107 protein-coding genes, 1 tRNA gene and 1 riboswitch (2 of these 109 only partly in view) are annotated in these 113886 nt (G+C 65.4%); of the genes, 44 read left to right on the forward strand and 64 right to left on the reverse strand.

What is annotated here, in order from left to right; genetic code table 11:
• Positions 1-338 carry the 5' portion of a glycine oxidase ThiO gene (gene thiO / locus M1E07_RS13830; RefSeq protein ID WP_461187239.1) on the reverse strand. 952 nt of this gene lie to the left of the window's left edge, so 338 of the gene's 1290 nt are visible here — the first part of the coding sequence; it begins with the start codon at positions 336-338; its stop codon lies off the left edge, out of view.
• Positions 331-449, reverse strand: a riboswitch (TPP riboswitch). Its footprint overlaps the gene before it by 8 nt.
• A 27-nt stretch (positions 450-476) precedes the next feature.
• Here thiO and thiE point away from each other — a divergent pair.
• The 4 genes from thiE (at position 477) to M1E07_RS13850 (ending at position 5733) form a co-directional block, all read left to right on the forward strand.
• Positions 477-1211 (forward strand): thiamine phosphate synthase, encoded by a 735-nt coding sequence (gene thiE / locus M1E07_RS13835; RefSeq protein ID WP_461187240.1) that lies wholly within the window; start codon positions 477-479, stop codon positions 1209-1211.
• A 94-nt stretch (positions 1212-1305) separates the two neighbouring features.
• Positions 1306-2793 carry an RNB domain-containing ribonuclease gene (locus tag M1E07_RS13840; RefSeq protein ID WP_461187241.1) on the forward strand — a complete coding sequence of 496 codons (1488 nt, stop codon included), beginning with the start codon at positions 1306-1308 and terminating at the stop codon, positions 2791-2793.
• 301 nt (positions 2794-3094) lie between these two features.
• Positions 3095-4810: a DEAD/DEAH box helicase gene (locus M1E07_RS13845; RefSeq protein ID WP_461187242.1), complete on the forward strand. Its 1716-nt coding sequence runs from the start codon at positions 3095-3097 to the stop codon at positions 4808-4810.
• Between the two features lie 8 nt (positions 4811-4818).
• Complete coding sequence (locus M1E07_RS13850; RefSeq protein ID WP_461187243.1) at positions 4819-5733, forward strand: DNA-methyltransferase; 915 nt, start codon at positions 4819-4821, stop codon at positions 5731-5733.
• 25 nt (positions 5734-5758) lie between these two features.
• On the opposite strand, the gene M1E07_RS13855 is transcribed toward M1E07_RS13850, so the two are convergent.
• Positions 5759-6607: a PHP domain-containing protein gene (locus M1E07_RS13855; protein WP_461187244.1), complete on the reverse strand. Its 849-nt coding sequence runs from the start codon at positions 6605-6607 to the stop codon at positions 5759-5761.
• An 80-nt stretch (positions 6608-6687) separates the two neighbouring features.
• On the opposite strand from M1E07_RS13855, the gene M1E07_RS13860 reads away from it, so the two are divergent.
• Complete coding sequence (locus M1E07_RS13860; RefSeq protein WP_461187245.1) at positions 6688-8268, forward strand: aminopeptidase P family protein; 1581 nt, start codon at positions 6688-6690, stop codon at positions 8266-8268.
• Between the two features lie 76 nt (positions 8269-8344).
• Here M1E07_RS13860 and M1E07_RS13865 read toward each other — a convergent pair whose 3' ends face one another.
• Positions 8345-9292: a YflT domain-containing protein gene (locus M1E07_RS13865; RefSeq protein ID WP_461187246.1), complete on the reverse strand. Its 948-nt coding sequence runs from the start codon at positions 9290-9292 to the stop codon at positions 8345-8347.
• Positions 9293-9369: 77 nt separating this feature from the next.
• Between M1E07_RS13865 and M1E07_RS13870 the strand changes: the two genes are divergently transcribed.
• The 3 genes from M1E07_RS13870 to M1E07_RS13880 are packed head-to-tail and all read left to right on the forward strand — an operon-like array spanning position 9370 to position 12477.
• Positions 9370-10653: a magnesium transporter MgtE N-terminal domain-containing protein gene (locus M1E07_RS13870; RefSeq protein WP_461187247.1), complete on the forward strand. Its 1284-nt coding sequence runs from the start codon at positions 9370-9372 to the stop codon at positions 10651-10653.
• A complete protein-coding gene (locus M1E07_RS13875; protein WP_461187248.1) occupies positions 10637-11335 on the forward strand; it encodes a DUF1003 domain-containing protein in 699 nt (232 codons plus the stop codon). The genes M1E07_RS13870 and M1E07_RS13875 overlap by 17 nt, the downstream gene beginning before the upstream one ends.
• A gap of 11 nt (positions 11336-11346) precedes the next feature.
• Positions 11347-12477 (forward strand): Mrp/NBP35 family ATP-binding protein, encoded by a 1131-nt coding sequence (locus M1E07_RS13880; protein WP_461190404.1) that lies wholly within the window; start codon positions 11347-11349, stop codon positions 12475-12477.
• A gap of 35 nt (positions 12478-12512) precedes the next feature.
• Here the strand turns inward: M1E07_RS13880 and M1E07_RS13885 are convergent, their stop codons facing one another.
• The 3 genes from M1E07_RS13885 to sigE all read right to left on the reverse strand — a co-directional run bounded on the left by M1E07_RS13885 (position 12513) and on the right by sigE (position 14484).
• The gene (locus tag M1E07_RS13885; protein WP_461187249.1) at positions 12513-12926 is read right to left on the reverse strand and encodes a Sec-independent protein translocase family protein; all 414 of its coding nucleotides are present in this window, start codon (positions 12924-12926) and stop codon (positions 12513-12515) included.
• A gap of 69 nt (positions 12927-12995) precedes the next feature.
• A complete protein-coding gene (locus M1E07_RS13890; protein ID WP_461187250.1) occupies positions 12996-13862 on the reverse strand; it encodes an anti-sigma factor in 867 nt (288 codons plus the stop codon).
• A 7-nt stretch (positions 13863-13869) separates the two neighbouring features.
• A complete protein-coding gene (gene sigE, locus M1E07_RS13895) occupies positions 13870-14484 on the reverse strand; it encodes an RNA polymerase sigma factor SigE (protein WP_461187251.1) in 615 nt (204 codons plus the stop codon).
• Positions 14485-14713: 229 nt separating this feature from the next.
• Here sigE and M1E07_RS13900 point away from each other — a divergent pair, with 229 nt between their 5' ends.
• Positions 14714-15346 carry an O-methyltransferase gene (locus M1E07_RS13900; protein ID WP_461187252.1) on the forward strand — a complete coding sequence of 211 codons (633 nt, stop codon included), beginning with the start codon at positions 14714-14716 and terminating at the stop codon, positions 15344-15346.
• 45 nt (positions 15347-15391) lie between these two features.
• Here M1E07_RS13900 and M1E07_RS13905 read toward each other — a convergent pair whose 3' ends face one another.
• The 4 genes from M1E07_RS13905 to M1E07_RS13920 all read right to left on the reverse strand — a co-directional run bounded on the left by M1E07_RS13905 (position 15392) and on the right by M1E07_RS13920 (position 18279).
• Positions 15392-15559, reverse strand: coding sequence for a DUF3117 domain-containing protein (locus tag M1E07_RS13905; protein WP_009357720.1), 168 nt, complete (start codon positions 15557-15559; stop codon positions 15392-15394).
• A 233-nt stretch (positions 15560-15792) separates the two neighbouring features.
• Positions 15793-17040, reverse strand: coding sequence for a hypothetical protein (locus M1E07_RS13910; protein WP_461187253.1), 1248 nt, complete (start codon positions 17038-17040; stop codon positions 15793-15795).
• A complete protein-coding gene (locus tag M1E07_RS13915) occupies positions 17037-17465 on the reverse strand; it encodes a DivIVA domain-containing protein (protein ID WP_461187254.1) in 429 nt (142 codons plus the stop codon). Before M1E07_RS13915 ends, M1E07_RS13910 begins: the two co-directional genes overlap by 4 nt.
• A 31-nt stretch (positions 17466-17496) precedes the next feature.
• On the reverse strand, positions 17497-18279 hold the full coding sequence (locus M1E07_RS13920) for an LOG family protein (RefSeq protein WP_461187255.1): 783 nt from the start codon (positions 18277-18279) through the stop codon (positions 17497-17499).
• Positions 18280-18383: 104 nt separating this feature from the next.
• On the opposite strand from M1E07_RS13920, the gene M1E07_RS13925 reads away from it, so the two are divergent.
• The 4 genes from M1E07_RS13925 to M1E07_RS13940 all read left to right on the forward strand — a co-directional run bounded on the left by M1E07_RS13925 (position 18384) and on the right by M1E07_RS13940 (position 21666).
• Positions 18384-19139: an amino acid ABC transporter ATP-binding protein gene (locus tag M1E07_RS13925; protein ID WP_461187256.1), complete on the forward strand. Its 756-nt coding sequence runs from the start codon at positions 18384-18386 to the stop codon at positions 19137-19139.
• Positions 19140-19209: 70 nt separating this feature from the next.
• Positions 19210-20097, forward strand: a complete 888-nt coding sequence (locus M1E07_RS13930) for a glutamate ABC transporter substrate-binding protein (protein WP_461187257.1) — start codon at positions 19210-19212, stop codon at positions 20095-20097.
• A gap of 82 nt (positions 20098-20179) precedes the next feature.
• Positions 20180-20830 carry an amino acid ABC transporter permease gene (locus M1E07_RS13935; RefSeq protein WP_102974984.1) on the forward strand — a complete coding sequence of 217 codons (651 nt, stop codon included), beginning with the start codon at positions 20180-20182 and terminating at the stop codon, positions 20828-20830.
• Positions 20827-21666 carry an amino acid ABC transporter permease gene (locus tag M1E07_RS13940; protein ID WP_461187258.1) on the forward strand — a complete coding sequence of 280 codons (840 nt, stop codon included), beginning with the start codon at positions 20827-20829 and terminating at the stop codon, positions 21664-21666. The genes M1E07_RS13935 and M1E07_RS13940 overlap by 4 nt, the downstream gene beginning before the upstream one ends.
• 88 nt (positions 21667-21754) lie before the next feature.
• Here the strand turns inward: M1E07_RS13940 and dapE are convergent, their stop codons facing one another.
• The gene (gene dapE / locus M1E07_RS13945) at positions 21755-22891 is read right to left on the reverse strand and encodes a succinyl-diaminopimelate desuccinylase (protein ID WP_461187259.1); all 1137 of its coding nucleotides are present in this window, start codon (positions 22889-22891) and stop codon (positions 21755-21757) included.
• A gap of 50 nt (positions 22892-22941) precedes the next feature.
• Here dapE and dapD point away from each other — a divergent pair, with 50 nt between their 5' ends.
• Positions 22942-23982 carry a 2,3,4,5-tetrahydropyridine-2,6-dicarboxylate N-succinyltransferase gene (gene dapD, locus M1E07_RS13950; RefSeq protein ID WP_461187260.1) on the forward strand — a complete coding sequence of 347 codons (1041 nt, stop codon included), beginning with the start codon at positions 22942-22944 and terminating at the stop codon, positions 23980-23982.
• Positions 23983-23987: 5 nt separating this feature from the next.
• Entirely contained in the window at positions 23988-24845 is an 858-nt protein-coding gene (locus M1E07_RS13955; protein WP_461187261.1) for a hypothetical protein, read from the forward strand.
• Positions 24846-24862: 17 nt separating this feature from the next.
• On the opposite strand, the gene M1E07_RS13960 is transcribed toward M1E07_RS13955, so the two are convergent.
• The gene (locus M1E07_RS13960; protein WP_461187262.1) at positions 24863-25474 is read right to left on the reverse strand and encodes a hypothetical protein; all 612 of its coding nucleotides are present in this window, start codon (positions 25472-25474) and stop codon (positions 24863-24865) included.
• A gap of 100 nt (positions 25475-25574) precedes the next feature.
• Positions 25575-26183: a TetR/AcrR family transcriptional regulator gene (locus M1E07_RS13965; RefSeq protein ID WP_461187263.1), complete on the reverse strand. Its 609-nt coding sequence runs from the start codon at positions 26181-26183 to the stop codon at positions 25575-25577.
• Between the two features lie 133 nt (positions 26184-26316).
• Between M1E07_RS13965 and galE the strand changes: the two genes are divergently transcribed.
• Positions 26317-27330, forward strand: coding sequence for a UDP-glucose 4-epimerase GalE (galE, locus tag M1E07_RS13970; RefSeq protein WP_461187264.1), 1014 nt, complete (start codon positions 26317-26319; stop codon positions 27328-27330).
• A 103-nt stretch (positions 27331-27433) separates the two neighbouring features.
• Here galE and M1E07_RS13975 read toward each other — a convergent pair whose 3' ends face one another.
• The 3 genes from M1E07_RS13975 to fdxA form a co-directional block, all read right to left on the reverse strand.
• The gene (locus tag M1E07_RS13975; protein WP_461187265.1) at positions 27434-28720 is read right to left on the reverse strand and encodes a citrate synthase; all 1287 of its coding nucleotides are present in this window, start codon (positions 28718-28720) and stop codon (positions 27434-27436) included.
• A 227-nt stretch (positions 28721-28947) separates the two neighbouring features.
• Entirely contained in the window at positions 28948-30096 is a 1149-nt protein-coding gene (gene dapC, locus M1E07_RS13980) for a succinyldiaminopimelate transaminase (RefSeq protein WP_461187266.1), read from the reverse strand.
• Between the two features lie 14 nt (positions 30097-30110).
• Complete coding sequence (fdxA, locus tag M1E07_RS13985; protein ID WP_050685972.1) at positions 30111-30437, reverse strand: ferredoxin; 327 nt, start codon at positions 30435-30437, stop codon at positions 30111-30113.
• 135 nt (positions 30438-30572) lie between these two features.
• Between fdxA and M1E07_RS13990 the strand changes: the two genes are divergently transcribed.
• Positions 30573-30812: a putative acetyltransferase gene (locus tag M1E07_RS13990; protein WP_461187267.1), complete on the forward strand. Its 240-nt coding sequence runs from the start codon at positions 30573-30575 to the stop codon at positions 30810-30812.
• Positions 30813-30969: 157 nt separating this feature from the next.
• Here the strand turns inward: M1E07_RS13990 and typA are convergent, their stop codons facing one another.
• Positions 30970-32898 (reverse strand): translational GTPase TypA, encoded by a 1929-nt coding sequence (gene typA / locus M1E07_RS13995; protein WP_461187268.1) that lies wholly within the window; start codon positions 32896-32898, stop codon positions 30970-30972.
• A gap of 268 nt (positions 32899-33166) precedes the next feature.
• Between typA and M1E07_RS14000 the strand changes: the two genes are divergently transcribed.
• Positions 33167-34006 carry an SGNH/GDSL hydrolase family protein gene (locus M1E07_RS14000; protein WP_461187269.1) on the forward strand — a complete coding sequence of 280 codons (840 nt, stop codon included), beginning with the start codon at positions 33167-33169 and terminating at the stop codon, positions 34004-34006.
• 9 nt (positions 34007-34015) lie between these two features.
• Here the strand turns inward: M1E07_RS14000 and M1E07_RS14005 are convergent, their stop codons facing one another.
• From M1E07_RS14005 to ychF, 6 genes are all read right to left on the reverse strand, one after another.
• Positions 34016-35737, reverse strand: coding sequence for a dipeptide ABC transporter ATP-binding protein (locus M1E07_RS14005; RefSeq protein ID WP_461187270.1), 1722 nt, complete (start codon positions 35735-35737; stop codon positions 34016-34018).
• Positions 35734-36684, reverse strand: a complete 951-nt coding sequence (locus M1E07_RS14010; RefSeq protein ID WP_461187271.1) for an ABC transporter permease — start codon at positions 36682-36684, stop codon at positions 35734-35736. The genes M1E07_RS14005 and M1E07_RS14010 overlap by 4 nt, the downstream gene beginning before the upstream one ends.
• Entirely contained in the window at positions 36674-37603 is a 930-nt protein-coding gene (locus M1E07_RS14015; protein ID WP_461187272.1) for an ABC transporter permease, read from the reverse strand. Before M1E07_RS14015 ends, M1E07_RS14010 begins: the two co-directional genes overlap by 11 nt.
• 129 nt (positions 37604-37732) lie before the next feature.
• A complete protein-coding gene (locus tag M1E07_RS14020; protein WP_461187273.1) occupies positions 37733-39403 on the reverse strand; it encodes a peptide ABC transporter substrate-binding protein in 1671 nt (556 codons plus the stop codon).
• A 281-nt stretch (positions 39404-39684) separates the two neighbouring features.
• Entirely contained in the window at positions 39685-41448 is a 1764-nt protein-coding gene (locus tag M1E07_RS14025) for an ABC transporter family substrate-binding protein (RefSeq protein WP_461187274.1), read from the reverse strand.
• A gap of 42 nt (positions 41449-41490) precedes the next feature.
• Positions 41491-42576 (reverse strand): redox-regulated ATPase YchF, encoded by a 1086-nt coding sequence (ychF, locus tag M1E07_RS14030; protein ID WP_461187275.1) that lies wholly within the window; start codon positions 42574-42576, stop codon positions 41491-41493.
• A 102-nt stretch (positions 42577-42678) separates the two neighbouring features.
• Between ychF and M1E07_RS14035 the strand changes: the two genes are divergently transcribed.
• Positions 42679-43908, forward strand: a complete 1230-nt coding sequence (locus M1E07_RS14035; RefSeq protein WP_461187276.1) for a DNA recombination protein RmuC — start codon at positions 42679-42681, stop codon at positions 43906-43908.
• 114 nt (positions 43909-44022) lie between these two features.
• On the opposite strand, the gene M1E07_RS14040 is transcribed toward M1E07_RS14035, so the two are convergent.
• Positions 44023-45102, reverse strand: coding sequence for a 4-hydroxy-3-methylbut-2-enyl diphosphate reductase (locus tag M1E07_RS14040; RefSeq protein ID WP_461187277.1), 1080 nt, complete (start codon positions 45100-45102; stop codon positions 44023-44025).
• A gap of 9 nt (positions 45103-45111) precedes the next feature.
• Positions 45112-45963 (reverse strand): hypothetical protein, encoded by an 852-nt coding sequence (locus M1E07_RS14045; protein WP_461187278.1) that lies wholly within the window; start codon positions 45961-45963, stop codon positions 45112-45114.
• Between the two features lie 162 nt (positions 45964-46125).
• Here M1E07_RS14045 and xseA point away from each other — a divergent pair, with 162 nt between their 5' ends.
• Both xseA and M1E07_RS14055 read left to right on the forward strand, forming a co-directional pair.
• Positions 46126-47484 carry an exodeoxyribonuclease VII large subunit gene (xseA, locus tag M1E07_RS14050; RefSeq protein WP_461187279.1) on the forward strand — a complete coding sequence of 453 codons (1359 nt, stop codon included), beginning with the start codon at positions 46126-46128 and terminating at the stop codon, positions 47482-47484.
• On the forward strand, positions 47477-47695 hold the full coding sequence (locus tag M1E07_RS14055; RefSeq protein ID WP_461187280.1) for an exodeoxyribonuclease VII small subunit: 219 nt from the start codon (positions 47477-47479) through the stop codon (positions 47693-47695). Before xseA ends, M1E07_RS14055 begins: the two co-directional genes overlap by 8 nt.
• 9 nt (positions 47696-47704) lie before the next feature.
• Here M1E07_RS14055 and M1E07_RS14060 read toward each other — a convergent pair whose 3' ends face one another.
• The 6 genes from M1E07_RS14060 to M1E07_RS14085 all read right to left on the reverse strand — a co-directional run bounded on the left by M1E07_RS14060 (position 47705) and on the right by M1E07_RS14085 (position 53548).
• On the reverse strand, positions 47705-48559 hold the full coding sequence (locus tag M1E07_RS14060; protein ID WP_461187281.1) for a polyphosphate kinase 2 family protein: 855 nt from the start codon (positions 48557-48559) through the stop codon (positions 47705-47707).
• A gap of 52 nt (positions 48560-48611) precedes the next feature.
• Positions 48612-49832 (reverse strand): pyridoxal phosphate-dependent aminotransferase, encoded by a 1221-nt coding sequence (locus tag M1E07_RS14065; protein ID WP_461187282.1) that lies wholly within the window; start codon positions 49830-49832, stop codon positions 48612-48614.
• A gap of 182 nt (positions 49833-50014) precedes the next feature.
• Positions 50015-50977: an ABC transporter substrate-binding protein gene (locus tag M1E07_RS14070; protein ID WP_461187283.1), complete on the reverse strand. Its 963-nt coding sequence runs from the start codon at positions 50975-50977 to the stop codon at positions 50015-50017.
• Positions 50974-51720 carry an ABC transporter permease gene (locus tag M1E07_RS14075; protein ID WP_461187284.1) on the reverse strand — a complete coding sequence of 249 codons (747 nt, stop codon included), beginning with the start codon at positions 51718-51720 and terminating at the stop codon, positions 50974-50976. The genes M1E07_RS14070 and M1E07_RS14075 overlap by 4 nt, the downstream gene beginning before the upstream one ends.
• Positions 51717-52448 carry an ABC transporter permease gene (locus tag M1E07_RS14080; protein ID WP_461187285.1) on the reverse strand — a complete coding sequence of 244 codons (732 nt, stop codon included), beginning with the start codon at positions 52446-52448 and terminating at the stop codon, positions 51717-51719. The genes M1E07_RS14075 and M1E07_RS14080 overlap by 4 nt, the downstream gene beginning before the upstream one ends.
• A complete protein-coding gene (locus tag M1E07_RS14085) occupies positions 52448-53548 on the reverse strand; it encodes an ABC transporter ATP-binding protein (RefSeq protein ID WP_461187286.1) in 1101 nt (366 codons plus the stop codon). The genes M1E07_RS14080 and M1E07_RS14085 overlap by 1 nt, the downstream gene beginning before the upstream one ends.
• Before the next feature lie 239 nt (positions 53549-53787).
• Here M1E07_RS14085 and M1E07_RS14090 point away from each other — a divergent pair, with 239 nt between their 5' ends.
• The gene (locus tag M1E07_RS14090) at positions 53788-54801 is read left to right on the forward strand and encodes a pirin family protein (RefSeq protein ID WP_461187287.1); all 1014 of its coding nucleotides are present in this window, start codon (positions 53788-53790) and stop codon (positions 54799-54801) included.
• A gap of 35 nt (positions 54802-54836) precedes the next feature.
• Here M1E07_RS14090 and M1E07_RS14095 read toward each other — a convergent pair whose 3' ends face one another.
• Both M1E07_RS14095 and M1E07_RS14100 read right to left on the reverse strand, forming a co-directional pair.
• Complete coding sequence (locus M1E07_RS14095) at positions 54837-55784, reverse strand: N-acetylglucosamine kinase (protein ID WP_461187288.1); 948 nt, start codon at positions 55782-55784, stop codon at positions 54837-54839.
• A 16-nt stretch (positions 55785-55800) separates the two neighbouring features.
• On the reverse strand, positions 55801-56817 hold the full coding sequence (locus M1E07_RS14100; protein WP_461187289.1) for a LysR family transcriptional regulator: 1017 nt from the start codon (positions 56815-56817) through the stop codon (positions 55801-55803).
• A 109-nt stretch (positions 56818-56926) separates the two neighbouring features.
• Between M1E07_RS14100 and M1E07_RS14105 the strand changes: the two genes are divergently transcribed.
• Positions 56927-58195, forward strand: coding sequence for an MFS transporter (locus tag M1E07_RS14105; protein WP_461187290.1), 1269 nt, complete (start codon positions 56927-56929; stop codon positions 58193-58195).
• A 21-nt stretch (positions 58196-58216) separates the two neighbouring features.
• Entirely contained in the window at positions 58217-58750 is a 534-nt protein-coding gene (locus M1E07_RS14110; RefSeq protein WP_461187291.1) for an Lrp/AsnC family transcriptional regulator, read from the forward strand.
• 15 nt (positions 58751-58765) lie between these two features.
• Here the strand turns inward: M1E07_RS14110 and M1E07_RS14115 are convergent, their stop codons facing one another.
• A complete protein-coding gene (locus M1E07_RS14115) occupies positions 58766-60007 on the reverse strand; it encodes an MFS transporter (RefSeq protein ID WP_461187292.1) in 1242 nt (413 codons plus the stop codon).
• Between the two features lie 169 nt (positions 60008-60176).
• Here M1E07_RS14115 and M1E07_RS14120 point away from each other — a divergent pair, with 169 nt between their 5' ends.
• The 3 genes from M1E07_RS14120 to corA are packed head-to-tail and all read left to right on the forward strand — an operon-like array spanning position 60177 to position 62176.
• Entirely contained in the window at positions 60177-60710 is a 534-nt protein-coding gene (locus tag M1E07_RS14120; protein ID WP_461187293.1) for an Lrp/AsnC family transcriptional regulator, read from the forward strand.
• 10 nt (positions 60711-60720) lie between these two features.
• Positions 60721-61146: a DUF1761 domain-containing protein gene (locus tag M1E07_RS14125; RefSeq protein WP_461187294.1), complete on the forward strand. Its 426-nt coding sequence runs from the start codon at positions 60721-60723 to the stop codon at positions 61144-61146.
• 34 nt (positions 61147-61180) lie between these two features.
• On the forward strand, positions 61181-62176 hold the full coding sequence (gene corA, locus M1E07_RS14130; RefSeq protein WP_461187295.1) for a magnesium/cobalt transporter CorA: 996 nt from the start codon (positions 61181-61183) through the stop codon (positions 62174-62176).
• 55 nt (positions 62177-62231) lie between these two features.
• Here corA and M1E07_RS14135 read toward each other — a convergent pair.
• The 4 genes from M1E07_RS14135 to galU all read right to left on the reverse strand — a co-directional run bounded on the left by M1E07_RS14135 (position 62232) and on the right by galU (position 64951).
• Positions 62232-62304 (reverse strand) — tRNA-Ala (locus tag M1E07_RS14135).
• Between the two features lie 120 nt (positions 62305-62424).
• Positions 62425-63339 (reverse strand): hypothetical protein, encoded by a 915-nt coding sequence (locus M1E07_RS14140; RefSeq protein WP_461187296.1) that lies wholly within the window; start codon positions 63337-63339, stop codon positions 62425-62427.
• An 81-nt stretch (positions 63340-63420) separates the two neighbouring features.
• Positions 63421-64041 (reverse strand): GNAT family N-acetyltransferase, encoded by a 621-nt coding sequence (locus M1E07_RS14145; protein WP_461187297.1) that lies wholly within the window; start codon positions 64039-64041, stop codon positions 63421-63423.
• A 4-nt stretch (positions 64042-64045) separates the two neighbouring features.
• Positions 64046-64951, reverse strand: a complete 906-nt coding sequence (gene galU / locus M1E07_RS14150) for a UTP--glucose-1-phosphate uridylyltransferase GalU (protein ID WP_461187298.1) — start codon at positions 64949-64951, stop codon at positions 64046-64048.
• A 112-nt stretch (positions 64952-65063) separates the two neighbouring features.
• Here galU and M1E07_RS14155 point away from each other — a divergent pair, with 112 nt between their 5' ends.
• The 3 genes from M1E07_RS14155 (at position 65064) to cpaB (ending at position 66889) form a co-directional block, all read left to right on the forward strand.
• Positions 65064-65684, forward strand: coding sequence for a 5-formyltetrahydrofolate cyclo-ligase (locus M1E07_RS14155; protein ID WP_461187299.1), 621 nt, complete (start codon positions 65064-65066; stop codon positions 65682-65684).
• A gap of 117 nt (positions 65685-65801) precedes the next feature.
• Entirely contained in the window at positions 65802-66074 is a 273-nt protein-coding gene (locus tag M1E07_RS14160) for an FmdB family zinc ribbon protein (RefSeq protein WP_461187300.1), read from the forward strand.
• A gap of 89 nt (positions 66075-66163) precedes the next feature.
• The gene (cpaB, locus tag M1E07_RS14165) at positions 66164-66889 is read left to right on the forward strand and encodes a Flp pilus assembly protein CpaB (RefSeq protein WP_461187301.1); all 726 of its coding nucleotides are present in this window, start codon (positions 66164-66166) and stop codon (positions 66887-66889) included.
• Between the two features lie 31 nt (positions 66890-66920).
• On the opposite strand, the gene M1E07_RS14170 is transcribed toward cpaB, so the two are convergent.
• The 7 genes from M1E07_RS14170 to M1E07_RS14200 form a co-directional block, all read right to left on the reverse strand.
• Positions 66921-71036 carry an AAA family ATPase gene (locus tag M1E07_RS14170; RefSeq protein ID WP_461187302.1) on the reverse strand — a complete coding sequence of 1372 codons (4116 nt, stop codon included), beginning with the start codon at positions 71034-71036 and terminating at the stop codon, positions 66921-66923.
• A 131-nt stretch (positions 71037-71167) separates the two neighbouring features.
• Positions 71168-72757 carry a glutamine-hydrolyzing GMP synthase gene (guaA, locus tag M1E07_RS14175; protein ID WP_461187303.1) on the reverse strand — a complete coding sequence of 530 codons (1590 nt, stop codon included), beginning with the start codon at positions 72755-72757 and terminating at the stop codon, positions 71168-71170.
• 86 nt (positions 72758-72843) lie between these two features.
• Positions 72844-73350: a DUF3817 domain-containing protein gene (locus M1E07_RS14180; RefSeq protein ID WP_461187304.1), complete on the reverse strand. Its 507-nt coding sequence runs from the start codon at positions 73348-73350 to the stop codon at positions 72844-72846.
• Positions 73347-74204 carry an SURF1 family protein gene (locus M1E07_RS14185; protein ID WP_461187305.1) on the reverse strand — a complete coding sequence of 286 codons (858 nt, stop codon included), beginning with the start codon at positions 74202-74204 and terminating at the stop codon, positions 73347-73349. Before M1E07_RS14185 ends, M1E07_RS14180 begins: the two co-directional genes overlap by 4 nt.
• Positions 74205-74307: 103 nt before the next feature.
• Positions 74308-74796, reverse strand: coding sequence for a PTS sugar transporter subunit IIA (locus tag M1E07_RS14190; RefSeq protein WP_461187306.1), 489 nt, complete (start codon positions 74794-74796; stop codon positions 74308-74310).
• 41 nt (positions 74797-74837) lie between these two features.
• Positions 74838-76574 (reverse strand): glycerol-3-phosphate dehydrogenase/oxidase, encoded by a 1737-nt coding sequence (locus tag M1E07_RS14195; protein ID WP_461187307.1) that lies wholly within the window; start codon positions 76572-76574, stop codon positions 74838-74840.
• Between the two features lie 103 nt (positions 76575-76677).
• Positions 76678-77814: a GuaB3 family IMP dehydrogenase-related protein gene (locus M1E07_RS14200; protein WP_461187308.1), complete on the reverse strand. Its 1137-nt coding sequence runs from the start codon at positions 77812-77814 to the stop codon at positions 76678-76680.
• Between the two features lie 163 nt (positions 77815-77977).
• On the opposite strand from M1E07_RS14200, the gene M1E07_RS14205 reads away from it, so the two are divergent.
• From M1E07_RS14205 to M1E07_RS14220, 4 genes are all read left to right on the forward strand, one after another.
• On the forward strand, positions 77978-78511 hold the full coding sequence (locus tag M1E07_RS14205; protein WP_461187309.1) for a hypothetical protein: 534 nt from the start codon (positions 77978-77980) through the stop codon (positions 78509-78511).
• A 151-nt stretch (positions 78512-78662) separates the two neighbouring features.
• Positions 78663-79457 (forward strand): hypothetical protein, encoded by a 795-nt coding sequence (locus M1E07_RS14210; protein ID WP_461187310.1) that lies wholly within the window; start codon positions 78663-78665, stop codon positions 79455-79457.
• Positions 79458-79508: 51 nt separating this feature from the next.
• Positions 79509-80189 carry a hypothetical protein gene (locus tag M1E07_RS14215; protein ID WP_461187311.1) on the forward strand — a complete coding sequence of 227 codons (681 nt, stop codon included), beginning with the start codon at positions 79509-79511 and terminating at the stop codon, positions 80187-80189.
• On the forward strand, positions 80186-80701 hold the full coding sequence (locus M1E07_RS14220; protein ID WP_461187312.1) for a hypothetical protein: 516 nt from the start codon (positions 80186-80188) through the stop codon (positions 80699-80701). The genes M1E07_RS14215 and M1E07_RS14220 overlap by 4 nt, the downstream gene beginning before the upstream one ends.
• Positions 80702-80714: 13 nt before the next feature.
• Here the strand turns inward: M1E07_RS14220 and M1E07_RS14225 are convergent, their stop codons facing one another.
• The 5 genes from M1E07_RS14225 to M1E07_RS14245 form a co-directional block, all read right to left on the reverse strand.
• Positions 80715-82439 carry an ABC transporter ATP-binding protein gene (locus M1E07_RS14225; RefSeq protein ID WP_461187313.1) on the reverse strand — a complete coding sequence of 575 codons (1725 nt, stop codon included), beginning with the start codon at positions 82437-82439 and terminating at the stop codon, positions 80715-80717.
• A gap of 119 nt (positions 82440-82558) precedes the next feature.
• Positions 82559-84070, reverse strand: a complete 1512-nt coding sequence (gene guaB / locus M1E07_RS14230; protein ID WP_461187314.1) for an IMP dehydrogenase — start codon at positions 84068-84070, stop codon at positions 82559-82561.
• A gap of 257 nt (positions 84071-84327) precedes the next feature.
• Positions 84328-86406: an acyltransferase family protein gene (locus tag M1E07_RS14235; RefSeq protein WP_461187315.1), complete on the reverse strand. Its 2079-nt coding sequence runs from the start codon at positions 86404-86406 to the stop codon at positions 84328-84330.
• A 517-nt stretch (positions 86407-86923) separates the two neighbouring features.
• Complete coding sequence (locus M1E07_RS14240) at positions 86924-87658, reverse strand: hypothetical protein (protein ID WP_461187316.1); 735 nt, start codon at positions 87656-87658, stop codon at positions 86924-86926.
• Positions 87659-88272: 614 nt separating this feature from the next.
• Positions 88273-88464, reverse strand: a complete 192-nt coding sequence (locus M1E07_RS14245) for a hypothetical protein (protein ID WP_461187317.1) — start codon at positions 88462-88464, stop codon at positions 88273-88275.
• Positions 88465-88522: 58 nt separating this feature from the next.
• Between M1E07_RS14245 and M1E07_RS14250 the strand changes: the two genes are divergently transcribed.
• Positions 88523-89629, forward strand: a complete 1107-nt coding sequence (locus M1E07_RS14250; RefSeq protein WP_461187318.1) for a vanadium-dependent haloperoxidase — start codon at positions 88523-88525, stop codon at positions 89627-89629.
• 82 nt (positions 89630-89711) lie between these two features.
• Here the strand turns inward: M1E07_RS14250 and M1E07_RS14255 are convergent, their stop codons facing one another.
• The gene (locus tag M1E07_RS14255; RefSeq protein ID WP_461187319.1) at positions 89712-91235 is read right to left on the reverse strand and encodes an ATP-dependent DNA ligase; all 1524 of its coding nucleotides are present in this window, start codon (positions 91233-91235) and stop codon (positions 89712-89714) included.
• Between the two features lie 86 nt (positions 91236-91321).
• Here M1E07_RS14255 and M1E07_RS14260 point away from each other — a divergent pair, with 86 nt between their 5' ends.
• The gene (locus M1E07_RS14260; protein ID WP_461187320.1) at positions 91322-91924 is read left to right on the forward strand and encodes a dihydrofolate reductase family protein; all 603 of its coding nucleotides are present in this window, start codon (positions 91322-91324) and stop codon (positions 91922-91924) included.
• A gap of 520 nt (positions 91925-92444) precedes the next feature.
• Here M1E07_RS14260 and groL read toward each other — a convergent pair.
• On the reverse strand, positions 92445-94055 hold the full coding sequence (groL, locus tag M1E07_RS14265; protein WP_461187321.1) for a chaperonin GroEL: 1611 nt from the start codon (positions 94053-94055) through the stop codon (positions 92445-92447).
• Positions 94056-94131: 76 nt separating this feature from the next.
• Positions 94132-94425: a co-chaperone GroES gene (groES, locus tag M1E07_RS14270; protein ID WP_003805290.1), complete on the reverse strand. Its 294-nt coding sequence runs from the start codon at positions 94423-94425 to the stop codon at positions 94132-94134.
• A gap of 225 nt (positions 94426-94650) precedes the next feature.
• Between groES and M1E07_RS14275 the strand changes: the two genes are divergently transcribed.
• Positions 94651-95586: a DMT family transporter gene (locus M1E07_RS14275; RefSeq protein ID WP_461187322.1), complete on the forward strand. Its 936-nt coding sequence runs from the start codon at positions 94651-94653 to the stop codon at positions 95584-95586.
• Here the strand turns inward: M1E07_RS14275 and M1E07_RS14280 are convergent.
• Complete coding sequence (locus tag M1E07_RS14280) at positions 95511-95885, reverse strand: hypothetical protein (protein ID WP_461187323.1); 375 nt, start codon at positions 95883-95885, stop codon at positions 95511-95513. The two genes, M1E07_RS14275 and M1E07_RS14280, sit on opposite strands and share 76 nt — an antisense overlap.
• Before the next feature lie 53 nt (positions 95886-95938).
• Here M1E07_RS14280 and M1E07_RS14285 point away from each other — a divergent pair, with 53 nt between their 5' ends.
• Positions 95939-97156 (forward strand): THUMP-like domain-containing protein, encoded by a 1218-nt coding sequence (locus M1E07_RS14285; RefSeq protein ID WP_461187324.1) that lies wholly within the window; start codon positions 95939-95941, stop codon positions 97154-97156.
• 7 nt (positions 97157-97163) lie between these two features.
• Here the strand turns inward: M1E07_RS14285 and M1E07_RS14290 are convergent, their stop codons facing one another.
• Positions 97164-97982 (reverse strand): shikimate 5-dehydrogenase, encoded by an 819-nt coding sequence (locus M1E07_RS14290; RefSeq protein WP_461187325.1) that lies wholly within the window; start codon positions 97980-97982, stop codon positions 97164-97166.
• A gap of 87 nt (positions 97983-98069) precedes the next feature.
• A complete protein-coding gene (locus tag M1E07_RS14295) occupies positions 98070-99515 on the reverse strand; it encodes a glycoside hydrolase family 3 N-terminal domain-containing protein (protein ID WP_461190405.1) in 1446 nt (481 codons plus the stop codon).
• Between the two features lie 388 nt (positions 99516-99903).
• On the opposite strand from M1E07_RS14295, the gene M1E07_RS14300 reads away from it, so the two are divergent.
• The gene (locus tag M1E07_RS14300) at positions 99904-101055 is read left to right on the forward strand and encodes a glutamate--cysteine ligase (protein WP_461187326.1); all 1152 of its coding nucleotides are present in this window, start codon (positions 99904-99906) and stop codon (positions 101053-101055) included.
• Between the two features lie 13 nt (positions 101056-101068).
• Here M1E07_RS14300 and tsaD read toward each other — a convergent pair whose 3' ends face one another.
• From tsaD to M1E07_RS14335, 7 genes are all read right to left on the reverse strand, one after another.
• Positions 101069-102157, reverse strand: coding sequence for a tRNA (adenosine(37)-N6)-threonylcarbamoyltransferase complex transferase subunit TsaD (gene tsaD, locus M1E07_RS14305; RefSeq protein WP_461187327.1), 1089 nt, complete (start codon positions 102155-102157; stop codon positions 101069-101071).
• Positions 102154-102633: a ribosomal protein S18-alanine N-acetyltransferase gene (gene rimI / locus M1E07_RS14310; protein WP_461190406.1), complete on the reverse strand. Its 480-nt coding sequence runs from the start codon at positions 102631-102633 to the stop codon at positions 102154-102156. The genes tsaD and rimI overlap by 4 nt, the downstream gene beginning before the upstream one ends.
• A 44-nt stretch (positions 102634-102677) precedes the next feature.
• Complete coding sequence (gene tsaB, locus M1E07_RS14315) at positions 102678-103349, reverse strand: tRNA (adenosine(37)-N6)-threonylcarbamoyltransferase complex dimerization subunit type 1 TsaB (RefSeq protein ID WP_461187328.1); 672 nt, start codon at positions 103347-103349, stop codon at positions 102678-102680.
• Positions 103349-104011 carry a tRNA (adenosine(37)-N6)-threonylcarbamoyltransferase complex ATPase subunit type 1 TsaE gene (tsaE, locus tag M1E07_RS14320; protein ID WP_461187329.1) on the reverse strand — a complete coding sequence of 221 codons (663 nt, stop codon included), beginning with the start codon at positions 104009-104011 and terminating at the stop codon, positions 103349-103351. Before tsaE ends, tsaB begins: the two co-directional genes overlap by 1 nt.
• Complete coding sequence (alr, locus tag M1E07_RS14325; protein ID WP_461187330.1) at positions 104008-105231, reverse strand: alanine racemase; 1224 nt, start codon at positions 105229-105231, stop codon at positions 104008-104010. The genes tsaE and alr overlap by 4 nt, the downstream gene beginning before the upstream one ends.
• Positions 105232-105300: 69 nt before the next feature.
• Positions 105301-105867, reverse strand: a complete 567-nt coding sequence (locus M1E07_RS14330) for a hypothetical protein (RefSeq protein WP_461187331.1) — start codon at positions 105865-105867, stop codon at positions 105301-105303.
• A 175-nt stretch (positions 105868-106042) separates the two neighbouring features.
• Positions 106043-107134 (reverse strand): carbohydrate kinase family protein, encoded by a 1092-nt coding sequence (locus tag M1E07_RS14335; protein WP_461187332.1) that lies wholly within the window; start codon positions 107132-107134, stop codon positions 106043-106045.
• 82 nt (positions 107135-107216) lie between these two features.
• On the opposite strand from M1E07_RS14335, the gene M1E07_RS14340 reads away from it, so the two are divergent.
• From M1E07_RS14340 to M1E07_RS14355, 4 genes are all read left to right on the forward strand, one after another.
• Positions 107217-108632, forward strand: a complete 1416-nt coding sequence (locus tag M1E07_RS14340; RefSeq protein ID WP_461187333.1) for a family 4 glycosyl hydrolase — start codon at positions 107217-107219, stop codon at positions 108630-108632.
• Between the two features lie 78 nt (positions 108633-108710).
• On the forward strand, positions 108711-109973 hold the full coding sequence (gene mshA / locus M1E07_RS14345; protein ID WP_461187334.1) for a D-inositol-3-phosphate glycosyltransferase: 1263 nt from the start codon (positions 108711-108713) through the stop codon (positions 109971-109973).
• Between the two features lie 46 nt (positions 109974-110019).
• Positions 110020-111696 (forward strand): formate--tetrahydrofolate ligase, encoded by a 1677-nt coding sequence (locus M1E07_RS14350; protein WP_461187335.1) that lies wholly within the window; start codon positions 110020-110022, stop codon positions 111694-111696.
• A gap of 151 nt (positions 111697-111847) precedes the next feature.
• Positions 111848-112807: a DUF559 domain-containing protein gene (locus tag M1E07_RS14355; protein WP_461190407.1), complete on the forward strand. Its 960-nt coding sequence runs from the start codon at positions 111848-111850 to the stop codon at positions 112805-112807.
• 17 nt (positions 112808-112824) lie between these two features.
• Here M1E07_RS14355 and M1E07_RS14360 read toward each other — a convergent pair whose 3' ends face one another.
• A complete protein-coding gene (locus tag M1E07_RS14360; RefSeq protein WP_461187336.1) occupies positions 112825-113340 on the reverse strand; it encodes a DUF2306 domain-containing protein in 516 nt (171 codons plus the stop codon).
• A 96-nt stretch (positions 113341-113436) separates the two neighbouring features.
• Between M1E07_RS14360 and M1E07_RS14365 the strand changes: the two genes are divergently transcribed.
• Positions 113437-113886: the 5' portion of a MerR family transcriptional regulator gene (locus M1E07_RS14365; RefSeq protein ID WP_461187337.1), read on the forward strand. 174 nt of this gene lie beyond the right edge of the window; only the first 450 of its 624 coding nucleotides appear in the window; the start codon lies at positions 113437-113439; the stop codon falls past the right edge of the window.

Raw genomic sequence — 113886 nt, forward strand, 5'->3', positions numbered from 1 at the left:
AGGGTCGGCGTCGTGATGTATCCCGGATCTGCCCCTGATGCTGCCGCCAGTCCGGCGACGTAACCCGGCCAGCGGGCCGAGGCGTCCAGCATGAGTTCCAGGAGATCCTCCTCCTGGTAGTGCAGCTCGCTGACGGGAGCAAGCATCCCGGCGGCAGCCCAACTGGCCCCCGAACCCGGTGCGTCGTCGATGACCACCACCGTGCGGCCGGAGCGCTTCGCCTCCCAGGCGATGCTGTGGCCGATAACTCCGCCGCCGATGACTGCCACGTCCGCATGGATGATGTTGTCCGCGTGCCTGGGCAGGCTGCTCGAAGGGCTGTCGGATGGTGCGCCCATGTATCTCCTTCCCTACGCCGGCATTAACCGGATCAGGTCAAGCGGTCGGCTCTGACGCCCTCTCAGCCCGGCGCTTTGTGACAGCTGCCGCGGGCTCCCGCAGTACGAGGCAAGTGTAGAGGAACTAGGCTTTTCTCCATGAATGTGTCCCACACCCCCGCCGGCTCCGATGTCCTCGGCAGCGCCAAGGTCAGCAACGGCCTCCACGCCGCCCGCCTCTACCTCTGCACCGACGCACGGAAGGACCGCGGCGACTTCGGGCAGTTCGTTGATGCCGCCTTCGCCGGCGGGGTGGACATTATCCAGCTGAGGGACATGACCATCGAGGCAGCCGAGGAACTGGAACTCCTGGCTGTGCTCAAGGAAGCGGCGGAACGGCACGGCCGGCTGTGGGCAGTCAACGACCGTGCGGACATCGCTGTACTGTCCGGCGCACCGGTCTTCCACATCGGCCAAAAAGACCTGCCCCTGGCTGCTGCCCGAACCCTGCTCAACGGCAACGCCGCCATTGGCCTTTCCAGCCACAGCCCGGCGCAGGTGGACGCCGCACTGGCGGCAGCCTCGGCCCCCGCAGGGCTGGACTACTTCTGCGTAGGCCCGGTGTGGGCCACCCCCACCAAGCCCGGGCGGGCAGCAGTTGGCATCGAGTTGGTGGAGTACGCCGCCGAAGCTGCACGCCTGGGCGGGCGCGAAGGACAGTTCGACGGCGGCGTACCCTGGTTCGCGATCGGCGGCATTGACCACGGCAACGTGGAGCAGGTGGTGCATGCGGGCGCGCGCAGGATTGTGGTGGTGCGCGCCATCACGGAAGCCAGTGATCCAACAGCCGCCGCCGCTGCACTGCTCGCCGCCCTGGACGCCGCCGGTTCCTGACCCTCCTTACGCGGCCTTACGCGGCGCCTTACCCTGTGCCGCTCACGGCCCGGGTGCCTGCATTATCAACGGAATTCGAGTTAGGCTGATTTTCGTGTCACACCATCGGCTGGCTCCCAACGTCCACGAGCACAAGAACGCGCTCGAGGCGGCGCTCGGTGCGCTGCGGGCCGAGCTGGAGCTGCCCGGCGCCTACCCTGAGGAGGCGGTGGCTGACGCAAAAGCGGCCGTGGAATCCCTGCAGCTGCCCGCCTACGACCTGACCGCCGTCGAGTTCGTCACCATCGATCCCGCGTCCTCCACCGACCTGGACCAGGCACTGTTCCTAGAGCCGGACGCCGACGGTTACCACGTGCTCTACGCCATCGCGGACGTGCCTGCGTTCGTTACCCCCGGCGGACCTCTGGACGCGGAAACACGCCGCCGCGGGCAAACGTTCTACGCCCCCGACGGGCGGATCCCGCTGCATCCGGAAATTATCAGCGAACAGGCCGGCAGTCTCCTTCCTGGCCAGGACTGCTCTGCATTCGTCTGGGATTTCCGCCTCGACAACGCCGCCGAGGTCAGGTCCGCCGCCGTCAGGCGGGCACGTATCCGCAGCCGGGCCAAGCTCAGCTACAAGGGCGCGCAGGCGCAGCTCGACGACGGCACAGCCCCGCCGGTGCTGCGGCTCCTTAGAGAGGTGGGGCTCAAGCGTGTGGAGCTGGAGCGGGCCCGCGGCGGCGCCAGCTTGAACATGCCCGATCAGGAGATCGTCCAACTGCCCGACGGCGGCTACCGGATTGACGCCGCTCCCCAGCTTCCCGTTGAGGACTGGAATGCGCAGATCTCGTTGATGACCGGAATGGCGGCCGCCCGGCTCATGCTCGCGGGGAAGGTCGGTATCCTGCGCACCATGCCGTCCCCGGATGAGCGTTCTTTGAACCATTTCCGGCTGCAGACCGAAGCCTTGGGAAAGCCCTGGGACGGTGAAGTCAGTTACGGGGAATACCTGCGGAGCCTGGACCCAACAGATCCCCGGCAGTTGGCCATCATGCACTCCGCCGGCATGCTGTTCCGCGGAGCCGCCTACACCGCCTTTGACGGATCCGTGCCGGAAGACGGAGTCCAGTCCGCCATCGGCGCCGCCTACGCGCATACAACTGCCCCGTTGCGCCGCCTGGTGGACCGCTTTGTCCTGGTCATCTGCGAGGCCTTGAGCAACGGCGGCAAAGTACCGGGCTGGGCACGCGAAGCCCTGCCAACGTTGCCGGAGATCATGGCCGGCTCGGACCAGCTGGCGTCGCGGATGGAGCGCATGGCCCTGGATACGGTGGAGGCCGCCCTGCTGGTCAACCACATTGGGCAGGAATTCGACGCGATTGTGATCTCCGGGTCCAAACCGCAAAAAGAGAACGGCAAAAACGGGAACGGCAACGGGAAGAACGGCAACGGCAACGGCGGTTGGGGCATTATCCAGATCGCGGACCCCGCCGTGACCGCCCGCTGCGCCGGTGAACTGGAGCCCGGAACCAAGGTCAGGGTCCGCCTGGTCTCCTCTGATATCGCAACGCGGGAAGTCCATTTCGAGCTCGTGGAGTAGTGGGGCAACAGGCCGTGCAATTCGCCCATTGGGCTGCCAAGGCCGGGATTTGCCCTGTCTGCGGCTAGACTGAAGAAGTAGAAATGGATGCCCGGTCGTTGATTTCCTTGATTTGAAACCAACAAGCCCGCCCCTACGCGATCTTGAGATACACCCGTTGGTCCCCAGTGCCAGCATTTAGATAGCCCGCGATCGGCTTCCACTGGAATTGCGTGCGCGCCCGAGCGTGCTCCGGAACAGCCTTGCGGCCGGCCCGTTGAGCAGGCAGCGCCATTGCCCAAATGAATAAGGAAACTCCACAGTGAGTGAATTGCATACCCACCAGCTTCTGACCGACGACTCCGGCACCGAAGTTCTCGAGCCCGAAGAAACCATTATCTCGGACGAGAAGCCCCACGAGATCGAGGAGAAGTCCTTCGCGGACTACAACGTCCGGGCTGACATCGTGGAATCCCTGGCCGATGCCGGGATCACCCACCCCTTCCCCATCCAGGCCATGACCCTGCCGGTGGCCCTGTCCGGCCATGACATCATTGGCCAGGCCAAGACCGGTACCGGCAAGACCCTGGGCTTCGGCATCCCCGCCCTCCAGCGGGTGGTAGGCCAGGACGACCCCGGCTACGAGAAGCTGGCCGTCCCCGGCGCGCCGCAGGCCCTGGTGATCGTGCCCACCCGCGAACTCGCCGTGCAGGTGGCCAATGACCTGCAGACTGCCTCCAGGAAACGCAACGCCCGCATCGCCACCATTTATGGCGGCCGTGCCTACGAGCCGCAGGTGGAGGCCCTGACCAAGGGCGTGGAGATTGTGGTGGGAACGCCCGGCCGCCTCATCGACCTCTACAAGCAGAAGCACCTGAGCCTGAAGAACGTCAAGATCGTCATCCTGGACGAAGCGGACGAGATGCTCGACCTCGGCTTCCTGCCCGACGTCGAGACCATCATCGCCGGCACTCCGGCTGTCCGCCAGACCCTGCTCTTCTCCGCCACCATGCCTGGCCCGGTCATCGCCATGGCCCGCCGGTACATGACGCAGCCAACGCATATCCGCGCCGCAGACCCCGATGACGAGGGCCTCACCAAGCGTGACATCCGGCAGCTGATCTACCGTGCCCACAGCATGGACAAGACCGAAGTTGTGGCCCGCATCCTCCAGGCCCGCGGCCGCGGCCGGACCATTATCTTCACCAAGACCAAGCGCACCGCCGCGAAGGTAGCCGAGGAACTCGTGGACCGCGGCTTTGCCGCGGCCGCCATCCACGGTGACCTGGGCCAGGGCGCCCGCGAACAGGCACTGCGCGCATTCCGCAACAACAAGGTGGACGTCCTGGTCGCCACCGACGTCGCCGCCCGCGGCATCGACGTGGATGACGTCACGCACGTCATCAACTACCAGTGCGTGGAAGACGAAAAAATCTACCTGCACCGCGTGGGCCGCACCGGCCGCGCCGGGAACAAGGGCACCGCCGTCACGTTCGTGGACTGGGACGACATGCCCCGCTGGGGCCTGATCAACAAGGCCCTGGGCCTGAGCGTGCCGGAGCCCATCGAGACCTACTCCTCGTCACCGCACCTCTACGAGGACCTGGACATCCCCGAAGGCACCAAGGGCCGCCTGCCGCGTGACAAGCGCACCCTTGCCGGAGTTAACGCCGAGGTCCTTGAGGACCTGGGTGAAACCGGCAAGAAGAACAGCCGCGGCGGCCGTGACAGCGGGCCCTCCCGCGAGCGCGACGGCCGGGACCGAACCAGCCGCGGCCGCGACAGCAGGGGCGGAAACCGCGACGGCGGCCGCGACGGCAGTGACTCCGCGGGCCGCACCGGGGAGCGCCGTCGTCGTACGTCCGATTCAGCTGCAGCCCCTGCTGCCGCCGGTGACGCACCCGCTGCAACCTCGACCGCAACCGAGGGCGAGCAGCCCTCGCGTGCCCGCCGCTCCCGAACTCGTACCCGCCGCCGCAACGGCGAGGTCGTAGTTGGCAGCGACACCGCTGCACAGCCTGGCAACACCGAGGCCTAACGCGCTTCATGACTGACACTGTCTGGGCGCCGGACGGCAGCAGCCTGGTGGTACACGCGGACAACGCGGAGTTCCTCCCCTCGCTGCCGGACGGCGCCTTCACACTGATATACGTGGATCCGCCGTTCAACACCGGCCGGCCCCAGCAGCGCCAGCAGACCACCATGGTGGCCAACGCTGACGGCACCGGCGACCGCGTAGGTTTCAAGGGGCGCTCCTACGACACCATCAAGGGCGCCCTGCACCGGTACGATGATGCGTTCAGCGATTACTGGTCCTTCCTGGAGCCACGGCTCGTGGAGGCCTGGCGCCTGCTGGCGGAGGACGGCACGCTGTACCTGCACCTCGACTACCGCGAGGTGCACTACGCAAAGGTGATGCTGGACGCCATCTTCGGCCGGGAATGCTTCCTGAACGAGGTCATCTGGGCCTACGACTACGGCGCCCGCGCGAAAAACCGCTGGCCCACCAAGCACGACAACATCCTTGTGTACGTGAAAAACCCGGCAAAGTACCACTTCGACAGCGCCGAAGTGGACCGGGAGCCCTACATGGCGCCCGGCCTGGTCACCCCCGCCAAGCGCGAGCTGGGAAAGCTGCCCACTGACGTGTGGTGGCACACCATCGTCTCCCCCACCGGCAAGGAAAAAACCGGCTACCCCACCCAGAAGCCGGAGGGCCTGGTCCGCCGGGTGGTGGCAGCTTCAAGCCGGCCTGGCGACTGGTGCCTGGATTTCTTTGCGGGTTCCGGCACGCTGGGAGCCGTCGCTGCGAAGCTGGGCCGGAAGTTCGTGTGCGTGGACCAGAACCAGCCGGCCATTGACGTCATGGCCAGGCGCCTCAGCGACCATGCCGACTTCACCTCTTTCCCGCCCCACCAGGTAGCGCCAAGTGTCGTTGTGACGTCCCGGAACGACACTTAGAGCTACCTGCTTGTAAATAGCGGGTTCAGGGGCGGACGATGGCGGTTCCGGTCGCCATGTCCTCGATCCGGGCCAGGACCTCAGGTGCCGTAAGGTTTTCGCCGAGCAGGTTGGGTTTGCCGGTTCCGTGGTAATCGGATGACCCGGTGATCAGCAGGTCATGCTTGGCGGCGAGCCGGCGCAGGAACCCGCGGCCTTCCTCCGGATTGTCCCGGTGGTCAATTTCCAGGCCGGCCAGCCCGGCGTCGATCATGTCCTGGTAAACCCGCTCCCCCACAATGCGGCCGCGTGCGGAGGCCACCGGGTGGGCAAACACGGGGACGCCGCCGGCAGCGACCACCAGTTCGACGGCGGTGGCCGGGTCCGGCGCGTAGTGCTGGATGAAGTAGCGGGACCGGGAGGTGAGGATGGATGCGAATGCCTCGGACCGGTCCTCCACCACGCCCGCAGCCACGAGCGCGTCGGCGATATGCGGACGGCCAAGGGTGGCGCCCGGCGTTACATGATGGATGACGTCGTCCCAAGTGAGCGGATAGTCCTCCGCGAGCAGTGTGACCATCCGCTCGGCGCGGGTCTGCCGGGCATCCTTGGCCTTGGTGATCTCCTCCAGCAGGCCGGCATGTCCGGGGTCATGCAGGTAGCTCAACAGGTGGACACTGATGCCCTGCTCCGTCCGGCACGAAACCTCCATGCCGGGCACCAGCGCAACGCCGTGCTCCACCGCCGCAGCGGAGGCTTCGACCCAGCCAGTGGTGGAATCGTGGTCGGTCAGCGCCACCACGTCCAGCCCGGCGCGGGCTGCCGAGGCCATCACGTCGGCGGGCTTTTCCGTGCCGTCGGAGACATTTGAGTGGGCATGCAGGTCGATCCTCACCTTCCAAGCCTAGTAGACCGCGGCTCCCCAGTTCGTGCGGGTATTCGCACAAGCCTTCGTGCTGGTGAGACGATGGTGCCGTGAACGATGCCGATAACAGCCAAAATTCTGCTTCCCAGCCCCTGGAGGAGCGCGTCAACAACCGCTCCCAGCGGCCCAGTTCCGACGCCTTCAAGGCCTTTATGGCCGGCAATTGGGCGCCGTCCAGCCAGGAGCTTCCGGCCCGCGACGCCGTTGCCAGCCACGCCGCAACCCGGCGCAAGGCCATCTCCGACCAGTTCAAGGGCGAACGCCTGGTCATCCCGGCGGGACCGCTGAAGGTGCGCTCCAACGACTGTGATTACCGCTTCCGCCCGCACTCGGGCTTCGCGCACCTCACGGGGCTTGGCCTTGACCACGAGCCTGACGCTGTTCTGATCCTGGAGCCCGTGGAAGAAGGAAAGGGCGACGACGGCGGCAACCACCGCGCGGCGCTGTACTTCCGGCCGCTGGCCGGGCGGGATACCGAGCAGTTCTACGCCGACTCAAGGTCCGGCGAGTTCTGGATCGGCGCCCGTCCCACGCTGGCCGAGTTCGAGGCCCGCCTGGGCCTTCCCACGGCACACATCGACCAGCTCGAAACGGCCATCACCAAGAATGTGGGCGCCCCTGAAATTGGCGGCATCTCCATCCGACTGGTGCGCAAGGTGGACGAAAACATCGATGCCCTCGTGGACACCGCGCGGTACAACACGGCGAAGGACCCCGACAACCTGGACCTCGCCGTCCTCGATGCCCTCGACGAAAAACTCAGCGAAGCCCTCTCTGAGCTGCGCCTGCTCAAGGATGAGTGGGAGATCGAGCAGATGAAGCTCGCAGTCGCCGCCACCGTGGAAGGGTTCGAGGAAGTAGTGAAGGCCCTGCCCCGGGCACTGACACATGTCCGCGGCGAACGCGTCGTGGAGGGTGCCTTCTTCGCCCGCGCCAGGGAGGTGGGCAACGAGCTGGGCTATGACACCATCGCGGCCTCGGGCAACAACGCCACCGTCCTGCACTGGACCCGCAACACCGGAAAGATCAACGCCGGCGAGCTCCTGCTGCTGGACGCCGGTGTGGAAGCTGACTCGCTGTACACCGCCGACATCACGCGGACCCTGCCGGCAACCGGGGTGTTCTCCGACGTCCAGCGCAAAGTATACGAAGCGGTGCTGGACGCCGCAGATGCCGGTTTCGCCGCAGCGCAGCCCGGCACACGGTTCCGCGACATCCACACCGCCGCCACTACCGTCCTCGCCGAGCGCCTGGCGGAATGGGGACTCCTGCCGGTCAGCGTCGAAGAAGCGGTCAGCCCGGAGGGCCAGCAGCACCGTCGCTGGATGCCGCACGGAACCAGCCACCACCTGGGCCTCGATGTCCACGACTGCGCGCAGGCCAAGCGCGAGCTGTACCTGGACGGCATCCTCACCGAAGGCATGGTGTTCACCATCGAACCAGGTCTGTACTTCAAGGAAGAGGACCTCGCCATCCCCGCCGAATACCGGGGCATCGGCGTGCGGATCGAAGATGACATCCTGATGACCGCCGAGGGTCCGGTGAACCTGAGTGCCGCCCTGCCGCGCAAGGCGGACGACGTGGAAAACTGGATGGCCGGCATCTACCGCGAAGCCGAGGGCGCAAAGTAATTACACACAAAAGCGGGGGTCAGCGGAAAAAATTTCCGGTGACCCCCTCTTTTGCTTTGGGCTTCGTTTGCCGCGATTACTGACGGAAGTCGTCCGGTCGCTGATCGTCCACGGGCCGCTGGTCTGCCGGCCGCCCGCCGTCGGCCTGTCCCGCCGAGTGCCGCGCCGGCGCGTGCGGCCCCGGAGCCTGCTGGCCTTCGGCCGCGTCGCCGGCTTCGGCTTCAGGACCCTGGGGAAGCCGGACGCCGTACTGGGGCCGGCCATCCGGCAGGTCGGGGTACCGTACCGCCGGTGATGGCGCCGGCTGCTGCTGGGCGCCGGCATCGGGCTGCTGCGCGGCGGGCGTCCCGTACGCGGGGTTCTCTTGTACTGAGGAGCCCGAAGACTGGTTGCCTGAAGACTGGCCGTACGGGTCGTTCCAGCCGGACGGGCGGGCGGGGCCCTGGCCCGGCTGCTGGTAGGGCTGGTTCTGGTAGTCCCGCTGCGTGTAGGGGCCGTTGCCTGCGGCGGCGTCCGAGCGGGTCATCGGCAGCTGCTGCAGCAGCCGGCGCGCCTCGTGCGCTGCTTCCGGCGAAACGACGACGTCGTAGCTGGTGGCAACCACCTGGCTGGTGGAGGTGAAATCACGCTTCCCGCGCTGCATGGCGTAGGTGACGATGCCGAAAAGCATAAAGAACGCCGCACCCATCAGCACGGACGTCAGGATGGAGAAGTACCCCGGTGACGGCGCGAAGAAGGAGAGCATCACGCCAACGAACAGGCCGAACCACATGCCGCTCAGCGCCCCGGACAGCGCCACGCGCGGGTAGCTCAGGCGCCCCGTGACCCGCTCCACCATCTTCAGTTCGTTGCCCACGATGGACACCATGTGGACCGGAAACTGCTGGTCCGCGAGGTAGTCCACAGCCTTCTGTGCGTCCAGGTAGGAAGTGTAGGAGCCGACGGTATCGCCGGTGGGAACCGCGCGGGCTTCGTCCACGCCGTTGGGCCCGCCAGCCTTGGGAGCACCAAAAATGTTTGCCATAGTCCCATTCTTGCCCATGACTATGTGCGCCGCCTGTAAATTCAGCTAAAAGAGAGCAGACTCGGTAGCCTGTAGGAGTGAGCACAACTCCTACCCGCGTCTTTGTGGCGCGCTTGCTGGGCCTGGACGTCTTCGACCCGCTGGGCGACCGGCTGGGCCGGTTGCGCGATGTTGTTGTGCTCTCCCGCGGCACCCAGGGCCCCCCGCATGTGGTGGGCATCGTGGTGGAGGTCCCCGGAAGGAAACGGGTCTTCGTGCCCATGACCCGGATTACCTCGATCGACCAGACCCAGGTCATCTGCACCGGCCTGGTCAACCTGCGGCGCTTCGAGCAGCGCGGCGCTGAAACACTGGTAGTGGCGGAGATGTTCGACCGCCGCGTCACGCTCCGGGACGGCAGCGGCGACGCCACCATCGAAGACATTGCCATGGACCAGCACCGCTCCCGCGACTGGTTCGTCAGCAAACTTTTTGTCCGGCGTGGTCATTCCCTCTCGCCGCTGAGCCGGCTGCGCCGCAACGAAACCCTCATCATCGACTGGACTGACGCCTTGCAGGGCCCCCGCACGGAGCCGCAGGCAGCCACCCAGTTCGTTGCAAACCACGAAGACCTCAAGCCCGCCGACTTCGCCGAAGCACTCCAGGAGATGAGCGACAAGCGCCGCTTCGAGGTGGCCAGTGAGCTGCAGGACGAGCGCCTGGCCGACGTCCTCCAGGAGTTGCCGGAGGATGACCAGGTGGAGATCCTCTCCGCCTTGGACGTCCAGCGCGCCGCGGACGTACTGGAGGAGATGGACCCCGACGACGCCGCCGACCTCCTCGGCGAGCTGCCCTCCGCGCAGGCAGAAGAACTGCTGCAGCTGATGGAGCCTGAGGGTGCAGAGGACGTGCGGCGCCTGCTGGAATACGACGAGGACACCGCCGGCGGCCTGATGACCCCGGTCCCGGTCATCCTCCCGCCCGAAGCCACGGTGGCCGAGGCCCTTGCCCACGTCCGGCGGGAGGAGCTTTCGCCCGCCCTCGCCTCGTCCATCTTCATTTCCAGGCCCCCGCTGGAGACGCCCACCGGACGTTTCCTGGGCGTGGTCCACATCCAGCAGCTGCTGCGCTTCCCTCCGTTCGAGCCCCTGGGCAACCTCGTGGACAAGAACCTTGAGCCGCTGTCCGACCAGGCCCACATCAGCGAAGTGGCCAGGACTCTGGCCACCTACAACCTGAACTCCCTTCCGGTGGTAAACGAAGCCGGCCGCCTTGTGGGGGCGGTGACTGTGGATGATGTCCTGGATCATCTGTTGCCCGATGACTGGCGGGCCCATGACGGCGAGGCCCCGATAAGAAGGCTCGGTGGCCGCATTGGCTGACATGGGTGCTCCTAAAAACCCCAACCTGCGGCCCCCCGCCAAGGGAGCGGCGAAGGGCAGCCTCGACACGCCCCTGAGCGGCCGCCAGCGGATCCTCCCCAAGTTCTCCCCTGACCCGGACGCGTTCGGCCACGCCACGGAGGGCTTCGCCCGCTTTATGGGCACGCCGCAGTTCCTCGTCTACATGACGGTCTTCGTTGTCGTCTGGCTGGCCTGGAACACGTGGGCACCGCTGGCTTGGCAGTTCGATTCCCGCGACCTCGGTTTTACCCTGCTGACCCTGATGCTGTCCCTGCAGGCCTCTTATGCGGCACCGCTGCTGCTGCTGGCCCAGAACCGCCAGGACGACCGTGACCGCGTCTCGCTGCAGCAGGACCGCCAGCGCGCCGAACGCAACCTGTCAGACACCGAGTATTTGACCCGGGAACTGGCATCGCTGCGGATTGCGCTGCGCGAGGTGGCAACGCGCGATTACGTCCGCGCGGAGCTGCGGTCGCTTTTGGAAGACATGCTGGAAGCCCAGGAGGAGCTCCGGACCCACGATCCGGCCGGGCAGGGGCAACACGAGTCCCCGCGCGACAAGGTGCGGGAAAAACTCAAGGAGCAGCGCGACCGGCAGGGGAACCCCCGCACCCAACAGATTCCCCGGGTTAAGCCCGGGCACTCAACCCAGGACCGCTAAGGAGCGCACCCATCAATAACACCTCGCTGGCCGGGGCAGTCAATGCCGCCCTGGCCACGGTCATCGATCCCGAACTTCGCCGTCCCATCACTGAGCTGGGCATGGTGGAGTCCGTCGACGTTTTCGACGACGGCAAGGTCAGCCTGGTTGTCCTGCTCACCATTTCCGGCTGCCCGCTGCGGGACACCATCACCGCCGACGCAACCAAGGCGCTGCTGGCAGTACCGGGAGTGGCTGCCGTCGACATCGACCTGAAGGTGATGACGCAGGAGCAGCGTGATGCCCTCAAGGAACTGCTGCGCGGTGCCGGCGGCCAGCGCGGCATCCCCTTCAACGAGCCCAACTCCCTGACGAAGGTCTACGCGGTGGCCAGCGGCAAGGGCGGTGTGGGAAAGTCCTCCGTGACCGTCAACCTTGCCTGTGCCCTGGCCGCACAAGGGCTGCGCGTTGGAATCGTGGACGCCGACGTCTATGGCTTTTCCGTTCCCGCCCTGATGGGCATCAGCCAGGCGCCCACCCGCGTGGACGACATGATCCTTCCGCCGGTTGCGTATGACGTGAAGGTGATTTCCATCGGGATGTTCGTGAGCGGCAACCAGCCCGTGGCCTGGCGCGGGCCCATGCTGCACCGGGCCCTTGAGCAGTTCCTGACGGACGTCTACTTTGGTGACCTTGACGTGCTGTTCCTGGACCTGCCGCCCGGCACCGGCGACATTGCCATCTCCGTGGCGCAGCTGCTGCCCAAGGCCGAAATCCTGGTGGTCACCACGCCGCAGGCCGCAGCGGCCGACGTCGCCGAAAGGGCCGGCGCCATCGCCACCCAGACGGGCCAGTCCGTGGCCGGCGTCATCGAGAACATGTCCTACCTGGAAATGCCCGACGGCGGCAGGATGGAACTGTTTGGAAGCGGCGGCGGGGCCATCCTCGCCGAACGGCTGACGGCCACTGTGGGCGCGGACGTGCCGCTGCTGGGGCAGATCCCTTTGGACATCCAGCTGAGGGAGGGCGGCGACACGGGGATACCGATTGTCCTCGGCCAGGCAGGAACACCGGCGGCGGAAGCACTCTCGGGCATCGCCGGGAGGCTGGCGGCAAAGCCGCGGGGGCTGGCCGGGATGAAGCTGGGGCTGCAGCCCCGCTAGGGCCTTCCCCGTACGGACTTCCCCGGGCAGCCTGGCTAGGTGGCTTCAGTGTCGAAAGGGGCAGCCTCGCCCGCCGGAAGTGACTGAAGCACCCGCTCGGGCCGCTTCGGAGCCGCGGTGTCCGAACCCGCCACGGCAGCGGCGCCGGCGACGGCCGCAACAGCAGCAGGCGCACCGGCACTGACCGGCTTGGTGTCATCGTCCAGGAGCGCCTCTTTGATGATGCGCCGGGGATCGTACTGGCGGGGATCGTACTTCTTCCAGTCGACATCGTCGATGTCGATCCCCACTTCTTCCTTGATCTGCTCGCGCGCGCCGGAGGCCATACGGCGCACTTCCTTGACCAGGTTCGCCAGTTTCTGGGTGTATTCGGGCAGCCGCTGGGGGCCGATCACGAGGACGCCAATGATCAGCAGAAGAAAGAACTCCGGGCCGTTGATTCCAAACACTTTAGGAAGATTACCCTCTCCGGGCTGCCAGTGACGATTCCCGTCCGCGTGCGGCGGGAACTGTCCGCTTTACTGGGTAAAAAGAGCCACAATCTTGTTCACGCCACGCTGCAGGCGCGCTCCCACCGCCTCAGGCTCCGGCGCCGGGGGCTCCTCCAGCACTTCCGCCGTCACACCCTCCCCCGCCTGTTCGCTGAGGCGCCGCAGGATGGGCACGGCGTCGTCAGCCTGTTCCGCCGGGAGATCGGAGACATAGGTAAAGGTGCGGCCCGGCGCCCGATAGGTCGCGGACCAGGGCGACGACGCCAGTATCTGCAACGGCGGCCCGGCCTGCCGCGCACCCGGATCGGCTGCGGGACCAACGCCCGGGCCGTGCCATTCGATGACGGTGGCATAGTGCGCCCCGTCGGAGAGCTTCAGTTCGACGGCGGGGCGGCCCTCGAGCACCATGGCTTTCGCCGACTCAAGGTGGAATCCCATCGCCTCGAGCTCGGGGCATACCCAGCCCTCCGAGCGCAGCCCGGACAGCTGTTCGGCGCTCAGGGTCCTGCCGTCAGCCGGAGTTTGTGCCGATACCTGGGAGAGGGCGGCCGCTGTTGCAGCACCTGCCGGGACCGGGTCGCCGGCCACGGCGAAAGCACCGGCAGCGAGCACACCGGCTGCGGCAACAGTGCTCCCGGCCGCCAAGGCGAGCACCCGGACCGCGGCCCGTGGTGCCTGGTGCTGCGGGGCAGTAACCGGCGGCTGGGCGGCCAGCTCCCGCGTCCTGGCCAGGAGCCGGGCGGTCAGGTCATCGCTTGCCGGCGGAATGGGCGCGTCCCGCAGCCGTTCCAGGTACTGGCGCTCCCGGCGCACCGCCGAAGCGCATTCGGGGCAGGACTGGATATGGCTGGCGGTGCGCTGATGCGGGCGGCCAAGCGGAAACTGGGGCCTCATGCGCCGTTCAGAGGATGCCGGCGATGCGCGGCAACGACAGCTTGGGCCTGGACTGCTGCGGACGCGGATCACGGTGGGCCAGCTTTTCGCGAAGCATGGTGCGGCCACGGTGGATGCGGGAGCGCACAGTGCCGAGCTTGACACCCAGGGCCTCAGCAACCTCGTCGTAGGACAGGCCTTCGAGGTCGCAAAGAACCACGGCTGCCCTGAAGTCCGGCGGGAGTTCCTCCAGCGCAGCCTGGACATCAAGGTCCAGGTTGTTCAGCTCGAAGCTCTGCTCCGGCCCAGGTTCACGCCCGGGGATCCGCGATTCTGCATCCTCGGCAAGGGCGTCGAAGCGGATGCGGGTTTTCCGCCGCGCCTGGTCCAGGAAAAGATTGGTGGTGATGCGGTGCAGCCAGCCGTCCAGGGTCCCGGGCTTGAAATTCTCCAGCGACCGGAAGACGCGGACGAACACCTCCTGGGTGAGGTCCTCGGCGTCGTACTTGTTTCCGGTCAGGCGGTAGGCCAGCCGGTATACCTTGGCGGAGTGGTTGGTCACCACTTCTTCCCAAGTGGGGCGCACCCACTCGGCCTCGGGATTATTTGCTGCAGGGACAGGTGCCACAACTGGTGATGACATCGTCCACTCCCCTCGTGGAATGCTAACGCCCGGACACGGTTGACATAACTGATTCGGCGCCGGCCACCCTAAGGATGACTGGAGAATAATCATTTCAAACTTGGCTGGGAATTTCCTGACTGCAGGAAAACTTCAGCCGTAGGCGCAACAGCCTGCCTTCCCGGCTGTTGCCCCACGACACAGTAGGCTGTAGAGGACACTCCCCCTGACGCCCAGAAAGCGAAAATCCATGAGCGCCGACAAGTCCACCAGCTGGTCCTATGCAGAAGATCTGCCCGCTGAGGATGAGGTCATGCTGCGGGCGCGGGAGCGGTCTTTCGAACTGGGAGTCTCGCCCATCGGGCCGGGCGTTGGCGCAGTTCTCACCGTGCTGGCAGCGTCATCCAAGGCCCAGACCGCCGTCGAGATCGGAACGGGCGCCGGCGTTTCGGGCGTCTGCCTGCTCCGCGGCCTCGGTCCGCATGCTGTCCTCACCACCATCGATGTGGACGTCGAACATCTTAAAGCCGCACGGGAAGCCTTCTCGGAGGCCGGCAGCCCGGCCAACCGGACGCGGACCATCTCCGGCCGCGCCGGCGACGTCCTGCCGCGCCTCACGGACAGAGCGTACGACCTCGTGTTCATCGATGCGGACAAGCCGGGACTTCCCGGTTATGTGGATCAGGCCATCCGGCTCCTGAAGCCCGCCGGGCTGCTGATCATCAACGATGCACTGGACAAGGACAAGGTGGCGAACCCGGCCGGCCGCGAGGCCACTACGGTAGTCCTGCGCCAGGTGGGGAAGAGCATCCGCGACGACGACAGGCTGGCTTCGGCCATGCTTCCCACCGGCGACGGCCTGCTGGTAGCAGTCAAAAAATAAGACAGGATCCGCAGCCCGAAGGACTGCGGATCCTGTCCTGCACGATTATTCGGTGACGCCGACCAGGCATTCCTTGAGGTTGGCCGCTTCGGCAGCATTCAGTTCGACCACCAAGCGCCCGCCGCCTTCGAGCGGGACGCGCATGATCAGGCTGCGGCCCTCCTTGGTGACTTCCATTGGGCCGTCGCCGGTGCGTGGTTTCATAGCCGCCATGAGGAATTCCCCTCCATTTAGTCCCAGGACTGATCAGCCCGGGTGGGCTGTGTCCGCATGTAGATCAAGCTGCCATAGCGGAGTGGATGGACACCGCCGGGGCTGCACGTATTCCGAATGCTTATTGTCCTTGCTTACCTACCATTATCGCGGAATTACCCGTCCGTAGCTAATCGATGGACATTTGCGGACGGGTGCAATTTCCACTCTGACCTGCACGGAAGCCGAATTATCTACGGCGGATAATCCCCGCCGCCGGGAAGCTGCGCCCATGCCCACAGCCACACGATCCACACGATCTGCAACAGCACGAACATCACCACGACAGTTCCCCGGTAAGCCCGGGACCGTGACAGGAGCGCGGCGCCCAGCGCCAGCGGGAAAAGCGGCAGCAGCATACGGAAAGTACTTGTCTGCGGGTGGAGGAACATCACCAGGTAGCCCATGTAGCAGGCGCACCACAGGCGGAGTTCAACGCCGAGCCTGACCACCGGCGGCAGGTACAGCATCGCGCCGAAGAGCGCCACAAAAATGAAAGGCGCCATTACTCCGAGCACCGGGCCAAAGAGGTCGACGCCGGTGTCGAACCACGGCTTGAACGGTACCAGGTCATGGCCCCGCCACACCGTCTCCGTCTTCGTGTAGGCCTGGATATCCCCCGTGGCCGCCCATGCTGCGGCCGGCCACGCCAGGGCCGAGACGCCTGCCACTGCCGTGAGGGTGGTCAGTGCCGCCAGGTCCCGGACCGAATGCGGGGCTGCTCCCCGGCCGCGGAAGCGCTGCACCAGCCAACGGATCACTAGGAGCCCCAGCATGGCCGCGAACGGAACACCCACCGGACGCGAGAGGCACAGCACCACCACCACCGGGATGGCCCAGAGGTACTGCCGCCGGACAACCAACAGCAACGAGGCCGCGAGCAGCAGCAGTGACAAAGGTTCCGCATACGGCACCTGGAGCACCGCGGACACGGGGAACGTAGCGAAGAACGCCACCGCCCACAGTGCCGGCCCGTGTGGTGCCTTATGCCGGAAGAGCACGTAGACCACCAGCGCGGCAGCCAGGCCGGACAACATGCTGATAATGGTTAGCGAGGCAGCAGGGGCCAAACCCGTCAGCCTGCTAAGCCCACCTGCCAGGGACGGGTACAGGGGATAGAAGGCCCACGTATTTTCCTGGACATTGCCCGCGCCATCCACGGGAAGGGTAGTGGGATAACCTTCAGCAATCACCCTGCCGTACCAGCGTGCGTCCCAGATGTTGATGAAGTTCCAGTAGTCCGGCTTGGCCGGGAACCAGGGATTGGGCCCCTGGTGGAGGGCAGCGGCCATAAAAATTCCGGCGCTGATGAACCGTGCCATAACGTAGATGGCCAAGACCTGCAGCCACCAAGGCCAGCCCCTGATCGTTTCGCGGAAGCGGACAGCGAGCGCCTGGACAGACACTGAAATGCCTGTTCCCCGTCGGGTGGCGGTGCTCAAGCCTGGTCCTCCCCTGCCCCGGACCCTGCGCCCGCATGCCCGCTGGCTTCAACTACCGGTGGTTCCGCCTGCGCTCCTGTCCCGGCGGGCGCCCCCGCTTCTTCCAGCGCCTGCAGCCGGGCCTTCAGCGTTTCGACTTCGAACCTGCTGGATGCAAGCTGGTCCTTCAGGTCATCGAGCACCTGGTCCACCTGGTCCATCCGGTAGCCGCGCAGGCCAAGCGAAAACCGGACGCGGTCCACGTCCTGGGGCGCAGCATTGGCGGGCAAAAGGACCGGCGGGAGGTTGGCCGGGGGCGGCTCAAGACCGGCGTCCAGGAGGGCAGGCAGCGCGCGGCCGCCGGGCTTGCCGGAACGGCCCCCTGCGCTGGCCCAGAGGACGGCGCCGATCAGGGCCACGGCGAGGAAGACCAGGAAAAAAGTCACTAACCTATCGTGCCAGACCCGGCCGCCATCGCTACTCCGGGCGCTGTTCGCCGTTCATCGAGGGGGTGATGGCCACGTGGAGTACCCGGTCCACGGCTTCCGCGGGGTCATCAACCACCTGGATCAGGTCCAGGTCCTTTTCCGAGACCATGCCTTCAGCCACCAGCGTTCCCCTGATCCAATCGATCATCGGGCCCCAGAAATCAACGCCCAGCAGCACGATCGGGAAGGATGTCACCTTCCGGGTCTGCACCAGGACCATGGCCTCGAAGAGTTCGTCCAGTGTCCCAAGGCCGCCCGGCAGGACGATAAATCCCTGCGCATACTTAACGAACATCGTCTTGCGGGCGAAGAAGTACCGGAAGTTGATGCCCAGGTCCACCCACTGGTTCAGGCCCTGCTCAAACGGGAGCTCGATGCCGAGCCCCACTGAAACCCCGTTGCCCTCGACAGCGCCGCGGTTCGCCGCTTCCATGGAGCCCGGACCGCCTCCGGTGATGACTGCGACACCGGCTTCCCCAAGTTTCCGCCCCACTTCGACGCCCATCTCGTAGTACGGGCTTCCAGGTTTGGTCCGGGCTGAACCGAAGACGCTGACGGCCGGGCCGAGGTCGGCGAGCGCCCCAAAGCCCTCTACGAATTCGCTTTGGATCCTCAGCACCCGCCACGGATCCGTGTGCACAAATTGACCAAGGCCTTTCGTATCCAGCAGATGCTGGTCGGACATTTCCACCGACGCCTGTTTACGGCGGAGTTCAAGGGGTCCTTTACGGCGCGGCTGGGTGTTTTTTGCCGGATCTGCACTGATGCTCATTCCCCAAGGCTAACCTGCCGGCGGGAGGTATCTCTTGAATCACGATCCGCAGGAACTTGGGGTGATTCGCATCATAAGCTGCCGTTCTTCGCTAGATTCTTTCTATGACTACTCATGTGCCCGGCGATGCCCTCGTCTCCCTGAACGCCGTAAATAAGCATTACGGCCAGCTGCACGTTTTGAAGGACATCAATCTGCAGGTCCGCAAGGGCGAGGTTGTTGTGGTCATCGGGCCGTCAGGCTCCGGTAAGTCCACCCTGTGCCGCGCCATCAACCGCCTTGAAACCATTGAAGGCGGCACTATCAGCATCGATGGAAAGGTCCTTCCCGAGGAAGGCAAGGAACTCGCGCAGCTACGGGCCGACGTCGGAATGGTCTTCCAGTCGTTCAATCTCTTCGCCCACAAGACCATCCTGGAAAATGTCACCCTTGGACCCATCAAGGTCAAGGGCATTGCGAAGGCAACCGCGGACAAGGACGCCATGGCGCTCCTTGAACGCGTGGGCGTTGGCCATCAGGCTCCGAAACTCCCCGCCCAGCTGTCCGGCGGGCAGCAGCAGCGCGTTGCCATCGCCCGGGCCCTGGCCATGAAGCCCAAGGTCATGCTCTTCGACGAGCCCACCTCGGCCCTGGACCCCGAAATGATCAACGAGGTCCTGGATGTGATGATCCAGCTGGCCAAGGAGGGCATGACCATGATCGTGGTCACCCACGAGATGGGATTCGCCCGCAAAGCCGCAGACCGCGTGGTTTTTATGGCGGACGGCCAGATCGTCGAGGACGCCACCCCGGAGGAGTTCTTCACCAATCCCAAGAGCGACCGCGCCAAGGATTTCCTCTCCAAGCTCCTCACCCACTGAACCACCTACGAACAAACACTCTCAGTTCGCATCCAGGCCGTGACCCACGGCCATCAATGAAAGGAATGTCATGAAGGCATTTATGACCCGGCGGAAGTCATTCTTCGTGGCGGCTACCGCTGCCCTCGCCCTGTCCCTGAGCGCCTGCGGCGGAGGCGGAGCCGGCACCACCAGCGACCCCACCGTGGCCGAAAAGCCCACCTTCGCGGCTGGCACCACCATGGAAAAGCTCGCCTCGGCCGGCACCATCAAGATCGGCACCAAGTACGACCAGCCGCTCTTCGGCCAGGTGGGCCTGGACGGCAAGCCTGTCGGGTTCGACGTTGAAATCGGCAAGCTGATCGCCGCCAAGCTGGGCATCGCCGCTGACAAGATCGAATGGTCCGAGACTGTTTCGGCCAACCGCGAACCGTTCATCGAGCAGGGCAAGGTGGACCTGGTGATCGCCACGTACACCATCAACGACAAGCGTAAGCAGGTTGTCAGCTTCGCCGGCCCGTACTACGAAGCCGGCCAGGCGCTGATGGTGAACAAGGACAACGACGCCATCAAGACCCCTGAGGACGTTGCGGGCAAGAAGGTCTGCTCGGTCACCGGTTCGACACCGGCCGCCACCATCGTGGACAAGTACAAGGCCGAACTCGTCCCGGCTGCCACCTACTCCGCCTGCCTCGAGCCGCTGCGCAACAAGCAGGTTGAAGCCATCACCACCGACAACGTGATCCTCGCAGGCTTTGTGGACAAGGAACCGGACGCCTTCAAGCTCGCTTCCGACGAGACCTTCACCAAGGAGCCCTACGGCATCGGCCTGAAGAAGGACGACACCGAGTTCCGCAACTGGATCAACGACCAGCTGGAAGCATTCCAGGAGGAGGGGACCTACAAGACGGCCTGGGAAGCTACGGCAGGTTCAGTTATCAAGACTGCCCCTGAGCTGCCCGCGCTCGACCGCTACTAGGTAATTCAGTGGTTGCCGGGGCTGCCGAGCGGCCCCGGCAACCACTGTCTCCACCCGTCCACGCCCAGAGCCGAAGGATCCAATGGACGTCATTCTTGAAAACCTCCCCCTGTACTGGAACGGTTTTCTCCGCACCCTCTTCCTTTCCGCAGTTTCCGGCGTCATCGCGCTGGTGCTCGGAACCCTGCTCGCGGCGGCCAGGGTTTCCCCGGTGGCTGCGCTCCGCGGCTTCAGCACGGTCTATGTGGAGGTTCTCCGCAACACTCCGCTGACCATCGCCTTCTTCTTTGCCGCGATTGTCCTCCCCCGGCTCGGAGTGAAATTCGAGCAGTTCGAGATTGCCGCAATCATTGCGCTCAGTACCTACACCGCAGCGTTCATCGCCGAAGCTGTCCGCTCAGGTGTCAACAGCGTCCCGGTGGGCCAGGCCGAGGCCGCGCGCAGCATCGGCATGAACTTCGGGCAGGTCCTGAACCTCATCATCCTGCCGCAGGCCCTGCGGACGGTGGTCCCGCCGTTGATCAACATCCTGATCGCCCTGGTAAAGAACTCCTCTGTGGCCGGCGCCTTCTTTGTCCTCGAACTGTTCGGCTACGGCCGGCAGCTGGCCAACGCCAACGGTGATGCTGTGATCCCCGTTCTGCTGGGTGTTGCGTTCTTCTATCTGCTCCTCACCGTTCCGCTGGGCATCCTGGCCAGCACGGTGGAACGAAAGGTGGCGATTGCCCGATGAGCTCCGTCCTTTACGATGTTCCCGGCCCCAAAGCCAGGCGTATTTCCCTGATTGGTTCGGTCGTAGGGTCCCTGCTGATTTTGGGCCTGCTGGCCTGGATCATCATGACCTTCGCCCAGCAGGGCATTTTCGAAGGCCGCCGTTGGCAAATCTTTACCCGGGCCGATGTCTGGACACTCCTGGGCAACGGCCTCGGTGCAACGCTGAGCGCCGCCGCCCTGGCGGCTGTCATCGCCTTCCCGCTGGGACTGCTTCTCTGCCTGCTGCGCATTTCCGATGCCGCCTTTATCCGGATTCCTGTCCGGGTGGTACTGGAATTCCTGCGCGGCATGCCCGTGGTCCTGATGATGCTGTTCGTCCTCCTGGGCTTCGGCACCTCGCCGTTCATTGCCGTTGTCACCGGCCTGGTTCTCTACAACTCGGCAGTGTTCGCGGAGATCATCCGTGCCGGCATCCAGTCTCTTCCCAAGGGCCAACGGGAAGCCGGGCTCGCCATTGGCCTGACCAGCTTCAAGTCCCGCATGCTGATCGAACTGCCCCAGGCAGTCCGGCGGATGATGCCCTCGCTGGTGGCACAGATGGTGGTGCTCCTGAAGGACACCTCGCTGGGCTACATCGTGGCATACGGCGAACTCCTGCGCGCCGTGCAGGTGATGGCGGACTTCCTGGGCACGCAGTTCCTGTTCCCCATCTTCTTCGTGGCCGCGGCGATCTACATCGCCATCAACATCCTCGTTTCACGCATCGCCGTGTGGATCGAGCGCCGCGGGTCCAAGAAGGCGGCAGGCGGCGTGGCCAAGGCAGAACCCGAAAAGGCGAACGCCCCGGTCCCCTGACCGTTCGCACAAGCCCTTTTGTTAATGAGCGATGGCCCGGACCTTTCGGTCCGGGCCATCGTCCGTTAACGCCAGGCTTGTCCTGGCGTCAGGCCGCCAGCCAGTCCTGCAGCGCCTGCAGGCATTTCCGGACGGCATCGGCGTGGACGTGTTCGTTGTCCTTGTGTGCCAGCAAGGCATCACCGGGCCCGAAGTTCACCGCTGGGATCCCCAGCTCACTGAAACGCGCGACGTCGGTCCAGCCGTACTTGGGTTTCGGCTCGGCTCCGACGGCGGCAACGAAGGAAGCGGCTGCAGGGTGCTGGAGCCCGGGGCGTGCACCGGCGGCGGCATCGGTGCGGACGACGTCGAAGCCTTCCAGGAGCTCCCGCACCACGGCTTCGGCCTGGTCCGGCGTCTTGTCCGGCGCAAAGCGGTAGTTGATCTCCACCACGCACCGGTCCGGAATAACATTGCCGGCAGTGCCGCCGTTGATTTTCACCGCGTTCAGGCTCTCGCGGTATTCCAGCCCGTCCACGTTGACGGTGGCCGGGTCATGGGCTGCCAGCCTGGCCAGGATAGGTGCCGCCGCATGGATGGCGTTGCTGCCCATCCATGCGCGGGCGGAGTGGGCCGCCTCCCCCACCGTTGTTGCCTCGAACCGGCTGGTACCGTTGCATCCGCCCTCCACGGTGCCGTCGGTGGGTTCCAGCAGTATGGCGAAGTCGCCGTCAAGCAGGTGGCCATGGTTGCGCACCAGCCGGCCCAGCCCGCTCTTGACGGCCTCCACCTCCTCGTGGTCGTAGAAAACAAAGGTGACGTCCCGCTTGGGGGTGGACCCGCCGTCGAACATTGAGGCCGCCAGGGCGAGCTGCACGGCGACGCCGCCCTTCATGTCGGTTGCGCCGCGGCCGTACAGGATCCCTTCCCCGGGGACGCCGGACTCCCAGCGGGAGGGGACCGTCCCCTTGGACCCTTCGGTCAACGGCAGCGGAACAGTGTCCAGGTGGCCTGCCAGGATGACGCGTTCCGGGTTGCCCAGCTCCGTGCGGGCAATGATGGAATCACCGTCACGGACAAGGTGCAGTTCCGGAATGGTCAACAGGGCCGCTTCGACGGCGTCAGCCAGGGCCGTCTCATTACCGGACACACTGTTGATGTCCATGATGGCGGCGGTCAGGAGCGCAACGTCCTGGCGCAGGTCGAGCGGAAGGGTGGAAGGTCCGGGGGCGGTTTCGGCAGTCACGAAGCCAGTCTAGTTCGGAGCAGGTCCCCGGCCGTCGATAGACTGGGAACATGACTGAGACTGCTTCCTCCGCTGTGCCCGAAACCCAGAACGCCCCCACCGAAGAACGCTCCGCTTACGGCTTCGGCGTCGCCACGATTGCAGTTGCCGCGGGCAATGACGCAGGTGATGCCACCGTCCTGGACGTCTGGTTCCCGGCCCCGGCCCTGGGTGTAGCCGCCGAAAACCTGCGTGCAGTGGAGAACGCGGATGACGTTCTCACGCGGATCGCCGAAGCCGGCACCGATGAGGACCGAGGCACCGAGCAGAAGGTGGTCTTTGTCCAGATCAACCTCGATGAAGCCCCGGCCGACACCGCTGACGCCTACCTTCGCCTGCACCTGCTCTCGCACCGCCTGGTCCGGCCGAACACCATCAACCTGGACGGCATCTTCGGCAAGCTGCCGAATGTGGTGTGGACCAACTTCGGGCCGGCAGCGGTAGAGGGCTTCGAACTGACGCGTGCACGCCTGCGCCGCCGCGGGGCCGTCACCGTGTACGGCATCGACAAGTTCCCCCGCATGGTGGACTACGTGGTCCCCACCGGTGTCAGGATTGCCGACGCCGACCGCGTGCGCCTGGGTGCCCACCTGGCCGAAGGCACCACTGTGATGCACGAAGGCTTCGTCAACTTTAACGCCGGAACGCTGGGCACCTCCATGGTTGAAGGCCGGATCTCCGCCGGGGTGGTGACCGGCGACGGCAGTGACGTCGGTGGCGGAGCGTCCATTATGGGCACACTGTCCGGCGGCGGCAAAGAGAAAATTACCATCGGAGAGCGGGTCCTGCTCGGTGCGAACTCCGGCGTGGGTATCAGCATCGGCGACGATTCCGTGGTGGAAGCCGGCCTTTATGTCACGGCAGGAACGCGGGTGCGTGTGCCTGGTCCGAAGGACGAGGTGGGCGAAGACACCACCAAGATCGTGAAGGCCGCAGAACTCTCCGGCGTCCCCAACCTGCTGTTCCGCCGCAACTCCACCAGTGGCGCGGTGGAGGTCCTCCCCCGCGCGGGCCAGACCGTGGAACTGAACGTCGCCCTGCACGCCAACTGATTTATATGGCACGAAGCCGCGGCCTTCGCCGCCTCGTGGTATTGCTGCTCGCCCTCGCGCTGGTGGCGGGCGGTGTCTATGCGTCGGTGTTTTTTGTGCAGCGTTCCGAGACCCTTGTTTCGGAACGCTGCATCGCCGTCGTAGGTGGAGGAACGGCAGAGCTGGCACCTGACCAGGCCGTATATGCTTCCCTGATTACCGCCGTCGCCGTCCAGCGCGGGCTGCCGCCGCGGGCTGCGAGCATTGCACTGGCCACCGCCATGCAGGAGTCCAAGCTCCGGAACATCGCCCACGGAGACCAGGCCGGCCCTGATTCGCGCGGGCTGTTCCAGCAGCGCCCCTCACAGGGCTGGGGAACCGAGGCACAGGTGATGGACCCGTACTACGCTGCCAACGCCTTTTACGACGCACTGGTACAAATTCCGGGCTATGAGTCGATGGAGATCACGGAAGCGGCCCAGACAGTCCAGCGGTCCGCTTTCCCCGCCGCCTATGCCCAGCATGAGCAGATGGGACGCTCTTTTGCCTCCGGGCTGTCAGGCCAGACCCCCGAAGCCGTGCAGTGCACGCTCCGTTCCGCGGCTGCTGCCGGCGACCCCGGCGCCGTTTCCGCCGAACTGGCTGAGGCCTACGGTCCGCTGGATACGGCTGTGGAAGGCCAAACACTGGTGGTGGAAGCAAGCGGCAACCAGGCATGGTCGGTTGCGCAGTGGGCCGTTGCAAACGGCAAAGGCTACGAAGTGACGCAGGTGGAGGTGGCAGGACGCAGCTGGGACCGTGCACAGCGGGACGGCTGGCAGGAAGCATCCGCCGCTGACGGGCAGGTTCGGATTACTGTTTCACCGGCAAGCGCCGAGGGCTGAGCTGCCTGCCGGCTTTTTCAAGCCAGGATTTCGACCACCGGCTGGACATAGCTGCGGAACAGCTCGGGCTCGCCCATCAGCTGGTGGCTCATAATGATTTTGTCCGGCTCCAGGTACCAGGCCCGCTGCTCGTTCAACGGCAGCTCGATGATGGTCAGCTTGAAGTCACGGGCGTCCCGCCCTACCTCCAGCAGCCTGTCATCCACCATGTCCTCCAGCAGCTGGTCCGCACCGATGGCAGAGCGCTCCGCTTCCAGCTCGGCGTATTCGCTCCTGCGCTCCCGCGCCCAGGTGAGGGCAGAGCCGAAGTGCGCCTGGAGTACGCGCTGCAGGGCCGGGGAATTGCCGAAAGCCTCAAATTCGGGCGGCGACAGCTCCGGCGACGTCTGCGGATGGGCCTTAAGCAGCTGCGCCCACCAGGCCTCCCATTCCGTCTTGAGCACGCTCAGACCACCAACGTCCGCTGTGAGGTGCGAGTGGTCGGCATGGCGGATTTTGGGAGCGGCGTGCGACAGGGCCGGATGGCCCGCGCCGTCCAGCCCGGCTGCATCGCGGACATACAGGGCGATCATCATTGGCCCTGACGTGTCGGTGGTGATCTGCCACCCTGAACCGCCTGTTTGGTGCATCCGAAATCCTTCCCTGGCGTGCTGTTACCGGGCCTGTTGATCCGGTTCCACGCCCCCCGGTTATCAGTCTATTCCCCCACGTTGCCGACGTTAACGGCAGTCACGGCTCCAGTCCGTCAAGGTGCCGTTCCAGGACATCGAGGCACATCCGGGCGGTCATCCAGCCCGGCTGGAGCAGGGCATGCATGCACAGCCCGTCGATTGTCGCCAGGAGCCGTTCCGCCTCCACCACCAGCGTCTCTTCGGACTCATCCGCGGGCACCAGGGTGGTGATGAGGCGTCCCATCACGGCGGCAACTTCCCGGTGGCTGCGGTCGGCCTGAGCTGCCAGGAACGGTTTGATCCTCGCGGCGTTGCGGAAGGCCATCCAGGCACAGGCCTCAACCGCCTGTTGTGCATTCAGCGGCAGCAGTTCGCTCAACAGTGCTAAAACGGCCCCTCGGTGCTCAGCGCTTGCGGGCGGGTGCTCCTGCAGGGCGGGCAGGTCCCGGTCCAGCCTGGCCACGATATTGTCGATGACCCTGGCGAAAGAGTAAGTAAGGAGTTCCTCGCTTCCTGCGAAATAGTGGCGTACTGAGCCGACGGCGAGTCCGGCCTCGTCTGCCACCTCCCGCAGGGACGCCCTTTCGAGCCCGTCGACGGCGATGATCCGCCAGACCGCTTCAACCACATCCTGGCGCCGGGCTTCGGCGTTGACAATTTTAGGCACTCAACTTTTTTAGCACGGCCGTGCTTAATATATCGCCCAACCCGCCGCTGGCCCCGGACGCCCTTGTCACACTGCCCCGTCTCCAGAAGACGCCGCGGGCGGAACGGCGCCCGGTTGGGATAGCGTTGGAGGCATGAAAATTCTGGTCACAGGGGGCACCGGTTACATCGGTTCCCACACTGTTTTGTCCTTGCAGGAAGCCGGCCATGACGTGGTGGCCATCGACAACCTCGTCAACTCGAGCGAAGAGTCGCTTCGCCGGGTTGCGGAACTCACCGGCAAGACCGCAGAGTTCCACGACGTCGACTTGGTGGACGAAGCCGCCGTAGAGGAAGTTTTCACCGGTACCTCGATCGATGCCGTCATCCACTTCGCGGGGCTGAAGGCTGTGGGCGAGTCAGTGCGCGAGCCGCTCAAGTACTACTACAACAACCTGGTGGGGACCCTGAACCTCATCCGGGTCATGGACCGGCACAACGTCCGTTCCATCGTCTTCAGCTCCTCAGCCACCGTCTACGGCGAGCACAACCCCATCCCCTACGTGGAAAAGATGGAAATCGGAGCGAACAACCCCTACGGCCGCACCAAGGAACAGATCGAGGACATCCTCTCGGACCTGGGATCCGCCGACAGCCGCTGGCATATAGCCCTGTTGCGCTACTTCAACCCGGTTGGGGCGCATCCCTCCGGCCGGATCGGCGAGGACCCCCAGGGCATCCCCAACAACCTGGTGCCCTTCATCGCCCAAGTGGCCGTGGGCCGCCGCGAAAAGCTGATGGTGTTCGGGGGCGACTACGACACCCCGGACGGCACCTGCCTGCGCGACTACATCCACGTTGTCGACCTCGCCGATGGGCACGTAGCTGCCCTGAATCATGTGGCGAACCGTGCCGGCGTTTTCCGCTGGAACCTTGGCTCCGGCAAGGGCTCCTCGGTGCTGGAGGTCCTGCGCTCCTTCGAGAAGGCAGTGGGCAAGCCCATCCCCTACGAAATCACGGGCCGCCGCGCCGGCGACCTGCCGGCCTTCTGGGCCGACGCCACGTCCGCCCTCGCCGACCTTAGCTGGTCCACCACCAAGACAGTGGATGAGATGTGCGAGGACCACTGGCGCTGGCAGAAAAACAACCCCCAGGGCTACTCCAGCTGACTTCGACAAGCTCAATCACCGGATACGAAACGGCCGCCCGCCTCCTGGAGGTGGGCGGCCGCCGTCGTTGTTCAGCCAGAGCCTGGGAGCCGATGGGTGGGGATTAGCGGGCCGGGTAGTCCCGCTCGGCCTCACCGATATAGAGCTGCCGCGGGCGGCCGATCTTGGTGTTCGGGTCGCTGATCATTTCACGCCACTGGGCGATCCAGCCGGGGAGGCGCCCGATGGCGAACAGCACCGTGAACATCTTCTCGGGGAAGCCCATGGCCTTGTAGATCAGGCCGGTGTAGAAGTCGACGTTCGGGTAGAGCTTGCGCTGGATGAAGTAGTCATCGTTCAGCGCCTTCTCCTCCAGGCGCAGGGCGATGTCCAGCAGCTCGTCGTTGCCGCCGAGCTTGGTGAGGATCTCGTGGGCGGTGGCCTTGACGATCTTGGCGCGCGGGTCGTAGTTCTTGTAGACGCGGTGCCCGAAGCCCATGAGGCGGACGCCGTCTTCCTTGTTCTTGACCTTCTCCATGTAGTCCTCGGGCTTGGTGCCGTCGGCCTGGATCTGGCGGAGCATCTTCAGCACTGCCTCGTTGGCACCGCCGTGCGCAGGCCCAAACAGGGCGTTGATGCCTGCGGAAACGGACGCGAACAGGTTCGCGTTGGAGGAGCCCACCAGGCGCACCGTTGAGGTGGAGCAGTTCTGCTCGTGATCCGCGTGCAGGATCAGCAGGAGGTCCAGTGCCTTCGCGACCACCGGGTCCACTTCATACTGCTCAGCCGGAAGCCCGAAGCTGAGCCGCAGGAAGTTCTCCACGAGGTTGTGCGAGTTGTCCGGGTACAGCATGGGCTGGCCGATGGACTTCTTGTGGGCGTAAGCCGCGATCACCGGGAGCTTGGCCATCAGGCGGATGGTGGAAACTTCCACCTGCTCGGCGTTGAACGGGTCCAGCGAGTCCTGGTAGAACGTGGACAGCGCGGAAACGGCCGAGGAGAGCACGGGCATGGGGTGCGCGTCGCGCGGGAAGCCGCCGAAGAAACCCTTGAGCTCCTCGTGCAGCAGCGTGTGCCGGCGGATTTTCTGGTCGAATTCTTCCAGTTCCGCAGCCGAGGGCAGGTTGCCGTAAATGAGCAGGTAGGACACCTCAAGGAAGCTGGAGTGCTGAGCCAGCTGCTCGATGGGGTATCCGCGGTAGCGCAGGATGCCCGCATCGCCGTCGATGTAGGTGATAGCCGAAGTCGTGGCTGCTGTGTTCATGAAGCCGGGGTCAAAGGTGACTGCGCCCGTCTGCTTCAGCAGTTTGGAAACGTCGTAGCCTTCGTTTCCTTCAACAACCTGGATGCGCGGCAGCTCGAGCTCGCCTCCTGCGTGGTGCAGGGTCGCAGCATTGTTGGTCTCAGTCATGGAGTCCCCTTCATGAGGCGTCTGGGCCTCTGTCGAAAGCTTGATCCAACATCAGGTGAGCCGCGCACGAAGCCTGAGAACACAGGTTCCAACACCCGGGCTGCCTTCTTGTAGAAAGCCACCATTGATAGTCACTTAAAAAGTACCGCTCCTTGGCGAGTGCCACTAATCCGAGACGTTCCAAAAGGCCCTAAAATGAGCCGGATGTGGCGGGAGTCACAGCATTGTTACGATGCGGCTGCCAATCGGGTGACAGCGGCGTCGATCCGCTCGTCGGTTCCGGTGAGCGCAACCCGGACGTAGCCATTGCCCGCCTCTCCATAGAAGACACCGGGTCCCACCACAATGCCGCGCTCTGCCAGCCGCTCCACGGTATCCCAGGTGCTCTCCCCCGCCGTGGACCAGAGGTACAGCCCGGCGTCCGATTCCTTGATCTCCAGACCAAAGTCCCGCAGTGCCGGGACCAGCCGCTCACGGCGCCCCCGGTACAGGTCCTTCTGGCCCTCCACGTGCGTGTCGTCGCCCAGGGCCACCCGCATGGCCTCCTGTACCGGATAGGGAACGATCATGCCCGCATGCTTGCGGCTGTTCACGAGGTTGGGCATCAGGTCCGGATCCCCCGCCACAAACGCTGCCCGGTATCCTGCCACATTGGACTGCTTGCTCAGGGAGTACACGGCGAGCAGGCCCTGATGGGATCCGCCGGCCACCCGGGGATCCAGGATGCTCGGCACTGCCTGGCCGCCACGCTGGACGTCCCAGTCACCCCAGCCCAGTTCGGCGTAGCATTCGTCCGACGCCACCACCGCGCCCAGCTCCCGCGCCTGCACCACGAGCGCCTTCAGGGACTCGACTCCCCTGACGCTGCCGGTGGGGTTTCCGGGGGAATTGACCCAGATCAATCGGACACGCGAGCGGGTGGCGTCGTCGAGCTCGTCCAGGTTGTCCGTTGCCACGGAGGTGACCCCCGCGAGCGTAGCGCCGATATCGTAGGTGGGGTAGGCCACCTTGGGGCGGACGACGACGTCGCCCGGCTTAAGCCCCAGCAGCAGCGGCAGCCACGCCACCAGTTCCTTGGAACCCACCGTGGGCATGATGTTGCGGGGATCCAGCCCGGCCACGCCGCGGCGGCGTTCGAACCAGCCCGCGATGGCTTCCCGGAGCGCCGGCGTGCCGTGGACCGTGGGGTATCCCGGGGCATCTGCGGCGGCCTTCAGGGCGTCCTGGATCAGGGCGGGAGTGGGGTCCACCGGTGTGCCGATGGAAAGGTTGACCGCTCCGCCGGGGTGCTCCGAGGCCTTGGCAAGATACGGCGCCATGGCCTCCCACGGGTAGTCGGGCAGGTCAAGGCCGAACGTATTCACTGCTGCGGTCACCGTTCCTGCCTGCGTCAGTGGTCTTGGTTCTGCGGCGGCAGCGCGGCGATCATCGGGTGGTCCTTGCCGGTGTTGCCGACCTTGGCCGCACCGCCCGGCGATCCGAGGTCATCGAAGAACTCCACGTTGGCCTTGTAGTAGTCGGCCCACTCGTCCGGGGTGTCGTCCTCGTAGTAGATCGCCTCAACCGGGCAAACCGGCTCGCAGGCGCCACAGTCCACGCATTCGTCCGGATGGATGTACAGCGAACGCTCACCCTCGTAGATGCAGTCGACCGGGCACTCTTCAATACATGCCTTGTCCTTGACATCTACACACGGCTGCGCGATTACGTACGTCACGTCCCTGGCCTCTCCACGTTGGTTCCGGCATCCCGCCGGCACTTGCATCCGGCTGCTTTGGCCGGACCCTGACATCTGAGCCTATTATCTCCCAGCCCGTTCCCGCGAACCTAGCCGGCTGCCTAGTATGAACTGGTGAGTCAGACCCCGCCTTCGCCCTCCGGATTCCTTGCCGCCGCCGCGCCCGGCACCCGCGTGGTGGTGCGGTACCGCATCGACGAAGGGTTGACCGATGCCCTCGGCCACCTGGTGGGATGCGACGCCGGCGCCTGCACCGTCCGCACCCGGCAGGCCGACGTCGTCATTCCCCTTGAGCGCGTTGTGGCAGCCAAGGAGGTGCCGCCGGCACCGGAGCGGCGCCGGCCGCGCGCCTAAGGCAACCCTCGGTGCGCGGGGACTGCCTCTGCACATCGAACCGGGGCTCCACAGGGCAGAGCGGTACGCGGCAAAGGGCCCGTTAACGGCAAAAGCTGCCGGTACGACGGCGGGGTGACCCGCCCGTTGTACCGGCAGCTTTAGCTGTGGTGCAGAATTAGACCTTCGCGCGGGCGCGGTTGGCCTTGGCACGCTCGTTGGTGTCCAGGATGACCTTGCGGATGCGGATGGCTTCCGGGGTCACCTCGACGCACTCGTCTTCGCGGGCGAACTCCAGGGACTCTTCGAGGGTAAGGTCCCGCGGCGGCGTCAGGTTCTCGAAGGTGTCAGAGGAAGCTGCACGCATGTTGGTGAGCTTCTTTTCCTTGGTGATGTTGACGTCCATGTCGTCCGCGCGGGAGTTCTCGCCCACGATCATGCCTTCGTAAACCTCGGACGTGGGCTTCACGAAGAAGGAGCCGCGTTCCTGCAGGTTGATCATGGCGAACGGCGTTACGACACCGGCGCGGTCAGCGATCATGGAACCGTTGGTGCGGTATTCGATCGGGCCGGCCCAAAGCTCGTAGCCTTCGGAAATGGAAGCCGCAATGCCGGCGCCACGGGTGTCCGTGAGGAACTTGGTCCGGAAACCGATCAGGCCACGGGCCGGAACGATGAACTCCATGCGGCACCAGCCCGTACCGTGGTTGGCCATGTTGGTCATGCGGCCCTTGCGCGCGGCCATCAGCTGGGTCACGGCGCCGAGGTATTCCTCGGGTACGTCGATGGTCATGTGTTCCATCGGCTCGTGGATCTTGCCGTCGATGGTCTTGGTGACAACCTGCGGCTTGCCCACAGTCAGCTCGAAGCCTTCACGGCGCATCTGTTCGACGAGGATGGCCAGCGCCAGCTCGCCACGGCCCTGTACTTCCCAGGCGTCGGGACGCTCGGTGGGGAGCACCTTGATGGAGACGTTACCGATCAGTTCCTTGTCCAGGCGGTCCTTCACCTGGCGGGCGGTGACCTTGGCGCCCTTGACCTTGCCGGCCAGCGGCGAGGTGTTGATACCAATGGTCATGGAGATTGCGGGATCGTCCACGGTGATCAGAGGCAGCGGCTGCGGGTTCTCGGCATCCGTCAGGGTCTCGCCGATGGTGATTTCCTCGATGCCGGCGACAGCGACGATCTCACCGGGCCCGGCGGATTCGGCCGGGACGCGGTCCAGTGCCTTGGTGGCCAGCAGTTCGGTGATCTTGACGTTCTTCAGTTCACCGTTCGCGCGTGCCCAGGCAACGGTCTGGCCCTTGCGCAGGGTGCCGTTGTAGATGCGGAGCAGCGCGAGGCGGCCCAGGAACGGGGAAGCGTCCAGGTTGGTGACGTGCGCCTGCAGGACACCTTCCGGGTTGTAGGTGGGTGCCGGGATGTGCTCGATGATGGTCTTGAACAGCGGCTCAAGGTCCTCGTTCTCCGGGGCGGTGCCGTCGGTGGGCTGCTCCAGGGAAGCACGGCCAACCTTGGCGGCAGCGTAGACGACGGGAACTTCGAGGATCTTGTCCAGGTCAAGGTCCGGAACTTCGTCGGCCAGGTCGGAAGCCAGGCCCAGGAGGAGGTCCATGGACTCGTGGACGACTTCCTCGATGCGGGCATCGGGGCGGTCGGTCTTGTTGACCAGCAGGATGACGGGCAGGTGCGCGGCAAGGGCCTTGCGGAGCACAAAGCGGGTCTGCGGCAGCGGACCTTCGGAAGCGTCAACGAGCAGGACGACGCCGTCAACCATGGACAGTCCGCGCTCCACCTCGCCGCCGAAGTCGGCGTGGCCGGGGGTGTCGATGACGTTGATGGTGATGGTCTCGCCATTGGAGGACGGACCGTTGTAGGCCACCGTGGTGTTCTTGGCCAGGATGGTAATGCCCTTTTCGCGCTCAAGGTCACCGGAGTCCATCACGCGGTCTTCGAGGTGGTTGTGCTCGGCAAAGGAGTTGGTCTGCTTGAGCATGGCGTCGACCAGGGTGGTCTTGCCGTGGTCAACGTGGGCCACAATCGCGACGTTGCGGAGGTCACTGCGTGATGCAGTGGCTACCGCGGTGTTGGTGGTGGTTTCAGACATGCGTAATGGCTCGATTCAGTGGTGAAAGTCAGCTGTTGTATCGCGACATTTCCAACTGGAACGCACGACGATCAGGCCCTTAGCACAGGGCGCCTTCCTCAATTCTAGCCGCAGTGGCGTTTATTGGCCTAAATTTTTCCGCGCAGCCCATGTCGGCCGGGCGCGCAACGGCCACGCCGGGGCAGGATCAGTGAGAAAAATCACTGGCCATTCCTGCCGGTATGCCACATGATTGCTAGACACTCCGCGCAAGCCCGAAAGACACGAGATGCGAAAAGCCTTGACCCGGCCCCGCTTTGCCGCATCCGGAGCCGCCGCCGTTTTCGCGGTGTGCAGCGCTCTTGCCTTCTCCGGCTGCGCGTCCCCCGCCACTCCATCGCTGCAGGCTGCTGCCATGAATCCAGTCGGCATGGCTGCCGATACCCGCGTGCTGAACCCGGCGAACGGGCGGCTTGAAGCGATTGTCCCCGATATCAGCAGAACGGTCCTCCTCATCGGGGATTCGCAGTCGGAACCGCTGGACGGCTGGCCCCGCCAGGGTCTCGCCGCTGCAGGGTACAAGGTGTACTTCGGCGGGCGCGGCGGCACGGGATTCGTCGCCGCCAACGGCAAGACAGGCAACTACATCGACGCCCTCTTGCGTGAGGACTGGTTGCTCCCCTCCGGCACTCCCGCCCTGATTGTCCTCCAGGGCGGCGGCAATGACGCTGCCAGCGGAGCATCCGACAGCGAGATCACGGGCAATGCCGGGCGTCTGATTGCGGTATTACAGGGCCGCTATCCGGGTACCCGGACAGCGATGATCGGAACCCTCGCCCGGGGCGAAAACAATGGTGGCGGCCGGCGCACAGAGGTTGATGCCCTGCTGGGATCGGTGGCCGCGGAGCATGGCCTGCCCTTCGTTTCCGTGGGCGACTGGCTCACGAGGCATGACCTGGTTAAGGACCTTGATGACGCAGTGCACATGAATTCCAGTGGCCGGGAGGCCCTCGGCACCCTCCTGGAGCGCAGCCTGCGCGAGCTGGGCCTGGAGCGGAAGCCGGCAAGTGTGCAGGATGAAAGCAGTTTGAGCCGGAGCCGGCAGGCTCCGGCTCAAACCGGTGAATAAGAGAGGCTGCTAAGCCACTTCGGGCGGAAGCATCAGCTTCGCGCCCGGGATGGCGTTGAGCAGTGCCTTGGTGTATTCCTGCTGCGGCGCTTCGAAGACGTCATCCGTAGATCCGGTCTCCACCAGGCGTCCCTTTTCCATCACACAGACGTGGTCCGCGATCTGCCGCACCACCGCAAGGTCGTGGGTGATGAAGAGGTAGGTCAATCCCAGGTTGGATTGAAGGTCCGCCAGCAGGTTCAGCACCTGGGCCTGGACCAGCACGTCCAGGGCGGATACTGCTTCGTCACAGATGATGACCTCAGGATCCAGGGCCAGCGCCCGGGCGATGGCGACACGCTGGCGTTGCCCGCCCGAGAGCTCGTTCGGATACCTCTGCATGGTGGATTGCGGCAGCGCGACCTGATCCAGCAGTTCGCGGACCTTCTTCTCCCGGCTGGCCTTGTTTCCGATCTTGTGGACCCGCAACGGTTCCTCGATGGTGCGGAAGATGTTGTACATCGGGTCCAGGGAGCCGTAGGGATCCTGGAAGATGGGCTGCACCCGGCGCCTGAACCTGAAAAGTTCCGAGGGCTTCAAGACGGACGTGTCGACACCGTCAAAAAGGATCCTGCCGTCGGTGGGCTTCTCAAGCTGGAGCACCATCTTGGCCACCGTGGATTTGCCGGAGCCCGACTCACCCACGATCGCCGTCGTGGTTCCCCGAAGGACATCGAAGCTCACGCCGTCGACGGCCGCAAAGTCCGATGATCTCCCGAGGCCCTGCCGCAGCTTGTAGACCTTCCGCAGGTCCTGGATCTGCAGCACATTATCGGCAGCAAGCGCTTCAGCGGCCGGAGCCAGAAGATCCGCCGCCTCCACGCCCTGTTCCTTGGCAACCTGGATCCTTCGGCTGGCAAGGGAGGGTGCAGACTCGACGAGCCGCTTGGTGTAGGGGTGCTGCGGGTTTTGCAGCAACTCCAGGGACGGCCCTGACTCCACCACCTGCCCGCGGTACATCACCACTACTTTGTCTGCCCGTTCGGCCGCGAGGCCAAGATCGTGGGTGATCAGCAGGACAGCCGTGCCCAGCTCTGCGGTCATGCCTTCGAGGTGGTCCAGGATCTGCCGCTGAACGGTGACATCCAGCGCAGAGGTAGGTTCGTCGGCAATCAGCAGCCTCGGCTGGCAGGACAGTCCGATGGCGATCAGGGCACGCTGGCGCATGCCGCCGGAGAACTCGTGCGGGTATTGCTTGGCGCGCCGGTGGGAGTCCGGCAGCCCCGCTTCGGACAGGACCTTGGCAATGTCCTCGGGGCCACTCGGACGGCCGTTGGCCTGCAGCGTTTCCTTGACCTGGTAGCCGATCTTCCATACCGGGTTGAGGTTGGACATGGGGTCCTGCGGCACCATGCCGATGGTGTTGCCGCGCAGTTCGATCATCCGCTTTTCGGGTGCGTGCGAGATGTCTTCGCCGTCCAGCAGGATCTGCCCGCCGGAGACCCTGCCGTTGCCGGGCAGGAGCCCAATGGCCGCCAGAGCGGTGGTCGACTTTCCCGAGCCCGACTCCCCCACGATCGCAACGGTCTCACCCGGCATGATGGTCAGGTGCGCGTTCCGGACGGCGTTGACTTCGCCGTTGCTGGTGTCGAACGTGATGGCCAGGTCCCGGATTTCCAGCAGGGGGCGGTCTGCGGGTGTTCCGGCTTCAGTGATAGTGACATCGGATGTAGTCACGTGTGTCTCCTTCATCGCTGGCGGCTCTTCGGGTCAAGGGCATCGCGCAGGGCGTCGCCCAGCATGATGAAGCTCAGGACTGTGATGGACAGGGCGGCGGCCGGGTAGAGCAGCACCGCGGGGTTGGTGCGGATGGACGACTGCGCCGCAGAGATGTCATTGCCCCAGGACATGATGCTGCCCGGGAGCCCGATTCCGAGGAACGACAGGGTGGCCTCCAACACGATGAACACCCCGAGTTCCATGGTGGCCAGCACAATGATGGGGGCGAGGGCGTTGGGCAGAACATGCTTGATCAGGCTTTGGATCCTGGACACGCCCAGCGAACGGGCCGCCGTGATGAAGTCGGCATTCCGGACTTCGATCACCGCACCGCGGGTCAACCTTGCCATCGTGGGCCATGCCAGCAGCACGATGATCATGATGACTGTCCAGACACTCTTGTTTTCCCGGAAGAACGGCAACTGGGTGACCACCAGAGCTCCGAGCACCAGCGGGAGCGCGAAGAAGATATCGCCGAGGCGGGCGATGACGGCGTCGACCCATCCGCCGTAGAAGCCGGCAAGCGCACCGAGCGTCACGCCGATGAGGAGCACGCCGATGACGGCGAAGACACCCACCATGACGGAAGCCTGGGTGCCGTAAATGACGCGGGCGTACACGTCGCAGCCCTGGAAGGTAAACCCGAACGGGTGGCCGGCCGACGGGGCGCCATCCGAGTTCGCCAACTGGCAGTTGTCGTTGGGCGCCGTCTGGGTGAACAGGCCAGGGAAGAACGCCACAATCAGGATGACCACGATCATCACTGCCGAGACAATGAACAGCGGACGACGGCGGAGCTTCCGCCACGCGTCAGCCCACAGGCTCAGCGGGGCCTGGTCAGTCTTTACGGCATCGGTTGCCAGCAGAGGGGTCTCCTCGATGGGGGCAACGAAATGCGTGGTGTCTTGGTTACTTTTCATAGCGAATCCTCGGATCAAGCCAGGCGTACAGCAAATCAACCAGCAGGTTGGCGATAACGAAGACCAGCACCAGCACACTCACGATGGCGACGACGGTGGGTCCTTCGCTGCGGAGAATTGCCTGGTAGAGCTTCTGCCCCACGCCGGGCACGTTGAAGATGCCTTCGGTAACAATGGCTCCGCCCATCAGACCGCCCAGGCTGGCGCCCAAATAGGTAACGACCGGAATCATCGAGTTGCGGAGAATGTGCGCCATGACCACGCGGGGCCGGGACAGCCCCTTCGCAGTCGCGGTACGGACGTAATCAGCCGTTGAGTTTTCAATGACCGAAGCCCGGGTAAGGCGAAGCACGTAGGCGAAGGACACCAGCGCCAGCGCGAAGGCCGGAAGCAGCAAGGTGGCCCAGCTGACGTCTGTGCCGACAGTGGGTTTGGCCCAGCCGAGGTAGACACCGAAGACGAGCTGCAGGACGAAGCCGAGCACAAAGATGGGAATGGCGATGACCACGAGCGAAGCAAGCAGCACTGACGAGTCAAAGATCCTGCCCTTGCGCAGGCCGGCGATGAGCCCAAAGCCGATGCCGAACACTGCCTGGATAACCAGCGCTTCGACGGCGAGCATCACGGTGACGGGGAAGACACGGCCCAAGGTGGCGGCGATGGGCTGGCCCGTGAAATCGACGCCCAGGTTGAACGTAAAGAGATTCTTGAGGAACAGGCCGTACTGGACCCAGAAAGGCTGGTCGAGGTTGTACTGCTGGCGAAGGGCTGCGATGACGGCTTCACTCGGCGGGCGTTCTCCGAAGAGTGCCCTGATGGGGTCTCCCGGAAGGGCAAACACCATGAAGTAAACCAGCAGGGTGGTGCCCAGGAATACGGGGATAACTTGGAGCAGTCGCCGGAAAATGAACTGGATCACAGCACACCCTCCGAAGATTGTGGAGATGTTGGGAAATTCATGTGGGACAGCTTCCTGCCGGTATCAAGGCTATGGGGGCCCGGCTGGCGCCGGACCCCCACTAGCTATTTGAGTTGGACGGTCTCAGAACTACTTCGCGGTGATGTTGTAGTACTGAATGACACCGTTCCAGCCGCTGTCCACGTTGGTGACGTTCTGGCTCCACACGACCTGGCGTGCGGAGTACCACAGCGGGAGGTTGGGCAGGTCCTGGAACAGGATCTCCTGGGCCTCGGTGAACTTGGCGTTGGCGTCGTCCGTGGACTTGGCGCCCAGTCCTTCGTTGAGGAGCTTGTCGAACTCGGGGTTCGTGTAGCCCTCGTAGTTGGCGCTGGCACCAGTCTTCAGGAGCGGGCCGAGGAAGTTGTAGAGCGACGGGTAGTCCGCCTGCCAGCCTGCCCGCGTGAAGCCGGGAAGGGTCTGGGCCGTGCGGAGGTCGAGGATCTCGGCGAACTTGGCGAACGGCTGTCCCTCGGCCTGGATGCCCAGGTTGTTCTTGAGGTTGTTGGCAACAGCGTCGATCCATTCCTTGTTGCCGCCATCGGTGTTGTAGGCGAGCTGCAGGGTCTTGTCCGCGGGCCAGGGGCTGATGGCGTTCGCCTTGTCCCAGGCTTCCTTGGCCTTGGCGGCGTCGAACTTCAGGACATCGGAACCCTCAACGTTCTCGTTGTAGCCATCCACTGCCGGGGAGGTGAAGTCCTTGGCGGGGATGCGGGTGCCGCTGAAGATCACCTTGGTGATCTCGTCACGGTTGATTGCCATGGAGATGGCCTGACGGCGCAGCTTGCCTGCCTCGCCCTGGAACTCGGGCAGGTAGCCCGGGATGTTCAGGGTGGAGTTGCCGGCGTACGGCTTGTTCAGGTGGTTCTCCGGGAAGTCCGTGGTGTAGGTCTTCAGGGCGTTCGTCGGAAGGACGTCGGTAACGTCCAGGTTGTTGGCCTGGATGTCTGTGTAGGCGGGAGCCGGATCGGTGTAGAACTTGAAAGTTACGCCGCCGTTCTTCGCTTCGCGGGGGCCGGCGTAGTCTTCGTTCTTGACGAGTTCAATCTGGCTGTCGTGCTGCCAGGCGCCTTCCTTGGCCATCTTGTAGGGGCCGTTGCCTACCGGGTTTTCACCATAGGCCTTGGGGTCGGCGATTGCTGCCGAGGGAAGCGGCATGAAAGCTGAGTAGCCAAGGCGCAGGGGCCAATCTGCCTCCGGCTGGGTCAACTTGACCTCAATGGTCGTGTCGTCCTTGAGGACCAGGCCCGAGAGGGTCTTGGCGGTGGGAGCGGGGACGTCCTTCTCGCCTTCCTTCTTTGTGGCGCTGACGGCGTCGTAGCCTTCGATCGACTCAAAGAAGCTGCTGTTGGCTTGGGCATTGGTGCTCAGTGCAGCATAGTTCCAGGCGTCGACGAAGCTCTTGGCGGTAACTTCCTCGCCGTTGGTGAACTTGGTGCCGGTCTTGACCTTGATCGTGTAGTTCTGGCCGTCCGGGGATTCGATGGACTCGGCCAGGGCGTTGACCGACTGGCCGTTGGGGTCGTAGCTGGTCAAGCCTTCGAAGAGCAGTTCGACCACACGGCCGCCATACACTTCATTGGTGTTTGCCGGCAGCAACGGGTTCTGTGGTTCGTTGCTGTAAGCGGTGATGACCTTATTGGGGTCGCCAGCAGACTGGCTGGCACCGTCATTGCTGCCGCCTCCAGCGCCGCAGCCGGTCAGGGCGAGTGCGGCGATTGCCACGATGCCCAGTGCTTTGGAAGTGCGCGCAAAACGCATTCCGCCTCCTATGAGTTGTGGGAGAGAACGAGGGGAATCTTTATGTTTCCCCGCAGGCGAGACGCAGCGGTGAACTGTGACGCAGCCTACATATACGAGTAGCCTAACCGCACGAAGTCCAGATACTGGTACTCCGTTGCCAAACCGTAACCGGCACGAACTGAACGCCTAGTCGGTCAACGGAAGTTGTGCAAGTCACATGCTACTCGCCAGTAGGCTTATGGGCGAATTGAAAGTGTGAAGTCCGCCACCATGCGCGGGGGCAGGCATACACCTGGCTGCTAGGCCAGCCGCCAGTCCCAGACGTTCCACCAGACGCCGAGGGGGCCGGAAGTTGGTTTCACACCAGTGATCCGTGAGTTGAAGGCAGTAGTGCCCACCGCCTGGTACAGCGGAAGGCCGTATGCGTCCTCCCACACCTGCTTATCAATTTCCGCCAGGAGTTCGTCCTGTTTGGCCAGGTCCGTGGTTCCGGCGAGTTCCTCCATGGCATTGTCGGCGTCGCCGTCGGAGAATCCATTGAAATTACTGCCGGCGCCGGTGCGGAAGATCTGCGGAACGCGGCTGACGCCCACGCCTGTGCCGATCCAGCCGAGCAGTGCCGCATCGTACCCGCCGCCACCCAGGGCCTTGGCCCAGTCGGCGTTGCGTTGTCCGGCGTCAACCACCCGGAAACCTGCCAGCGCTGCCGAGTCCCTGATCAGGCCAAAAGCTTCGGCGCGGTTGGGGTTATCGCGGTTGTAGAGGATGGTGATAGTGGGGGTTTCGCCGTCCAGGAGCGCCTTTGCGCCGTCGATGTCCACCCCGCCATAATTTCCGGACCCGTTGTTCTTGACGGTGTCTTCGTACTTGGGCTGCCCCGGCAGGAAGACATGGGAGTCGAGCGGCTTTGCATCCGGCAGCAGGTCCCCGACGACGGCCTCGACGATTGCTTGCCGCGGAACCGTTTTGAGGAAGGCCTCCCGGACGTCCTTCCGCGCGAAGGGACCGGAAAAGTTCAGGTCCAGGTGGTCATACCCGGACTGGTTGTAGCGCTCAACGGTGATGCCCTGCTCAGCCAGGCCGGTGAAGGGATCATCGGTGCCGGCCGAGGGCTGGGGCGAAATGATGTCCGCCTGGCCGTTCCGGAGGGCATCCACAGCGGCCGGCAGCGCACCGGTAAACCGAATGTTGATCTCATCAAGCCACGGCTCCTGGCCCCACACGTAATCCCGGTTGCGGACCAGCTTCATGGAAACTTCCGGGACGATGTCCCGGACAATATAGGGCCCGCTGGAGAGGTAGACAGAGGGATCGTCAGGAAGGCCCTTGGTATCGAACCCGGAGTTCCAAAAGTCGCTGACCTGCTTCAGCGCCGTATTGACCGCCGGCTCTTCGACGTCTCCCCGCGGTGAGCCCATGATCAGGTCGATAAGGTCTTCCTCGTCGTTCAGGCCACTCTTGGCAGCCACCACGTGCGCTGGCAGGCCGACGTCGAATGCCACTTCCCAGTCGGTGTACGGCAGCGCGTACTCCAGGGTGATGGAACGTCCGTCAGAGCCGACCTCGGGAAGCACGGTTCCTGCCAGCCCGCTGGTGTCGGCGGCCGTGGAGAAATACTTGGTTCCGGTTCCGGCCATGGGATCGGCGTCGTCGAAGTAGCCGGAGCCGGCAGCCCAGCCCAGCAGGAGATCGCCGGCGTCGATGGCTTCACCGTCGGACCATGTGACGCCCTCGTTGACGGTGTACCTCACCTTGAGCGGCTCGTCGGAAACCTTTTCGAAGCGTCCGAACTTTTCGTTGCGTACAACGTTTGACGAGTCATCAAGGTAGTAGAACCCCGAGTGGGTGATGTGCCCGACCTTCGAGTTTATGTCCGTGTTGCCGTCGGTGCTGTACGGATTGAAGGACGAGAACGCGTTGGCCTCGGCAACGGTGGCGCTGCCGCCGCGTTTGGCCTCGCCTACCACCACGGGGGCTGTGCCCCCGCTGCCCGAACACCCGGAAAGCATCACGGCCGCGGCTACAGCCGCGGTGATGAACTGCATCAAGCGCCTGACCGGCATGCCGCCTCCTTGTTTTTCAGGATAAGGTGTCCGGCGAACACGTCAGACGTTGAAGCGGAACTCCACCACATCGCCGTCGGCCATGACATATTCCTTGCCTTCAATCCTGACTTTACCCCGGGACTTGGCCTCGGCCATGGACCCGGCTTCGACGAGGTCGTTGAAGGAGACCACCTCGGCCTTGATGAAGCCGCGCTGGAAGTCGGTGTGGATGACGCCGGCGGCCTGGGGCGCCGTATCGCCGCGGTGGATGGTCCACGCGCGCGCTTCCTTGGGACCGGCGGTGAGGTATGTCTGCAGGCCAAGTGTGTGGAACCCCACCCGCGCCAGCTGGTCCAGCCCGGATTCGTCCTGGCCGTTCATTTCCAGCATCTCGCGGGCTTCTTCCTCGTCCAGTTCCACGAGGTCGGCCTCAAGCTTGGCATCGAGGAAGATGCAGTCGGCCGGGGCCACGAGGGCCCGCAGTTCTTCCTGCTTCTCAGGACTGCCGAGGATTCCTTCATCAGCGTTGAAGACGTAGATGAAGGGCTTTGCCGTCAGGAGGCTAAGCTCCTTGAGGTGCTCCATCTCCAGCTTGTCGCTCTTGATGGAGGAGAAGATGGTGTCGCCGCGCTCAAGCACTTTCTGGGCGGCGAGGATGGCGTTCAGCTCGGCAGCTTCGCGCTTTTTGATCTTGACTTCTTTTTCGATGCGCGGGATGGCTTTTTCGATGGTCTGCAGGTCCGCGAGGATCAGCTCGGTGTTGATGGTCTCCATGTCGGAGCGGGGATCCACCTTGCCGTCGACGTGAATCACGTCGGGATCGTCGAAGACGCGCACCACTTGTGCGATGGCTTCTGCTTCCCGGATGTTGGCCAGGAACTGGTTCCCGAGGCCTTCGCCCTCGCTGGCGCCCTTGACGATGCCGGCGATGTCCACGAAGGAGACCGCTGCGGGCAGCAGGCGCTGGGAGTTGAAGAGTTCGCCAAGCTGCTTGAGCCGGGGATCCGGCAGGCTGACAACGCCCACGTTGGGCTCGATGGTTGCGAACGGGTAGTTCGCTGCCAGCACCTGGTTGCGGGTCAGTGCGTTGAAGAGAGTTGATTTGCCGACGTTGGGCAGTCCGACGATGCCAATAGTAAGAGCCACGAGCATTGATTCTACCCGCAGCAGGAGTCAGGGCGGTTCGGGGACGGGCCGGCCAAAATGTCGCTTCGGGAAAATGTCACAGCCCCGTGCGACAGTGGGCACATGGATGCTTTCGCGCTGATACTGGCTTTGTTCATGCTGCTACTGGGTGCCCTTGCGGGCGCCGCAGCCACCTATTTTGCGCTGCGGAAAAACAGCCGCGCCGTGGAAGAGGACTTCGACGCCGTCTCGTCGCGGCTCTCAGAAGTGAGCGCACAGTTCGCCGCGGCCGACGCCGAGCGCCGCCTTTTGGCTGCACAGAACCGGGAACTGGGCGAAGCACGGTCCCAGGACGGCAATGTGCTCCGTGCCCTGGCGCCGGTGGCCGAGAAACTGACGGCAGTGCAGCAACAGGTGGCGCTCCTGGAGCGTGACCGGCTGGAACAGTACGGCCAGCTCGCCCAGCAACTGCAGGAGGCGCGGCTTTCTGATGAACAGCTGATCCGGTCCACCCACGCCCTGGAATCCGCCTTGCGGTCCAACAGCGCGCGCGGGCAGTGGGGAGAGGTCCAGTTGCGGCGTGTGGTGGAGGCATCCGGAATGCTGCGGCACGTTGACTTTCTTGAGCAGGTCCACAGCTCCGGCAGCGAGTCGTCGGTCCGCCCGGACCTGGTGGTCCAGCTGCCCGGCGAGAAGCAGCTGGTGGTGGACGCAAAAGTGCCCCTGTCGGCCTACCTCGAAGCGCAGGAGCTCGGCGCATCCATGGAGTCCCGGACGGCGCAGGCGGGGCCGGTCCTCAGTACGGACCGCCGCTCGCAGCAGGCGCTGCTGGCCGCCCACGCGAAGGCGCTGCGTGCCCACGTTGACTCACTCAGCAACAAAAAGTACTGGGATATCCCCGGCAACTCCCCCGAGCTGGTGATTTGTTTCATCCCGGCGGAGTCGATCCTGGCTGCAGCACTCATGGCCGATGCCGAGCTGCTTGACCATGCGCTGTCCAGGAATGTGGTGCTGGCGTCGCCCAGCACGCTGCTGGCGGTGCTGAAATCCGTTGCCTTCACTTGGCGGCAGGACGTCCTGACGGACAGTGCCCGCGAACTGTTCGACCTCGCTCGGCAGCTGTACGACCGGATGGGAACCCTGGGCGACAACGTCACCAAGCTGGGGTCGTCCCTGAAAACGTCGGTGGACCGCTACAACTCCATGGTGGGCACGTTGGAAGCTCGTGTCCTTCCCACCGCACGGAAGTTGAACACGCTTGAGGAATCGGGCCTGATCACTCCTCCGGTGGTTGAGGTGACCCCCCGCGCCCTGGCCGCCCCCGAACTCCAAAGCGAGGACGAGGCTGCCTAAGGGCGGGCCTCCCGGAGAAGGGCTGCAGGAAAAAGCGCTCCCGGACAAGAACTTTCGGATACGAAAAAGGCCCGGCAGCTGGGCCAGTTGCCGGGCCTGCTTTGCTTGGTGTTGTCAGCTGCGCGGCCGGCGCCCGCCCAGGGCACGGCTGACATCGCCGGCCTGCTTCAGGGTTGCCCTCAGCTCCTTGGGCAGCGAGAACAGGAGGTCCTCTTCTGCGGTGACCACTTCCTCAACGCTGCCGTAGCCATAGTCGGCCAGCAGGCGCAGGACGTCCTGAACCAACACGTCGGGCACGGACGCCCCGGACGTCACACCAACTGTTGCAACGCCTTCGAACCAGGCCTCGTCCACTTCATTGGCGAAGTCCACCCGGTAGGAGGCCTTCGCCCCGTATTCAAGGGCAACCTCCACCAGCCGCACGGAGTTGGAGGAGTTGGCCGAACCCACCACGATGACCAGATCGGCCTGGGGAGAGATCTTCTTGATGGCCACCTGGCGGTTGGTAGTGGCGTAGCAAATGTCGTCGCTGGGCGGGTCCTGCAGGGTGGGGAACCGATCCTTCAACAACCGGACCGTTTCCATGGTCTCGTCGACGCTGAGAGTGGTCTGCGAAAGCCAAATGACCTTCTCCGGATCCCGCACCGTCACCTTGTCCACTTCGTGCGGGCCATTGATGATCTGGATGTGTTCCGGAGCTTCGCCTGCCGTGCCTTCAACTTCCTCATGGCCGTCGTGGCCGATCAGCAGGATGTCGAAATCATCCTTCGCGAACCGTACGGCTTCCTTGTGGACCTTGGTCACCAGCGGGCAGGTGGCGTCAATGGTGCGCAGGCCACGGTCCTCTGCGGACTGGACCACGGCCGGAGATACGCCATGGGCAGAAAAGATCACCAGGGCACCCTCGGGCACTTCGTCTGTTTCGTCAACGAAGATGGCGCCCTTTTCCTCCAGGGAGCTGACCACGTGGACGTTGTGCACAATCTGCTTACGCACATACACCGGCGGGCCGTAGTGCTCCAGGGCCTTCTCAACGGCGATGACGGCACGGTCAACGCCGGCGCAGTACCCCCGAGGAGCAGCAAGCAGCACCTTCTTGGTTCCGGATACGGGGGCTGCAGCAGCTACTTCCTCAGGAGAGCGGCGCCTACGCGGGATAGTGGGCATCGAAAGGGAAACAGCGGAGGGGGTCATTACTCAATTCTACCGGGTTGCCCGCGCCCGATTTCGCGGTATGAGCCCGGCCACAATCCCCACCAGCAGCAATACTCCGCCGGTGGCGGCCGCAGCCCAGGTCCACGTTTGGAAGTGGGCGGAAGCCGCCGCCACGAACTCGTTCCTGAACATGTTGGCTACCTCGTTTCCGCTGTCCGCAGCCAGCACCGAGGCTGAACCTGCCTGCGCGCTGACCGCCCAGAGAGCTGCCAGCAGCAACGCGCCAACTCCTGCACCCATAAGCACTGTCCAGCGGCGCCGGGCGGCAACGAGGGCCAGGAGCAGCGCCACCGCCGATCCCCCGGCCAGCAGGTACCCGGCGGGCGCATAGGTGTCCAGGCGCTCGGTCCATTCTTTCAGTTCGGGCTGGCCCACGTTGATAAGCGTCTGCTCCGGCGGATCCAGGGGAAGCCTGGTGGCGCGTGAGATTTCCTCGGCACCCAGCGCCACCAGAGGAGCGACGTCGAGGGTCAGGGACGAGTCAGACGCAGCTTCCGGACTGTCAGCCCCCGGGCCCGCGAAACTCAGCCGGTGGCTTTTCCGCAGCGTTTCTTCCCAAGCAGCGGGATAGCCGGAAAGGCTGGTCAGGGATGCCGCAATGTCCTCCAGCACCGGCTGGACCAGGTCCGAGAGGAAGCCCGGGACCGCGCTGGTGTCGATGGTTCCGATCGCCGCCTGTGCCAGCCCTTGCTGGAACTCCGGGTTCGTGCCCAGCGGCGCCGCCAGTTCCACGAAGCCCTGCTCCTGGACAATGTTGCGGTCTAGCCAGATGGCGGGAACTGCGACAGCGGCGAGCAGTACGGCCAGCACGGTGGCAGCAGCGGAAACAAAAGTGCGCACAGCAGATCCTTCAGGTTGATGGCGGTCCACCCATCCTAGGCGGGCATCCTGACCGGTCACTGTCAGCCCCGCGTGCTACAGCTTATGGATAAGGTTGAATGACCGCCGCACAACAGACGAAGGACCCCATGCCCGCAGCTCCAGCCCCGCGAGGGGATTTGCATGTCTGAACAGGCCTCATTTCCGGTCGCCGGTCAGCAACTGGCTGCTCCCACTACCCTGCCTGCGACGGCGGCGGAAACCACGCCGGACAACCCCTGGCCGCTGCAGCTCCTCTCGCAGAAGCTGAAAGCCCACATCGACCGCACGCCGTCGGCATGGGTCGAAGGCCAGGTCATCGAACTGAACCGGCGCGGCACCAACGCCTACCTCACCTTGAGGGACGTTGACGCGGAAGTCTCGCTGCCCGCCTCGGTGTGGACGAAAGTGCTGGAGCGCCAGAACCTGCCGCTGGAGCGCGGTTCGCGGGTGGTGGCCCTACTGAAACCTGAGTTCTGGATCAAGACGGGCCGGCTGAACATGCTGGTCCGGGATATCAGGCCCGTGGGCCTGGGCGACCTCCTTGCCCGGATCGAGCGCCTCCGCCAGGCTCTCTCCGCCGAGGGGCTTTTTTCGGACTCCCGCAAGAAGCCGCTGCCCTTGCTGCCGCACCGCATTGGCCTCATCACCGGCCGCGACTCCGACGCCAAGAAGGACATCCTCCGGAACGCCGCGCTGCGGTGGCCCGCCGTGGAGTTCGAAATCCGCGAAGTGGCAGTCCAGGGCAACGCTGCGGTATCCCAGGTGGTCCGTGCACTGCGGGAGCTTGACGCCAGCCCGGAGGTGGACGTTATTGTCATCGCCCGAGGCGGCGGGGCCCTGGAAGACCTGATGCCCTTCAACAGCGAAGAACTGGTCCGTGCTGTGGCGGCAGCCGCCACCCCAGTAGTGAGTGCCATCGGCCACGAGGCGGACAGGCCCCTGCTCGACGACGTTGCCGATCTTCGCGCCTCCACCCCTACGGACGCAGCCAAAAGGATCGTGCCGGAAGTGTCCGAAGAACTGGCAGGCGTGCGCCAGGCCCGGGAGCAGCTGCGCCGGTGCATGGAGCGCCTCGTGGACAGGGAATCGGACCGCCTGGCATCCCTGCACTCGAGGCCGGTACTGGCCGCCCCCGAGGGCCTGGTGACCATCCGGTCAGAAGAAATCGAGCGGCTGCTCCGAAGGTCCTCCGCGGCGGTGAGCTCCACCGTAGTGCGCGCAGCCGACCAGCTGGAGCACCTTAAGGCCCAGGTGCGCGCGCTGTCACCGCAGAAGACGCTCGACCGGGGCTACGCCGTCGTCGAACTCGCCGGCGGCCCGGCCGCAAGCCGCGGCAGCACAGGGCACGCCGTGGTGCGCCGCCCGGCCGAGGCGCCGGCGGGCACGCCGCTCTCCGTACGGGTGGCGGAAGGCCGCTTCGGCGCAACCTCCACGGGCGCACTCCCATCAGACTCAACCCAACAGAAGCCGGGCACGCATCAAGGAGAACCCAATGACTGAGCAAAAGCCAGGAAACGACGTCGCGGCGCTGAGCTACGAGGAAGCGCGCGAGCAGCTCGTCGCGGTGGTGGGCAGGCTGGAAGCGGGCGGCGCCAGCCTGGAGGAATCCCTTGCCCTGTGGGAACGGGGAGAGGCACTGGCTTCACGGTGCGAAGAATGGCTGGAAGGCGCCAGGAAGCGGCTGGCCGCTGCCCGCGACCAGCCAATGTAGGCAGAAGCCTCAGGACCGAAGAATCAACTCGCGCTCGGTGGCAACATCAAACTCGGCTTTCGGCCACTCAAGGTTCAAGCCGGACAACGCCCCCAGCAACAGCTGTTGAACAGCGATCCTGGCGTACCACTTCTTGTTGGCCGGAACCACGTGCCACGGCGCGTCCCGGGTGCTCGTTTCGTCGATGGCGGCCTGGTAGGCATTCATGTAGTCGTCCCAGAAGGCACGCTCGTCCAGGTCGCCGCGGTTGTACTTCCAATGCTTGGCCGGATTGTCCAGCCTGGCTACCAGCCGGGCCTTCTGTTCCTCCCCGCTGATGTGGAGCATCACCTTGACGACTTTTGTTCCCGAGTCGATCAGCCGGGCCTCGAACTCGTTGATCGCCACATAGCGGCGCTTAATTTCATCCGGAGCTGCCCAGCCGTGGACGCGGTGGATCAGCACGTCCTCATAATGGGACCGGTCAAAAACGCCCACCATGCCGGCCGCCGGAACTTCCTTTTCGATGCGCCACAGGAAGTCGTAGGACTTCTCCTCGTCCGTGGGGGCCTTAAAGGCCTTGAACTGCACGCCCTGGGGGTCGGTCGCAGCCATCACGTGATTGACGATGCCGCCCTTGCCCGCGGTGTCCATGGCCTGCAGGATCAGCAGGATCCGCTTGCGGCCGCCGAACCGGGACTCGGCAAACAGCTTCTCCTGCAGCTCGGTCAGCTCGTCGTCCAGGTCCGCCAGGAGCGCCTTGCCGTCCTGCTTGGTGCCGCTGTACCCGGGGGTGGAATCGGGATCAACGCCGGCGAGAGAGAACCCCTCCCCTGCCCGAAGGGTTTCGGAGGGGTGCTGATTGAACTTGACCACGCCGGCCATGGGGGATCCTTTCCACGAAGGTTCACGGGCCCTAAGCGCCCGTGCCCACAGGCTAGTTCCCCTGGTACCTGCTTAGGAAGTCCCCCATCCGCCCAACTGCCTCTTCGATGTCCTTGACGTTGGGCAGGGTGACCATGCGGAAGTGGTCGGGACGTACCCAGTTGAAGGCACGGCCGTGCGAAACCAGGATTTTCTGCTCCCGGAGGAGGTCCAGGACAAACTTCTCATCATCCCGGATGTGATAGACCTCGGGGTCCAGCCGCGGGAAGAGGTAGAGCGCGCCCTTGGCCTGCTGGGTGCTCACGCCCGGAATCGCGTTCAGCATCTCATAGGCCTTGTTGCGCTGCTCCAGCAGGCGCCCGCCGGGCAGGATCAGGTCGTTGATGCTTTGGTAGCCGCCGAGCGCCGTCTGGATGGCATGCTGGGCCGGAACGTTGGCGCAGAGGCGCATGTTCGCCAGGAGGCTGATGCCTTCAAGGTAGTCCGCTGCGTCCTTCTTCGGACCGGAGATGGCCATCCAGCCGGCCCGGTAGCCGCACACGCGGTAGGCCTTGGACAGCCCGCTGAAGGTAAGGCAGAGGACGTGGTCGCCGGTGAGCTTGGCAAGATTTACGTGGACTGCGTCCTCGTACAGAATCTTCTCGTAAATCTCGTCAGCGAAAATCACCAGTCCGTGCTTCTCGGCCAGGGCCACGATCTTCTTCAGCGTCGCTTCGGGGTAGACGGCGCCGGTGGGGTTGTTCGGGTTGATGACCACGATGCCCTTGGTCCGCGGCGTGATCTTGGCTTCCATGTCCTCAAGGTCAGGCTGCCATCCGGATTCCTCGTCGCAGAGGTAGTGGACCGGCTTTCCGCTGGCGAGCGCCACGGATGCGGTCCACAGCGGGTAGTCGGGCGTGGGGATGAGGACCTCGTCGCCGTCATCGAGCAGTGCCATCAGGGACATGGTGATGAGTTCGCTGACGCCGTTGCCCAGGTAGATATCGTCCACGTGGATGTTCTGGATTCCACGGGTCTGGTAGTACTGCGAGACGGCGGTGCGGGCGGAGAAGATGCCCCGGGAGTCGCTGTAGCCCTGGGCGTGCGGCAGGTGGCGGATCATGTCCACCAGGATGGCGTCCGGCGCCTCGAATCCAAACGGCGCCGGGTTGCCGATGTTCAGCTTCAGGATCCGGTGGCCCTCCGCCTCCATCTGCTGGGCGGCCTGAAGAATCGGTCCACGGATGTCGTAAAGGACGTTATTGAGCTTCGTGGACTGCTTGAATTCTGCCATCCATCAAATATGCCACAGTAAGGATGGGCTTCCGCTGAGACGTCAGCCACACACCGGCGCGCGCCGCGGGCGCTAAGCCAGGCACCTGAGGAATGACGACGGCGGCTGCCGGACAGGGAGTTGAGGAACCCCCGCGCAGTCCGGCAGCCGCCGTCGTACTGGCAAAGCAGGCAGGCGCGCTCCTACTTGACGATGCCCTTGTCCTTGAGCCAGGCCTCAGCTGCTTCTTTGGCGCCCTGTTTCTGGCTGCCGCTGACCGCGCGGTTGAGGTTGACCAGGTCCTCGGTGGTGAGGATCCTCGAGACCGAGTTGAGGGCTTCCTTCGCCGTGTCCGTCATCTTGGCCTCGTTGTAGAGCGGGATGACCTGCTGGGCGATGAAGTTGTTCTTCGGGTCCTCCAGGACTACAAGGTCGTTGTCCGCGATGGACGGGGTGGTGGTGTAGATGTCCGCCACCTGCACCTGGTCTTCGAGCAGGGCCTTGAGCGTCACCGGGCCGCCGCCATCGCTGAAGGGCTCCAGCTTCCTGGGCTCACAGTTGTAGTTGCTCTTCAGCCCGGGCAGCCCGTAGGCGCGCTCAGCGAAGGTGGCCGGGGCTCCCACCACGATCTCGCTGCAGACCTTGGCCAGGTCCTCGATGGACTTCAGCTGGTACTTTTCGGCGGTTGCCTTGGTGACCACCATGGCGTCCTTGTTCTCGGCCTTGGCGGCTTCCAGCACCGCCAGGCCGTCGGGCAGCTTGTCCGGCAGTGCCTTGGCGATGTCGTCCGCCGAGACCTCCTTGGCTTCCTTGTCCACATGCAGCAGCAGGTTGCCGGTGTAGTCCGGGATCACGTCCACTGAGCCGTCCTGGACGGCCTTGAAGTAAACCTCCCGGGAGCCGATGTTCGGCTTGGTGGTGGCGGTGACGCCGCCTGCGTTCAGCGCCCCTGCATAGAGCTCGGCAATGATCTGGCTCTCAGGGAAGTCCGCGGAGCCGATCACCAGCGACGTGGCTCCTCCGGACGCCGTGCCGCTGGTTGCCGGGGCGTTGCTCAGTGGATCGGACGATCCGCCGCAGGCGGACAGCGCCAGGGCCAGGCCAATTCCAGCGGCCACTCCGCCGAATGCCCGCCGGCCAAAGCCTTGTAGTCGGCTTTCTTTCATGACTTACCTCCTTGTGCCACAGCCTCCGCGACAACGGGGTCTGTGAGATCGACCGCAGCCTGCTGGCTGCGGTGGGACTGCTTCGAGGCCCCTGTTGCCAGGAACAGCCTCTGGAATAGGGCAAGGACAAGATCGACGCCGATGGCCAGCGCGGCGATCAGCAGCGAGCCGCCGAGCATCTGCGGGAAGTCACTGAGGACGAGTCCGTCGAACAGGTACCGTCCCAAGCCGCCCAGGTTGATGTAGGCCACCACGGAGACCGTGGCAATCACCTGCAGCACACCGGTCCGGAAGCCGCCGAACATGACCGTCAGGGCGTTGGGCAGTTCGGCCCGGAACAGGACCTGGAGCCCGGTCATCCCCATGGCGCGGGCGGCGTCCACCACGTTGCGGTCCACGCTGGAAATGCCTGCATACGTTCCGGCCAGGAGGGGCGGCACAGTGAGGATCACCAGCGCCCAGATGGGCGGCATCAGTCCGATCCCGGCGAGCAGGACAAACAGTGTCAGCAGGCCGAGGGTGGGTAGCGCCCGCAGGGCACCGGCAAGGGCTACGATGGCCACCTTTCCCCGGCCTGTGTGGCCGACGTAGAGGCCCACCGGGACGGCAATGGCGGTGGCGATCAGCATTACCAGCCCCGTGTATTGCAGGTGCTCGCCCAGCCTCGCCGGGATGCCGGCGCTCCCTGTCCAGTGCAGCGGGTCGGCCAGCCAGGCGAAGGTATCGGAGAAGACGTTGCTCATGCGTTTCCGCCCCCCGTTTTCGGTTCGGAGAGGCGGCGGGCCGCGGCAACCGGCGTTCCTGCGCTGCCGGCGGCCGGTCGCGGCCTGCGACCTTTACCGGCCCGCTCCCACGGCGTGAGGACCCGCTCAAGCAGGACCAGGATGGCGTCCATCAGCAGCGCGAGGACCAGGATGGCTACGATGCCCACCATAATTTCGGTCACAAAGCCCCGCTGCAGCCCCGAGGTAAAGAGCATGCCCAGGTTTCCGACGCCCAGCAGGGCGGCCACGCTGACAAGCGAGATGTTGCTGACGGAAACCACCCGGAGGCCGGCGAAGAGTACGGGCAGGGACAACGGAAGGTCCACCCGCAGGAACCGGGCAAACGGCTTGTACCCCATGGCGACGGCGGCCTGGCTGATGTCCGTGTCTACCGAGTCGAAGGCGTCCAGGGCAGCCCGGACCAGCAGGGCCACGGCGTAGATGGTCAGGGCCACCACCACGTTGAGGGGATCGAGGATCCTGGTCCCCAGGATGGTGGGCAGGATGATGAACAGTGCCAGCGACGGAATCGTATAGAGCAGGGACGACGCCGTGAGCACCACCGAGCGGAGCACGGCGTGCTGCCGCGCCAGCTGCGCCAACGGAATGGAGATGGCCAGCCCCAGGAGCATGGGCACCAGGGCCAGCACCATGTGCTGGCCCGCCCGTTCCAGGACCATTCCGCTGTTGGCCAGGAACCACTCCATCAGAGCGCAGCCTGCCTGACCTGGCGAGCCTCCTCGATGAGGGCCAGGACTTCACCGCCCCTGACGACGCCGAGTACCCGGCCCTCGGAATCCACCGCCACGCCCAGGCCCGACGGTGAGGACAAAGCCGCGTCCAGGGCGCGGCGCAGGCTCTCACCCGGGCGGAAGAGCGATCCGCCGGGAATGAGTCCGGCACCGTTTCCGGGACCGGTCCAGCCGAGCGGACGCGCTTCGGCATCCACCACAAGCTGCCAGCCGTTGGCCGCCGGAGCAGAGTCGAAGCTGCCGTGCGGGTCGCGGACCACCGTCGGCACCTGGTGGACACTCACGCCGTCGGACGGTGTGAATCCCAGGTGGCGGAACCCGCGGTCCCGCCCCACGAAGGAGGCCACGAAGTCGTTCGCCGGCGCCCGCAGGATCTCTTCCGGAGTGGCGTACTGGGCGAGCTTCCCGCCGGTGGCAAAGACGGCCACCTTGTCGCCCAGCGTTGTGGCTTCGTCGATGTCGTGGGTGACAAAGACGATGGTCTTGGCGAGGTCCTTCTGGAGCCGCAGCAATTCCTGCTGAAGTTCATCGCGGACCACCGGATCCACTGCGCTGAAGGGTTCATCCATGAGGAGGACAGGCGGGTCGGCGGCGAGGGCCCGGGCAACGCCCACGCGCTGTTGCTGGCCGCCGGAAAGCTGTGAAGGGTAGCGCTTCCCCAGTACAGGGGCCAGGCCGACGACGTCGAGCAGTTCCTGGGCGCGTTTCCTTGCCTCGGACTTGGGGACACCATTGAGCCTGGGCACGGTGGCGATGTTGTCCAGCACCGAGCGGTGCGGCAGGAGTCCGGAGGACTGCATCACGTACCCCATGGAACGCCGCAGCTCGGGGGCGGGGACCGACGTGACATCCTTGCCCGCCACCGTGATGACTCCTGACGTGGGCTCAACCATGCGGTTGATCATCCGCAGCGAAGTGGTCTTTCCGCAGCCGGAGGGTCCAACAAAGACAGTGATGGAGCCCGGGCTAATGGACATGGTGAGCTGGTCCACGGCCGGCTGCCCGCCCTGGTACTGCTTGGTGACGCTCTGAAACTCGATCATGGCCTGGTCCATGGTGCGGACTTACCTGTTCTGTTGGACGGCTTCGGAAAGCAACGCGAATATGTCACAGCACGCTGATAGTTACGGTAGCCCAAACCGGAGGCCGCAACACCTGCAGCACACCCGATTTCCGGCAAAGAAATCCCTACTGTAATCATTCGGGGCCGGCCTCCTGCCGGATGGGTGGGTTGTTGGGCCGGCGGCCGGGGCTGGACATACCGCAGGGTGGCCGCCCGGCCTACAGTGGGGAGGTGACCAACTTGGAAGTTTCCCCCCAGCAGGAAGTCTGCCCGCCGGCGAGCCCGGAAGGTAGCTCCGGCCCGTGCCTTCAGTTGTGGCCCGAGCGGGAAGTACCGCTGGGCGGGGTGCGCGCCATGAATGTCCAGCGGACGCTGCCCCAGCGCGGGCTTCCCACCATCGGCGCCTGGTGCTTCCTGGACAGCTTCGGCCCGGACCGGACTGCCATGTCCGTGCTTCCGCATCCGCACATCGGGCTGCAGACGGTAACCTGGCCGCTGGCCGGGACCATCAGGCACCGCGACAGCGTGGGCAGCGACGTGGTGGTGCGGCCGGGCGAGCTGAACATCATGACGGCAGGGCACGGCGTGTCCCATTCCGAGTTTGCAGTGCTTCCGCCGGGGGGCGTGCTGCCGCTGCAGCGCGGCGTGCAGCTGTGGGTAGCCCTTCCGGATGGGCAACGGCACCGGCAGCCTGCGTTTGAACAGCACCGCGACCTTCCGAAAATCGCCGGCGACGGCTTCACCGCCACCGTGATGGTGGGCCAGTTCGACGGCGTTGCCTCGCCGGCCACGATGTATTCGCCCATTGTGGGAGCGGAGGTTTCCTGCGGGGGAAGTGCGGTGCTCCCCCTCAACGAGCATTTCGAACACGGCATCCTGGTGCTCGACGGCGGACTGAGCCTGGACGGGCAGGATGTTCCGCCGGGACCGCTGGGCTACCTTGGCACCGGCCGGCGGGAACTCCGGGTCGAGGCGCTGCCGGGCACGCGTTTCCTCTTGATTGGCGGCGAACCGTTCCAGGAGGAGCTGCTGATGTGGTGGAACTTCGTGGGACGCACGCACGATGAAGTCGAGCAGGCCCGCACCGCGTGGGAAGCGCAGGCAGCCCTGCCTGACGGGGACGTGGCAACAGCCCGCTATGGCTTGGTCCCCGGGCACGGTCCTGGTGCCGGCGCGGAGGCGGGCCGCATCCCGGCTCCCCCGCTGCCTGCCGTCCGGCTCACTCCCCGTAAGCGGTCCGTGTAGGAACACGGCCCCGTCAAAGTGCGTCCCGGCGTGGGTCAGGCCTGTTCAGCCAGCAGCTGCAGCACACCGAAGACCGGTTCCTGGTCCAGGACCCGGACGTCCGTCACTCCGCCGTCTGCCAGGTGCCCGCGGAAGGCGTCCTGCAGGGTTACCACATTCATGCCCAGCCCGCCGCCCAGGATGACCGGACCGGGAATGCTTAGCTGCTGCAGTACCTGCAGGGCCAGCCCGGCCAGGTCCTGGCCTGCCTGCTCCAGCAGTTCCTGGCTTGCCTGATGCCCGGCCGCTGCGGCTTCCACCACGTGCCGGGCCTGCTGGGCCCAGAAGCGGCGGCCGGTGTCGGGCGAGTGGAACTGTGCGATGAGGCGGTTGGGGCTGTCAGCTCCGCAGGAGGCCAGAAGGGCAGCAGTGAGTTGATCCACCGGAAGGCCCTGGTTCATCCGCCGCAGGCTGTGCCGCACCGCTTCGCGGCCAAGCCAGTAACCGCTGCCCTCGTCCCCCAGAAGGTAGCCCCAGCCTCCCGCCCTGGCCTCGCCGCCGTCGGCATTCCTGCCCCACGCCGCTGATCCCGTGCCGGCGATGACCGCCACGCCCGTGCTGGCATTGCCGGCGGCGAGCAGCAGCCGTGAGTCATGGACAACTGTGATGTGGGCACCGGGAACGTGCGGTTCAATCAGCGCAGCGAGGGCGGCTGCGTCCTCGTCCGTATCAATGCCGCCGGACCCTGCGTACACGTGGGACACCATTCCCCCGCCGATCCGCGCGAAAAGGCTGGCCAGGTTGCGGGCCGCCTCATCACGGGTGACGTTTTGCACGTTCGAACTCCCCGCAGACTCATCGGCCACCGGGGTCCCGTTTACGAACCGGACGCCGTGCGTTTTCGTCCCGCCGATGTCCAGGCCGATGATCACGCCGGGCGGCACGTCGAGGGAAGGAGTCAGCGGATTGGCGGACCGGGCGGAGGGGTTTTCGGTGTTCGTCACGTCACAAGGGTACTGGTCACAGGGGCCGTGAAGGCGGCCCGTCTGCGCCTGCACCGGCCAGCCGCGACCGCCGTTCCACCAGCCCGGCCAGGAGCTCCGGTCCGTCCGTGAGGACCATTTCGCGGAACAGCCGGACGGCAGCCGGTTCAACCTCAGCTTTGCGCTGCCGCCAGCTCAGGCCGACGTCGCGGAAGGCCAGGGCCGAGTCAAGGGGCACTTCCACCCAGCCCAGGTTGCCCGTTTCGGCGCTGACGTTCCGGCCGGGAGCGTCTCCGCCGGGTGGCAGGATGCTGACCCCGAGTCCGGCCGAGACAAGGCCCCGGACGGTATGGGAGTCCTGGCTTTCAAAGGCGATGCGGGGACGGTATCCGGCCTCACGGAACAATGCATCAGTCAGCGAGCGCATGCCATAACCGGGACCGAGTGCCACAAACGGTTCGGAGCGGATGTCCGCTACAGATGCCATCGGCCCCGCAGCGAGCGCATGGGTGTGGTGGACAACGAGGCGCAAGGGTTCCCGGTAGAGCTGGGCGGAGAGAAGGTTCCTGCCGGGGGTGGCCACCGGCGCGGTCAGAGCCAGGTCGGATTCGCCGGCCGCCAGCTCAGCCAGGCACGAGTCGCGCGCTCCCTGGCTCAGTGTGAAGACGGCGCCCGGGTGGCGGCTGCGGAAGGCACTGATGAGGAGCGGAAGGGTGAACTCGCCAAAGGTGTGCTGGAACGATACGGAGATCCTGCCGCGGACAACATCAGACTCGTTCCGGACCACGTCCAGCCCCGCCTGGAACTCCGCCAGTGCCCGCTCCGCATAGGGCAACAGGGACCGGGCAGCCGGAGTGAGTCGTACTCCCCTGCCGTCCCTGACCAGGAGTTCGGTACCGACGACGGCGCTGGCCCGCGCCAGTGCCCTGCTCACCGTGGACTGCGGCACGCCGAGGAGTTCGGCAGTTTCGGTGACATGCTCAGTCCGGCCAAGTTCGGTCAGCAGCGGCAGGAGCGGAAGAAGCTGCACCAGTTGCTTGTGGTCGGGCTCCATAGGTCCTTCCTCGTTCCACGGCCTTGACGGGCGATTGTTCCGGATCTGATATGAGTCTGGCATAAAAGATGCATTGGAGGCAGGAATCCGGCCGGTCTACGCTTGCCACATGCCACACAGCCTCCCGCAGCCAAGTCACCGGCCATCCCCGCCAGGCTGGGAGGGGCACGCGAAAGGCTCGGCGGCATACGGCCGGATCATCGCCGGACTGGCCTTTGCCGGGGTGGCAACCTTTGCCCAGCTCTATTCCACCCAGGCCGTCCTGCCGATCCTTGCCACGGACCTGCACATCACGGCCGCAGAAGCCGCACTCACCATCTCATTGGCCACGGTGGGGCTGGCGGTCACAGTGATCCCGTGGTCCTTCCTTGCCGACCGCATCGGCAGGGTCAAGGCCATGACCTGGGGAATCACGGTGGCCACCGTGCTGGGCCTTCTGGTTCCCCTGTCCACCAGCTTCACCATGCTCCTCAGCCTGCGGCTCCTCGAAGGGATGGCCCTCGGGGGCATCCCGGCCATTGCCATCGCCTACCTCAACGAGGAGGTCACGAAGGCCCACGCCGCCGTGGCGGCCGGAAGCTATGTGGCAGGCACCACGCTTGGCGGCCTGGCCGGCCGCCTGGTGGCCGGGCCCGCCGGGGAGTTGTGGGGCTGGCGCGCCGCCGCCCTTGCGGTCTCCGTCCTGGCCACGCTCGCCGCCGTCGCCTTTCTGCTCCTGGTGCCGCGGGCCCGGGGATTCACGGCCGCAAAGGCTCCCGGCCTCCGCGGAGCTGCGCGTACCCTTGGCGGCCACCTGCGCAACATCCGGCTGCTCGCCCTCTACATCCAGGCTTTCCTGATGATGGGCGGTTTCGTGGCTGTCTACAACTACCTGGGCTTCCGGCTCTCAGAAGAGCCCTTCGGCCTGCCAACCACCGTCATCAGCCTCATCTTCCTCGCCTACCTTTCCGGGACGTTCACCTCCCGCTGGGCAGCAGAGCTGACCATGCGCTTTGGGCGCCGCACCGTGCTGCTCGCCGGCCTTGCCCTTTCGACGGCGGGCCTGGCCCTCACGCTGGCGCCGTCTATTGTGCTGATACTCGCGGGGCTCGTGGTTTTCACCGGAGGCTTCTTTGCCGCCCACAGCATCGGCGCGGGCTGGACCGGTGCCATCGCCAGCACCGGGCGGGCGCAGGCGGCCTCGCTGTACAACCTTGCCTACTACTTGGGCTCCAGTTTTATCGGCTGGGCCGGGGGGCTGCTCTTCCAGTCCTACGGCTGGAACGCTTTGGCGGCGGCCGTCATGATCCTCGCCTGCCTCACCGCGGTGACTGTCGCCGTCGTCCATCCTGCCGGCCCTCCTGTCGCACATTCCGGAGAAGCCGGCGGCGCGGCCTGAACGGGACCGCCTGCGTCTAGGATGAACGCAGGAACTTTTAGAGGAGCCGCCGTGACCACGAATGCCAGGAACGTCAGGCCGGGAGTGCATCTGGAGCCCCTTGATGCCATCGACGAACGGCTTCTTGCTGCATTGGTGGAGGATGCAAGGATCTCGAACAAGCAGCTTGCCGAACTGGTGGGCATAGCTCCCTCCACAGCGCTCATGCGGACCCGTGCGCTGACGGAGCGGGGCATCGTGCAGGGTTTCGAGGCGAAGCTCAACCTGTCGTCCATCGGCAGGTCGGTGCAGGCCCTGGTCGCAGTCCGGCTCCGCGCACATGACCGGGACCAGATCGACCGCTTTACGGCACGCGTCCCGCATCTGCCGGCAGTCCTGTCCACCTTCCACACCTCCGGCTCGGTGGATTACCTGCTGCACATCGCCGTCGCCACCACCGAGGATCTGCGGGACTGGGTGCTGGACAACCTCGCCACCGACCCCGTGGTGGGCCATACGGAGACCACGCTGGTGTTCGAGCACATCCAGGGCAACCACGGGCCGCTCCCGGAGTAGCCCCACGTGCAGAGGCTAGCCCCTGACGCGTACGGCGTGGCGGAGTGTGACCGCAGCCATCACGAGCGCTGCCGAGCCGCAGAGCACCACGAATCCGGCCACGGACGCTGCCAGGCCGAACACGCCCGAGGCCCAGCCGAGCCCCAGGACCGGGACCGCGCTGCCCAGGTAGGTGATGACGTATACCGTGCTGATGGTCTGGGCCTGGCGGGCGGGCTCCACCTGGGCAGCCACATCATTGAAGACAGTGCGGAAGGCCAGGCCCTGCCCCACGCCGGCGGCAACGCTGGCAACCACCAGCAGCACCGGACTGTTCCATAACCCTGCCCCGCCGAGCAGGAGTACAGACGCGCCCAGGACCGCCAGCCCGCCGGGAACAACGTAGCGGCCCCGAAGGGTCACCAGCTGGGTCAGCGCCGATGCTGCGAGGGTCAGGCCGGCCAGCACACCGATCAGGGGGCGGCTGTCCACGGCCAGGACCCCGGCGAAGTAGCCGGGGGCCAGCGAGAGGCAGAAACCAAAGACCGCGAAGCTCAGGAAGCCGACGCCGGAAGCAAGCCAGAATGCGCCCCTCGCCTCCCGCGTGACGGAAGGACGGCGCGGCGCCAGCAGGTGCAGCGGCCTGGGGCCCGCCGACGGCTGGATGGCAGGGCGTGCCCGCAGGAGGTACAGCGGTACCAGCAGGGCCGCGAGAACCGCAGCATGGACGTAGTACGGTGCGGACGTGGCCCCGGGAAGCAGGGACAGGAGCCCGCCGATGACCGGGCCGGCAGCCACTCCCCCGGCAGAGGCCAGCAGCGTGAAGCGGGAGGCCCACTCCGGGCGTGAGGGCAGCAGTTCACGCAGGGCAGCGGCACTGGCGCCGGTCGCGAGGGCAACGGCTATTCCCTGCAGCGCCCGGCCGGCGCACAGCCCGGCCAGGTTCTGCGCCTCGGCGAAGAGCCAGCCTCCCGCCAGGCCGGCAACAACGGCCAGGATGAGGGCAGCCCTGCGCCCGATGTGGTCCGACCAGTGCCCGGCAAGCATCAGCGTGGCCACCAGGGCCAGCACGTAGCTGGTGAAGGCTGCCGTTACGTCCAGCGGCGACAGCCCGAGTTCCGATTGCAGGAGCGGGTACAGGGGTGTGGCGAGGTTGGCGCCCAACAGGAGCGTAAAAATGACTGCACCGGCGAGCACCAGCCGTGCAGTAACCGACGCATCCCACCCAGCCGTTGTGGCTGGCGCCGGACGCATGCGTAGCTCGCTGAAGACCGTCATTGTGCCGCCTTTTGCTGCTGCCGCGGCAGGTGGTCCTTGTGGGAACCCGGCGCGGGTGGACATGTGATAGCTCTAGGTTGCAGCATCCTTGCGCTTTCGAGCGGAAAGTGCTGCCACAATTGAGCACGATCACCAAATATTCGATGCTGCAGTGATGGAGAGTGACCATTTGAACAATCTGGACCCCACTGACCTGAAGATCCTTTTGGAGCTCATCCGGGACCCCAGGATCCAGATCGGTGAGCTCAGCGATTCGCTCGGGGTTGCCCGGAACACTGCGCAGTCACGGGTGCGGCGCCTGCTCCGGGCGGGTGTCCTGCGGTCCGGGGGCCGCGAGGTGGACCTGGAGGCCGTGGGCTATGACGTGGTGGCGTTCGTGACCATCGAAGTCTCGCACCGCGAGCTGGACGGGGTGGTGGGTGCGCTGCGGCTGATCCCGCAGGTTCTGGAGGTGCACGAGATCTCCGGCCGGGGCGACGTCTGGTGCCGGGTGGTGGCTACCGATACCCACAACCTGCAGGCGGCGCTGCGGCAGGTACTGAGGATCAAGGGTGTGATTCGTACCGAAACCGTCCTGGCGCTGCACACGCACATCCCCTACCGGACCGAGCCTCTGATCAGCGGCCTTACTAAAGCTGCCGGGGCTGGCCAACACGCCCCGGCCAAATCCCAGCGGGCCGCCGGGGCCGGGACGGACAGCTAGGATTTTCAGAATGGATTGGCTCTCGTACATCTCTCAGATCAACTGGCTCGCCGTGGTGCTTGCCTTCACCGCCACCATGGCCATCGGCTTTGTCTGGTATATGCCCGCCGTCCTCGGGAACAGGTGGATGGCAGCCATCGGCAAGACCGAGGACGATCTGAAGAACATGAGCGGCGGAGCCGGGATCTGGGTGCCCATGATGGTGGCGGCCGCCCTGACGGCGATCCTGCTGGCTGTCCTGATCACCAGGCTAGGGCTGGACAACGCCCTGGCAGGCGGCTGGTTTGCCTTCGTAATGGGGCTGGTCTTCCGTGCCGGCGGCCACGTGATCCACAACGGCTTCGCGGGCCGGCCTACCGCCGTCACCCTGATCGACTCCGGCCATGACCTGCTGGCCATGACCGTCTCGGGTGCCATCATCGGGGCGATGTCCTGATGCCGCGAACCGCTCCGCCGAAGGACGGCCGGCCATGACCATCATTGACAATGCCGTTTACGTGGACGGTGTGCGCCACGCCGAGCCCGACAACCTGGAACAGACGTTCGAGACCCTGGCGCACCACGGCGGGATGGCCTGGATTGGCCTTTACCGGCCAACTGCCGAGGAAATGGCGGCGGTAGCCACCGAGTTCGGACTGCACGCGCTGGCTGTGGAAGACGCAATTTCCGCACACCAGCGGCCCAAACTCGAGCGCTACGAAGACAACCTGTTTACCGTCCTTCGGCCTGCCCGGTACTTGGACGCCACGGAAACCGTGGAGTTCGGTGAGCTTCATATCTTCACGGGCAAGAACTTCGTCGTCACTGTGCGCCATGCCGAGACGGCCGGCGTCGCACGGGTGCGGCAGCGGCTGGAAAGCAGGCCGGATTTGTTGCGGCACGGGCCCGAGGCCGTCCTCTACGCCCTGCTCGACCGCGTGGTGGATGACTACGGACCCGTGGTGGCCGGGCTCGAGAACGACATCGACGAGATCGAAGACCAGCTGTTCAGCGGCGACACCGCCGTCTCGCGCCGCATTTACGAACTCGCCCGCGAGGTGATCCAGTTCCAGCGGGCCATCCATCCCCTGCCGGACATGCTGCACCAGCTCGAGCGGGGGTTTGAAAAGTACGACGTCGAAAACAACCTCCGGCACAACCTCCGTGATGTCGAAGACCACGTGGAGCGGGTGATCTCCCGGGCGGACTCCTTCCGCGACCTGCTGCAGAACGCCCTGACCCTGGACGGCACCCTCACCGCCAACCGGCAGAACGAGGCAAGCGCCGAACAGAACGAACAGGTAAAAAAGATCTCCTCCTGGGCCGCGATCTTGTTCGCGCCGTCCTTTGTGGCAGGCGTCTACGGCATGAACTTTGACCACATGCCCGAACTTCACTGGCAGCTCGGCTATCCGATGGCAATAGGTCTGATGACGGCTACGGCCGCTTTGATGTACGCAATTTTCAAGAAGAAGGGCTGGCTGTAAGGAAGGCAGCAGCCCGCGACGGCGGCGGCGCACCTGGCCGGCCGGGAAAAATCTGTGGAGCTAAGGGGATTCGAACCCCTGACCTCTTCGATGCGAACGAAGCGCTCTACCAACTGAGCTATAACCCCGGGAACCAGCCGCTTCTCAAAGGAGCGGCACCGGTGTGAACCTAGGCTACAAATTTTCCCGGTTCAATGCCAACCGGCGGCAATAAAGCCGGCGGAAGCCACTGGACCAGGGCCAAAAGGTCAGGCGCGGCGGCGTTGCAGGACGTCGTCGAGATTGCTGAGCGCGCTCTGGGCCTTGCTGAGCTGCTGGCCTTCCGGAGCCGGGGTGGCAGGAGCGGCGGCCCCCTGCTTGAGGGACGGCTTGCCCGTGGCCTTGGGTGCTTCCGGCAGCTCCAACGGCTCAGGTGCGGGGCGTTCGGCCTTGGGCGCCTCAACGTAGACCGGCTTGGGTACCTCCACGGGCTCCCACGTACTGCTCGGTGCAGCCTGTACTGCACTGGTGTCACCGGCAGCCACGGCAACGGCAAGGGCTGCCTCGCGCAGTTCCACGGCGGTCAGGGGCTTGATCTTGGGCTTGTCGGCCTCTGCGTCAAACAGCGGGCTTTCCGTGCGCACCGGCGCAGCCTTGGGCTTGGGCGCCACGGGCGATGCAACCGGCTGCGGGGCCGGGGCAGTCATCGCAGAGCGGAAGGCGGCGTTCACTTTGGCTTTGCGGTCCCGGACGGCCAGCCAGCGAAGAAGGACCACTGACGCCACGGTCAGGGCCGCGCAAGCCAGGGGAAGGGCTGGGGTGCCGGATCCAAACGCCAGCAGTACTGCAGAAACGAACGCGGTGAGGAGGGAGACCAGCCCGACGAGGGCAAGAGCCGTGCGGCCGTATCGGATTCGGAACTGGCCCGTCGGCGCAGCGCTGGCTGTGGCCGTAGCGGATCCTGTGCTCTTCCTGGTGTCCATGGCTTTCTCCTGCTGGGCGGCGACCTTCAGTACCAGCCCTGCTCGCGGGTCCGGTATTTCATCGGCGGGGGCGTCTGCCAGGTAGTCGCCGGCGGCTTGGAACTGGTGCCGGCGGTTCCGGAGGACGTAGGGGGCGACCCATACAATCCAGAGCACAACGGCAACCACAAGGATCACTGAGCTGCTAAGGGGGAAGTCCACACTCAAAACCGTATGAGCAACACGACGGCTCCAGCCGCATTAGCCCCGGTGTGTCGTGTCGCGGCTGACAAATCAATGGATTTATGACGGCCGGGTGCCCAACCAGCGGCGCAACAGGCCCTCCGGAACTTCCTCGGAAGTCAAGGCGAAGGACCGGTGGTCAGCCCACTCGCCGTTGATGTGCAGATAGCGCGGCCGGTATCCCTCATCCCGGAAACCCAGTTTCTCCACCACCCGCAGGCTGGGTCCGTTCTCGGGCCGGATGTTGATTTCCATTCTGTGCAGCCCGAGTGTCCGGAAACAGTGGTCGGTCACCAGTGCCACAGCGGTGGGTGCTATCCCCCGCCCCGCCCGCATCTGGTCCACCCAGTAACCAAGGGTCGCCATCATGGCCGAACCCCACACAATCGACGAAACTGTCAACTGACCCACGATTTCAGGGTTCCTGCTGGCCGGCACCCGTTCAGTAATGACAAACGGAAGGGCCTGTGCCTGGGCGGCCTGCGAGTTCAGGGAACGGACCATCTGCCGGTAATCCGGGAGACCTCCGGCCGGGTCCGGGTTGGAGGCTTCCCATGGTGCCAGCCATTGGTTGTTGCGGGCCCGCACTTCTGTCCACTCTTTTTTGTCACGGTACCTGATGGGCCTCAGGACCAGGTCTCCGCACTCCAGGGTCACGGGCCAGATGGGGCCGGGGCGCACAGTGCTACTTGGACAGGCCGGCGGTGAAGCCCGGCAGCCACTCCCGCAGGCCGGGACCCAGGTCATCACTGTCAATGGCGAGCTGGACGCAGGCCTTGAGGTAGCTCAGTTTGTCGCCCGTATCGTACCGGCGTCCCCGGAAGACAACGCCGTAAACGCCCTGGCCCTCGCCCTCTCCGGACGCGAGTTCCTGAAGGGCATCGGTGAGCTGGATTTCGCCGCCGCGGCCCGGACCAGTGCGTTCCAGGACATCGAAGACGGCGGGGTGGAGAACGTACCGGCCAATGATTGCCAGGTTGGATGGGGCTTCCTCAGCGGCTGGCTTTTCGACCAGCCTGTTGATGCGGACATAGCCCTCGCCGTCGATCTCCTCGATGTCGGCGCAGCCATAGGCGCTGATCTGCGACGGCTCCACTTCGATGAGGGCGACGACGGAGCCGCCCGTTTTGGCCTGAACGTCGATCATGGTGCTGAGGAGTTCGTCGCGGGCGTCGATGAGGTCGTCGCCCAGGAGGACGGCGAAGGCTTCGTAACCGACGTGCTGCTTGGCACGGAGGACCGCATGGCCCAGGCCGTTGGGGTCACCCTGGCGGACGTAGTGGATGTCGCCGAGGTTGCTGGCGGCCTGGACGGACGCCAGTTTGTCCGCGTCCCCCTTGCCTTCGAGCGTGGACTCCAGCGATGGAACGCGATCGAAGTGGTCTTCCAGGGCCCGCTTGTTCCGTCCGGTAATCATCAGGACGTCGTTGAGGCCAACGTTCACGGCTTCCTCAACGACGTACTGGATGGCAGGCTTGTCCACGACCGGAAGCATCTCCTTGGGCATGGCCTTGGTGGCAGGCAGGAACCTGGTGCCGAGTCCGGCAGCGGGTATAACGGCTTTGCGAACTCTGGGGTTACTGGTAGTCACCCGACTAATCTAGCGTCAGCGTCAAGCATTCAGTAATTATTGAAAGGCTGCCGGCCGCCCTGCTGCCATAGCCCACACCGCCACAACGGCAACCGATGGAGGAATATACACCGTGCTTGAGGACGCCAAGGCAACCAAGACCAGAATCCGTGCAGCCCACCGCCAGCGGCGGTCCGCCCTCACCCCGCAGCAATTGGAGGCGGCAGGAAAGGGCATCGCACGCCACGGCGTTAGTTGGGCGGCTTCGTTGGCCGGCGGTGCTCCCGCCACGTTCTGCGTCTACTTGGGCGTCGGCGTCGAACCGCCCACCCTTCCGCTGATCAGCGGACTCCACAACAACGGCCACCGGGTCCTGCTTCCGGTGTGCGAACCCGGGCGGGAACTGGCCTGGGTCTACTGGAACCCGGATGCCGGCCTGGAGCAGAGCCGGTACGCCCCGATCCTGGAACCCAAGGGTGACCGGCACGGCCCGGATGTGGCGGGAACGGCCGCCGCCCTCTTCATCCCGGCCACCGCCGTCGACCTTTCAGGCAACCGTGTTGGACAGGGCGGTGGATACTACGACAAGTTCCTGGGCCATCTGGCCACGGCCGGGAAGAATATTCCGCTGGCCGCCGTTATCTATGACGAAGAACTGCTCTCCGCTGGTGAAATACCCGAGGAGGAGTTCGACCGTCCCGTACCTGCCGTCCTGGCGCCATCCGGATTCCGGCCGCTCGACGGCCATCGCTGAGGCCCACGGTCCGGCGCTCCGGAGATGATAGAATTAGCACTCAGGCCCTGCGACTGCTAAAGGGACATCCGTCCACGCAGCACGGGACCTCTCGTTTGCCCAAGAGGAGGAGCACTAGTGCCAACGTACGCGTACGCCTGCAAGGATTGCGGCCATGCCTTCGACATCGTCCAGTCGTTTTCGGACAGCACTTTGACCTCGTGCCCGGAGTGCCAGGGAACGCTGCGCAAGAAGTTCAACAGCGTCGGTGTTGTCTTCAAGGGATCCGGCTTCTACCGCACCGATTCCCGGGACTCCAAGGGAAGCACCGTATCGCCGGCCCCGGCGGCTGCCGCGCCCGCTCCTGCTGCGGCACCCGCCGCGTCCGCTCCGGCGGCCGCAGCCAGCTAAACAGGCTGTTCGACGCCGGCCGGACCGGCTTGTCCACATAGCGTGCCGCACTCCTGTTGCGGCAATCCCCGCAGCCATAGCGTAGGCGCATGCCTATAAACCTCCTCCGCCCCGGCCGGGCTGCCTCCCGCAACCCGCGCATCCCTCGCCGTCACGGCAGCTCCGGCCGCAGGTCCGCAGCGGTCCGGTTCGGCGGCTGGCTGGGCCGGAACCGGCGGCTCGCAGTGGCGCTGTTGCTGTGTGCGGCGGCTTCGATCACCGTGCATCAGCTCACCCCCGCGCCCCTCCACACGGTCACCGCCCTTGCCGCCGCGAGGGATCTGCCCGCCGGCTCGGCAATGGCAGCGTCAGACCTTGCCCATGTGCAGGTGCCGCCGGCCATGATGGCCGCGGGCTTTTTGGACGAGGAGAGCGAGTTGGCCGGTAAACAGCTGGCGGCTCCGCTGCGCAAGGGCCAGCTGCTGACGGACGCCCAACTGCTCGGTCCCGGGCTTTTGGCCGGCACGCCTCCGGGCTCGGCGGCCGTGCCCCTTCGAATGGCTGATCCGTCATCCATCCAGCTCGTTTCACCCGGGCAGCTGGTCAACGTGGTGTTGACGGCAGGCAACGGCTTTGACCAGCAGGCGCCGTCCGAAATCCTGGCAACAGCTGTCCCGGTACTGTGGACCTCCGGCAAGGGCGGCGGGAACGGGCAGTGGCTGGGCACCGCCGAAACAGACGGGCTTATAGTAGTGGCGGCCAGCGCGGAGCAGGCTGCCCGCCTGGCCGGTGCTTCCACCCAGGGCAAGCTGTTCTTCGTCCTGGTCGGCGCCTAGCCACCCCGAGCTAACCGTCAGCCCCGGCGCGTCAGCCCCAGTGCGGCGGCTTCTGCTCCTTCAGCCAGGCATCATGGTCGTCGTCAGCATCGCCCCAGCGCCTCGGGTCATCTTCCGAAGCCTTGGTGGGCAGAATGCCCTGCGTCCCGTCCTGCCCCTGACCCTTGCCCTGCTCTTTGTCCTGTTCGTCTTCGGGTGCCGGGTCAACGGGGACGGACTGCCCGTCCGTGGAGCCGGTTTCTTCAGGGGCCACGGGGACCACCTCCTTGCTGTCCAAGTCTTTGTCCTGTGGCCGGCGGCGCGCCTGCTCCCCGGCGTCGATACCATTGAGCGCCTGGTCCACGTCGTCGTCAAGGAACCCTGTTGAGCTTGCCGTCCGGCCGGGAAGCACCACCCGCTCAAGTCCCAAATAGCCGGCAATCCGGTCGGCGCAGGCTGAAGGATCAGTGAAGACCTCAATGGTCCACAGCGGCATGTACCGCCACCCCAGCCGCTCCAGCAGCTGCGGCCGCAGCCTGCTTCGTTCGCGCACGCTCATGGTGCGGTACTGCTGGGTGCCGTCGGACTCGATAGCCACCGGCCACGGCAGGTCGGTCTCGTCGCGTCCCATGGTGTTCAGGGGATCCGCGGCCGCCACGACATCAATAGCGCCATCATACTGGTGCCAGACCCGTGCGCCGCGTGCCCGGAGCCGGTCCCCCAGGTCAGCGACCAAGGGATCGGCGCCAAGCGCCTGTTCGCTGGCCGCAGCACGGGAAGCGGGAGTTCCCAAGTCCGTATTTCCCGCGATTTCGCGGTCCAGCAGTGAGTAGAGGTCCACCGCGCCGTGCGTCAGCCGGGTGTGGTCCAGGTCCTCCGGCCGGAAGCAGGTCAGGACGTGTATTGACCTGCGGGCCCGCGTTATGGCCAGGGCAAATTTTTCCCGGCCCCCTTCGGCGGAGAGCGGACCGAAGTTGTGCAGGGCACGGCCGTGCGGGGTACGTCCGAAGCCCGGCGAGAAAATGACGTGGTCGCGCACCAAGCCCTGGGCCCGTTCCAGGTCTACGACGCGGAAGGACTCGGGTCCGGCGCCAAAGAAACCTGCGAGGCCCGGGTGGTTGGGCAGCTGGAGCCGGATCGACTCGCCGATCCGGGCGGCATGGCGGAGGCTGGCCGTGACTACTGCCAGTGACGTGCGGGGGCGCGTGCGGGCGTGTTCGAAGACGAGCTGCACCACCCGGTTGACCTCGGCCACCACCGATTCGACGCCCTCGTGGTCCGCGCTGGGAAGGCCGGTGCCATCCGGCAGGTACTCCACCAACAGGGACCGGTCCAGGCCGGTGGCGGACTGGCCCTCCGGAAGGCGGCGCAGCGCGCCGTCGTAAAAGTTCTTGCTGAGCTGGAGGACCAGGTCCTCATCTACCGCGCGGTAAACGAAGTTCAGCCGCCACACCGGAAGCACTGCCGAGAGCGCCTTGAAAGCGCTCTCCACCCGCTGGTGTGCCGTCTCGCCTGCTGCCAGCCGCTCCACGCCCACAGTGAAGGTCCGAGGGCTGGCGATCATGGCGTCGCCGAAGGCAATAACCTGGCGGGCGCGGGCGATGGATGGCAGCACCGCCTGGAGGGATGTCGCTTCGGAGTCGAGGATGACCACGGCGTCGAAGCGCTGTTCCGCGGGAAGGAGGCCGGTCATCAAATAGGGGCTGACGGACCAGACCGGAACGAGAGTGCCAATCAGGTCGGGAGCCTGTGCGGTCAGCGCGGGCAGGGACACCCTGCCGTCCTTGAGGAGGCTGCGCAGGAGGTCCGCCTGACGGGGGTGGGCGGCGATTCCGGCCCGCCACCGCGTGGCCAGGTCCCAGCGCAGCCGGGCTGCGCCGCTGGCGATATGCGCGTTGTCCGCCAGCCGGTATTCGGCCTCCAGCTGCCGCAGGGCGTCACCGTCGGACATGGCGAGGTAGTCGTCCCCGCTGATCATTGCCTCGAGCGCCGACTGCCACCAGGCAAGTTCAAGTTCCGCGGCCACCGAGCCTGCCGGAACTTCGCGTTCCGCCAGGTCAGCCAAGAGCTCCCCCAACCCGTGCTCGCGCATGTTCTCCACCAGGAGGGTGCGCTCAGGCAGCGTCTTGAGGGTGTCTACATCAGCCACCAGCCGCTCAAGCCGTTCCATCAGCTTTTCGTACCGGGCAGCGGACAGCGCGCCGCCCGCCTCCGTGTGCCGGAGCGCCTCGCCCAGCTGGGTGAGTTCCCGTTCCAGGGCGCGGTACATCACGTTGATTTCGGCAAGCCCGGACGGCACAGCCGGGTGGCGCTGGGTGGTGGCGTAGCCAGCCCACAGGGCCCGCTGCTCCTGGACCAGGACCAGCGAGCTGTGGAGATCGGAAATATGGACGCCGGGCCGCACATACTCCTTGGCCACCCTGCGCAACCGCGAACGCTGCATTGCAGTCAACTCGATGCCCCGTTCGCGGCGCCAGGCTGACGGCGCGGTGGCGGAGATGAGGTCAGTGACCGGCCGGTCAAAGATGTCCGGAGTGAACTTGTCCAGGCTCCCGCGCACGGCTACGAGGAGCTCGAGCTGTTCGCCCCATTCTGCGAAGGAGGCGCCAAGCCGGATTTCCGCGTGCTCCGCCACCGCATTCATGCGTTCGCGCAAGGCCGGGAGGCTCTTCTCCACGGACCGGACGAGGTCCTGGGCTTCCTCGGTCTCCTTGCGGGTGAGGAGACGTGCGCCGTGCCAGGGACTGGTGGTGGATGCCTTGCTGAAGCTGCCCAGCTCGGCGGCGCGCCGGAGCCTGCCGGCAACCTCATCCCGGTCCCGGATGCTGTCCAAAACACTGCGCTTAAGCCGCACTGTAGTGGCGGGTGCAGGGTGGATCGACGTCAACTCAGCGAGCGACTGCATGGCCTGATAGGGCGAGCAGCCCCAACGCTGGCGGATGTTGTGCAGGGACGCGACATGGTCCATGAGCGCGTGACGGTGCTCCGTCAGGGTGTCGTGCAGGTTCCCGAGCTGGGGTTCCAGGGATTTTTCGTTGCGGACGATCGCCCGGACCAACTGACCCTTCAGCTGCTGCGGAGTAACGTTCCCGGACAGCTGGAACAGGATGGACTCAAGGCCCAGGCCTTCGAGCTGGCCCGAGATTTCGTTAAGGCTGGCGCGCCGGTCGCCTACCACCAGGACCGTCTTTCCGGCGTCCACCAGGGCACCAATGGTGTTGATGGCCGTTTGGGTCTGGCCGGTGCCCGGAGGGCTGCTGACCACAAGGGAATCCCCGGCACGGGCCGCGTCGATCACGTACTGCTGGTCAACGTCCGCGTCCAGCAGGAGCATCTCGTCGCGGGGGTGCCTGCTGTCCAATGAGGGAAAACGGGACGGATCCGGCTCGTCGAAGTCCACCACTTCGCCGCCTGCAGCGGTGGCCAGGGCGGACACCAGCGGGTTGGAATCGTTGATCCACGGATCGTCCAGGTTCCCGGAGAGGTCTGCGAAGGTGGAAACCAGGAGGTTGTGCTGTGCCTCGGCGCCGTGGATGGGCCGGATGAGTGCCGCCAGCTTGTCCAGGACTGGTTGCGGATCGAAGCGGGCCGTGCTGTAGGCGAGGCGGGTGACGGCGTTGACGTCGAAGACAATCCCGTGGGTGTTCTTCAGGTGCCGCACCAGGGCCGGGTTGATGTGCGCCTGCTCAGTCAGCTGCAGTTCGTAGTCGTCCTCCCCCGGACGGACAGTAAGCGAAATCGCCGTGAGCATGACCGGAGCCGAGATGCGCTGGGGCTTGCCGCCCACAGCAGAAGTCCATACCACCGTGCCTGCGGAGAAATAGCCGGCGTCAACACCGCGGTCGTTGGCGAGCTCGAAAATTTTGGACCGAATGTTGCGGGAAGCCCGGGCCGCGACGACGTACTGCTGGCGGTCCCTGATCAGCGTGGAAAGCCGGGTCTTGCGCCCGGCCATGAGCTGGGCGAGGCCGGACGGGTGGGCATGCGTCAGGTCGATGGAGCCTTCGGGTGTCTTGGTGAAGCGCAGCATCGTATCCGCCCCGGTGACGGGTTTGAGCCCGGACAGCCATTTACGGAGCTCCTCGGAGCCTTCCGGGTGGCCTTGACCAACTGACACTTCTGCCTTCTTTTCTGCGTTTGCACGTGACGCCCTGGACCATACCGGCATAGGTTCGAGCGTAGCCGCTTCCACGCCCGGGTTGAGAGACCGCAACACTGGAGCGGGCTAAATTGCGGAGGTTTTCACTGCGGAAACAGCAATGGCCGGCCTCCTTCACCGGAGGCCGGCCACTCATAAGGCTATTCCCACTCGATGGTTCCCGGCGGCTTGCTGGTGACGTCGAGCACTACGCGGTTAACACCCTCCACCTCGTTAGTGATGCGGTTCGAGATCCTGGCGAGGAGCTCGTACGGCAGGCGTGACCAGTCCGCGGTCATGGCATCTTCCGAGGAAACAGGACGGAGCACGATGGGGTGGCCGTACGTGCGGCCGTCACCCATCACGCCTACGCTGCGGACGTCGGCGAGCAGGACCACTGGCATCTGCCAGACTTCGTTGTCCAGCCCGGCTGCGGTGAGCTCGGCACGGGCAATCGCGTCAGCTTTGCGCAGCAGGTCCAGCCGTTCCTTGGTGACGTCACCAACGATGCGGATGCCGAGTCCCGGTCCGGGGAAAGGCTGTCGGCCCACAATCTCCTGCGGCAGCCCAAGCTGGGCGCCGACGGCGCGGACTTCGTCCTTAAAGAGGGCACGCAGCGGCTCCACGAGCTCGAACTGCAGGTCCTCGGGCAAACCGCCCACGTTGTGATGGCTCTTGATGTTCGCGGCACCTTCGCCGCCGCCGGATTCGACGACGTCCGGGTACAGGGTGCCCTGGACCAGGAACTTGATCTTCTCGCCGTGGGCGGCTGCCTCGGCGATGATGGCAAGTTCCGCCTCTTCAAACGCGCGAATGAATTCGCGGCCGATGATCTTGCGCTTGGTTTCCGGATCGCTGACACCGGCCAGGGCGGACAGGAAGCGTTCCTGCTCGTTGGCGACGTAGAGCTTCACGCCGGTGGCGGCTACAAAGTCACGTTCCACCTGTTCCGCTTCGCCTTCGCGCAGCAGTCCGTGGTCCACAAAAACACACGTGAGCTGGTCGCCGACGGCGCGCTGGACAAGAGCGGCCGCAACCGCGGAGTCCACGCCGCCGGACAGGCCGCAGATAACCCTGGCATCGCCGATCTGCTTGCGGATGCGCTCCACCTGCTCCTCGAGGATGTTGCCCGTGGTCCAGTTCGGTTCCAGCCGGGCGCCCTTGAAGAGAAAGTTTTCCAGGACCTGCTGGCCGTAGGCGGAGTGCTTGACCTCGGGGTGCCACTGGACACCGAACAGGCCCTTTTCCTCGTTGGCGAAGGCAGCTACTTCAGCACCCGCCGTCGTCGCAAGGACTTCAAAGCCATCCGGTGCAGCATGGACGGAGTCGCCGTGGCTCATCCAGGTGTTTTGGTGCTGGGGCATGCCCTCGAGGACCGAGCGGCCCTCACCGAGAATGGTGGTTTCCGTGGAGCCGTACTCCCGCAGCCCGGTCTTGTCCACCTTGCCGCCCAGGGCATTGGCCATCGCCTGGAAGCCGTAGCAGATGCCGAAGACGGGGACACCGGCTTCGAAAAGGTCGGCGCCGACGCTGGGGGCACCGTCAGCGTAGACGCTGGAGGGGCCGCCGGAAAGGATGATGGCAGCGGGATTCTTGGCCAGGAGCTGCTCGGTGGTGTAGGTATGCGGAACCACTTCCGAATACACATTCGCTTCCCGGACGCGGCGGGCAATCAGCTGCGCGTACTGGGCACCGTAGTCAACAACCAGCACCGGCTTCTGGGAAGTCTGGGATGCAGTGGGAGTAGTCACCGTACTAGCCTACTGGCCGCCGTTGCACCGGCGCACCTTGAGAAGCTGCGCTGTGACGCAGCGAACTCCCCGCGCTGCGGCGGTGCCTAGTACCTCTGCGGCGCCTGGGGGTTCGCCGCGAGCTCCGCCTCAACTTCGGCGTGGAACTTCTTCTCCACGATGAAGGACAGGAACGGGATGACCCCGCCCAGCGCCAGGAGGATCATCTTCAGGAACGGCCAGCGCATCAGGGACCAGAGCCGGAAGTTCGACATCAGGTAAACCACATACATCCAGCCGTGCACGATGAGGACCGTGACGGACAGGTTTACCCCGCCCTCCACGCCTTTGGGCTCCGCCTCCGCAAAGCCAAAGCCGAAGGGCTGGCCGGTCACGGCGTTGGTGCCGCCGGCGAAAAGATATTGTCCGAATCCGTACCGGGCAATCAGTTCGGCGCACAGCAGCAGCAGCATGGCGCCCGTGAGGTAGGCCAGCACCTTGTAGAACTTCAGGGCCGAGCGGATCTGCGCCTCGGTGCCGCCGAAGCGGCGCTTCTTGCTGGCAGTCTTGCTGCCTGCGGCCGCGGCGGGGGTGGCAGGTTTCGGATCAATCATGGCTGTACCTTTTGCTGGTTCTGTTCAGGTTGCTGGTTCTGTTCGGGAAGAAGCGGGCTGTCGTCATCATCTTCATCGAGGCGCTCCTCGAGATCCCGGTGGTAGTCGTCCTTGACCAGCCGCCACCAGATGAAGAGGGCAAAGCCGGCGAAGACAACCCACTCAAGGGAGTAGAAGAGGTTAAGCCAGTTGATCTGCTGGGCAGGCGGCTGCGGGCCGATCTGCAGGGGAAGGAGATCCCCGGGCACCGCCGCGGGGCTGACGTCCGCACCGCCGGCAATTTCCGCGGTGGCAGCAACAAAGCCGGGATAGCTGCTGACTTCCCAGTAATTAATCAGCTCGGCCACTGAAACCGCTGTGGCTTGCCCGGGAGCGGCTGCCGTCCCTGCCAGTGGCGCTTCGGACGGCAACAGCCGTCCGGTGAGTTCAACAGTGCCCGAGGGCGGTGCTGGAGCATCGGCAGGGTCCGCCACCCATCCCCGCGCGACCGGGATCCACGTCTTGGGTGAAGCGGCAACGCCGCTGAGTGTGGGGGCGCCGGTGACGGCGAAGGCGGAGACTACCCAGTAGCCCGTCTTGCCGCCGTGCAGGCGGCCAGGGACCAGGACCTGCTTGGCCGGGTCATAGGTTCCCTGCGCACTGACCATCTGGTCGGCGTCGGTACCGTGGAAGAAGTCCCCGGGCTCAAGCGTCCCGGTCAGCGGCTGCACCTGCTCGGTGGCCGGGTTGACCGGCACTTCCGGCTGGGTGGAGCGTCCGAATTGCCATTGGCTGAGCAGCACGAACACCCCGGAAATGACGATCGCGAAGATGAAACCTGCGATCCAACGGGGTTTGAGGGCTGTTTTCCACACGTCTTAACCGTACTTCGTTCCGCTGTAGAACAACTAAACGCCGGGGGCCGGACGGTCCCGCCCGGCGGCGGTGCCATACGGGAAAGGGCACCGCGACCGGGCATCAGTGGTCGAAAAACACCAGGCTGGAATTGATGAGCTCCGCGATTACTTCGGCATCGTAGGCGCGACGCAGCGACTCGCGGAATGACTCTTTGGACAACGAGCGGGCCAGGGTGGCCAGGACTTCGAGGTGGTCGGAGAAGGAACTGGCCGGGGTGGCGATCAGCAGGATCACCGTGGCCGGACCGTCCGCGGCGCCGAAGTCCAGCGCGTGGCCGTATTTGGCAATGCCGACGGCGATCGAGGTGCGGGACACATACTCGCTCCGGGCATGGGGCAGCCCGATTCCACCCGGGAGCCCGGTGGCCAGCTGGTGCTCGCGCGCATTGACGTGTTTGAGGAATCCGGGCAGATCCGATACCCGCCCGGCGGCGAAGAGACGTTCCGCGAGCTGGGTGGCGGCGTCCGCTTTGTCCGCTGCCTCAAGCTCCAGGATCACCATTTCGGGTGTGGTAAGGCCGGCATCGTACCGGTCAAGTGGTTCCGCCAAGGCGTATCCCTTCAGTCAGCAATGCTGGTGCTGCGGGCCCCTCAGCGCAGGGGCACGATGTCTTCCACGCCCAGGCGGGCGGCGTCTGCGGATTCGTCGTCCGGCTGTTGCTGGCTGAGGCGCTCCGCCTCCACCCGTGCAATGTAGTGCCTGACCTCATTCTCACGTTGAGCGTCGCTCCAGCCAAGGACGTCACCCATCAGTTTAGCGACTACGGGCACGGCAGACACACCACGGTCCCAGGCCTCGATGGAAATCCTGGTTCGCCGGGTCAGGACATCGTTGACATGGCGGGCGCCCTCGTGGCTTGCCGCGTACACAGCCTCAGCCTGCAGGTAGTCATCCGCACCGGGAATCGGCTCGGCCAGGGCGGGGTTCTCTGCGATGATGGCCAGCACCTCGGGCGTCAGGGACCCGTACCGGTTGAGCAGGTGCTCAATCCGGGCCACATGGACGCCGGATTCCTCCGCCGTGCGGTTCCTTCGGTTCCAGGCAGCCTTGTAGCCACTCGCTCCCAGCAGCGGGATGGTTTCCGTGCAGCTGGGCGGCACCCGTTCGTCCATGGTGCGGGTGGCCTCGTCCACGGCGTCCTTGGCCATGACCCGGTACGTGGTCCATTTCCCGCCGGCCACCACCACCAGGCCTGGGACGGGGTGCGCCACCACATGTTCCCGCGACAGCTTGGCGGTGGAGTCGTTTTCGCCGGCCAGCAGCGGGCGCAAGCCGGCGTAGACGCCTTCCACGTCCTCCCGGGTGAGCGGGCGCTTCAGGACCTTGTTGACGTGTTCCAGGATGTAGTCGATGTCCTTGCTGGACGCGGCGGGGTGGGCCTTGTCCAGGTGCCAGTCGGTGTCCGTGGTGCCGATGATCCAGTGCCGGCCCCAGGGAATGACGAACAGCACCGACTTTTCAGTGCGGAGGATCAGTCCCACGGTGGACTGGAAACGGTCCCGCGGAACCACCAGGTGAATTCCCTTCGATGCGCGGACCTTCAGCTGGCCGCGGTCGGTGACCATCGCCTGGGTTTCGTCCGTCCAGACCCCGGTGGCATTGATGACCTGCTTGGCCCGGATGTTGAACTGCGTCCCGTCCTCATGGTTGACCACCTTGGCCCCCACCACGCGTTCGCCCTCACGCAGGAAGTCCACCACAGCCATCTGGTTCACGGCATGGGCACCGTAGTAGGCAGCTGTCCGGATGAGGTTGGCGCAGTATTTCGCGTCATCAACCTGGCCGTCGTAGTACCGGATTGAGCCCACAAAAGCGTCGTTCTTAAGGCTCGGCGCGGCCCGCAGCGTACCCCGCCTGCTGAGGTGTTTGTGGAACGGCACTCCCCTGCTGTGGCCGCTGGAGACGGACATGGCGTCGTACAGTGCTATGCCCGCGCCCACGTAGGGGCGCTCGAAAAAGGGTTTTGTCAGCGGATACAGGAACGGCACCGGCCGGGCCAAATGCGGCGCCAGTTCGGAGAGCAGCAGCCCGCGCTCCTGCAACGCCTCCTTGACCAGGCCAAAGTCGAGCATTTCCAGGTAGCGCAGGCCGCCGTGGATAAGTTTTGAGGACCTGGAAGAAGTCCCGGCAGCCCAGTCGCTCGCCTCGACGATCCCCACGTCCAGTCCACGGGTGACGGCGTCAAGGGCCGCTCCGGTACCCACGATGCCGCCGCCGACAATCAGGATGTCCAGTTCCTGGCCCGGCTCCGCGGTTGCCCGCAGCCGTTGGATGGCTGCTTCCCTGGCTGCGGGGCCGAGGGCCCCACCGTTAGGAACACTCTTCATTGAACGCCTCCAGTGCCACTAGTCCCGGTAGTGCAACCACCCTACTTCGTTGCGGCACGCTTGGGCAGGGCGGCAGGGAGGGATTGGGCCCCGCCGCCGCGCGTCAATTCCCTGCGTAAGGGGAAACCACGACGTCGACCCGCTGGAATTCCTTCAGGTCCGAATAGCCGGTGGTCGCCATGGAGCGGCGGAGCGCGCCAATGAGGTTGGAGGTTCCGTTGGTGTGGTGTCCCGGTCCGAAAAGGACTTCCTCGAGCGGACCTACAGTGCCGACGTTGGCACGGTCACCGCGCGGCAGTTCCAGGTGGTGGGCTTCCTGGCCCCAGTGCCAGCCCTTGCCGGGCGCCTCTTCGGCCCGGGCGAGGGCGCTGCCCAGCATGACGGCGTCGGCTCCCATGGCGATTGCCTTGACGATATCGCCCGAGGCTCCCATGCCGCCGTCGGCAATCACGTGAACGTACCGGCCGCCGGACTCGTCCATGTAGTCACGGCGGGCGGCCGCGACGTCGGAAATGGCTGACGCCATCGGCGAATGGATGCCCAGGGCACGGCGGGTAGTGGTGGTGGCGCCGCCGCCGAAGCCCACCAGCACACCGGCAGCACCGGTGCGCATCAGGTGCAGCGCGGGCGTGTAGCCTGCCGCGCCGCCCACGATCACGGGCACATCCAGTTCGTAGATGAACTGCTTGAGGTTCAGCGGCTCGTGGTCCTTGGAGACGTGCTCGGCGGATACGGTGGTGCCGCGGATAACAAAGATGTCGACGCCGGCGGCCACCACGGTCTTGTAGTGCTCCTGCGTGCGCTGCGGGGTGAGGGAACCGGCCACGGTCACGCCGGCGGCGCGCATCTCGGCGAGGCGTGAGGTGATCAGCTCGGGCTGGATGGGGGCCTTGTACAGCTCCTGCATCCGGCCCGTCACGGCCGGGCTGTTGGTCTCGTCTTCCAGGGCGCCGATTTCGTCGAGGACGGGCTGCGGGTCCTCGTACCGTGTCCAGAGGCCTTCAAGGTCAAGGACGCCGAGCCCGCCGAGCCTGCCGAGGGCAATGGCTGTGGCCGGGGACATGGCCGAATCCATGGGGGCCGCGATGACCGGCATGCTGAACTGATAGGCGTCGATCTGCCAGGAGACGGAGACGTCCTTAGGGTCGCGGGTACGACGGTTGGGGACAATCGCAATGTCATCCAGGGAATAGGCACGACGCCCACGCTTGCCACGGCCGATCTCGATCTCGTAAGTCACTGCTCTAGGTTATCCCAGCCACACTGTTGTCTTTAGCTACAGTGGCTGGATGGGATCGCGCTGGGTATTTGACGGTCATATTGCCGGCCTTGGCACCGGATCAGGTTTACGTGCTGTTGTCGGCATCTGGCACAGGTCCCCCTTCGGCGCTTTCTCCGATGTGATGGTTCAGCAGCCATCCGGGCACCGCCTGCTGCTCGCGCCCACGGCGGAGGTGGCCGGCTTCATCTCCGACACCTACAGCTTCGATGAGGTCCGGGTGCTGGAGGTCAACACCACTTTGGCCCGGGGCCCGTTGACGGTCGACGCCGGCCCCCTGGCTGTCCGCGCCCGGCTCGGCCGGAGGACGCTGCTGGGCAGCGCGCTGCGGGCAGTGCCCCGGCCCCTCGCGGTCCACCCCCGCTGGTTGCGAACGATCAGCCCGATTGCCGCCGTTCTCAGCGGTGGGTCACGTACCTCCGGAGCCGCCGGGAGCGGCCGGCACGAGTATTACGGGGTGAGTGACCTCCGCGGCATCAGTTCCGCCGTCGTCAGCTGGGACGGCGCCGACGCCGGAGCGTTGTCCCCGATTCTGCCGCCGGTGGAGTTCGGCTTCAGCAGTGTCCCGCCGCAGCCCAGCCTCGCCAGGGTCCGCACTACGGTGGTGGACACCGGCACAGCCGGGGAGACGTCCCCATCGCGGCGGCCTGCGGAATAACGTAGTTTTGGCAGCAGAACCGCTTGGAATGCTGCGAACAATTTGGGGGAACACCATGGCGCCTATGTATGGGGCTGACATTAACGAGCTCCGGACGCTGTCCAACTCAATGGCAAGGTCCGGGTCGAGCTTGAAGAGTGTGGAATCGACCGTGAACTCGCTCGTGCAGTCTTCTGTCTGGAAAGGCACCGACGGCGACAGGTTCCGCAGCGAGTGGTCCTCCACCCTGCGTCCGATGCTCAGCAAGGCCTCGGAGTCCCTGCGAAGCCAGTCCACCTCACTGCTGAAGCACGCTGACGAACAGGAGCAGGCCAGTGGCGGCGGCAGCGATTCCCCAGCGGTGCCGTCAGGCTCCGGGGGCAGCACGGGCTCCGGAGCCGGTTCCCGCCCGGACCGCACCTGGGGTGATGCGTTTACTGACCCGGACTATCAGCACGCGCCTTCAGGCATTGAGTGGCTCCTGGAAAAATTCGGGGTCGGTGACGGCGACGCCGCGTCAGGTATTGCGACGGCTTTGCTGTTCGTGGCTGACAAGTTCAACTGGAACCTGGAGCTCGCACAGGTCCAGGCCGGAGTCAGTAAGTTTTTCGACTTCATGAAAGGCGCCGGGAAAGTTCTTGGCGTGCTGGGCGGCGCCATCGGCGTCCTGGATGTCCTCTCCGGAATCGAGGGAAAGGATCCGTTCAGGATCGCGGACGGCTTGATCGGCGGCGGCCTGTCCGTGGCCGCCCTGCTTGCCACAGGGACCATCGTTGGAGCACCTGCCGGCGTGGTCCTGGGCGGTCTTGCCCTCGGGTGGGGACTGCTCGGAATGATGTCCGGCGACGTGCCCGTCACGAAGAGAATCTGGGACTTCGGTTCAGGAATGGTGGGGGCCGTCAAGGACGTGGCTTCCGGCGCCCAGGACGCCCTCGGGTGGGTGGGCGGTAAGCTCGGCTTCGGCTGAGGCAACGCCTGAACCTCCTCCTGTGCCGCCAAATGATCACTTAAGGAAAAGATGACCTCCCTCACCAGCCCGGAGACAGACACCGGCTCCGCCCTGCCCACAGTGGCTTACCGGATAACCAGCCACGAAATCCTGGCATTGCTGGCTTTCGAGCCCGGCGCCGGAACTTCCCTGACCCGCCGGGTACTTGGCCTTGCTGAACTTCCTGATGACCACGACTTGGTGCGGGCAGGCCTGGGCACCCTGAACATCAGGGAAACAGTGGAAATAAGCGGGGAAGAAGTGACCCTGCTGGCCGAGGCCAAAGTTCTTGCAAAAATTTTCAGCACCTCCTCCGTATGGTTCGACATCACCCGGATCGGGTCCCAGTACGCGTCACCAAGCTACCTGGTGGACTCCCCCGCAGGCCGGGCAGCCGTCTTCCTTCGGCCCCTTAGTGAATATGTTTGCCTTCCCCTCCGGGACGACGTGGAATTGCTCGATTACGTGCAGGCTCAAGTCGATGACGCGGTGGCGGGCCTGGAAAACGAGGGCGGAGGCATGGTCAGCTCCAGGCGGTACAGTGCCGAAACAGCGAACCCCGTTGTCGCGAACATCAAGGTCCTCGCAGGCGGCCCCCTTCAACTTGCCTCGGCACCCCTGGACGAGGACGGAAAGCTTGGGGTCCGTGAGCTGGACGCGGCTGAGGAACCCGGCCAGGTGGTCCGGGCTCTGCTGGTGGCCGGATCATGATGGATCTGACTGCTGCCAGCACCGCCGGGTTTCCGCAGCTGGCCCTCGGTTACGCCCACCGCCGGGCCCGTGTCTTCTGGTTTTGGTGGATGGGAATGGTCTTCGCAGTTCCCGGAATGGCACAGGCAGCCGTGTTGGCTGCAACGGGTCAAAACCCGGAGAACGGCCTCATACTCGTAGCCATCGGCCTCGCCTTGTCGGGGATAGGTTGGCTGGCCGCTGCCAGGTCACGGTTTACGCGCAGGGACCCGCGGCCGGCCGACGACGTGAACCGCACGGAACAGTACATTCGCATAGTTCCGAACTCAGCTATCGCCATGGTTGTCATCATGCTCGCGTTCGTCGCTGCTTTGAGCTTCCTCGCTCCAAAGGGATTGTCCCCGGAGGCTCTTCCGGTCTCAGCGTTCCTGGCTGCATTTCCCCTTCCCGTTGCGGCAGGAATGCTCTACTCCCGGCAGCTCCACCGCGAGCGGGAGCGGCTTTACACAAGCTGGCTGGAACGCCGCCGGTAAGCGCCCCGCCGACTCAGGCGCCTTCGGATTCTTCCAGGCTCAGCTGCGACTCGAACATCCTGAAGTAGCGGCCCCGCAGCGCCACGAGTTCCTTATGGGTGCCCTGTTCCACGATGTGTCCGTCTTCCAGCATGTACACGATGTCAGCTTTTTCAATGGTGGCCAGGCGGTGGCTGATGGCGATGATGGTGCTGCTGCGGTCCGCGAACAGGCGGGTAAAGATCCGGTGTTCGGCGAGGGCATCGATGGCCGATGTCGGTTCGTCCATCACCATGAACGAGGCGTCGCGGTAGAAGTTGCGGGCCATTGCCAGCCGTTGCCACTGCCCGCCGGAGAGGCCGCTGCCCTTGCGTCCCCTCGGGTCCTCCATCCAGTTGCTGACGTGGTTGTCCAGGCCGTTAGGCAGCTTGTTGATGAAGTCGAGTGCCTCCGCGTCCGCGGCGGCCCGCCGGATGCGGTCATCGTCCCGGGGTGAGTCGACGTCACCGAAGTAGATATTCTCCGCAGCCGTGGCGAACTCGTACTTGAGGAACTCCTGGCTCAGCACTGCGAGGTGGCGGTGCCAGGAGGTCACGTCGACGGCGGCGAGGTCCACGGCGTCGAGCATTACCTGGCCGGAGTCGGGGCGGTAGAGGCCGGCAAGGATGCGGATCAGGGTTGACTTTCCGGCGCCGTTCTCCCCCACAATGGCGATGTGCTGGCCCTCGCGGATGGTCATGCTGATGCCGCGGATCACCTCGATGTCGCTTCCGGTGTACGTGAAGCGGATGTCCTTGAGTTCTACTGTCTTTGGGGGCTCCAGCAAAGGCGGCGCGTGCTCCGAGTGCACGGGAAGCGCCATGAAGAGCTCGTAGTCCTTCAGGTTTGCCAGGTCCTCGTCGATGGAGCTGAGGGAGGAGACGAGGCTGTTGGCCGTGGACAGTGCCCGGCTCACGATTTGCTGGACGTAGAGGAACTGGCCCACCGGCAGGGCCCGGGCGATGATCTGCCCCACCACCCAGATCAGCGAGACCACCTCCGCACCATATTGGAGGGCATCGGCGGCGAGCTGCTTGGGGATGTAGCGGCGCTGGAAATCAAGACGGCGGCGCTCGTCCGCGTCGCGGAGGCGGGACCGAAGGTCCATCAGGAAGCCGACGATGCCGTAAAGGCGCATCTCCGCGATGTGCTGCGGACGCAGGAGGTTCGTTTCGATCATCCGCCGCTGGCGCCGGGAGTCCACCTGCGTGTTCCAGTGCGCGATCTGCTCCCTGGACAGCTTGAACTGCAGGTAGACGCTGGGCACGATGGCCACCAGGACAATCACGGCGATCCACCAGCTGACCAGCAGCAGTGCCCCGATGGCCAGGATGACCGAGACGAGCTGGGTGAAGATGGCGGCGATCCGGTCCAGTACCCGGGCGTAGGAGTCGGAGAACCGTTTTGCCCGGTCGTACAGGTCCACGGTTTCTTTATCGTCATAGCGCCAAAACTCAAGGGCGAGGAACCGCCCGTACATCTGGTCCCCAACGATGGCGCCCACTTTGAAGCTCATCAGCTGCTGAATGTAACGGTCCACGCTGTTGAACGCGCCCCAGAAAAGGCCGAGCGCGGCGGTGATGATGACGTAGACAATTGCCAGCTGCCCGGCACCGGCATCGCCCGAGTAGGCGGCGGCCAGCGCCGTGGTGGTCAGAGCCGCGAAATACGTGGTGGCCAGCGGCAGCACCGCCGAGATCAGCGAGCCGAGCACTTTCATGATGACTGCGCCCGGGGAGGCCCGGAAACTGACGCGCAGGACCTGGGCTACCGCCCGGGCATACGGACGAAGGGCCAGCCGGCGTTGCGGCTGGCCCTTCGTCCGGTCAGGAACGGTTGTCAGCGTGATCCGTAATTCGGCGCCTCGACAGTCATCTGGATGTCATGCGGGTGCGATTCCTTGAGGCCGGCAGGAGTGATCCGGACAAACTTGCCGCGGGCCTTCAGCTCGGGGACGGTGGGGGCACCGGTATAGAACATGGTTTGGCGCAGGCCACCCACCAACTGGTACGCCACGGAAGCCAGTGGCCCGCGGTAGGCTACACGGCCTTCGATGCCTTCGGGGATGAGCTTGTCATCGCCGGAGACGTCGGCCTGGAAGTAGCGGTCCTTCGAGTAGGACGTGTTCTTGCCCCGGGACTGCATGGCGCCCAGGGAGCCCATGCCGCGGTAGGACTTGAACTGCTTCCCGTTCACGAAGATCAGCTCGCCCGGGGATTCGTCGCAGCCGGCCAGGAGGGACCCCAGCATCACGGTGTCGGCGCCGGCAACCAGCGCCTTGCCGATGTCGCCGGAGTACTGCAGGCCGCCGTCGGCGATCAGCGGAACGCCGGCCGGGATGGCTGCCTTGGCCGACTCGTAGATCGCGGTGATCTGCGGGACGCCCACACCGGCCACCACGCGGGTGGTGCAGATGGAGCCCGGCCCGACGCCCACCTTGATGCCGTCAGCGCCGGCATCGATCAGGGCCTGGGCACCTTCGCGGGTGGCGGCCTGGCCGCCGATGACGTCCACGTGCGCTGCCACAGGATCGGACTTCAGGCGGCGGATCATGTCCAGCACGCCCTGCGAGTGGCCGTTCGCGGTGTCCACGAACAGAGCGTCGACGCCGGCATCAACCAAGGCCATGGCGCGCTCCCAGCCGTCCCCGAAGAAGCCGATGGCTGCGCCCACGCGGAGGCGGCCCTCGTCGTCCTTGGTGGCCAGCGGGTACTGCTCTGCCTTGGTGAAGTCCTTGGTGGTGATCAGGCCCTTCAGCCGGCCCTGCTCATCCACCAGGGGCAGTTTTTCGATCTTGTTGGTGGCCAACTTGTGCGAGGCCTCTTCGCGGCTGATGCCCACGTGCCCGGTGACCAGCGGCATCTTGGTCATCACGTCGCTGACAAGCCGCAGCGGGAAGTCGGACTCGGGCACAAAGCGGGTGTCGCGGTTCGTGACGATGCCCAGCAGGCGGTTGTCCGTGTCCACCACCGGCAGGCCGGACACGCGGTACTGGGCGCAGAGGTCATCCAACTCGCGCAAAGTTGCCTCGGGCCGGATGGTCAGCGGGTTGGTGATCATCCCGGACTCGCTGCGCTTGACGCGGTCCACCTGGTCTGCCTGGTCCGCGATGGAAAGGTTGCGGTGCACCACGCCCAGGCCGCCCTGGCGGGCCATGGCGATGGCCATCCGGGACTCTGTCACAGTGTCCATGGCCGCGGACAGCAGGGGCGTCTGCACAGTAATGCGCTTCGAGATCCGTGAGGACGTATCCGCTTCTGAGGGGATGACCTCGGTGTGGCCAGGCAGGAGCAGGACGTCGTCGTAGGTCAGGCCGATGAAGCCAAAGGGATTGTGTTCGGGCTCGGTCATGAGTGCGCCTCTTACCTTGGTTGCTGTGCGGGTAGGGGTTGCAGCCGATGACCAGCCCGTTATTACGGGACTGGCCTGTGCAGAAGGCCGGGACCACCACTACAGGCGGCGCTCCGGGGTCATAAAGTGTTGAGTAAATATTAGAACCTCGGCGTCGATCCCCCTATTCCATGCAGGCAATGTGAGCAACCGCACGCTCCCCTGCCCCGCAAGCTGGGCCAGGGCTCCCCGCCGGCGCGGGCCCTGCTGCCGAGGTATCAGTTCCATCCCGTGGCGGCCAGCAGCCGCTCTTCGAACATGGGGATCATGGTTTCCACATAAGTCCGGGTTAGGTGGTTGTCATCCTTGTAGACGTACACGTTTCCCACCACACCGGGGCAGATGCCCTGCGCGCAGATGAAGTCGCTCAGATCCATCAGGTGCAGCCCCTCGACCTTGCCCGAGTAGCTTTCCAGTGGAGAGGGGTCTGCCAGGGACTGTTCAAGGGAAACGCTGCATTCCGGGGCGTCCGGGCCGTTCCGTTGGATGCACTCAGGCATGTTGAACGAGAAGCGGGGGTTATCCCGGATTCCGACGATCTCGATCCCGGCATCCGCAAACGGCCCGATACCCGCCAGGTAGCCCGGAACTTCGGTCTCGAACGGGGCTTCCTCATGGGTCAGTGACGCCACCGTGAACACTGCATCGGGCTGGTGTTCCAGGACGTAGGCGGCGCTGGCCTGGTTGTAGGCATTGCACTCCGCGCTCCTTTCCACGGACTCAGCCCCGAAGCGGCACGCCGGCATCAAAAGGGTCACCAGTTCCCAGCCGCGCGCAGCCGCAATCGGCGCCAGCGCAGCCATGTACTGCTGCGAGTGCGAGTCGCCCAGGACCACAATGCGTTTGGTGACCTCCCCTTCCGGGACTGCCTGCCGGCAGCCCTCTAGGATGGGATTGCTGGTGGCATTGGCGCCGGTGCAGGGAGCATGGATTCCGGCCCAGTCGTGGTCCAGCGCGGCCGGCCCCGGAATGATCTTGGCGTCAGGAGCCGGCACCGGCGCGTTCTGCGGGCTGAGCGCCGCCGCTCCGGGCGTGAGCTCCCGCGGTTGTGCCGCCGTCGCGCTTTCCTCTGCGGTGAGCGTGGTCTGCCAGATCGCTACGGGACCTGCCAGCAGGGCGCCGCAGGCAACAATGACGACGGCGGTGCGCCAGGCCCTGAGTTTGGGCCAGTGCCAGTCGCGGAGCGGCCTTTCCACGAAGCGCGTGGTGAGGACAGCGAGCACAACCGCTGCGCCGACAATCCCCAGTCCCTGGGACAGGTTGGGTGCCTCCACGCCCGTGGCTGCGAGCGCCAGGACGAGGAGGGGCCAGTGCCACAGATACAGCGCGTAGGAATTGTCGCCGAGCGCCACCAGGGGCTTGCTGCTCAGGAACGCATCCACCCCGTAGCGGCTGCCGGTGTGGCCCGCGACGATAATGGCGGCCGCGGCGAGGGTGGGCCACAGCGCAACGTACCCGGGAAAGGACCGGTCGACCGTCAGCAGCAATCCGCAGGAGACCATGGCGGCCAGTCCGGCCCAGCCGAGGACCACCCGGAGGGCCCGGGCAGGTTTGAGGTAGGGCAGCGCAAGGGCCAGGAGGGATCCCAGTGCGAACTCCCAAAGCCGGGACCTGGTGTCGAAGTAGGCGTACGCCTGGTTGGTTGCGGTTTGTTCCACGGAGTCGGCCAGCGAAAAGGCGAAGACCGCGCCGAAGACCAGCGCCAGCAGCCCCCGGTAGTTCACCCCGTTAAGTGCAGGGACGCGGCGCAGCAGCGCCAACAGCGCCGCGGTGCCGGCAAAGATCAACGGCCACAGAATAAAGACCTGGCCCTGGATGGACAGCGACCAGAAGTGCTGGAGCGGGCTGGCACCGGCATGATCCTGGGCGTAGTAGTCGACGGCGGTATCAGCGAGCAGCCAGTTCTGGCTGTACAGCAGCGACGCCCAAGCCTGGTCCAGCACCTGCGGCCAGCGGCTTTGCGGCAGGATCAGCCAGGTCCCGGCAAGGACACCGAGGATGACCACAACCGCAGCCGGCAGCAGCCGCTTGAACAGGTGCAGCCAGTGTCCCAAGAGTCCGAAGGGACGGCCTGCCTCGGCTTTCCGGACGAAGGAAAGCGTGAGCAGGAACGCCGAAATCAGCAGGAAGATGTCCACCCCGCCGGACACCCGGCCCAGCCACACATGGTAGGCAACCACCATCAGGACGGCGAGGGCCCGGAGCCCCTGGACCTCCGGCCGGAAAGTTGGTTTCCTGCCCTTGGCATCGGCTCCGGGAAGCGGTCCGGCTGCAACCGCTGTTCTCGCTACTGACACAAAAAGACCTCACAGGCGCATAGGCAAAACATCAATTCTACCCAACTGGGGTATTTTCGGGCCAGGTACCGCGCGTCCCGGTCTCACCCGGCAGGGTGGCGGCGGCCGCTGCGTACAGGAATTCCTGCCCCCAGAAAGAACAGCCCCGGTGTATCAAAGGGCTACACCTCGGTGCTGCCGTGGCAGCGCACCGCCGTCGAGCAGGTCGGAATCGATCCAGCTGAAGTCGCTCCGGAAACCGGTGCACCAGATGGCGTTTGCGACGTCAGTCCAATGCCGTCCGCGGACACCGGCTTCCCGTCCTCCACGCCGGTGGCCCGTGGCGTGAGCTGCACCCCGGCTGCCGCCAGGTCCTTGGTTTTGGTCCTGATCAGGGGTGCGGGTGTGCTTGGAAGGTGGGTGCCGCCTTGCGTCCAACAGGCGAATCCAACGTGAGGACGTGGAGTCCCAGGAAGCGCACCAGCGGCAGGAAGAGGCGGGCTGCGGTCCGGCCATGTTTCATCCGGCCGGGGCATCGTCACCCTGCGGCGAGGGCTGCGTTGACGAGCTTGGCAAGTTCGGGTGCGTCGGCGGCGGTGACTGCGCCGACGACCCCGCTTTTCATTGCAGTGACCGCCAGGTTCCCCTTGACTCCGAAGACGGTGAGGTTGCAGACCTGTTTCTGCCCCTCGGGGGTGGTCTGGATGGTCAGCGCTGCCATTGACTTATCGGCCTGCACCTCGGCGTCCACAGGTTTCAATTCGCTGGTAATCTTCTTCCCCTTCAACTCGACCGTGTAGGTCGAGCAGTCATTCAGCGCCGCTGCACTCTTCTCGAACTGGGCACTCATCACCGAAGGGTCTTTGACTGCGAACACCGTCATGACCGTTGCCGTTTGGGCTTTCCCCGCAATGCTGGCCCCGGCAGCGTAGGTGCTGCCCTCGGGAACCTGGGTGTTGTTATCAAACAGCACCCCGCAGGCCTCGGGCGTTATGACGGCGGTTTTGAGCATTTCCCGGGCTGCTATCAACCCCTGGTCGATCTGGGCGGCGGGGACCACAGTCAGGGCATTCCCCTGGGCATCCTTGAGGCCGGCGATAATTGCGTTGAGGTCCTCGTTGCTGTAGGCCTTGGCCGGCGCTGTGGCGGCCGACGCGGATGAGGACACGGCCGCGGGCGGCGGGGTCGTGTTTGTTTGGTCGGAGCCGCCGCAGCCTGTGAGGGTAAGAACTGCTGCGACGGTGAGGGCGGCTGAGGTGTTGCTACTTTTCATGACTGGTCCCGTTCAACTGTGCCGGCCTGCCCGCGGGTTTTCGCGAGCTCGCTCCGGAACTGCGCCGTCAGGCCCGATCTGGCGGGCGCAGCACCGCGCACGTCGGCGATGTTTGGATCGGTCAGGGCCGGCCTGCGGGGACCGAGTCCTGGTGTGGTGATCCTTCTATTCACCGCTGGCTGGCGCGATTGCTCAGAGCCTACGACGTCAGCCCCGCCAACGCCAGAGCGCGCTACCTGACCTCCTTGTCCGCCGCTGACGTGCCGCGGCCTGCTGGCGGTCGTGGTCCGCATAAGGCCCCAGTAACCTTCTTGTTGCAAAGATCTGCTTGGTTGTCATCCGGTAGCTGCGGTCAGCGGATAGTTCCTGGAGAGTGTGACCCAGGCTTGGCCCGCGACCTCCCAGGCTGCCGGACGCGGTCCACTGGACAACGCGCTGGCAGAGGCTCACCCTTGGAGTAACCGCACCGACTGCGCATCGCGCTGACCTCCGGGCGGTCGCGTGCCGCCGATGTCGGGCACCCATGAGATGTTCGACTCCGTCGGGTTCGCTTGAACATGGCTCCGTGACGACTGGAGGACCGACGACATGAGGAACAGCAACGCGTACGATCATCACAGGCGACCATCGCGGACTTCGAGGAACGGCGCGCGCCGACGGTGGGCGCTCTGCTTGATCCCGGCACTGACCGCCGCACTCGTTGTACCGGGAGTGTCGAGCGTCGGCGCCTCGAACGCGCGGAACACGGCGTCGGCGAACACGGACGTCCTCATCGAGTGGAGCACCATCGCCCAAGACCACGTCATCCCACTGCGTCCCACGGCTCACGGCCAGCTCCGCGGCATGGCGATGGTTCAAGGCGCGGTGTACGACGCAGTGAACGCCATCGACCGCGGGTACCAGCCGTATCTGCTCGACGGCGACTCGGTCGGCGTCGGGCCGGAGGCATCGTTCGATGCGGCGATCTCGACCGCCGCACACCACGTGCTCGTCACTCTGGTCCCGCCGGACCAGGTCGCTGGCCTCGACGCTGCGTACGAAGCGACGCTCGCGGGCGTCACCGACGGCCCGAACAAGGACGAAGGCGTCTCCGCCGGTGACGCCGCCGCGGCGGCGATGATCCTTGCGCGCACGGATGACGGGTTCATGGCCCCGTTCGAGTTCGACATCGGATCGGATCCCGGCGAGTGGCGGCCCGTCGCCCCCGATGCACTCGATCCGGACGCCTGGGTGGCCAATCTCAAACCGTTCATCATCGAGAGTCCCGACCAATTCCGCTCGGAGGGTCCCAACCCGCTGAGGAGTACCGAGTACACAGCGGACTTCAACGAGGTCAAGGAGATCGGTGCGCTCGCGAGTACCACTCGAACCGACGACCAGACCACTGCGGCCATCTTCTGGCAAGCCACGCCGGTGGCACTCTGGAACGGCCTGTTCCGCAGCCTCGCCGTGGAGCACGGACTCGACCTGGCCGACGCGGCTCGACTCTTCGCGATGACCAACCTCGCCGCCGTTGATGGCGCGGTCGCTTGCTGGAACGACAGGTACTACTGGAACTTCTGGCGGCCGATGGCGGCGATCCGCGAAGCCGACACCGACGACAATCCGGAGACGGAAGCCGATCCGACATGGAAACCGCTCTTCGATCCATCGACAGCGACCGTCCCGCCGCTCACCACACCGCCGTTCCCGGACCACCCGTCCGGTCACAGCTGCGTCAGCGGCGCCACTCTCTACGCGGCGCAGGAGTTCTTCGGCACGGACGAGGTCGCCTTCGACGTGAACTCCGGTCGCTTCCCGGGCGAGCCACGGCACTTCGACGGATTCTCCGCGGCGATACAGGAAATCGTTGATTCTCGCGTCTGGGGCGGCATCCACTTCCGCACCGCCACCGTACAGGGCGCCGAGATCGGCAACGAGGTGGCGTTGTGGCTCAGCGGTCACTACTTCCAGCCGGCGCCACGTCTGTAGCGTCCTGCGGCTGATCCGATGGCGACCGCCTTGAGGTGGGCCATGCGCTCGTCGGTCACCAGGAGGTCCCTTTTCATCCCGGCTACGTGCGCAGCAGGGCGCGCAGCGTCTGAATGGTGTCGGCTTCCGCAGCCGTCTTGTCGTCGCGGTAGCGCTTTACGCGTGCAAACCGCAGCGCGATTCCGCCCGGATAGCGCGAGGACTTCTGCACGCCGTCGATGGCGATCTCCACCACCGTGACGGGCTCCATCCAGACAGTGCCCGCCGTCCGCCGCACCTCAAGCTCCTGGAACCTCTCGGTCTGCCAGCGCAGCAGGGCGTCGGTGAGTCCCTTGAAGGTCTTGCCCACCATCACGTAGCCGCCGGGTTCGCCGAACTCGCCGGTGGGGTCGAAGGCTCCGAGGTGCAGGTTCGACAGCAGCCCGGTACGCCGCCCTGACCCCCACTCGCAGGCGAGCACCACCAGGTCGTAGGTGAGCACCGGCTTCACCTTGATCCAGTTCGACCCACGCCGGCCGGCAGCGTAGGTTGATCCGACCGCCTTCACCACCACTCCCTCGTGGCCCGCGGCGAGCGCATCCCGTGACACTCTCTCGGCAACCGCCGCATCCGCCGTGATCTCCCCCGGGATCCGGTGCCCGGGGGCGATGCGATCGAGCACGCCGATGCGCGTCGCCAGCGGCTCGTCCAGCAGGTCGCGGCCGTCGACATGCAGCACATCGAAGAACCAGGGACGAAGCAACGTACTGCGGGCGGCGTCCGCTCCAAACCGCGACATGGTCTCCTGGAACGGCCGCGGGGCGCCGTCCTCGTCAAGGGCGAGGGTCTCGCCGTCGAGGATCACATCCCGCACCGGCAGTCCGCGCACCACCTCCACCACCTCGGGCAGCCGGTGCGTTACCTCGGCCAGCGTGCGGGTGTAGATGCGCACCTCGTTTCCCGCGCGATGCACCTGGATGCGGGCGCCGTCGAGCTTGTATTCCACCGACGCCTCCCCCGTGGTCTCCAGCGCGGCGCCGGCGCTGGAGGCGGTCGAGGCGAGCATGGGCTGCACAGGTCGGCCGACGACGAGGCTAACCCCGGCGAGCTGCGCTGCGGTGCCCGTGATCGCCACCAGGGCGGTCCCGCCGAGATCGCCGGAGAGCATCGCCGCGCGCCGCACGGCGTCGACGGGCCTGTCGGCGGCTCGGGCAACCGCGTCCGTCAGCACCCCCTCCAGCGCACCGGTACGCATCTCGCCAAGCAGCACGCCGGCAATGAAGGCCTGCTCCCGTTCGGTGGCTGCTGCCGTAAGCGTCCGGAGTGTCGCGGCACGGTCCACGGCCGATCCGGCGCCTGAGGTGGCGAGCAGCCGGTCCAGCGCAGCGTCGAGGTCGGCGATAGCAAGGCTGGGCACGGCGGCCGGCTCCCCCATGGCCGCCGACATGCCGCGCCAACCGACCCCTACCCGGCCCTGCCGTGGCTTGGCGATGAGCAGGCCGACTGCCGTTGCGATCTCCACGGGCTCGAGCCGGCGCAGCAGGTCTGCCAGTGCATCGATCTTCGCGAGCCGGGAGCGCGTGGACGCGACGGCATCCGTGGTCCTCACGAGCTCGTCGAGCAGCATGGCACCAGTGTGCCACGCGGGCCGACGCTGCGTGGAGCTGCCCGCCCATGCTGGACAGCACCGGAAGGCAGTTCCAGACTGGACGCATGGGAATCATCGTCGCGAACCTGTTCCTCACCCTCGACGGCGTGTACCAGGCGCCCGGCGGCCGAGAGGAGGACACCGAGGGCAACTTCGCCTTCGGCGGCTGGCAGGCGCCGGTGTCCGACGACGAGGCTGAGGCGGCCATCGAGGCCGAGATCAGCCTCATCGACGCCCTGCTTCTCGGCCGGAGGACCTACGACATCTTCGCTGGCTTCTGGCCCCACCAGTCCGACGACATCGGCAATACGCTCAACCGGGTGCCCAAGTTCGTCGTCTCCAACAGTCTGACCGCCCCCGGCTGGGCGGGCACAACAGTCCTGCCGGACGCCGCAGCCGCAGGCCGGCTCCGCGAGGAGTACGGCCAGGTGCACATGTTCGGCAGTGGCGTCCTCATCCGTTCACTGCTCGCGGCAGGCGTGCTCGACCGTCTCCACGTCTGGCTCTATCCGGTGACCCTCGGGCAGGGCAAGCGCCTCTTCGACGCCGGGACCATCCCCGCCTCCTTCCGTCTCGCGGAGCCGGCACGCACCTTCCCGAAAGGGGCAGTTTCGCTGGTGTACGAGCGCGCGGGCGACGTTGAGACGCAGGACATGCCGGGCACCTAATGGTCAAGGTCATCGCAGCCATCACCACGGCCGTTGACGGCTTTATTACCGGCGTCTTATCGTGCTCACGCACGGTGTATAGGACCAAGGAACGGCGAGCGAAACCGGCGATAGTCGAGCAGTTGAACCCTGGAATTGCTGTGCATGCTTGCTTGTGGCTTTCCATCCAACGCCCCATCACCACCTGCAGCTTTCCATCCAACGCCCCATCACCACCTGCAGCTTTCCATCCAACGCCCCATCAGCTTTTGATGAAGTTCGACGGCGGTGCTGCCGCGGGCAATGTGCCGAGTACCTCAGGTTGTCCCCAAAGATGATGGAGGGTTACCTCATCTACTGCAAAACGTGATGGCGCGTTGCTCGATTTGCTGCAGGACGTGATGGCGGGTCCCAAATGCGGGCCGACAGCACAAAAAACCGGCCCAGCGGATGCTGGACCGGTTTTTTGTGACCTCAGGGCTGGGCCCACGCCGGCGAGGGACCCGAGTCGAGCGAAGCAAGACTTGGGAGCCGGTGGGGATTAGTGGCTGTGGCCTGCGTGCTCGTCTTCCTCGGCAGGCTTCTCCACAACGAGGGTCTCAGTGGTGAGAACCAGTGCAGCGATGGAGGCTGCGTTGCGGAGGGCTGCGCGGGTGACCTTGACCGGGTCGATGACACCGGCGGCGATCAGGTCTTCGTACTCGCCCGACTTGGCGTTGAAGCCGTTGTTGGTTTCGAGTTCGGCAACCTTGGCGGTGATGACGTAGCCATCGAAGCCGGCGTTCTGGGCGATCCAGCGCAGCGGCTGGACCAGCGCGCGGCGGACAATGCCCACAGCAGCGGCGGCGTCGCCTTCGAGTGCCTTTACGGCGGGGTCCTCGTCGAGGGCCTTCAATGCGTGGATCAGTGCGGAACCGCCACCGGCCACGATGCCTTCTTCGAGGGCAGCGCGGGTGGAGGACACTGCATCTTCGATGCGGTGCTTCTTTTCCTTCAGCTCAACCTCGGTGGCTGCGCCGACCTTGATCACGCCGATGCCGCCTGCGAGCTTGGCCAGGCGTTCCTGCAGCTTTTCCTTGTCCCAGTCGGAATCGGTGCGGGTCAGCTCGGCACGGAGCTGGGCAACGCGTGCAGCCACGTCTTCGGCCGAACCTGCGCCGTCAACGATGGTGGTGTTGTCCTTGGTGACCGTGATGCGGCGGGCAGTGCCCAGCACCTCAAGGCCCACGGTGTCCAGGCTCAGGCCCAGTTCCGGGGAGACAACCTGTGCACCGGTGAGGGTGGCGATGTCCTGCAGCATGGCCTTGCGGCGGTCGCCGAAGCCGGGAGCCTTGACGGCGACGACGTTCAGGGTGCCGCGGATGCGGTTGACGATCAGCGTGGACAGGGCCTCGCCGTCGACGTCTTCAGCGATGATGAACAGCGGCTTGGAGCTCTGCAGCGCCTTTTCCAGCAGCGGCAGGAATTCCTGGACGGAGGAGATCTTGCCCTGGTTGATCAGGATGAGGGCGTCCTCGAGGACTGCTTCCTGGCGTTCCGCGTCGGTGACAAAGTACGGGGACAGGTAGCCCTTGTCGAACTGCATGCCCTCGGTGAGGACCAGTTCGGTCTGCGTGGTGGAGGACTCCTCGATGGTGATCACACCATCCTTGCCAACCTTGCCGAATGCCTCGGCAAGGAGCTCGCCAACCTCTTCGCTTTGGGCGGAGATGGCTGCAACGCTGGCCACCTGGGTGCCTTCAACGGGGCGGGCGTTTTCCAGCAGGCGGGCGGCGACGGCTTCAACCGAAACTTCGATGCCGCGCTTGATCTGGCCGGGAGCGGCGCCTGCCGCTACGTTGCGCAGGCCTTCCTTGACCAGGGCCTGGGCCAGGACCGTGGCGGTGGTGGTGCCATCGCCGGCAACATCGTTGGTCTTGGTGGCAACTTCCTTGGCCAGCTGCGCGCCAAGGTTCTCGTACGGGTCGTCCAGCTCAACTTCGCGGGCGATGGTGACGCCGTCGTTCGTGATGGTGGGAGCGCCCCACTTCTTGTCCAGGACGACGTTGCGGCCGCGCGGGCCGAGCGTCACCTTGACGGTGTTGGCGAGCTTATCGATGCCGGCTTCAAGAGACCGGCGGGCAGCGTCATTAAACGCAAGCTGCTTTGCCATGGTTTTGTCCTTTCAAGACAGAACCCCGCGCAGCTGACCAGCAGAATGCAAGACCAGCGGCACGGGGATCCGGGAGTTACTTTACGACGATCGCCAGGACGTCGCGGGCGGACAGTACGAGGTACTCGGTGCCGCCGGTCTTGACTTCGGTTCCGCCGTACTTGGAGTAGATGACAACGTCACCGACTGCTACGTCCACCGGGACGCGGTTGCCGTCTTCGAAGCGGCCGGGGCCTACTGCAACAACTTCGCCTTCCTGGGGCTTCTCCTGCGCGGAGTCCGGGATGACCAGGCCGGAAGCCGTGGTCTGCTCGGCTTCGAGCGGGCGGACAACAATACGATCCTCAAGAGGCTTAATAGAGACCGACACTCGGACCTCTCCTTTTCGTCAGCAAATTCGTGGACTGGAAAGCTTTCCGCCCTGGCTGGCAAACCGTCGTCGCGGTGCCGGCAGCAGCCTGGCTGGCAGCTCTTCATGTGTTAGCACCCTCCTAGGGAGAGTGCTAATGAAGACTCTATGTAAGGGTTAGCACTCGGTCAAGGCGAGTGCCAGCGTTTCGTCATTGGAGTACTCGCGTCCGTGTAGATTTGACCGGTGCGAGCTGCCGTTTACCTCATCCTTGCCAACCTTTTCTGGGCCGGAAACTTTGTGGTTGGCCAGGCCGCCATGCGGACCATGGAGCCGCTCCAGCTCACGTTCTGGCGCTGGGTGCTTGCCGCCGTGCCGTTGCTGGTGCTGGCCCACTTTGTGGAGCGGCCGGACTGGCGGGCTGTCCTCCGCCGCTGGCCAATGCTGCTGCTCCTGAGCGCCCTGGGCATGAGCGGGTACACCCTGCTGCTCTACAGCGCCCTGCAGAGCACGTCTGCCCTCAACGCTTCACTGGTCACGGCTGCGAACCCGGCACTGATTATGGTGCTGGCCGTGGTCCTGCTCCGGGACAGGCCGCGCCCTCTTAGCTGGGTGGGGATCGGGCTGGGACTCCTTGGCGTCCTGCTGGTGCTCACCGGCGGCGAACTCCAGCGCCTGTTGACTTTCTCGATCAATAAGGGTGAACTGCTGATCCTCGGGGCCATCACCGTCTGGGGCCTGTACACCATCCTCGCCCGCCGGCTGGGCGTCCCCGCGATCACCTCCACGGCGGTCCAGGTGGCCATGGCGGCCGTTATCCTCAGCCCGCTCGCGCTCGTTACGGGCGCGAGCCTGCCGGAAACCCCTGCCGAGGGCTGGTCCCTCGCGTTCATCGCATTGTTTCCGTCGCTGGGTTCCTACCTGCTCTGGAACCTGGCCCTGAAGCGCACCACGGCGGCCAACGCAGGCAACTACCTGAACCTCATTGCCGTGTTCACCGCCATCATCACCGTAATCCTGGGCCAGCCCATCACTGTTCCGCAGGTCCTCGGCGGCGTCCTGGTTATTTCCGGGGTGCTGCTGACCAGTGCAGGCGGCAGGACGCCTCAGCGTCCCAGGTCGTCGAAGTCGACGTCTTCCGCGCCCTCGCCGTCGCGTGCCGGCGATTTCCGCGCCCGGTAAAGAACCACGGCTGCGGCAGCCGCGGCCAGCAGGGCGAAAACCAGAACGGCGATGCTGCCGGCCCGGGCGCCGTCGTACAGCCCGCGGATGTCCCGCGCTTCCTGGGTGTCACCCGCGATGTCATCACCGCCCACGGAGTAGACAGTGGCATTGAACGTATCCAGGAAGAAGATCACCAACAGGAGCCCGATGCACACCACCGCCACCAGGGATCCGGCGATCAGTGCCGGCCGGGCGAATGTGGCGGGGCCCCTGTCCCGGGTTGGTTCTCTGGACTGGGGGCCTGCGCTCTCTTTCATGGTTTCAACACTATCCGCATCCCGCCAGGCGCCCCTCCACTAGGCTGGAAGGCATGTCTCAAGCTCCCCAGGACCAGATCGCGCCGCTGCTCACCCCCGAGGGTTGGGACCTTTTGGCGTCCTTGGGCCCCTACCAGGAGGACAAGTCGTTCGAGCTCAACTCAGCCCTGCGCAAGGCCGGGCACTCCCCCGCACTGGTCTCCGCGGTCCTGACCCAGTCCCGGCTCCGCACCCGGGCTGAGGCAAAGTTCGGTGAGTTCGCCCGCAGCATGCTGTTCACCCAGGCAGGCCTGGAGCAAGCAACCAGGCTCAGCGTGGCCGCGCGCCACGCCCAGCGGTTTGCAGAGGCCGGAATCAGCCACGTAGCGGACCTGGGCTGCGGCCTGGCCGCCGACTCGCTGGCGCTGGCGTCGATGGACATCAAAGTCACAGCGGTGGAGATGGACGAAACCACTGCAGCCTGCGCCACGGTGAACCTCATCCCCTTTTCCAATGCCACGGTGGTCCACGCAGATGCCACCGCCGTTCCGTTGGAGGGTATCGACGGCGTCTGGCTGGACCCTGCCCGGCGGGTCACCTCCACGTCCGGCACCAAGCGCATCTGGGACCCCGAGGCCTTCTCTCCACCGTTGTCCTTTGTTCAATCCGTGGCGGCGTCCGGCCGGGCAGTCGGAGTGAAGATGGGGCCGGGAATGCCCCATGACTCCGTGCCGGCTGGCTGTGAAGCGCAGTGGGTTTCCGTGTCCGGCGATGTCACCGAGGTGGCGCTGTGGTTCAACTCCGTACAGCGCCCCGGCATCCGCCGGGCAGCGCTGGTTCTGGGTTCCGGAGGTGCGGCCGAGATCACCAGCGGCGAGGATTTCGGCGCGGGTCCCGCCGCCCCGGTGGGTCCGGTGGAGGGCTACCTGTACGAGCCCGACGGTGCCGTGATCCGCGCTGGGCTGGTGGCCGACGTCGCGCTGCAGCTGGGCGGGCAGTTGGTGGATGAACACATCGCCTATATCTGCGCCCCGAAGCTGGTGGACACTCCCTTCGCCCGGGCCTACAAGGTCCTGGACGTCATGCCGTACAACGTCAAGGCACTCAAGGCGTGGGTGAAGGCGGAGGGCATCGGGGTGCTGGACATCAAGAAGCGCGGCACCGCCGTCACCCCTGAAGAGCTCCGCAAACAGCTTCTCCCAGCAGGGAAAAAGGCCGGTAACAAAACGGCCACCCTGGTCCTGACCCGCATCGGGGAGGACCGGGTGGTCATCGTGGTGGAACCCGTCTAAAAAGCAGCTACTGGGCGCGGGTGAACTCCTCGGCCGCCCGGACCTGCTCGGCAGTCGGCCGCACGCCGGTGTAGAGCACAAACTGCTCCAGCGCCTGGATGGTGGCCACCTCGGCTCCGGTGATCACCGGTTTTCCTGCGGCCCTCGCCGCACTGATCAGCGGGGTTTCAGCAGGCAGGGCAACCACGTCGAACACCACCCTGGCGGCGTCGATGGTTTCCTGCGGAAAGGCCAGGGTGTCCGCTCCGGGTCCGCCGGCCATGCCGAGGGGTGTCACGTTGATGATCAGGTCCGCCGTCCCGCCGTCCAGCGCCGGACGCCACTGGAACCCGTACTGCTCCGCGAGCGCCCGCCCGGTGGCTTCGTTTCGTGCGAGGACCGTGACATCGGTGAAACCGGCGTCCCGCAGGGCAGCCACAGTGGCCTTGGCCATGCCTCCTGCCCCCTGGACCAGTACCGAATAACTGGTGGGCACGGCGTTGGAGGCCAGCAGCTGTTCGATCGCGGTGTAGTCGGTGTTGTAGGCCTTCAGGTGCCCATCGGTGTTGACGATGGTGTTGACCGAGTCGATGGCCGTGGCCGAGGGGTCCATTTCATCAACGAGGGCAATGACGTCCTCCTTGTAAGGCATGGAGACGGCGCAGCCCCGGATCCCCAGCCCCCGCACTCCGGCGATGGCCTGTTCCAGGTTGGTGGGGGCGAATGCCTTGTAAATCCAGTTCAGGTCCAGCTGCCCGTACAGGTGGTTGTGGAAGCGGGTCCCGTTATTGCTTGGCCGGGCCGAGAGCGAGATGCAGAGGGTCATGTCTTTATTCAGAATTGGCACTTCACCATTAAACGCGTTCCCGCCCAACTGGTTAGCGCAAAGTGTCATTTTGCGCTCCACAACGACACTTGGCGCTGCCTGGTTGGGTTAGGGGCAGCCGGTTCCCGCCGGGTAGCTTCCGACGGCGGCGGGCAGCTTTCCCGGTGCCGGCGCCGCCCCTGCCAGGACGGCGGCGAGGGCATCGAAAGCGCCCTGGCTGCGGCCGTACAGGGCCACCTTGACCGGAGCGGCGGAGCTCTGCAGCGGCCAGGGTGCGTCGAGGGCGACGGCGATGTCGCCGCCTGCGGGCCGTCCCCCGTAAGGGATGAGGCTCACCAAGGGGCCGGAGCCAAGGGTGAGGCCGTGACGCGTTGCAGCGTCCGCGAACCGCGCCCTGTCCGTCGGGCTCCCGCCCGCCACCCGGACCGCGCGGGGCGCCAGGGCTCCGCTGCAATGGCCGGAGAGGACAGTGACGGCAGCGGCGGACACCTTGGCGGCGAGAGGGGCGCCGCTGCCCGCTGCAGTGCCTGTTGGTTTGCCGGTGCCCGCTGCTGCCCGGGCGTGCCACGTCATCATGGTTGCCACCCGCAAAGCCGCTTCATCCAGCCTTGCCGCGGGCAGCCTGCCGCTGGCCACGGCGTGGACGATCGCGGCATGGGCCTGACCGACGTCCGCGGGCATCAGCAGGAGGTCCGCTCCCGCCGCAAGGGCCATGACGGCGGCTGATCCAGCCGGATACTTCTTCTGCACTGCCCCCATATTCAGGGCGTCAGTCACGGCGACCCCCTTGAACCCGAGCCCCCGCAGCGCCGCATAAGTCGGCGCCGACAGCGACGCCGGGACTCCAGGTTCCAGACCGGGCACAGCGATGTGGCCGGTCATCACCATCGGCGCGCCGGCGGCGATGGCGGCCTGGAAGGGCTTCCAGTCCCGCGCGCTGAGATCCGCCACGCTGGCCGGCTGCACCGGAAGATTCAGGTGCGAGTCAGTGGTCACCGATCCGTGGCCGGGGAAATGCTTTACGGCGGGCAGGACGCCTGCGGCCAGCATGCCCTGGGAGTATGCCACCCCCAGCCTGGCAGCAGCGTCCGGGTCGCCGGACATGGAACGGGCACCGATAGTGGGATCCGCCGGCCCGATGGTCACGTCGGTGTCCGGAGCAAAATCCGTGTTGAAACCCAGGGGCACCAACTCGCTTGCCAGCCCCTGCCCGGCCTCCCGCGCCAAGGGCCTGCTGCCCGCGGCACCGTAGCTCATGGGCGCCGGCCATTCCGTCAGGGGCGCTCCGAGGCGTGCCACTATCCCGCCCTCCTGGTCAACGCCGATCATCCCCGGCCATGGCCTGCCATCCGCAGTGGCCGCCTGTGCAAGCCGCTGGTTGATGCCGCCCATGGCCGCGAGGTCCACCTTCCCCTGCGGGTCCCGCGGCACGTTGTCACCCATGATGATGGATCCGGCAAGGTGCAGGCGTTCGACGACGGCGGCGTGGGCCCCGGCGTCCGTACCCGTGAAGAACGGAAGGAGGACCTGCCCCGCCTTCTGTTCAGGCGACATCCTTGCCACGGCCGCGCCGGCGGCATCCTGGTCCCGCTGCTGCGGGCCCCATCCCAGGGGGCGCAGGGCAGGGTCCGCCGCTGGCGAAGGTGAAGGGGATGCGGTGCCGGGTGCCGGCGTCGTACGCGGTGATGCAGACGGTGCGGCGGGGGTGGAAGGTGCCTGCGACGGGACAGGGGCCGGAGCGGCGGTGCAGGACGCGAGCGCTACTGCAGCAGAGGCTGCAGCCACAACGGGGAAGGTTTTGTGAAGACTGTCACGCAGGTGTTGGAACGAGGCCATCAATACGATGCTACCCCTGCACTAGACTTGAAACACCCGTTCGCCTGCCGGCAGCAGCCCTTCAGTGACGGCGTGAGCCAGCGGCAACAGGACAGTAAGGAAACGCGTGAAGATCGAGTTCGCTTCATCGAGGCAGTCAACACTTGGTGTCGAATGGGAACTCGCCCTGGTGGACGGCAGGACAGGCGAGCTCGCCTCCGTAGCGAATGAGGTGCTCCGCGGCGTGGCCTCCCGCCACCCGGAGCTTAACGAGGACGACGAGCACCCGCACATCAAGCAGGAACTGCTGCTGAACACGGTGGAGCTGGTCACCGGCATCTGCGAGACCGCCGAGGAAGCCAAGGAGGACCTCAGCCGTTCACTCGCGGCCGTCCGGGAGATCACCGATCCCATGGGCGTGGAGCTGTTCTGCGCCGGAAGCCACCCGTTCAGCCCGCCGCAGCTGCAGCCGGTGACGGACAAGGCCCGGTACGCGAAACTTATTGACCGCACCCAGTGGTGGGGCCGCCAGATGGTCATTTACGGCGTGCATGTCCACGTGGGGCTGGACCGCCGTGAGAAGGCGCTTCCCGTGGTGGACGGGCTGGTCAACTACTTCCCGCACTTCCAGGCGCTCTCGGCGTCGAGCCCTTTCTGGGGCGGCGAGGACACCGGCTACGCATCACACCGGGCCCTGATGTTCCAGCAGCTGCCCACGGCCGGCCTGCCCTTCCAGTTCAGCTCCTGGGAAGACTACGAGTCCTATGTGCAGGACATGTTCACCACCGGAGTGATCGACACACTTTCGGAAATCCGTTGGGACATCCGGCCCGTGCCGAATCTGGGCACCATCGAGATGCGCATCTGCGACGGTTTGGCCACGCTGGAAGAAGTGGGCGCCATCGCGGCGCTCACGCAGTGCCTGGTGGACGAGTTCTCCACCACCCTGGACAACGGCGGAACCATTCCCACCATGCCGCCGTGGCACGTCCAGGAGAACAAGTGGCGTGCCGCCCGCTACGGCATGGACGCCATCATCATTCTGGATGCCGCGGGCAAGGAGCAGCTGGTCACCGACCACCTGCTCGAAACCCTGAACCGGCTTGAGCCCGTGGCCGCGAAGCTGGGCTGCCCGGATGAGCTTGCCGACGTCGAAAAGATTATCCGCCGGGGCGCCGGTTACCAGCGCCAGCGCCGGGTTGCCGAGGAGCACGGCGGGGACCTTCAGGCCGTGGTGCTGGACCTGGTCAAGCAGATGCGGAACGGCCCCACCGCCTGATTTTCTCCTCGGCTCAGGCGGGGAGTGAAACTGACGTGACCGGCATGGATGAATCCGGGGCGAACCTGATTCCGCTCGGCCCTGTCCCTGCCATCACCAGCTGCGCTCCGAGTGCGGCCACCATGGCTCCGTTGTCGGTACAGAGGTCCAGCGGCGGGACGTGCAGCCGGATCCCGGCGGAGGCGCAGCGCTGGCCCGTCAGCTCGCGCAGGCGTGAGTTCGCCGCCACCCCGCCACCGAGCAGCACGTCCTTGATGCCGTTTTCCCGGCAGGCCAGGACGGCCTTGGAGGAGATGATGTCCACCACGGCTTCCTGGAATGCGGCTGCAATGTCCGGCACCGGGACCTCCTCGCCGCGGGCCTCGAACTGCTCAACGCACCTGGCAACGGCGGTTTTGAGTCCGCTGAAGGACCAGTCGTACCGGTGCGGGCCGGGCTCCTCGGCAGTTCCCATGTATTTGGGCTGGCTGAGGCCGCGGGGGAAGCGGATGGACTTTGGGTTGCCGGTGCGGGCCACCTTGTCGATGGCAGGTCCGCCCGGATAACCGAGTCCCAGGATGCGGGCCACCTTGTCGTAGGCTTCGCCGGCGGCGTCATCGATGGTGGAGCCGAGGAGGACCACGTCGTCGGTGATGCTGTTGATTTTCAGGATCTCGGTGTGGCCGCCGGAGACCAGCAGCGCGCCGAGGTTTTCGGGCAGCTCCGGCGCTTGCCCTTCCTTGCCGTCCAGCAGTCCCACCCCCACGTGCGCCACGAGGTGGTTGATGGCGTAGAGCGGCTTGCCGGTGGCCACGGCCAGGGCCTTCGCTGCGCAGACCCCCACCATGAGGGCGCCGGCCAGCCCGGGGCCGGAGGTGACGGCGATGGCGTCCACGTCCTCAAGGGCCACGCCTGCGTCGGACAGCGCCTGCTCGAGGGTGGGAACGAAGGCATCGAGGTGCGCCCGGGAGGCGATCTCGGGAATGACCCCGCCGAACCGGACGTGCTCGTCCATCGACGAGGACACGGTGTTGGTTAGGAGGGTGGTCCCCCGGACAATGCCCACTCCTGTCTCGTCGCAGGAGGATTCAATGCCGAGCACCAAGGGCTGAGAACGGTTCATGGCTGGCCTGCTTCCGTTGATGTGCCGTCTCCCGTTCCTTCGCCGGAAGGAGCGGGAAGCTGGAGGCGCATGATGAGGGCGTCCACGCCATCGCGGTAGTAGCGGGGGCGGACGTGGATCTGTTCGAAACCGAAGCGCCGGTAAAGCTGCTGGGCGCGCGGATTGTCGGCGCGGACCTCCAGCAGGAGGTCCACTGCATACCTGCGGCGTGCCTCCTCAATGAGCCGGGTCAGCAGCGTGGTGCCGATGCCGCGCCCTTCGTATTCAGGCACGACGGCGATGGTCTGCACATCCGCGATGGGTTCGATGCACATCAGCCCGGCGTAGCCCACGATGCCTTCGCTGCCCTCGGCCACCAGGTACCACCGGGTCTCGGGCTGGGCCAGTTCGTCGTAAAACATGTGCAGGGGCCAGGCATCCACCGGGAAAAGCCGCTGCTCCAACACGCTGACAGCGATGACGTCGTCGGGCGTCATCTCCCGCACGGATACGCCGTTGTTGCGGAGATCCGGGGCGGCGCTCACAAAGCCCTCTTCCTCGGTCCGGGGACCTGTGCATCCGATTCGCGAAGGTACAAGGGGGTCGAGTCGAGGAGTGCGCCGCCTGCAGCAAGCCGGGCCAGCGCGAACTGGCCCAGGTACAGGGCATCCGGCTGCTCCTGGACGAAATCAGGGTTCGCGTTCAGGGTGTCTGCGTAGAGCCCTGCGCCGGCACCATAGGCGGGAAGGTCCGGCAGGTCCTTCGCGAAGCCAACGTGGGGGCCGTCCTCCAACACGGGAAGCTGGCCTTCGGCCAGGCTGTAGCGTGCCCAGTACACCTCTTTGCGCCGCGCGTCCGTCACCACCAGGAATTCGGGGGCCGCGGCAGTGGATTCCGCCACCTCCAGGGCAACGGCGTCCAGGCTCATCAGCCCGTACAGCGGCTTGCCCCAGACGAAGGACAGGGTGCGTGCAGTAGCAATGCCTGACCGCAGGCCGGTGAACGGGCCAGGACCAACCCCCACAACCAAGGCGTCAATATCGCTCCCGCTGACGCCGGCGTCCGAGAGCATCTGCTCGATTCCCGGCGCCAGCACCTCCGCATGGCTGCGGGTGTCCTCGGTGGAAAAGCTGCCCACCACACCTTCCAGGGCGTCCCCGGAAACCAGTGCGGCGCTGGCCACGGCGGAGGTGTCGATCGCAAGGATGAGCATCAGGCTTTCCCTTCAAAGGCTGCCACGTGTTCGGGAAGAGCCGGCCAGCGCGGACCATACCCGCGCATCATAATGGTGCGTGGCTCGTCCGTGTCCTCGTTCTCGAAATCCAGGGTGCCGCCGTCGGACCTGGTGAAGCCCGGGGCCGCTCCGGCCGGGCCAACAGCGCCGCGTCCCGCGCCAGTGAGCTCCGTGCCGCCAAGGCCGATCGCGCGGTGCAGGTCAATCTCCAGCCGGCTCTCACTCAGGTGCTCCACCCGGCCATGGCCCCATTCCACCACGGTCACCGAGGAGTCGAGGGTGTTCTCGAGGTCGATGTCGTCTATCTCGGCGGCCGAGCCCAGGCGGTAGGCGTCCACGTGCACCAGGTCCGGCCCGCCGGGGCGTGGGCCCTCGGGCAGGTTGGGGTGGATCCGGACCAGGACGAACGTGGGGGAAATGATGCCGGCGCGGACGCCCAGCCCCTCCCCCAGACCCTGCGTAAAGGTGGTCTTCCCGGCACCCAATTCGCCGGAAAGCACCAGCAGGTCCCCGGCTTCCAGGACCGCCGCAAGACGGACGGCAAGCGCATGGGTCTGGTCCGCCGTCGTCGCGGTGAAGGTCTCTTCCCAGTTGGGACGGGCCCCTCCGTTGTCCCAGGGCTCCTGCACCGGCGCGTTCACGCGGCCCCCTTCGCACCAGGTACGACGGCGGCCGGGGCCTCTTCGTTGATGAAGCGGCGGGGAACCCGCGGGCTGATCCGGGTGACGATTTCGTAGTTGATGGTGCCGGCGGCGCGCGCCCAGTCATCGGCTGTCGGGCCGCCGTCGGCACCGTCACCGAACAGCTCGGCCTCGGCACCGAGCAGGCCCGCGCCGGCTGGCCCGGTGCCACCAAAGTCGATGACCATCTGGTCCATGGCGATGCGCCCCACCACGGGGTAGGTTTTACCGGCCACCCGGACGGGCCCGCCCGTGGCGATGCGCGGCACTCCGTCGGCGTAGCCCACCGGGATAAGGCCCAGCCTGCTGGTGCCGCTGGTGCGGTAGCGCAGTCCGTAGGAGACGCCTTGCCCGTCCGGGACCTCCTTGCACTGCGATACCAGGGTCCGCAGCGTCATGGCAGGGCGGAGCCCCAGCTCGGCGGACGTCTGCCCGTCAAAGGGCGACAAACCGTAAATCCCCAGGCCCACACGGACCAGGTCAAAGTGGGTGTCCGGGCGGGATAGGGTTGCCGGAGTGTTCGCGAGGTGCCGGACTTCCGGGTCCACGCCGGCGTCCTCGGCAACAGCGAGCGCTTCACGGAACGCCGCGAGCTGCTGGTCGGTTTCGGGCCGTTCGGGTTCGTCGGCGACGGCCAGGTGCGAGAAGATCCCCACCACCCGCAGCAGGCCCTGGTCCTGGTATTCCATGGCTTCGCCCACCAGGTGGTCCCAGGTCTCAAGAGTTGCGCCGTTGCGCCCCAGGCCGGTGTCCACCTTCAAGTGGATGCGCGCCGGGCGCTCCTGCTCCCGGGCCGCCGCCACAATACGGTCAAGCTCCCAGCCCGAGCATCCTATGTCGACGCCGGCGGCCACCGCCGCGCCGAAGTTGCTTTCCGTGGTGTGCAGCCAGGCGAGCAGCGGCGCGTCGATTCCGGCGGCCCGCAGCGCCAAGGCCTCGGAGATGTGGGCGACGCCCAACCATGCTGCGCCCGCTTCAAGGGCCGCCCGGGCCACGGGAACCGCGCCATGCCCGTAGGCGTCCGCCTTTACGACGGCCATCACCTTCGCCGGGGAAGCTGCCGCTGCCAGCCGGCGGACGTTGTGCCGGATGGCATCAAGGTCGACCACGGCGGACCGTTCGTTGCGGGGGTCCTGTGCCGCGGCAGCGTCGAAATCACCGGTTGTTGCTGGGTAAGTCACCCTAGTGATTCTAGTGCTGGCGCTCCGGGCCGAATAATTATGGGCGGCCGGGCCGGAATCCGGAAGGCTTTATGATCCTTCCTTCTCCTTGCCTTCGGCCGCGGCCCGTTCCAGTTCCTGGTCTGAAATGATCTGCTCGTCCGGGTCGGCCGCACCGGTCCCGGGTGTGAATCTGAGCGCGTCCATGTAGGGAGTGGGTTCCTTCTTGCGGTACCCGGCGAACTCCTTGGCGTAATACGCCCGTGCCGCTGAGGTGTCCTTCTGTCCCGTGACGATGTCATTCATCAGGTTCAGCGCCAGGCGATCGGCCTCCTCGTCGTGACACCGGGCCGAGACTTCACCTGCTGTCCGTTCAACGATAACGCTCCCGTCGAAGGCAGCCAGGGCGGAAAAATGTTCAGCGGGGACCCGGTAGTCGATCACCGACTCGACCGAATCAAAGTGGGGGGCAGGAAAATCGTGCTGGTAAAACACCTTCGAGGCAATGATCCGCTTCCACTCTCCGGCGTCGTACCAGATCAGCAGGGACGGCGTGTACTCGTCCGGCTCCCCGTACTTGTCGATCACCAGCTGCGCCGCCTCCCGCGACTCCGCGGGCCAGTCCTGAATGACCTGCGAACTTGGTTGCTTATCCATGATGTAGACGGATCTCCTTCGATGGGTGCGGCTCCGGGCAGGGAACCTTTGCGATGTGACGACGGCCGACATCAGGGTCCGAACAAATGGTAAGCAGGCTTAGCATGCCACCCTAACAATGCACGTCCCACCTGTACACCCTCCAGCCGACGGGCGTCAGGCATCGGGCGTCGGGTCACGCGTCCGAGAGGTGCGCGATGGTGGCGGCGGCCCGGCGCTGTGCGGCGAGCGGGACGTCTTGGATGATGTCCGCGAGAAAGCCGAAGCGCCGCAGCCATTGGCTCGTTTGCCGTTCCGGCCGCGCATTGGCACGCTTCCACCAGTCGGCGATGTCGCCCCAGCCCGGGGCGGCAAGGGATCCTCCCACTTCCTGCACCGCCAGCGAGGCGCAAAGATTGGCGAAACGCAGCCTGTTCCCCAGCGGCCAGCCGGCCAGGCTCCCAACGATGAACGCGGCGTCGAAACAGTCACCGGCGCCAGTGGGATCGAAGGCCTTGACAGGCAGCGAGGGCACCCACTCCTCCTCGCCTGTTTCGGAATCAACCGCCATGGCCCCCTGTGGCCCGAGGGTCACCACGGCAACCGGCACCCGGTCCGCCAGCGCGTACAGGGCGGTCCAGGGATCGTCCTTGCCCGTGAAGGCCATGGCCTCGCGCTGGTTTGGCAGGAACGCGTGGAAGTACTGCAGGTTGTCCAGCCGGACCGGCGCCCAAACGCCGCTGGGATCCCACCCGACGTCCCCGAACAGTTTCACTCCGGCCTGGTGCGCCGCTACGGCCCACGGCTCAACGTCCAGCCCTACTTCCGCGATGCCGGCGAGAGCGGGAGGCGGGTCCCCGATGAGCTCCGACGCCGTCACCGGTGCAGCATGGCCATGGGTTACCAGTGACCGGTCCTTGTCCACGCACAGGGAGACCGTCACCGGCGAATGCCAGCCCGGAACCCTCCGTGACAGGCTCAGGTCCACATGCTCCTGGCTGGACAGGATCTTCCAGTTGAAATCCCCGTAGCCGTCATCACCAAAGGCCGCCGCCAAGCCAGTGCGCAAGCCCAGCCGGGCCGCCGCAATGGCCTGGTTTGCAACCCCGCCCGGGCAGCTGCCCATGCCGTCGCTCCAGATTTCCGTGCCCGGTTCCGGCCCGTGCGGCAGGCCGGTGAAAATGATGTCCTGGAACACCGTTCCGGCCAGCAGCACGTCGAATCCAGGGTCCGATGGCGAGCGGACGCTGGCCAGGGGGTCAAACGGGCGTGCTGGAATCGCCTCCATGTGCCGCACACTACGCCCTGCCACGGACATCCGGTAGGGGCGGCCGTAGGTGCTGCAGACACCCGCACCTAGACTGCTGATTATGTGGCTTCTGATTGTGGGCGGCGGGGGTTTTCGGGTTCCGTTGATCTACCGGGCGCTGGTTTCCGGCCAGTTCACCGGCGTGGTCACTGAACTGGTGCTGTTCGACGTCGACCTCTCCCGCCTTGCCGCCGTGACAGCGGTCCTGCGCAGCATGCCCGGCCCAGGCGTCCGTCTGCCGGTCCATCCCACCACCAGCCTCCCGGAGGCGTTGGCGGGAACCCAGATGGTGTTTGCCGCCATCCGCCCCGGCGGCACCGCCGGACGGGTGGCCGACGAAAGGGTGGCGCAGGACCTGGGCCTGCTGGGGCAGGAGACGACGGGCGCCGGCGGGATCTCCTACGCCCTCCGGACCATCCCGCACATGCTGGAGCTCGCGCGCCTGATGAAGGAACATTGCCCGGACGCGTGGCTGATCAACTTCACCAATCCGGCCGGTATGGTCACCGAAGCGCTCCTGCCGGTGCTCGGCAGCCGGGTCATCGGGATCTGCGACTCCGCGGGCGGCCTGGTGCACCGTGCAGCCCGGGCCGCCGGCGTTACGCTGCCGGAAGGAACGCTCGACGGCGTGGGCTACTACGGCCTGAACCACCTGGGCTGGCTGTACCGGCTGGAGTCCGGCGGACGGGACGTCCTGCCGGAACTGCTGTCAGACCAGCGTGTCCTTCAGTCCTTTGAAGAGGGCAGGCTGTTTCCCCAGCCGTTCCTTGAGCGCCTCGGCGCGCTCCCCAACGAGTACCTGTATTACTACTACCGGCAGGATGCCGCCCGGGAAGCGATGCGTGCCATGCCCGCCACCCGCGGGGAATCCGTCCACAGCCAGCAGCAGGAGCTGTACCCGCGGCTGGCTGCGGCGGGCGGTGGAGCCTTCGAGTTATGGGAGGCTGCGCGCCGCTCACGGGAGGAGGGCTACCTGGCCGAGGCCCGCGGGAAGGACGAGCACCGCGACGAGGCCGACCTCGCCGGCGGCGGCTATGAGCGGGTGGCTCTGGCAGCCATGCGGGCATTGTCGGGGTCCGGGGACGCGCAGCTCATCCTGAACACGCGCAACACTGTGCTCCCCGCAGGCGCGCCAGCGCTTGAGCCAGCCGCGGCCCAGCCGACCGCCCCCGCAGCCGCCATTCCGGGACTGCCTGCGGACGCCGTCGTCGAACTTCCCTGCACCGTGACGCCCGACGGCGCGCTGCCGCTGGCCCAGCAGGCTCCCCCGCCGGAGCAACTCGGGCTGCTGCGGCAAGTCAAGGACGTGGAGCGGCTGACCGTACGGGCAGTGATCGAAGGTGGCCGGGAGGCGGCACTGCAGGCCTTCGCCCGGCATCCGCTGGTGGGGTCCGAAGAGCTCGGCGCGGCGCTGCTGGCGGGCTACGAGGAGGCGTTTCCAACCCTGCGGAAGATGTGGCGCGGCGGTACGCGTTGACACAGGAGTAGTGTTTTATCGAATGCCCAGCACTGACCCGGCGCGGTACCCCTGCGCCGGTGGCCGGAAGGAGGTCCCGTGGCACCGGTCCGCAGGGTGGCTCTACTGTCACTCCACACATCCCCCATGGAGCAGCCCGGTTCCGGCGATGCCGGCGGCATGAACGTCTATATCCGGGAACTCGCCTCCGCTCTGGCCGAGGCCGGCGTGGAAGTGGAGATCTTCACGCGCTCCACCTCCGCCGGCCAGCCCGCCGTCGAGCACCCTGATCCCGGCGTGTGCGTCCACAACGTCCTGGCCGGACCCCCGAAAAAGATCCCCAAGGAAGAGCTTCCCGGACTTCTCCACCACATGGTCGAAGAGATCGAGCAGATCCGGCAGCGGCAGCCGCACGGCCGCTATGACGTCATCCATTCGCACTACTGGGTATCCGGCATCGCTGGCCTGGAGCTGTCAGAACTGTGGGGCGTGCCGCTGGTCCACACCATGCACACGATGGCCAAGGTCAAAAATCTCCTGCTCGAGTCCGGGGAACAGCCTGAGCCGCGGCGCCGCGAGCTGGGTGAGCATCGCATCGTGGACGGCGCGGCGCGGCTGATTGCCAACACCAGCGCGGAGGCGGCCGAACTGGTGTCGCATTACGACGCCTCCTACGACCGGATAGATATCGCCCCGCCCGGAGTGGACCTCAGCACCTTCACTCCCGCCTTCCGGGCAAGGTCGCGGACCGAGCGGGGCATCGGCGCGGAGACTTTCCACCTGGTCTTCGCGGGCCGGATCCAGCGGTTGAAGGGTCCGCAGATCCTGGTGAAGGCGGCGGCCCTGCTTCGGCGCCGGCGGCCGGATATCAACCTCCGGCTCACCATCCTTGGCGCGCTGAGCGGGAACAAGGAATTCAACCTCCGGCGGCTGGTTGCGGAGGCGGGGATGGACGACGTCGTCACGCAGCTTCCGCCGGTGAAGGCACCGGAGCTGGCGGCCTGGTTCCGGGCGGCTGACGTGGTGGCGATGCCCTCCTACAGCGAGTCTTTTGGGCTGGTGGCACTTGAAGCCCAGGCCTGCGGCACTCCCGTGGTGGCAACGCGTGTCGGCGGGCTGTCCCGGGCGATTTTCGACGGCAGGACGGGTTTGTTGGTGGATGGCCATCACGCCTCTGACTGGGCGGATGCGCTGGAGGCCCTGTATGACGACCCCGCTACGCGCGAGGACATGGGGCGCGCAGCCGCCATCCGGGCCCAGAACTCAGGGTGGCAGCGCACCGCCGCCATCACCCTCGAGACTTACCACGCCGCCGTCGACAACTCTGTGGGACGCCATCTGACCACCGTCCCTGCCCCCTGACGCCCAGTCCCTCCGGCTGCCCCATCCGCTCAAGCAAAGGACAAAGATGCCTGCTACCCCGAGTGACCTCGACATCGCCCGCGCGGCACCGATCCGCTCCATTGCGTCAATCGCCGCGGCGGCGGGAATCAACGCGGATGCGGTGGAGCTGTACGGGCGGTACAAGGCGAAAATCGATCCGGCGCGGCTTTCTGCACCTCCGCCGCACGGGAAGGTGGTCCTCGTCTCCGCCATGTCCCCCACCCCGGCCGGCGAAGGAAAATCCACCACCACGGTAGGACTTGCCGATTCCCTGGCACGCGCAGGCCACAGGGTGATGATCGCCCTGCGGGAGCCGTCGTTGGGTCCGGTCCTGGGCATGAAGGGCGGAGCCACTGGCGGCGGGTACTCGCAGGTGCTGCCGATGGACGAAATCAATTTGCACTTCACCGGGGACTTCCACGCCATCACGTCCGCGAACAATGCCCTGATGGCGCTGGTGGACAACCACATCTACCAAGGCAACGCACTCAACATAGACCCCCGGCGCATGACGTTCAAGCGGGTGCTGGACATGAACGACCGCGCCCTGCGGGAGGTGGTCATCGGGCTGGGCGGGCCGACGCAGGGAGTTCCCCGCCAGGACGGTTTCGATATCACCGTGGCGTCTGAGATCATGGCCGTTTTCTGCCTGGCCACCGACCTCGCGGACCTCCGCGAGCGCCTGGGCCGGATTACGTTCGGCTACACCTACGACCGCTCCCCCGTCACCGTGGCGGACCTGGGAGTGCAGGGCGCCTTGACACTGCTCCTGAAGGAGGCCATCAAACCGAACCTGGTGCAGACCATCGCCGGCACGCCGGCTTTGGTCCACGGCGGTCCATTCGCCAACATCGCCCACGGCTGCAACTCGCTGATAGCTACCCAAACGGCTCGGCGGCTCGCGGACATCGTGGTGACCGAAGCCGGTTTCGGCGCTGACCTGGGTGCGGAGAAGTTTATGGACATCAAGGCGCGCTTTGGTGGCCTGGCCCCTTCTGCCGTAGTGGTGGTTGCCACCGTAAGGGCCTTGAAAATGCAGGGCGGGGTGGCCAAGGACCGGCTCACGGCGCCGGACCTGCCAGCCCTTGAAGCCGGAGTGGCCAATCTGCGCCGGCACGTGCGCAACGTGGAAAAGTTCGGTGTGACGCCCGTGGTGGCCATCAACAGGTTCTCGTCGGATGCCCAAGAGGAACTGGACTGGCTCCTCGCCTGGTGTGCGGCCGAGGGTGTCCAGGTCGCCGTCGCGGATGTCTTTGGACGCGGTGGCGGGGGCGACGGCGGCGATGAACTGGCAGCCCTCGTGGCCCGCGCCGTGGCCGGACCGAACAGCTTCCGGCACCTGTACCCGCTGGAACTGCCTGTGGAGGACAAGATCCGGACCATAGCGCAGGAGATCTACGGCGCGGACGGCGTCGACTTCTCCGTGCCCGCCCTTAAGCGGCTGGCTGATATCGAGCGGAACGGCTGGTCCGGGCTGCCGGTCTGCATGGCCAAAACCCAGTACTCGTTCACGGACGACGCCTCCCGCCTCGGCGCACCCAAAGGCTTTACCATCCACGTGCGGGACCTCCTGCCTAAGACTGGTGCGGGGTTTATCGTGGCGCTGACCGGAGCGGTGATGACCATGCCCGGCCTGCCCGCCGCCCCGGCCGCAATGCGGATGGACGTGGACGACGCCGGCAACCCGGTGGGCCTCACCTAACCCAACGCCCCATCACCTCCCGCCCGTTTTTTCGGAACGCCCCATCACCTCCCGCACGTTTTTTCGGAACGCCCCATCACCTCCCGCCATCGCCTGCCCTGCCTGTGGATAACTTCTGCAGCGGCGTGGCCTTTTGAGCCACAATGCCAACATGCCTAACCGTGTTGATCTGCCCCAGCCGTTGGCTAATGCCCCCTTCACCTTCACCTCGGCTCTGGCCTTGGGCATACCTGCCAGGAGACTTCGCGGACGTGACGTGGTCCATGTAAGCAGGGAGGTGTACCGCCCGTCGGACTGGAGCTTTGAGCTCGAAGCTGCGGCCCGGGCATTATCCGAAGTATCACCGGGAGCTTGGATTTCACACGTCACTGCAGCGCGTCTGCACTGTCAACTGCTGCCGGCCTGGCTGTCGGACTCCACCGAACTGCATCTGAGCAAGCCCAAGCAGCTGCCCCAGGTGCGCAGGAAAGGCGTGATCGCACATAGCGTCATCGCGAGGGAGGACGAGATTGAATCCGTTGACGGTATCCGGATCAGCACGCGCTCGCGAACATGGCTTGACTTGGCCCGCCGGCTGTCGTTAGCAGACCTGGTCTGCCTGGGAGATCAGATCATTCGCATCCCTCGGGCGCATTTTGAAGGCAGATCTGAGCCCTACGACACATTGGGCGGGCTGCGCGCCTTAGTTGGGCGACACCCCAACCTGCAAGGCATCGTTCGCGCCCGGGAGGCCCTCGAGCTGATGAGAGTCGGGGCTGATTCTGCACCCGAATCCATGCTCCGGCTAGCCATGGCAGACGGGAACTTACCGGAGCCGGACCTGCAAATCGCGCTTCGACCGGATGACGCCGCCTCCCCTACTGCTGACCTTGGCTACCGTCACCGGCGTCTCGCAATCCAGTACGACGGCGGGCATCACCTTCTTGATGCACAGCAATTCAGCGACCGACGGCGGGACAAGGCCTTCGAATCAACTGGCTGGACAGTCCTGGTATTCACCAAAGACGACGCCGCTGAAGGCTTCGAAGGCGCTATCAAGTTGATCAAGCGGTACCTGCGCACAGCGTGGACCGATCATCCGCACGCAGCCGGTTTTGTGAGTACTGGGTGAAGTAAGCGCGGGACAGGTCAGGAAACGGTACCGCTGGACTGACGCACTCTCGAGCGTCTCAACCTGATCGAATCCCGCCTGCGGCTATCCCCATTCAGCGAGACGAAAACCACAACTACAGACAACATCACAGCGCCACCAACAAAGACTGCAGTGGCCGGGTCCTCGGAGAGGAGGCGGGGGATAGCACGACCTGGCACCGTAACAGCAAAAACGAAGGCAGTTGCGATGCCGAGATAGCTGCCGATCATGTTTCCCTGGTGGGCGGAGATGTTTCCGCGGATGGCGCTGATCAGTCCCAAGGTGACCGTCAGAATGGTGAAAGCGGATAACCCGTGCAGCCATGTGAAATGCCCGGCCGTCACGATCCAAAAGCTGCTGAAGCAGACGTAGTACATGGCTGCGACCCATAGATACCCCATGGTCCGGTGGACGCGGTCGCGGCGTCGACGAAGGATTTGAAGCGGGCCGATCACCAGGACAAAAAGTGCTGCGACTACGTGGCTGACAAGCAGCGCATTCCAGTGCTCCATGCTCATAGGATAGAGACACTATCTATTCCTGTATATCTGGATAGATCTGGGCGACCTACTATCCAAGGACCATAAACCAGGCAGAAAGGAGGCGCCATGCAACTAAAGGAACTGAGCGAGCAGTCAAGTACGCCCACAGCCAGCATCAAGTTCTATCTTCGCGAGGGGTTGCTGCCGGCGGGCGAGACCATCCACGCTACGCGTGCGCAGTACTCGGAACGGCATGTTGAGCGACTGGAACTGATACGCGTTCTGCGTAGGGTCGTCGGACTGAACATCGAGCAGATTCGCTCACTCGTCATGATGGCGGACGACGGCGTCCCGCGTCTTGCGCTGTTGGCGGCAGTTCAACGGGTGGTGCTGAAGCTGAACACCACAACTGCCGACAGCGGCGACGCGGGCACATCGGCAGGTGACGCCGTCGTGCGTCTGAGGAACTGGCCGGACTATCCGAGCGACGCGCGAAGTGCGCTGAATGCTCACCTGCGGCTGATGGACAGCCTGAACATCAAGGTCGGGGAGGAGGTCCTGGACCTCTACAGCAGG

The sequence above is a fragment of the Arthrobacter sp. Z4-13 genome, assembly GCF_054792705.1.

What these genes read in the sequence shown, in the direction of transcription:
- M1E07_RS14170 (WP_461187302.1), bottom strand. Translation starts at nt 71,036, where the DNA reads ATGCCGGTATGGTCCAGGGCGTCACGTGCAAACGCAGAAAAGAAGGCA.
- M1E07_RS14355 (WP_461190407.1), top strand. Translation starts at nt 111,848, where the DNA reads ATGCCTAACCGTGTTGATCTGCCCCAGCCGTTGGCTAATGCCCCCTTC.
- rimI (WP_461190406.1), bottom strand. Translation starts at nt 102,633, where the DNA reads ATGACGCCCGACGACGTCATCGCTGTCAGCGTGTTGGAGCAGCGGCTT.
- M1E07_RS14070 (WP_461187283.1), bottom strand. Translation starts at nt 50,977, where the DNA reads ATGAAAGAAAGCCGACTACAAGGCTTTGGCCGGCGGGCATTCGGCGGA.
- dapD (WP_461187260.1), top strand. Translation starts at nt 22,942, where the DNA reads ATGACTGAGACTGCTTCCTCCGCTGTGCCCGAAACCCAGAACGCCCCC.
- typA (WP_461187268.1), bottom strand. Translation starts at nt 32,898, where the DNA reads ATGTCTGAAACCACCACCAACACCGCGGTAGCCACTGCATCACGCAGT.
- M1E07_RS13955 (WP_461187261.1), top strand. Translation starts at nt 23,988, where the DNA reads ATGGCACGAAGCCGCGGCCTTCGCCGCCTCGTGGTATTGCTGCTCGCC.
- M1E07_RS14225 (WP_461187313.1), bottom strand. Translation starts at nt 82,439, where the DNA reads ATGAAAGTGCTCGGCTCGCTGATCTCGGCGGTGCTGCCGCTGGCCACC.
- M1E07_RS14105 (WP_461187290.1), top strand. Translation starts at nt 56,927, where the DNA reads ATGCCACACAGCCTCCCGCAGCCAAGTCACCGGCCATCCCCGCCAGGC.
- M1E07_RS14100 (WP_461187289.1), bottom strand. Translation starts at nt 56,817, where the DNA reads ATGGAGCCCGACCACAAGCAACTGGTGCAGCTTCTTCCGCTCCTGCCG.
- M1E07_RS13960 (WP_461187262.1), bottom strand. Translation starts at nt 25,474, where the DNA reads ATGCACCAAACAGGCGGTTCAGGGTGGCAGATCACCACCGACACGTCA.
- M1E07_RS13890 (WP_461187250.1), bottom strand. Translation starts at nt 13,862, where the DNA reads ATGAGGCCCCAGTTTCCGCTTGGCCGCCCGCATCAGCGCACCGCCAGC.
- M1E07_RS14080 (WP_461187285.1), bottom strand. Translation starts at nt 52,448, where the DNA reads ATGGAGTGGTTCCTGGCCAACAGCGGAATGGTCCTGGAACGGGCGGGC.
- M1E07_RS14075 (WP_461187284.1), bottom strand. Translation starts at nt 51,720, where the DNA reads ATGAGCAACGTCTTCTCCGATACCTTCGCCTGGCTGGCCGACCCGCTG.
- M1E07_RS14245 (WP_461187317.1), bottom strand. Translation starts at nt 88,464, where the DNA reads ATGACGTGGTCTTGGGCGATGGTGCTCCACTCGATGAGGACGTCCGTG.
- galE (WP_461187264.1), top strand. Translation starts at nt 26,317, where the DNA reads ATGAAAATTCTGGTCACAGGGGGCACCGGTTACATCGGTTCCCACACT.
- M1E07_RS14180 (WP_461187304.1), bottom strand. Translation starts at nt 73,350, where the DNA reads ATGATTGATCCGAAACCTGCCACCCCCGCCGCGGCCGCAGGCAGCAAG.
- M1E07_RS14020 (WP_461187273.1), bottom strand. Translation starts at nt 39,403, where the DNA reads ATGCGTTTTGCGCGCACTTCCAAAGCACTGGGCATCGTGGCAATCGCC.
- M1E07_RS14215 (WP_461187311.1), top strand. Translation starts at nt 79,509, where the DNA reads ATGACCTCCCTCACCAGCCCGGAGACAGACACCGGCTCCGCCCTGCCC.
- M1E07_RS14035 (WP_461187276.1), top strand. Translation starts at nt 42,679, where the DNA reads ATGGATGCTTTCGCGCTGATACTGGCTTTGTTCATGCTGCTACTGGGT.
- M1E07_RS13930 (WP_461187257.1), top strand. Translation starts at nt 19,210, where the DNA reads ATGAAGGCATTTATGACCCGGCGGAAGTCATTCTTCGTGGCGGCTACC.
- M1E07_RS14255 (WP_461187319.1), bottom strand. Translation starts at nt 91,235, where the DNA reads ATGCTGCTCGACGAGCTCGTGAGGACCACGGATGCCGTCGCGTCCACG.
- M1E07_RS14040 (WP_461187277.1), bottom strand. Translation starts at nt 45,102, where the DNA reads ATGACCCCCTCCGCTGTTTCCCTTTCGATGCCCACTATCCCGCGTAGG.
- M1E07_RS14360 (WP_461187336.1), bottom strand. Translation starts at nt 113,340, where the DNA reads ATGGAGCACTGGAATGCGCTGCTTGTCAGCCACGTAGTCGCAGCACTT.
- M1E07_RS14055 (WP_461187280.1), top strand. Translation starts at nt 47,477, where the DNA reads ATGACTGAGCAAAAGCCAGGAAACGACGTCGCGGCGCTGAGCTACGAG.
- M1E07_RS14025 (WP_461187274.1), bottom strand. Translation starts at nt 41,448, where the DNA reads ATGCCGGTCAGGCGCTTGATGCAGTTCATCACCGCGGCTGTAGCCGCG.
- M1E07_RS14260 (WP_461187320.1), top strand. Translation starts at nt 91,322, where the DNA reads ATGGGAATCATCGTCGCGAACCTGTTCCTCACCCTCGACGGCGTGTAC.
- M1E07_RS13920 (WP_461187255.1), bottom strand. Translation starts at nt 18,279, where the DNA reads ATGAGCATCAGTGCAGATCCGGCAAAAAACACCCAGCCGCGCCGTAAA.
- thiE (WP_461187240.1), top strand. Translation starts at nt 477, where the DNA reads ATGAATGTGTCCCACACCCCCGCCGGCTCCGATGTCCTCGGCAGCGCC.
- M1E07_RS14295 (WP_461190405.1), bottom strand. Translation starts at nt 99,515, where the DNA reads ATGTCGCCTGAACAGAAGGCGGGGCAGGTCCTCCTTCCGTTCTTCACG.
- M1E07_RS13940 (WP_461187258.1), top strand. Translation starts at nt 20,827, where the DNA reads ATGAGCTCCGTCCTTTACGATGTTCCCGGCCCCAAAGCCAGGCGTATT.
- M1E07_RS14195 (WP_461187307.1), bottom strand. Translation starts at nt 76,574, where the DNA reads ATGAAGAGTGTTCCTAACGGTGGGGCCCTCGGCCCCGCAGCCAGGGAA.
- M1E07_RS14085 (WP_461187286.1), bottom strand. Translation starts at nt 53,548, where the DNA reads ATGGACCAGGCCATGATCGAGTTTCAGAGCGTCACCAAGCAGTACCAG.
- cpaB (WP_461187301.1), top strand. Translation starts at nt 66,164, where the DNA reads ATGCCTATAAACCTCCTCCGCCCCGGCCGGGCTGCCTCCCGCAACCCG.
- M1E07_RS14000 (WP_461187269.1), top strand. Translation starts at nt 33,167, where the DNA reads ATGCGAAAAGCCTTGACCCGGCCCCGCTTTGCCGCATCCGGAGCCGCC.
- M1E07_RS14240 (WP_461187316.1), bottom strand. Translation starts at nt 87,658, where the DNA reads ATGAAAAGTAGCAACACCTCAGCCGCCCTCACCGTCGCAGCAGTTCTT.
- tsaB (WP_461187328.1), bottom strand. Translation starts at nt 103,349, where the DNA reads ATGCTCATCCTTGCGATCGACACCTCCGCCGTGGCCAGCGCCGCACTG.
- M1E07_RS14060 (WP_461187281.1), bottom strand. Translation starts at nt 48,559, where the DNA reads ATGGCCGGCGTGGTCAAGTTCAATCAGCACCCCTCCGAAACCCTTCGG.
- M1E07_RS14205 (WP_461187309.1), top strand. Translation starts at nt 77,978, where the DNA reads ATGGTTCAGCAGCCATCCGGGCACCGCCTGCTGCTCGCGCCCACGGCG.
- M1E07_RS14125 (WP_461187294.1), top strand. Translation starts at nt 60,721, where the DNA reads ATGGATTGGCTCTCGTACATCTCTCAGATCAACTGGCTCGCCGTGGTG.
- M1E07_RS13935 (WP_102974984.1), top strand. Translation starts at nt 20,180, where the DNA reads ATGGACGTCATTCTTGAAAACCTCCCCCTGTACTGGAACGGTTTTCTC.
- guaB (WP_461187314.1), bottom strand. Translation starts at nt 84,070, where the DNA reads ATGACCGAGCCCGAACACAATCCCTTTGGCTTCATCGGCCTGACCTAC.
- M1E07_RS14005 (WP_461187270.1), bottom strand. Translation starts at nt 35,737, where the DNA reads ATGAAGGAGACACACGTGACTACATCCGATGTCACTATCACTGAAGCC.
- M1E07_RS13975 (WP_461187265.1), bottom strand. Translation starts at nt 28,720, where the DNA reads ATGACTGAGACCAACAATGCTGCGACCCTGCACCACGCAGGAGGCGAG.
- M1E07_RS14285 (WP_461187324.1), top strand. Translation starts at nt 95,939, where the DNA reads ATGTCTCAAGCTCCCCAGGACCAGATCGCGCCGCTGCTCACCCCCGAG.
- M1E07_RS14280 (WP_461187323.1), bottom strand. Translation starts at nt 95,885, where the DNA reads ATGAAAGAGAGCGCAGGCCCCCAGTCCAGAGAACCAACCCGGGACAGG.
- M1E07_RS14115 (WP_461187292.1), bottom strand. Translation starts at nt 60,007, where the DNA reads ATGACGGTCTTCAGCGAGCTACGCATGCGTCCGGCGCCAGCCACAACG.
- M1E07_RS13850 (WP_461187243.1), top strand. Translation starts at nt 4,819, where the DNA reads ATGACTGACACTGTCTGGGCGCCGGACGGCAGCAGCCTGGTGGTACAC.
- M1E07_RS13925 (WP_461187256.1), top strand. Translation starts at nt 18,384, where the DNA reads ATGACTACTCATGTGCCCGGCGATGCCCTCGTCTCCCTGAACGCCGTA.
- M1E07_RS14350 (WP_461187335.1), top strand. Translation starts at nt 110,020, where the DNA reads ATGCCTGCTACCCCGAGTGACCTCGACATCGCCCGCGCGGCACCGATC.
- M1E07_RS14065 (WP_461187282.1), bottom strand. Translation starts at nt 49,832, where the DNA reads ATGGCAGAATTCAAGCAGTCCACGAAGCTCAATAACGTCCTTTACGAC.
- M1E07_RS14010 (WP_461187271.1), bottom strand. Translation starts at nt 36,684, where the DNA reads ATGAAAAGTAACCAAGACACCACGCATTTCGTTGCCCCCATCGAGGAG.
- M1E07_RS14340 (WP_461187333.1), top strand. Translation starts at nt 107,217, where the DNA reads ATGTGGCTTCTGATTGTGGGCGGCGGGGGTTTTCGGGTTCCGTTGATC.
- M1E07_RS14335 (WP_461187332.1), bottom strand. Translation starts at nt 107,134, where the DNA reads ATGGAGGCGATTCCAGCACGCCCGTTTGACCCCCTGGCCAGCGTCCGC.
- corA (WP_461187295.1), top strand. Translation starts at nt 61,181, where the DNA reads ATGACCATCATTGACAATGCCGTTTACGTGGACGGTGTGCGCCACGCC.
- M1E07_RS14110 (WP_461187291.1), top strand. Translation starts at nt 58,217, where the DNA reads ATGAACGCAGGAACTTTTAGAGGAGCCGCCGTGACCACGAATGCCAGG.
- sigE (WP_461187251.1), bottom strand. Translation starts at nt 14,484, where the DNA reads ATGTCATCACCAGTTGTGGCACCTGTCCCTGCAGCAAATAATCCCGAG.
- M1E07_RS13900 (WP_461187252.1), top strand. Translation starts at nt 14,714, where the DNA reads ATGAGCGCCGACAAGTCCACCAGCTGGTCCTATGCAGAAGATCTGCCC.
- M1E07_RS13905 (WP_009357720.1), bottom strand. Translation starts at nt 15,559, where the DNA reads ATGGCGGCTATGAAACCACGCACCGGCGACGGCCCAATGGAAGTCACC.
- tsaD (WP_461187327.1), bottom strand. Translation starts at nt 102,157, where the DNA reads ATGAACCGTTCTCAGCCCTTGGTGCTCGGCATTGAATCCTCCTGCGAC.
- M1E07_RS13865 (WP_461187246.1), bottom strand. Translation starts at nt 9,292, where the DNA reads ATGGCAAACATTTTTGGTGCTCCCAAGGCTGGCGGGCCCAACGGCGTG.
- M1E07_RS14330 (WP_461187331.1), bottom strand. Translation starts at nt 105,867, where the DNA reads ATGGATAAGCAACCAAGTTCGCAGGTCATTCAGGACTGGCCCGCGGAG.
- xseA (WP_461187279.1), top strand. Translation starts at nt 46,126, where the DNA reads ATGTCTGAACAGGCCTCATTTCCGGTCGCCGGTCAGCAACTGGCTGCT.
- M1E07_RS14220 (WP_461187312.1), top strand. Translation starts at nt 80,186, where the DNA reads ATGATGGATCTGACTGCTGCCAGCACCGCCGGGTTTCCGCAGCTGGCC.
- groL (WP_461187321.1), bottom strand. Translation starts at nt 94,055, where the DNA reads ATGGCAAAGCAGCTTGCGTTTAATGACGCTGCCCGCCGGTCTCTTGAA.